Source organism: Leptospira weilii serovar Ranarum str. ICFT (assembly GCF_000332415.1).
In the GTDB taxonomy this organism is placed as follows: Bacteria; Spirochaetota; Leptospiria; order Leptospirales; family Leptospiraceae; genus Leptospira; species Leptospira weilii_A.
In genome coordinates this window covers 1-93,175 of the sequence record NZ_AOHC02000050.1, presented here as the reverse complement: position 1 = coordinate 93,175, position 93,175 = coordinate 1, and the positions used below count along the sequence as shown (strand labels likewise).

General features: G+C 44.0%; 75 protein-coding genes, 2 tRNA genes and 3 pseudogenes. 52 read left to right on the top strand and 28 right to left on the bottom strand.

All coding sequences use genetic code 11. The features are described 5' to 3' along the window. Positions 1–89 precede the first annotated feature (89 nt). Both LEP1GSC060_RS16465 and LEP1GSC060_RS16455 read right to left on the bottom strand, forming a co-directional pair. Positions 90–626 carry a DUF1564 domain-containing protein gene (locus tag LEP1GSC060_RS16465; RefSeq protein ID WP_003008400.1) on the bottom strand — a complete coding sequence of 179 codons (537 nt, stop codon included), beginning with the start codon at positions 624–626 and terminating at the stop codon, positions 90–92. A 368-nt stretch (positions 627–994) separates the two neighbouring features. Next, positions 995–2,254, bottom strand: coding sequence for a 3-deoxy-D-manno-octulosonic acid transferase (locus LEP1GSC060_RS16455; protein WP_003008454.1), 1,260 nt, complete (start codon positions 2,252–2,254; stop codon positions 995–997). 6 nt (positions 2,255–2,260) lie between these two features. Between LEP1GSC060_RS16455 and LEP1GSC060_RS16450 the strand changes: the two genes are divergently transcribed. Further along, a complete protein-coding gene (locus LEP1GSC060_RS16450; protein WP_003008443.1) occupies positions 2,261–2,878 on the top strand; it encodes an HAD family hydrolase in 618 nt (205 codons plus the stop codon). Here LEP1GSC060_RS16450 and LEP1GSC060_RS16445 read toward each other — a convergent pair. Continuing rightward, positions 2,850–3,593, bottom strand: coding sequence for a flagellar filament outer layer protein FlaA (locus LEP1GSC060_RS16445; protein WP_003008425.1), 744 nt, complete (start codon positions 3,591–3,593; stop codon positions 2,850–2,852). The two genes, LEP1GSC060_RS16450 and LEP1GSC060_RS16445, sit on opposite strands and share 29 nt — an antisense overlap. A 77-nt stretch (positions 3,594–3,670) precedes the next feature. On the opposite strand from LEP1GSC060_RS16445, the gene LEP1GSC060_RS16440 reads away from it, so the two are divergent. From LEP1GSC060_RS16440 to proC, 3 genes are read left to right on the top strand one after another with little or no spacing between them, the layout of a single operon-like run. Next, positions 3,671–4,453: a hypothetical protein gene (locus tag LEP1GSC060_RS16440; protein ID WP_003008477.1), complete on the top strand. Its 783-nt coding sequence runs from the start codon at positions 3,671–3,673 to the stop codon at positions 4,451–4,453. A gap of 1 nt (position 4,454) precedes the next feature. Next, complete coding sequence (locus tag LEP1GSC060_RS16435) at positions 4,455–5,123, top strand: YggS family pyridoxal phosphate-dependent enzyme (protein ID WP_003008383.1); 669 nt, start codon at positions 4,455–4,457, stop codon at positions 5,121–5,123. 1 nt (position 5,124) lies between these two features. Continuing rightward, positions 5,125–5,898 (top strand): pyrroline-5-carboxylate reductase, encoded by a 774-nt coding sequence (proC, locus tag LEP1GSC060_RS16430; protein ID WP_003008529.1) that lies wholly within the window; start codon positions 5,125–5,127, stop codon positions 5,896–5,898. A gap of 519 nt (positions 5,899–6,417) precedes the next feature. Here proC and LEP1GSC060_RS16425 read toward each other — a convergent pair. After that, positions 6,418–6,490, bottom strand: a tRNA-Met gene (locus tag LEP1GSC060_RS16425). Positions 6,491–6,687: 197 nt separating this feature from the next. On the opposite strand from LEP1GSC060_RS16425, the gene LEP1GSC060_RS16420 reads away from it, so the two are divergent. The 10 genes and pseudogenes from LEP1GSC060_RS16420 to LEP1GSC060_RS16375 all read left to right on the top strand — a co-directional run bounded on the left by LEP1GSC060_RS16420 (position 6,688) and on the right by LEP1GSC060_RS16375 (position 18,009). Further along, the gene (locus LEP1GSC060_RS16420) at positions 6,688–7,746 is read left to right on the top strand and encodes a sensor domain-containing diguanylate cyclase (protein WP_003008505.1); all 1,059 of its coding nucleotides are present in this window, start codon (positions 6,688–6,690) and stop codon (positions 7,744–7,746) included. A 39-nt stretch (positions 7,747–7,785) separates the two neighbouring features. Further along, positions 7,786–8,016, top strand: coding sequence for a hypothetical protein (locus tag LEP1GSC060_RS16415; RefSeq protein ID WP_003008502.1), 231 nt, complete (start codon positions 7,786–7,788; stop codon positions 8,014–8,016). Next, positions 7,995–8,954: a pepsin/retropepsin-like aspartic protease family protein gene (locus LEP1GSC060_RS16410; RefSeq protein WP_003008518.1), complete on the top strand. Its 960-nt coding sequence runs from the start codon at positions 7,995–7,997 to the stop codon at positions 8,952–8,954. Before LEP1GSC060_RS16415 ends, LEP1GSC060_RS16410 begins: the two co-directional genes overlap by 22 nt. Continuing rightward, a complete protein-coding gene (gene mnmA, locus LEP1GSC060_RS16405; protein ID WP_003008565.1) occupies positions 8,955–10,091 on the top strand; it encodes a tRNA 2-thiouridine(34) synthase MnmA in 1,137 nt (378 codons plus the stop codon). Between the two features lie 103 nt (positions 10,092–10,194). Continuing rightward, entirely contained in the window at positions 10,195–12,477 is a 2,283-nt protein-coding gene (locus LEP1GSC060_RS16400; RefSeq protein WP_003008406.1) for an alpha-hydroxy-acid oxidizing protein, read from the top strand. Positions 12,478–12,593: 116 nt separating this feature from the next. Continuing rightward, positions 12,594–13,673 carry a PilZ domain-containing protein gene (locus LEP1GSC060_RS16395; RefSeq protein WP_003008343.1) on the top strand — a complete coding sequence of 360 codons (1,080 nt, stop codon included), beginning with the start codon at positions 12,594–12,596 and terminating at the stop codon, positions 13,671–13,673. A gap of 56 nt (positions 13,674–13,729) precedes the next feature. Further along, positions 13,730–14,944, top strand: a complete 1,215-nt coding sequence (locus tag LEP1GSC060_RS16390; RefSeq protein ID WP_420805491.1) for an RluA family pseudouridine synthase — start codon at positions 13,730–13,732, stop codon at positions 14,942–14,944. Positions 14,945–14,997: 53 nt separating this feature from the next. After that, entirely contained in the window at positions 14,998–16,353 is a 1,356-nt protein-coding gene (nhaC, locus tag LEP1GSC060_RS16385) for a Na+/H+ antiporter NhaC (RefSeq protein ID WP_196221664.1), read from the top strand. 272 nt (positions 16,354–16,625) lie between these two features. Then, positions 16,626–16,864, top strand: a pseudogene (locus LEP1GSC060_RS16380) (hypothetical protein). Positions 16,865–17,016: 152 nt separating this feature from the next. After that, the gene (locus LEP1GSC060_RS16375; RefSeq protein WP_003008469.1) at positions 17,017–18,009 is read left to right on the top strand and encodes an adhesin OmpL37 family surface protein; all 993 of its coding nucleotides are present in this window, start codon (positions 17,017–17,019) and stop codon (positions 18,007–18,009) included. Positions 18,010–18,294: 285 nt separating this feature from the next. Here LEP1GSC060_RS16375 and LEP1GSC060_RS16370 read toward each other — a convergent pair whose 3' ends face one another. Further along, the gene (locus LEP1GSC060_RS16370) at positions 18,295–22,074 is read right to left on the bottom strand and encodes an Ig-like domain-containing protein (RefSeq protein WP_003008474.1); all 3,780 of its coding nucleotides are present in this window, start codon (positions 22,072–22,074) and stop codon (positions 18,295–18,297) included. Positions 22,075–22,546: 472 nt separating this feature from the next. Between LEP1GSC060_RS16370 and omp85 the strand changes: the two genes are divergently transcribed. Next, entirely contained in the window at positions 22,547–24,145 is a 1,599-nt protein-coding gene (gene omp85, locus LEP1GSC060_RS16365) for an Omp85 family outer membrane protein (RefSeq protein WP_003008493.1), read from the top strand. 93 nt (positions 24,146–24,238) lie between these two features. Here omp85 and LEP1GSC060_RS16360 read toward each other — a convergent pair whose 3' ends face one another. After that, positions 24,239–24,736 (bottom strand): GNAT family N-acetyltransferase, encoded by a 498-nt coding sequence (locus LEP1GSC060_RS16360; protein WP_036096872.1) that lies wholly within the window; start codon positions 24,734–24,736, stop codon positions 24,239–24,241. A gap of 854 nt (positions 24,737–25,590) precedes the next feature. On the opposite strand from LEP1GSC060_RS16360, the gene LEP1GSC060_RS16345 reads away from it, so the two are divergent. The 10 genes from LEP1GSC060_RS16345 (at position 25,591) to LEP1GSC060_RS16300 (ending at position 37,624) form a co-directional block, all read left to right on the top strand. After that, entirely contained in the window at positions 25,591–26,058 is a 468-nt protein-coding gene (locus LEP1GSC060_RS16345; protein ID WP_003008463.1) for a hypothetical protein, read from the top strand. Further along, the gene (locus LEP1GSC060_RS16340; protein ID WP_003008392.1) at positions 26,055–26,468 is read left to right on the top strand and encodes a pyridoxamine 5'-phosphate oxidase family protein; all 414 of its coding nucleotides are present in this window, start codon (positions 26,055–26,057) and stop codon (positions 26,466–26,468) included. The genes LEP1GSC060_RS16345 and LEP1GSC060_RS16340 overlap by 4 nt, the downstream gene beginning before the upstream one ends. Positions 26,469–26,470: 2 nt before the next feature. Then, a complete protein-coding gene (locus tag LEP1GSC060_RS16335; RefSeq protein WP_003008539.1) occupies positions 26,471–27,742 on the top strand; it encodes an adenylate/guanylate cyclase domain-containing protein in 1,272 nt (423 codons plus the stop codon). A 217-nt stretch (positions 27,743–27,959) separates the two neighbouring features. Then, entirely contained in the window at positions 27,960–30,242 is a 2,283-nt protein-coding gene (locus LEP1GSC060_RS16330; protein ID WP_003008354.1) for a patatin-like phospholipase family protein, read from the top strand. A gap of 66 nt (positions 30,243–30,308) precedes the next feature. Then, positions 30,309–32,972, top strand: a complete 2,664-nt coding sequence (locus tag LEP1GSC060_RS16325) for a PAS domain-containing sensor histidine kinase (RefSeq protein ID WP_003008488.1) — start codon at positions 30,309–30,311, stop codon at positions 32,970–32,972. A 5-nt stretch (positions 32,973–32,977) separates the two neighbouring features. Further along, positions 32,978–33,439: a response regulator gene (locus LEP1GSC060_RS16320; RefSeq protein WP_003008438.1), complete on the top strand. Its 462-nt coding sequence runs from the start codon at positions 32,978–32,980 to the stop codon at positions 33,437–33,439. Continuing rightward, positions 33,429–34,952, top strand: coding sequence for a hybrid sensor histidine kinase/response regulator (locus tag LEP1GSC060_RS16315; RefSeq protein ID WP_003008595.1), 1,524 nt, complete (start codon positions 33,429–33,431; stop codon positions 34,950–34,952). The genes LEP1GSC060_RS16320 and LEP1GSC060_RS16315 overlap by 11 nt, the downstream gene beginning before the upstream one ends. Positions 34,953–34,963: 11 nt before the next feature. Continuing rightward, on the top strand, positions 34,964–36,181 hold the full coding sequence (locus tag LEP1GSC060_RS16310) for an EAL domain-containing response regulator (RefSeq protein WP_036096867.1): 1,218 nt from the start codon (positions 34,964–34,966) through the stop codon (positions 36,179–36,181). Positions 36,182–36,319: 138 nt separating this feature from the next. Further along, positions 36,320–37,078, top strand: coding sequence for a hypothetical protein (locus LEP1GSC060_RS16305; RefSeq protein ID WP_036096887.1), 759 nt, complete (start codon positions 36,320–36,322; stop codon positions 37,076–37,078). A gap of 156 nt (positions 37,079–37,234) precedes the next feature. After that, a complete protein-coding gene (locus LEP1GSC060_RS16300) occupies positions 37,235–37,624 on the top strand; it encodes a DoxX family protein (protein ID WP_036096865.1) in 390 nt (129 codons plus the stop codon). An 886-nt stretch (positions 37,625–38,510) separates the two neighbouring features. On the opposite strand, the gene LEP1GSC060_RS16295 is transcribed toward LEP1GSC060_RS16300, so the two are convergent. Both LEP1GSC060_RS16295 and LEP1GSC060_RS16290 read right to left on the bottom strand, forming a co-directional pair. Beyond that, positions 38,511–38,594: transfer RNA gene (locus LEP1GSC060_RS16295), tRNA-Leu, on the bottom strand. A 21-nt stretch (positions 38,595–38,615) separates the two neighbouring features. Beyond that, positions 38,616–39,020 carry a PaaI family thioesterase gene (locus tag LEP1GSC060_RS16290; protein WP_000648186.1) on the bottom strand — a complete coding sequence of 135 codons (405 nt, stop codon included), beginning with the start codon at positions 39,018–39,020 and terminating at the stop codon, positions 38,616–38,618. 108 nt (positions 39,021–39,128) lie between these two features. Here LEP1GSC060_RS16290 and LEP1GSC060_RS16285 point away from each other — a divergent pair, with 108 nt between their 5' ends. Then, a complete protein-coding gene (locus LEP1GSC060_RS16285) occupies positions 39,129–41,402 on the top strand; it encodes a hypothetical protein (protein ID WP_230458348.1) in 2,274 nt (757 codons plus the stop codon). A 393-nt stretch (positions 41,403–41,795) separates the two neighbouring features. Here the strand turns inward: LEP1GSC060_RS16285 and LEP1GSC060_RS16280 are convergent, their stop codons facing one another. Genes LEP1GSC060_RS16280 through LEP1GSC060_RS16270 form a run of 3 tightly spaced genes read right to left on the bottom strand, consistent with a single transcriptional unit; the run spans position 41,796 to position 43,863 of the window. Next, complete coding sequence (locus LEP1GSC060_RS16280; RefSeq protein ID WP_003008491.1) at positions 41,796–42,872, bottom strand: DUF5777 family beta-barrel protein; 1,077 nt, start codon at positions 42,870–42,872, stop codon at positions 41,796–41,798. Then, complete coding sequence (locus LEP1GSC060_RS16275; RefSeq protein WP_003008472.1) at positions 42,869–43,441, bottom strand: YceI family protein; 573 nt, start codon at positions 43,439–43,441, stop codon at positions 42,869–42,871. The genes LEP1GSC060_RS16280 and LEP1GSC060_RS16275 overlap by 4 nt, the downstream gene beginning before the upstream one ends. After that, a complete protein-coding gene (locus tag LEP1GSC060_RS16270; RefSeq protein ID WP_003008604.1) occupies positions 43,438–43,863 on the bottom strand; it encodes an LIC11213 family lipoprotein in 426 nt (141 codons plus the stop codon). The genes LEP1GSC060_RS16275 and LEP1GSC060_RS16270 overlap by 4 nt, the downstream gene beginning before the upstream one ends. Before the next feature lie 807 nt (positions 43,864–44,670). Between LEP1GSC060_RS16270 and ilvD the strand changes: the two genes are divergently transcribed. Genes ilvD through LEP1GSC060_RS16260 form a run of 3 tightly spaced genes read left to right on the top strand, consistent with a single transcriptional unit; the run spans position 44,671 to position 47,067 of the window. Then, positions 44,671–46,353: a dihydroxy-acid dehydratase gene (ilvD, locus tag LEP1GSC060_RS16265; RefSeq protein WP_003008511.1), complete on the top strand. Its 1,683-nt coding sequence runs from the start codon at positions 44,671–44,673 to the stop codon at positions 46,351–46,353. Continuing rightward, entirely contained in the window at positions 46,350–46,505 is a 156-nt protein-coding gene (locus tag LEP1GSC060_RS20385; RefSeq protein ID WP_003008525.1) for a TIR domain-containing protein, read from the top strand. Before ilvD ends, LEP1GSC060_RS20385 begins: the two co-directional genes overlap by 4 nt. After that, positions 46,492–47,067, top strand: coding sequence for a uracil-DNA glycosylase family protein (locus LEP1GSC060_RS16260; RefSeq protein ID WP_003008410.1), 576 nt, complete (start codon positions 46,492–46,494; stop codon positions 47,065–47,067). Before LEP1GSC060_RS20385 ends, LEP1GSC060_RS16260 begins: the two co-directional genes overlap by 14 nt. Positions 47,068–47,310: 243 nt before the next feature. Here LEP1GSC060_RS16260 and LEP1GSC060_RS16255 read toward each other — a convergent pair whose 3' ends face one another. The 3 genes from LEP1GSC060_RS16255 to LEP1GSC060_RS16245 form a co-directional block, all read right to left on the bottom strand. Beyond that, on the bottom strand, positions 47,311–47,973 hold the full coding sequence (locus LEP1GSC060_RS16255; RefSeq protein ID WP_003008373.1) for a toll/interleukin-1 receptor domain-containing protein: 663 nt from the start codon (positions 47,971–47,973) through the stop codon (positions 47,311–47,313). A 161-nt stretch (positions 47,974–48,134) separates the two neighbouring features. Next, positions 48,135–51,512, bottom strand: coding sequence for a methylmalonyl-CoA mutase family protein (locus LEP1GSC060_RS16250; RefSeq protein WP_003008484.1), 3,378 nt, complete (start codon positions 51,510–51,512; stop codon positions 48,135–48,137). 36 nt (positions 51,513–51,548) lie between these two features. Then, positions 51,549–52,352 carry a lysophospholipid acyltransferase family protein gene (locus tag LEP1GSC060_RS16245; RefSeq protein WP_003008376.1) on the bottom strand — a complete coding sequence of 268 codons (804 nt, stop codon included), beginning with the start codon at positions 52,350–52,352 and terminating at the stop codon, positions 51,549–51,551. 136 nt (positions 52,353–52,488) lie between these two features. Between LEP1GSC060_RS16245 and LEP1GSC060_RS16240 the strand changes: the two genes are divergently transcribed. The 3 genes from LEP1GSC060_RS16240 to LEP1GSC060_RS16230 are packed head-to-tail and all read left to right on the top strand — an operon-like array spanning position 52,489 to position 56,394. Further along, positions 52,489–53,460, top strand: a complete 972-nt coding sequence (locus tag LEP1GSC060_RS16240; RefSeq protein WP_036096885.1) for a phosphatase PAP2 family protein — start codon at positions 52,489–52,491, stop codon at positions 53,458–53,460. 1 nt (position 53,461) lies between these two features. After that, entirely contained in the window at positions 53,462–54,748 is a 1,287-nt protein-coding gene (locus LEP1GSC060_RS16235; RefSeq protein WP_003008520.1) for an oligosaccharide flippase family protein, read from the top strand. Continuing rightward, a complete protein-coding gene (locus LEP1GSC060_RS16230; protein WP_230458347.1) occupies positions 54,745–56,394 on the top strand; it encodes a hypothetical protein in 1,650 nt (549 codons plus the stop codon). Before LEP1GSC060_RS16235 ends, LEP1GSC060_RS16230 begins: the two co-directional genes overlap by 4 nt. On the opposite strand, the gene LEP1GSC060_RS16225 is transcribed toward LEP1GSC060_RS16230, so the two are convergent. The 4 genes from LEP1GSC060_RS16225 to LEP1GSC060_RS16210 are packed head-to-tail and all read right to left on the bottom strand — an operon-like array spanning position 56,374 to position 61,018. Next, complete coding sequence (locus LEP1GSC060_RS16225) at positions 56,374–57,288, bottom strand: ATP-binding response regulator (protein WP_003008466.1); 915 nt, start codon at positions 57,286–57,288, stop codon at positions 56,374–56,376. The genes LEP1GSC060_RS16230 and LEP1GSC060_RS16225 overlap by 21 nt on opposite strands. Before the next feature lie 43 nt (positions 57,289–57,331). Beyond that, positions 57,332–58,687, bottom strand: coding sequence for a PDZ domain-containing protein (locus LEP1GSC060_RS16220; protein ID WP_003008420.1), 1,356 nt, complete (start codon positions 58,685–58,687; stop codon positions 57,332–57,334). Further along, positions 58,684–60,147 carry a S1C family serine protease gene (locus LEP1GSC060_RS16215; protein ID WP_003008403.1) on the bottom strand — a complete coding sequence of 488 codons (1,464 nt, stop codon included), beginning with the start codon at positions 60,145–60,147 and terminating at the stop codon, positions 58,684–58,686. Before LEP1GSC060_RS16215 ends, LEP1GSC060_RS16220 begins: the two co-directional genes overlap by 4 nt. Continuing rightward, positions 60,140–61,018, bottom strand: coding sequence for an LIC11113 family protein (locus LEP1GSC060_RS16210; RefSeq protein WP_003008562.1), 879 nt, complete (start codon positions 61,016–61,018; stop codon positions 60,140–60,142). Before LEP1GSC060_RS16210 ends, LEP1GSC060_RS16215 begins: the two co-directional genes overlap by 8 nt. On the opposite strand from LEP1GSC060_RS16210, the pseudogene LEP1GSC060_RS20670 reads away from it, so the two are divergent. The 8 genes and pseudogenes from LEP1GSC060_RS20670 (at position 60,989) to rsmI (ending at position 66,983) form a co-directional block, all read left to right on the top strand. Continuing rightward, a pseudogene (locus LEP1GSC060_RS20670) lies at positions 60,989–61,181 on the top strand (hypothetical protein). The gene LEP1GSC060_RS16210 and the pseudogene LEP1GSC060_RS20670 overlap by 30 nt on opposite strands. Positions 61,182–61,235: 54 nt before the next feature. Beyond that, positions 61,236–62,090, top strand: a complete 855-nt coding sequence (locus LEP1GSC060_RS16205; RefSeq protein WP_003008413.1) for a sulfurtransferase — start codon at positions 61,236–61,238, stop codon at positions 62,088–62,090. A gap of 181 nt (positions 62,091–62,271) precedes the next feature. Continuing rightward, on the top strand, positions 62,272–62,760 hold the full coding sequence (locus tag LEP1GSC060_RS16200; protein ID WP_003008431.1) for a hypothetical protein: 489 nt from the start codon (positions 62,272–62,274) through the stop codon (positions 62,758–62,760). Positions 62,761–63,045: 285 nt separating this feature from the next. Beyond that, positions 63,046–63,264 carry a hypothetical protein gene (locus tag LEP1GSC060_RS20155; protein WP_155119712.1) on the top strand — a complete coding sequence of 73 codons (219 nt, stop codon included), beginning with the start codon at positions 63,046–63,048 and terminating at the stop codon, positions 63,262–63,264. 141 nt (positions 63,265–63,405) lie between these two features. Next, positions 63,406–63,858 (top strand): thiol-disulfide oxidoreductase DCC family protein, encoded by a 453-nt coding sequence (locus LEP1GSC060_RS16190; RefSeq protein ID WP_003008601.1) that lies wholly within the window; start codon positions 63,406–63,408, stop codon positions 63,856–63,858. Positions 63,859–64,419: 561 nt separating this feature from the next. Continuing rightward, on the top strand, positions 64,420–65,208 hold the full coding sequence (locus tag LEP1GSC060_RS16185) for a M23 family metallopeptidase (RefSeq protein WP_036096883.1): 789 nt from the start codon (positions 64,420–64,422) through the stop codon (positions 65,206–65,208). Further along, positions 65,209–66,024, top strand: a complete 816-nt coding sequence (locus LEP1GSC060_RS16180) for an HAD family hydrolase (protein WP_003008379.1) — start codon at positions 65,209–65,211, stop codon at positions 66,022–66,024. 197 nt (positions 66,025–66,221) lie between these two features. Continuing rightward, positions 66,222–66,983: a 16S rRNA (cytidine(1402)-2'-O)-methyltransferase gene (gene rsmI, locus LEP1GSC060_RS16175; RefSeq protein ID WP_003008571.1), complete on the top strand. Its 762-nt coding sequence runs from the start codon at positions 66,222–66,224 to the stop codon at positions 66,981–66,983. A 125-nt stretch (positions 66,984–67,108) separates the two neighbouring features. Here the strand turns inward: rsmI and LEP1GSC060_RS20380 are convergent, their stop codons facing one another. The 3 genes and pseudogenes from LEP1GSC060_RS20380 to LEP1GSC060_RS16160 all read right to left on the bottom strand — a co-directional run. Further along, positions 67,109–67,957 carry a hypothetical protein gene (locus tag LEP1GSC060_RS20380; RefSeq protein ID WP_003008591.1) on the bottom strand — a complete coding sequence of 283 codons (849 nt, stop codon included), beginning with the start codon at positions 67,955–67,957 and terminating at the stop codon, positions 67,109–67,111. 383 nt (positions 67,958–68,340) lie between these two features. Beyond that, positions 68,341–69,141 carry an RluA family pseudouridine synthase gene (locus tag LEP1GSC060_RS16165; protein WP_003008390.1) on the bottom strand — a complete coding sequence of 267 codons (801 nt, stop codon included), beginning with the start codon at positions 69,139–69,141 and terminating at the stop codon, positions 68,341–68,343. A gap of 24 nt (positions 69,142–69,165) precedes the next feature. Next, positions 69,166–69,387 (bottom strand): annotated as a pseudogene (locus LEP1GSC060_RS16160) (MarR family winged helix-turn-helix transcriptional regulator); the annotation flags it as partial. Positions 69,388–69,829: 442 nt separating this feature from the next. On the opposite strand from LEP1GSC060_RS16160, the gene LEP1GSC060_RS16155 reads away from it, so the two are divergent. The 3 genes from LEP1GSC060_RS16155 to LEP1GSC060_RS16145 all read left to right on the top strand — a co-directional run bounded on the left by LEP1GSC060_RS16155 (position 69,830) and on the right by LEP1GSC060_RS16145 (position 73,665). Continuing rightward, positions 69,830–71,359 carry a transposase gene (locus LEP1GSC060_RS16155; protein ID WP_003008441.1) on the top strand — a complete coding sequence of 510 codons (1,530 nt, stop codon included), beginning with the start codon at positions 69,830–69,832 and terminating at the stop codon, positions 71,357–71,359. A 486-nt stretch (positions 71,360–71,845) separates the two neighbouring features. After that, positions 71,846–72,460 (top strand): helix-turn-helix domain-containing protein, encoded by a 615-nt coding sequence (locus tag LEP1GSC060_RS16150; protein WP_155119711.1) that lies wholly within the window; start codon positions 71,846–71,848, stop codon positions 72,458–72,460. A gap of 206 nt (positions 72,461–72,666) precedes the next feature. After that, entirely contained in the window at positions 72,667–73,665 is a 999-nt protein-coding gene (locus LEP1GSC060_RS16145; RefSeq protein WP_003008496.1) for a hypothetical protein, read from the top strand. Positions 73,666–73,909: 244 nt separating this feature from the next. On the opposite strand, the gene LEP1GSC060_RS16140 is transcribed toward LEP1GSC060_RS16145, so the two are convergent. Further along, the gene (locus tag LEP1GSC060_RS16140; protein ID WP_003008584.1) at positions 73,910–75,370 is read right to left on the bottom strand and encodes a sodium:proton antiporter; all 1,461 of its coding nucleotides are present in this window, start codon (positions 75,368–75,370) and stop codon (positions 73,910–73,912) included. A gap of 233 nt (positions 75,371–75,603) precedes the next feature. Between LEP1GSC060_RS16140 and perRB the strand changes: the two genes are divergently transcribed. Then, entirely contained in the window at positions 75,604–76,035 is a 432-nt protein-coding gene (perRB, locus tag LEP1GSC060_RS16130; protein ID WP_003008394.1) for a peroxide-responsive transcriptional repressor PerRB, read from the top strand. Between the two features lie 3 nt (positions 76,036–76,038). Here perRB and lpdA read toward each other — a convergent pair whose 3' ends face one another. After that, entirely contained in the window at positions 76,039–77,457 is a 1,419-nt protein-coding gene (gene lpdA, locus LEP1GSC060_RS16125; protein ID WP_003008460.1) for a dihydrolipoyl dehydrogenase, read from the bottom strand. 240 nt (positions 77,458–77,697) lie between these two features. Further along, the gene (locus tag LEP1GSC060_RS16120; protein WP_003008532.1) at positions 77,698–78,441 is read right to left on the bottom strand and encodes a class I SAM-dependent DNA methyltransferase; all 744 of its coding nucleotides are present in this window, start codon (positions 78,439–78,441) and stop codon (positions 77,698–77,700) included. A 59-nt stretch (positions 78,442–78,500) separates the two neighbouring features. On the opposite strand from LEP1GSC060_RS16120, the gene LEP1GSC060_RS16115 reads away from it, so the two are divergent. The 4 genes from LEP1GSC060_RS16115 to LEP1GSC060_RS16100 all read left to right on the top strand — a co-directional run bounded on the left by LEP1GSC060_RS16115 (position 78,501) and on the right by LEP1GSC060_RS16100 (position 83,299). Then, positions 78,501–79,709 (top strand): hypothetical protein, encoded by a 1,209-nt coding sequence (locus tag LEP1GSC060_RS16115; protein ID WP_003008508.1) that lies wholly within the window; start codon positions 78,501–78,503, stop codon positions 79,707–79,709. Continuing rightward, positions 79,700–80,212 carry a chemotaxis protein CheX gene (locus tag LEP1GSC060_RS16110; protein WP_036096860.1) on the top strand — a complete coding sequence of 171 codons (513 nt, stop codon included), beginning with the start codon at positions 79,700–79,702 and terminating at the stop codon, positions 80,210–80,212. The genes LEP1GSC060_RS16115 and LEP1GSC060_RS16110 overlap by 10 nt, the downstream gene beginning before the upstream one ends. Positions 80,213–80,363: 151 nt before the next feature. After that, positions 80,364–81,401: an alpha/beta hydrolase family protein gene (locus tag LEP1GSC060_RS16105; protein ID WP_036096857.1), complete on the top strand. Its 1,038-nt coding sequence runs from the start codon at positions 80,364–80,366 to the stop codon at positions 81,399–81,401. A gap of 398 nt (positions 81,402–81,799) precedes the next feature. Next, positions 81,800–83,299 carry a DUF342 domain-containing protein gene (locus LEP1GSC060_RS16100; RefSeq protein WP_036096855.1) on the top strand — a complete coding sequence of 500 codons (1,500 nt, stop codon included), beginning with the start codon at positions 81,800–81,802 and terminating at the stop codon, positions 83,297–83,299. Positions 83,300–83,424: 125 nt separating this feature from the next. Here the strand turns inward: LEP1GSC060_RS16100 and mtnA are convergent, their stop codons facing one another. Beyond that, the gene (mtnA, locus tag LEP1GSC060_RS16095) at positions 83,425–84,504 is read right to left on the bottom strand and encodes an S-methyl-5-thioribose-1-phosphate isomerase (RefSeq protein WP_003008397.1); all 1,080 of its coding nucleotides are present in this window, start codon (positions 84,502–84,504) and stop codon (positions 83,425–83,427) included. Between the two features lie 163 nt (positions 84,505–84,667). On the opposite strand from mtnA, the gene LEP1GSC060_RS16090 reads away from it, so the two are divergent. Next, the gene (locus LEP1GSC060_RS16090; RefSeq protein ID WP_003008352.1) at positions 84,668–85,639 is read left to right on the top strand and encodes a rhomboid family intramembrane serine protease; all 972 of its coding nucleotides are present in this window, start codon (positions 84,668–84,670) and stop codon (positions 85,637–85,639) included. Between the two features lie 351 nt (positions 85,640–85,990). Continuing rightward, entirely contained in the window at positions 85,991–86,455 is a 465-nt protein-coding gene (locus LEP1GSC060_RS16085; protein WP_036096878.1) for an LIC11177 family protein, read from the top strand. Between the two features lie 176 nt (positions 86,456–86,631). Here LEP1GSC060_RS16085 and LEP1GSC060_RS16080 read toward each other — a convergent pair whose 3' ends face one another. Both LEP1GSC060_RS16080 and LEP1GSC060_RS16075 read right to left on the bottom strand, forming a co-directional pair. Beyond that, positions 86,632–87,624, bottom strand: coding sequence for an HpcH/HpaI aldolase/citrate lyase family protein (locus tag LEP1GSC060_RS16080; protein WP_003008363.1), 993 nt, complete (start codon positions 87,622–87,624; stop codon positions 86,632–86,634). Positions 87,625–87,726: 102 nt separating this feature from the next. Further along, positions 87,727–88,662 carry an ornithine carbamoyltransferase gene (locus LEP1GSC060_RS16075; RefSeq protein WP_003008536.1) on the bottom strand — a complete coding sequence of 312 codons (936 nt, stop codon included), beginning with the start codon at positions 88,660–88,662 and terminating at the stop codon, positions 87,727–87,729. A gap of 199 nt (positions 88,663–88,861) precedes the next feature. On the opposite strand from LEP1GSC060_RS16075, the gene LEP1GSC060_RS16070 reads away from it, so the two are divergent. After that, entirely contained in the window at positions 88,862–90,469 is a 1,608-nt protein-coding gene (locus tag LEP1GSC060_RS16070) for a peptide chain release factor 3 (RefSeq protein WP_003008417.1), read from the top strand. A gap of 176 nt (positions 90,470–90,645) precedes the next feature. On the opposite strand, the gene srpA is transcribed toward LEP1GSC060_RS16070, so the two are convergent. Next, a complete protein-coding gene (srpA, locus tag LEP1GSC060_RS16065; protein ID WP_003008523.1) occupies positions 90,646–91,917 on the bottom strand; it encodes a sigma factor sigX-regulated lipoprotein SrpA in 1,272 nt (423 codons plus the stop codon). A 588-nt stretch (positions 91,918–92,505) separates the two neighbouring features. On the opposite strand from srpA, the gene LEP1GSC060_RS16060 reads away from it, so the two are divergent. Beyond that, positions 92,506–93,175 (top strand): histidine kinase dimerization/phosphoacceptor domain -containing protein (locus LEP1GSC060_RS16060; protein ID WP_003008528.1); only part of this gene is annotated, 670 nt, incomplete at its 3' end.

Genomic DNA, 93,175 nt, shown 5'->3' with positions numbered 1-93,175 from the left:
ACACCTAGTACGACGAAAACGTAATCCTCGATCGTTCACGGGTTTCGAGGACGCGGATTTTGTCGTCTAACGCGTGTGAGACGGTTTTTTTAGAGGTCTGGTTTTGGTAAGATGTATAAATGTTCGCTCGTGATCGGGTTCGGTTCGAAGAATAAGGCCCTGGAAATTTGATTTTTTCGTAGATTTAAGGTCCAAGTCATTTTGTAAGTCCCATGAAATCGAGGAACTCCTCGGTTCATCGTATTCACAATCGAATCCCCGACTCCAACGTCTTCCAACCAAAGAAGATAATTAAAAAGAAAACACCTGGAAACCCCGTGTGCAGCCGCCAAAGCCCCCAAAACCGCCCAAATACCGGAATTCACATGAATCGTCATCTTCTTCAACTCACCCACGCCCCAGTTGTATTTGATTTTCCCGGCTCTCCAATGAAGTCGATCCAAGGAGGCGATATACTTCGTATATCTCTTCAGTAAAAAAGGAAGTTTTTTGGAAAGAGCCTTCTTTTGAACCGTATCCAACCGGTTCCAATAACTCATCGGAATCAAAAGAGAATCGGTGCCAACCTCCCCTTCATTCAAAGAGGATTGAATTTTTTTCTCGCAAGAAAGTAAAAGAAGGTCCATACCCGAAGCGGTTCTTTAACCCGGTCACAACGGACAGGATTTACGAAAAAAGTGAGAGAAAAAAAATCATTTTCCCGCAAGTTCCGCAGAATTGAAAACAATTCCGAAAACGAACTCGAAAAAAAACCCTAAATAACGTGAGTTCGACGGTTGAAATCTTGGGCGAATCCGGCCCCGGCGCTGCGATCCATAGAGAGCGGCGCCGCTCGGGTTTTTGGGCCGGAACGCGCTTTCTGCTCTGATCAACAAATTGATGGATCGATCGAAAACGGTTTTCTTTCGTCATTTCAATTTGTTGATCTCGCTTCAATCGCTTTCGCATTGGTTATACCGAACTCACGTTAAACATATCCTTAGAAAGAAAAAACTTAGAGGAAAATTTGAATTTCATCAAACAACCGTTTCGCCGCCCCGCGACCGGACTGAACAAATTCTTTGTTCCGTTTTCGGATTTTATCAAGTTCGTTTTTTGGAATATTCAAAAAATTAAATGCATCCTCCGGGGATTCAACGACGAACAAACCTCCCGTCTTTTGCAGGATCATCGCTTCGGGAGAATTGGAAATTTTCGGACCCGTCATCAGGGGCAAACCGAATGTAGCCGGTTCCAAAACGTTGTGAACCCGATTGTGAAAAGCGCCCCCCACATAAGCGAAGTCTCCGGCCTGATATGCAAACGCCAAAACGCCTAACACGTCAAAGACGATCGTTTGAGCGGACATATCCTCGAAAGGAACGGAAGTCCAGGTCTGATAAACCATTTTAGCGTCCTGAAGTTTATGTTCGATGGAAACGATCCGGTCCGGAGAAGTTTTGTGGGGAAAAATCCAAAACGCAACTTCGTTTAACAAGTTCGGACTTTTAAAACGGATAAGATCGTAAAGGGAGACGATCAAATCCTCGCAGGGTGCGTAAGTGGATGCAAATAGTATAATTTTAGAATATGGATAATTTTTCGGTTTTTTAAATTCTTTTCGATTGTCCTCGATTTTTTTCAGAACGGAATCGAACCGCGTATCTCCCAAAACCTTTACAGGAATTCTATCCGAAACCAGAGAACGAAACGCATCGTAAAAGGATTCGTGCGCAGGATAAATACCGTCCAGATGTTGAAAGACCGCCTTTGTCAGTTTTCCCATAAATCCGTCCTTTCGACTTCCGATCACCGCGGAACCAAGAACAACCTTAGCGCCGAATCTTTTTGCGGAAAGGATGAGGTTCGGCCAAGTATCCCAAGCCATCAAAACGAGAACCTTCGGATGAAAACGGGAAAAAATCCAGTTATAACCGAAGGGAGAATCGATCGGAAGACGAAAGGTTTCATCCGCGGGAAACGCTTCGAGTTGAGAATCTCTAACACTCTCCGAAAAAACGGATTGAATCAGAAATGCGGACGGATCTTTTTTACGAAATTCAAAAGCGAGCGCTCGGCACTGATCCAACTCTCCCACGGAAGCCGCGTGCAACCACACCGTATGTTTACCGGAAAGATCCAAGTCCTTGGAAAGAATTCTTTTTTTATCCGCGGCCCGTTTCTTAAAAAAAAGTCTAGCCGAAGGAAATAAGAAAGAGAGCGGAACGATAAAGACGAGAAGAAAGATCGTCAGGATTTGATAGAGAAAAATCATAGGTTTATGAGCGGAGTTTTATTTGCTTTTGATCTGATGGACACTTTGATCAAGGATCCCTTTCATTCTGCACTTTATAAAATACTTCCGGGCGAATCGAGAGAAAAATTCATCCGTGGAAGAGAAAGAAATTCATTCTTGGAATTCGAAAAAGGGCTTATCGAAGAGGAGGAATTTTTCGAAAGATTTTATCTTCCCGAATATCGAAACGAGGACTTACCCGATCCGAGAAAGATCAAGGAACTTATGTTCGGCAAAGTTCGATTGATAACCGAAACGGTCGAAATCGTAAAACAACTCAAAAACGGCGGAAACAAACTCGTACTCGCGAGTAATTATTCCGTCTGGTATAAGGAACTTCGAAAATTTCCGGAGATGCAGGAAGTATTTTCCCAATTCGATCAGTTATATTTTTCCTGCGAACTCGGAACCCGTAAACCCGCGGAAGAATACTTTCAATGGATTCAAACCGATTATCCGGGAATGCGTTACGTATTGATCGACGACAATACGACTAACGTGGAATCTGCGGGATATATGGGATGGGATACGTTTCAGTTCGATCCGAAAAAACCTTCACAACTCGAAGAATTTTTCAAAGACCGGTACCCCAGTTATCTTTGATCTCCGCACCGGGATAACTTTCGTCCCTCGTGTCCACGAGGATACCCATCCGATCCAGATAAAAAACGAATTCTCCTTTTTTTTGAAACGGACCGGGGATTAGGCGGATCTCCGCCACTTCGAACGGATAACGAAGATTTTGATTCAGTCTCGTATTCTTTCCGGGAATCTCCAATTTTTTTTCAATCCGTTTCCAGCCGTCAAAATTCAAATCACCAAGATCGATCACGATTTCCTTGGACTTATGCTGATGAAGAACCAATTCTAATTTTGCATTTTGAGACGAGGCAAACATCCAAAAAAAAATTCGAGTCGGAGTTCCGATCGGAAGTCTGATTTTTTCCCGGGGGCGAATTTCCAAGTGAGAATGTTTCGGGTTTTCGAAAAAGGTCTGAACCATCATGGAACGATAATCGTCGGCTGTCGAAAGAGCGGGATAAAATTCTCTTTCTTTGGAAAAGGCCGCGTTTTCGGGGATCTGAGAATGAAAGCGGATATGATTTAAAAAAGAAACCCCTCTGTAAATTTCCCAGGGTCGCGTCCCGTCGAACGAGTCCACAAGAAAAAGATTGTATTGTTTCCATTCGGAGAGTATCTTTTCTAAAATCAGAACTCGGCTCATTTCGTCCTCGTCCCTTTTTACCGGAGCGGAAGAAAGTTCCCCCAAAACAAATCCTAAAAAACAAAGGACAAATAAAACTCGGGAGAAAAACAAGCGGCTCACAGGATTCTATTCGGAGAAAATGAGACTTAAAAACAGACGAAAAACCGATATTTGAAATAGGTGCAATCATGAGACGAGACCAGTTAAAAATCCTACTTTCCGGAATCTTAGTTTTACTTTTAGGATCGTTGATCGTTTACAGTTATCTTTTTCGGGAAGAAATTTCCCGATTCTTAAAAAAGAAAGAAACCGAGGAAGTTGTAAACAACTCCAAAACCGATCGTGTCATTTTAAGTCCTGAGATAAACTCCGAGCCTCCGATTTCACCGAACGACCTAAATACTCTTCCGACCGAAGAAAAAAAAGCGCAACCCTCCGGAGAATTTTCGGCAAACGAAAAAGAAACTTCGAAGGAAACGAAAACTCCTCCCGGCTCGCGAGAATTCTCTTCCGACGCAAAAGAAACACAACCGACTCAGGACACCAAAACCCCTCGGGAAGAATGGCCTGAGGAAAGAAAAACTCGTTCCGCAAAAAAAACGCCAAAGGACAAATCCCCCGAGGAAAAATGGAATCCGCCTGAGGACGAAACTCGGGCGATCCAAGACGAAACAACCGGATCAAAATCCAAAAAGGAAAAAATCCGGGAATCTCAAGGAGATTGGGAAACCAAGGCCGACTACGCGAAGAAGAAACATCGCGGAAAAAAATCCAGGATGAAAAAACATACTTCTTTAAAGACCGGGAAAAAAATTCGATCCTTGGAAACGAGGGTGGATCGTCTGGAGAGAAAATTAGGAATTTCTCATACAAAGAAAAAACGTAAAACTCACGGGCAAGATCGGAGCAGTCTCGAAAAAAGGGTTCGGAACTTGGAAACGGAAATGGAAAAGTTAAAAACCAAAGAGTGATATGGGGATACGAGAACGTTATCAAAAAATTTACGAGGAGCTTCAAAAACTCAGACCGGAAAGTCCTCCGACGCTCATCGTTGTTTCCAAGTTTCAACCTTTGGAAAAAGTAAAAGAAGCGATCGACTGCGGAATCGTTCACTTCGGAGAAAATCGAATCGGGGAAGGACTCGAAAAATTTTCCCTGTGGCTTAACGAGAAAACTTCCTCCCTTGTTTTACATCATATCGGGCCGGTCCAAGGAGGAACCTTACGAAAGTTGTTTTTAGGATATTCTTATACACACGGAGTCGGGAGTATCGGAACCGTAAACGAACTTCTGAGCCGCGCCCAAAAGGAACAAAAATATATCCGATACTTTTTGCAAGCCAACCTGACCGGAGAGGATACAAAACACGGCTTTGAAAGAAAAGAATTGGTCGAAACGTTGAAAAAAAAAGAAAGTTTATCCAACTCGTACTGCCAATTGGAAGGGCTGATGGTAATGGGTCCGTCGGACGGAGATCCGACCAAAACCAGGGATGTTTTTCGGGAACTTTCCAAAATCAAAAAGGACCACATACCCGAAGCGAAACTTTCCATGGGAATGTCGGGTGATTATAGGATCGCGATCGAAGAGGGAAGCGATTTTGTTCGAATCGGAAGCGCGATTTTTGGAGAAAGGAATTGATATGAAATATACGATCGGAATCGCGGGTTGCGGAAATATGGGCGGAGCGATTTACGTCTCTCTCAAGGAACGTTATCCGACACAGGTCTTAGGATACGATCCTTATATGACCTCGAATCAAAAAATAGAACTGATGTCCTCTTGGGATGAATTTATCTCCAAGTCCGACTTGATCGTCGTTTGTGTAAAACCCGGAAACGTATCCGAACTTTTAAAACAAATCGTCGTTCCGAAAAAAATCATCTCCGTCGCGGCCGGGATCCATACGGAAGCGATTCGAAAGGATCTTCCAGTCGGATCCAAAGTCGTACGCGTAATGCCCAATCTTCCCTTACTCGTTTCCGAAGGAGCGATGGGATATTTCGGGGACGAGGAATTGTACGAAATCGTTTCCGAAATTTTTCAATCCTTAGGACATTCCGTACGACTTAGCTCCGAGTCTCTGATGGATGCGGTTACCGGTCTTGCCGGATCGGGTCCTGCGTATGTATTTAAATTCATACAAGCGTTAGCGGAAGGAGGAGTTCTTTCCGGACTGGGTTATCAGGAGGCGTTGGACCTCAGTATACAAACCGTGATCGGTTCTGCGGAACTTCTCCGAAAAGAAAGAAAAAAGGATCCCACAACCCATCCTTCCGTGTGGAAGAATAAGGTAACTTCTCCGGGTGGAACCACGATTGCGGGACTGGCGGAGTTGGAAAAGAACGGATTCAGCAATGCAATCTTAGAAGCCGTAAAAGCGGCCACAAAACGTTCTCGCGAACTGGGATCTTAAGAATCTTATAAAGTCCTAATCCCTAAAATCTAACCACTCGCCACTTGAAACGTGTGTTCTCTGAAATTTAAGGTCGATACTTATTTAACGTGAGTTCGACGTAAGAAATCTTGGGCGAATCGCTCGCGAATTTCATAGCTGAAATGGGCTCGCGACCGCGCTTTTCGTTCCAATTCCTTCGGAATTTCCACTACAATCGCTTTCGCATTTGTTATACCGAACTCACGTTATTTAAGGAATTTATGAAAATCTAAAATTGAATTTTAAAAAAAATGAAATTTAGTTTGGCGGAACTGCCGATCCTTTCTTTGACAAAAGGTTCGGGAGAAAATTCAAGGTTGTAGTGCTTTATGATTAGTTGAAATAGTAAGAAAGGCAGAGCGGATTTTTTGTAAGTCGAAATTCGTACGTTCAATCTAAAAAAGAAGCAAACTTCTTATAAAACACGGTTGTATTCATAGGAAATTAACTCTTCGGATTAAAATTTATCTTGAAAAGTAAAGCGGAAGGATTAAACACTAGCGCGGACAGGATTCGAACCTATGACCTTTGGGTTATGAGCCCAACGAGCTACCAGCTGCTCCACCGCGCGGTGTCTATGGGCCAGTATTTGTGGATAAACTTTGAAAGCAAGAATAAATCGGCAAAAAGAATTGATTTTTATAAAAAATCGGACTGATAATCTTCGTAAAAGAGAATCACTCCGAATGAAAAAGAGCGTCGAATCGAATTCGGCGATAAATTGGAAATCAACTCCTTTAGTATCTTAAGAAACCGGAGAACCACCGTTTGATCAGTAAAGAAAACGACCCCTTGATGATAGAATATCTGGAAAAGAAAATCTATGATCAAAAACAATTATTAGAAATCAGCAAAGCTTTAAATTCCACCTTAGATTATAAATATCTAATGGATGCAATTTTAAACATTTGTCTCGCCCAGCTCCAAACTCTGCAAGCGGCGATTTACGTCAGTCCGGAAGCGGATTCCGATTTTTTTGAATTGGATCCGAGCTACAAAGGTTTTGATCTTTCCGAAAACGAAAAATCTTTCCGAATCAAAACCAACGCCGCCCTGATCCAGTTTCTCGAAACGAGAATGAAGGCAATGACCGTAAATCAGATCGAAGAGTGTATGGGAAGGGCCGTGAACGAAGTCGATTTCTTAAGGGGAATCGGAGCGGATCTGATCATTCCTTTGAACGCTAAGGGAAAGGTAAACGGACTTTTGGTTCTCGGCGAGAAGATGACCATGAGTGAGGTTCAGGAGGAGGATCGAGACTTCTTAACGACTCTTTCCACCCTTGCCGGGATTGCGGTCGAAAACTCCAGGCTCTATGAACTTGCGACCGTGGATATGATGACCGGACTCAAAGTGCATCATTATTTCCAAACCAAACTCAAAGAAGAGATGGAACGTTGCAGAAAGAAAAAATCACATCTCACTCTTTTGTTTACGGACGTGGATAATTTTAAGAAATTCAACGATACATACGGTCATCAGGCCGGAGATCGGGTTCTGATCGAAGTGGCAAAACAATTGATTCGTCAAGCCGGTAAACACGATATCCCTGCGCGGTACGGAGGAGAGGAGTTTTGTCTCGTGATGCCGGGCGCCGATTTGGAAAGAGGTTACGAGCTCGGAGAAAAGATCCGCAAAGCCGTGGAAGCGAGTGCGGTCAAAAACCCGAACGGCGGGCCGGATTTAAAAGTCACACTTTCCGTCGGGGTTTCCGAGTTTTGGCCGAAGGATAAAAACAACAAGGATCTGATCGAAAGAGCGGATAAGGCGCTTTATACGGCTAAACATTCCGGTAAAAATCGAACCGTTTGTTATAAAGTGGACTAGAAAAACTTTTCTTTTTGGGAAATATGCCGATCATACAGTATGGAAAAAAATCTCCTGCTGTACCAAGTTCCTCTGACTCAGCTTGAGGAAAACGAACTCACAAAACGGATCCAGGATCGCGCCCTTGGAAAAGAAAAATTTGATTTTTCTCCGTATTCGTGTTTTATAGAATACAAACCCGAGGATCCTATTACGGGAATTCAATACAGGGACTGCGTGATCGATTACACACGATGTTCCAATCAAAGATGTATCAAAAAATTGATCTGAGGATCTTTCTTTTTTTCGTAGTTTTATTTTTACTTTCCTGCTCTCCGATTCCCTCAAAAGCCCGAGTCACCGCAATGGAAGGGGGAGTCGAAACCGTTCTTCCTTTTTACGTAAAAAACGGATTTCGTTTCATTCAGCTATCTCTCGCACCGGATCAAAGACCGATTCGTTTTTTGGTCGATACCGGTTCCCGATTTTCATTTTTAGACGAACGATACTTTACACAACACGATCCCAAAAGAAGGATCGCGCTCACGTATCCCGGAGGAAAGGACGATTCCTATCGAAAAATCCGAACCGTCAAACTTTTTCACAATACCAATCCTATCTTTAAGGATATAACCGTATATTCTCATTCCTTTTCCGGCAATCTGGAACTCGACGGAATCATCGGTATGGATTCATTGTATGATAAAATTATAATATTAGAATATCCGACTCAGATCCGTTTTTTGCAGGTTGCGGACGGAAAATCGATCGAATCCATGATTTCCGGCTTTCCGGGTCTTCTGCGGGGCGCCGAACCCCTCCGATTTTTTTCCGGTCTCCCCGTGTTGGAAACGAGTTACGGTACAAACGATAAGGTCCTTTTGATCCTGGACACGGGCGCGGAGTCGAGCCTTTTGGAACTTCCAAAACCTTTGCCCGGTTTTGTGGAAGAGACGTTTTCGAGCAGGTTGGCGCCGGTTTTAAATTTTCAAGGAAAGGTAATGAACATCAGAACTCAATTTGTTCGTAAACTTTGTCTGATTCAGACGTCTACTTGTGTGGAGAACTTGGAAATTCTTCCTTCCGGACTTCCGGTCGATTTTTCGGGAGCTCCTACGGGAGTTCGAATTCAAGGGGTTCTCGGGGTAAACTGGTTGAACGAGCACAGAATTCTTTTGGACATGAAACGGAGTCTTATAGGTATAGTAGGGAAAGACGGCGGAAAGTAGATGAACAAGGGAAAAATCATAGTGGCGATGAGCGGCGGGGTGGATAGCGCGGTGACCGCGGGTCTACTTATGGATGAAGGTTACGAAGTCATCGGCGTCAATCTCAGAACCTGGGAATACGAAGCCCCCGCCTGCGATACCACGAAAAAATCCTGTTGTTCTCCCGAAGACATTCGAGACGCGAGAGACGTGGGACTTTCTTTAAAAATTCCTTTTTACGTCGTGAAGATGGAAAAGGTATTTCAAGAGAAGGTGATCGATCGTTTTATCGACGACTATAAACACGGAAAAACTCCGAACCCTTGCGTGGAGTGTAATACGTTCGTTAAATTCGGAGCGCTTTTTGAAAAAGCAAAGGCTCTCGGAATCGACAAGATCGCAACGGGTCATTACGCTCGAATTGCGCGTAACGGGGAACGTTATGCGATCTTAAACGGGATCGACGTCGGAAAAAATCAGGCTTATTATTTATACGGACTTTCGCAGGAAAATCTTAAAAACGTAATCTTCCCTCTCGGTGAAATGACAAAACCGGAGGTCCGGGAAATCGCAAGAAAAATGGGACTTCCCGTCGCCGACAAGGCGGAATCGCAGGAAATTTGTTTTATTCCCGAGAACGATTACAGAAAATTTTTGGAAAAGAAAAACGTGGAATTCACTCCCGGTTTTTTCAAACTACGGGACGGTCGTATTGTAGGAAAACACAGGGGCCGGGAAAACTTTACGATCGGTCAGAGAAAGGGACTCGGAATCGCCTGGAAAAATCCTCTCTACGTGATCGGGATCGAAGATGACGGTTCCGTAATATTAGGAGAAGAGAATGAAACCTACACCGGATCTTTTTCGGTGATCGACGCGAACTACCAAGGTATCGCGCCTCTCGGCGAAGGGGAATCGCTCGAATGTAGGGTTCAGGTTCGTTACAGACACACTCCGATTCGTTGTAAAATCACAAAACTCGGGGAGGATCTTGTAGTCAATCCTCTGGAAGAAGTTCGCGGTGTGACCCCGGGACAATCCGCGGTGTTTTATCCGACGGATTCCGATTATTTGTTGTTAGGCGGAATCATTCGCAAGGGAAGTATTCAAATGCAAATCCGAGAAGCGGAGTTTGCGTCTTCCCTTCACTGTCACTGATTCCTATAAAATTGAGTACCGTTTATTTTTATCGTAAAATACGGTTTCAATGCGAAATATTGGTACTTTATTATATAGTTATGAGTAACGAGGATTTTCTCTTTTGTCACTAAGTCATAAAATCACCGGAAAGACGATCCTAATCGTGGGTGGGGGACTTCTGCAAGTTCCCATCATCCAAACCGCGAGAATGATGAAACTCACGACCGTTGTCGCGGACATGAACGCACAAGCGCCGGGAATGAAAATCTGCGATATTCGTATGGTGATGAGTACGAAGGACATCGAGGGGATGGTCCGCGAATCCAAAAAACTCGCGACTACGATCAAGATTGACGGAGTGATCACCGCGGGAACCGACGCGAGTACGACCGTGGCGGCTGTGGCAAACGCACTCGATCTTCCGGGCATTCGTTATGTGGACGCGGAAGCCGCTTCCAACAAAGTAAAGATGCGGGAACGTCTCAAAAAAGCGGGAATTCCTCTTCCCGGTTTTGCTCCTGTGTGGAGTTTGTCCGATACGAGAGACGCATTAGAATTTTTGAATTTTCCTCTCGTGATGAAACCCGCGGACAATATGGGCGCGCGCGGCGTTATCAAAGTGGAAAACAGGGAAGAATTACAGGCCGCGTTCAAACACGCGAAAAAATATTCTCCCACGGGGGAAATGATTCTCGAAGAATACATGCCCGGTCCGGAAGTTTCCGTGGACGCGCTCACTTGGAACGGAAATTTCCGGATCACAGGGATCGCGGACCGAATCATTGAAAGAGAGCCTTTTTTTATCGAGATGGGACACAACATGCCTTCTTCTTTAAGTCCCGCCGTTTTGAAAGAAGTGGAAGATGTGATGTTTCGGAGTATGAAAGCGCTCGGCATCACGTTAGGCGCCGGTAAGGGAGATATCAAAGTCACTCCCGACGGAGTTAAGGTCGGAGAGATTGCAGCGAGATTGTCAGGCGGTTTTATGTCCGCGTTCACGTTTCCTCTTTCTTCCGGAATCAACCTGAACCGCGCGGCCATCTTAATCGCATTAGGCGAAGAGCCGGACAACCTGACTCCTACGGCGCAAAGAGTTTCGATCGAACGTTGTCTTTTGGCTCCGCGTGGAAAACTTCTTGCGATCGACGGAATCGAAGAGACTCATAAGATCGAAGGAGTGAACGATCTCTTCTTCATGAATCAGATCGGCGATATTATCCGGGAACCTACGAATAACATCGAAAAGACGGGACACGTCATCATCAGCGCGGATACTCTGAAACAAGCCGAATCCGTTTTTGAAAAAGTGAAACGTACGATTCGATTTACCTGCGACGAACTTTATTCCATTTCCGAAAAAGAAATTCAACAGAACGCGAGGTTTCGTTTCGGTAAGGATATCTGTTGGGTTTGTAAGGTCTGTGACGGAACCGATTGCGCTTCCGGAGTTCCCGGTATGGGCGGCATGGGTAGAATGCTCACCTTCCAAGACAATATCAACGCGTTACGGGAATATTCGATTCTCCCCAAATACATCCGAGAACATACACAAGCCTCGGTGGAAACTATCTTTCTCGGAAAAAAAATCAAAACGCCTGTGATGGCGGCGCCGATGACCGGAGCCGTCACGAACATGAACGGAGCCATGGACGAGTTTACCTTTGCGGCCACGTTACTCGAAGGTTGTCAAACGTCGGGCACCTTAGCGTGGTTAGGCGACGGTGCAAGTCCGGACAAATATTTGATCATGCTCGAAGCCGTTCGTAAAACGAAGGCGGACGCGGTTTTGATCTGTAAACCTAGGGAAGATGAAGGTCTTTTGAAAGAAAGATTTTTGGAATCGGAAAACGCGGGTCTTTTTGCGATCGGTATGGACGTAGACGCGGTCAATTTTAAAACAATGACGTTGAAAAATATTTCTTCGATAACGAGAAACGTTTCCAAACTCGGGAAAATTCGTTCTCTTACAAAGTTGCCTTTTATCGTCAAAGGGATTATGACTCCGGAGGACGCGGCGCTCGCGATCGACGCGGGTGCGGATTGTATCGTCGTATCCAATCACGGCGGAAGAGTTTTGGACGATATGCCGGGGACCGCGAGGGTTCTTGCCGGAATTAGAAAAGCGGTCGGGGATAAAATTCAGATCGCAGCGGACGGAGGCGTTCGAAGCGGGATGGACGTTTTTAAGATGATCGCACTCGGCGCGGATACCGTTTTGGTCGGAAGGCCGATGGCGATTTTTGCCGTGGGAGGAGGTGTTGCGGGGATTCGGTTTTTGATTTCCCAGTACACCGAAAATCTTTTGCAGTCGATGAACGTTACCGGCGCCGAAACTTTGAAAGGAATCGGAACCGATCTTCTCTTTCGAAAAAAAATCGACGAAGAAAATTCCGTATCCGAATGAGAAAATCGTTTTACTAACTTGGAATGTACGATTTAATATTCGAACCGCAAATCACGGTTCCGGGTGATCGCTTCGAGTCGTGTTCGGACAAAATATCATGGATCTCGACCAAACTCATGGATAAGCTCATCAATGACCCGGAAGGAATTCACAAAATTCTTCAATCTCTTTTTACTCGACTTCCCGTAGTTATCCTGGCCGACAATCGTCCTCTTCCTGTAAGAGTTGCGGGTCTGAAGGATGCCTTTCGAATCGTAGTAACGTTTCCTCTCGGAACTCCGTCCGAACAAAATCGAAAATTATTTCTGGTTCATAACAATCATCGGTTTGCGGCTTTTTGTACGGTCGAGTTACATAATCCTGCGAACGGTGTGGAACTTTTACTTACGAGCGCGATTCAAGTCACGATCGCACAGAGAACGGAAAACAGGGTTCACATCGATTCCTCTTCGGGATTTCAGATCTCTCTTACGAATATCATCAATCAATACAAAGTCAGAAAGGCGATAGGATTTGCCGATAAAAAGATAGACGGGATCGTCAAAAAACATGCAAAACTTCTAAAGGAAACTTATCCTCTTTCCAATATCTTTTTTTCGGACAAAATGGATAACAGACTGAGGCTGATGTTTAATTTCGATCGATCCATCTACGTTTTGGATCGTTATTCCAAATCGAACGGAAGCGGTGGATTTCAATTTCTTGAGTTTTCGGAATATCAAAAGCTGATCGCCGTGAACAATCTGGAGTCCGGAATCGTTTCGGAAATTTCGATTATGATTCGTTACAAAGGATACACCCCTCTCGGTTACGTTCAGATTTTTTCCGAAAAAGAATTGAACACAAACGATTTCAATTCCGCTAATATTACGGCTAACGCAATTTCCAAAGAGATCATCGCTTCCGGTTTTTTCCAGGAGTCCAAAGAAAAATGCAACGTGGACAACCTCTCCCTGCAAGGAGTCGGTTTTTTTCATCATCAGTCCATTTTCTTTTCCAGAAGTTTTGTCGCGGGGGAAACGATCTTGTTTGATCTCTGTCTTTCGGCCGAAAGTAAAGGAACGTTTCGCGCGGTGATCCGAAATATCACCAGCACGGATAAGATGTTTCGAATCGGTTGCGAGTTTTTCAACCTAACCGAAAGGGAGGAGAATATGATTCGCACTTACATCGATTCCAAGGAAGACAGAACCTGAATCACGTTTTGATCGATCGTTCCCAAAAATCGGAAACTTTATCGGAGCAACTTCGGATCTGCGTTAACGCGGAAAATTCGGGGACGAGGTTGGATCATTTTCTTTCTAAAAAATTCACGTATCATTCCAGAACCGTTTGGCAGAAGGAAATCAACGATGGTAGAATTTCGGTTTCCGGTAAAAAGGTAAAACCCGGTATTCTTCTCAAAGGAGGAGAAACGGTCGTCTATCAACCGATCGAAAAGGAAGAGCCGCCCGTTCGAAAGGATTATAAGATTCTGTATGAAGACGAATTTTTTGTGGCCGTTGATAAACCGGGGGATCTTCCGGTTCATCCCGCGGGTGTTTATCGAAAAGGAAATCTTCTCACTCTTTTGAAGGAATCCGGAAAGTTCGGGGATTTGTTTACGGTTCATCGATTGGATCGGGAAACTTCGGGTGTGATTTTGTTCGCTAAAAATTCCGAGACGGCTTCTCTTTTGTCCGGACTTTTCAGTTCCGGAAATATTCAAAAATACTATATTACGAAAGTGTACGGCGATTTTCCGAAAAGAAAAAGCGCATTCGGCGTTCTGAAATCCGATTTTTCCTCCACAATACGGAAAAAAAGAAAATTTGTCCCTTTAAAATTAGAGTTTTTAAAGCGAAATAAAAAATACCTCTTGGAAAATTTACCTGTGTCCGGGGACGAGGAAATTTGTCTTACGATCTTTCAAAAAATCAAATCTGATTTTATTGACAAACAGTTTCACAAAATCGAATTCGATTTTATGAATATAAATGTGCGGAAAGATGAATGTGATTCTATTGATAAAAATTTTCAGAAAATTGAATGTGATATGAATTGGACAGGATCACAATCATCCGAAATTGAATTCGGTCATGAACGAACGACTTTTCGATCCCGGAAATCGAGTTCTAATTTCGAAACTTCAAAAACTCAAACTTCAAACGAAAAAGTTGAGGAATGGAAGATCCATCCGAAGCACGAGTCGGAAATTCATTCCTTCGTTTTATGCAAGCCGATCACGGGGCGTATGCATCAGATTCGAGCCACTTTATCGAGTTTAGGATTTCCTCTTTGGGGGGATAAACTTTACGGAAAAGACGAGGGAGTTTTTTTGGAATTCATCGAAGGAAAAGATCCCGATCTTACGGCAAGATTGGGAATGGAAAGACAGGCGCTACACGCATACGCGATCGTTTTGAATCATCCGATCACAAAGAAAAAAATGAAAATCGTCTCCGCGGTTCCGAAGGATTTTTTGTGAAAACGACGGAGCCTGGTTTGTTCGAATCGTTTATACCGGTGATCTTTCTCGTGATGGGACTCGGTTACGCGGGAGTTGTATTCGGAAACGGAACCGTGGACGGACCCGCGCAGATGCTTTTGATTCTTTCGGGAACGGTCGCGAGTTTACTCGGAATTCGTCTCGGAGTGAAATGGGAAGTGTTGGAAGAACGAATCCTTGAATCTTTGAAAAACGTTTTAAAACCCGTACTCATTCTTTTATTGATCGGATCTCTCATCGGAGTTTGGATCTGGTCCGGAATCGTTCCGTCCATGATCGTATGGGGTTTGAAAATTTTGAGGCCCTCCTTCTTTTTAGTGACCGCCTGTCTTTTATCTTCCGTCGTTTCCTTGATCACCGGAAGTTCTTGGTCCACCGTCGGAACGGTGGGAGTGGCTTTGATGGGAATCGGAACCACGTTAGACGTTCCTCCCGGAATCGCCGCGGGTGCGATCGTATCCGGGGCGTACTTCGGAGATAAACTTTCTCCGTTTTCGGAGACTACCAACCTTGCGTCTTCGATCGCCGGAACTCCACTTTTTACGCATATTCAACATATGTTATATACTACCTTGCCCGCTCTGTTGATTGCGATCGTATTTTTTACCTGGGCGGGTTTCGGTTATTCCGGTTCGGAAAACGGGGAGCAGAAGGTAAACGATGTGATTCGTCTGCTCGAAGGTTCGTTTAGAATTCATCCGGCTTTGTTTGTTCCTCCGATTTTAACTTTCGTATTGATTTACTTTAAAATTCCCGCGATCCCTTCGATTCTTGCGGGAATTATTTCGGGGGTTTTGTCCGGAATTTTTTTTCAACACAACGATTTAAACTTTCCGGAAATCTACAAACAGGTTTTAAACGCGGCTTCCAAAGGGAATATGACAAAAAGCGGAAACCCGCTTACGGACGCGTTACTTTCGAGAGGCGGAATGGCTTCGATGCTTCCCACGGTTTGGTTGATTTTTTCGGCGATGTTTTTTGCGGGCGCGATGGAAGGAGCCGGATTGATTCAGGAGATCACCAAAGGAATATTAAAATATGCGAATACGGATCGATCTCTTTTGACGGGGACGATCCTTACGTGTATCTCCGCGAACCTGCTTTCTTCGGATCAATATCTTTCGATTTTGGTTCCGGGCAAAATGTTTAAGAAGTCCTACGAAGAACACGGTCTTGATCCTAAAAATCTTTCCAGAGCCTTGGAGGATTCCGGAACGATGACTTCCGCCTTGGTTCCTTGGAATACCTGCGGTTCTTTTATGGCGGCCGCGCTCGGAGTTCCGGTTGTCGTGTTTTTACCTTATGCGGTTTTGAATTTAAGTAGTCCGGTAATTTCCCTCGTTTGTGCTTGGACCGGTTGGACGATCCGTAAGAAAGAAACCAAGTAGAGGGCGCTATAAGATACACTAAAGGAAATTTGAATATTAGAGTTGTTGAAAAATTAATTCTCCATTTGTTTCCGTTTCATTGAAATGGGCGATCGAAGCGGTTTTGTTAATTGCGACTGTTGAATTTTTCAACAACTCTATTATAAAGTAGAATTGAATTGTCGTTCGGAAGCAAAGTCGTATCTTGTAAATCAACTCTAACTTTGGTGAAAACTTAATTCACGCGAGGTTAACGAATAAAATGAAAAAATAAAATCGTTTTAAGTCTTTGGATGATCGCCGTTTTTGCTTTTGTTGTTCCGCAAAAAATTTCGATGCCGGTAGAAGGTGCAAATCGTTCCAGTTATCATCCGAGATCCTTATCGGCAAACCTCCGCATCCCCATTACTCGATCACTACTCCGTTTCCATATATCCGGCGCGCGGACCGGGACCGAGAAGGGTGGAAAAAAATGTTCTACTTAAATCCGATGGATTCTATCGAATCGAAAGAACCGTATTTTTTCTTTTGAATAGAATAACGTTCATCCGGGATCATCTCCAAGAATCAATGTCGAGCAAAACGGATATGCCGAAGGAATTCCGTCCGTGAGAGGTGCGTTTTTTTTGCGATTTTTTCCGGGGAAAAAGAACAGAAGACCGATATTGGAAGATAGAGAACACCATGGTTTCCAGAATTCAAACAATAATGATCGCAATTATCCTCGTTTCCGGAGAACTGCTTTGGGCCGTTTCACCGGATCAGATCAACCTCGGGATTCTGATTGGGGAGAATAGGACCAATCTTAAATTCATCAATATATGCGTGAGCAATCTCGTTCCGTTGACGGACGAAAGCGCCGCGGCCAATCCGGATAAAAATCCGCCTAACAATACGAAGGTGGAGGAGCCCGCCGTTTCCGGAGTTGCGGGTAAGGAAGAGTTTTATAAAAAGTTGGGGGCGATTCCTTCCTACACAAGTTTGAAAAAAGCGAATCAGTTCGATTTTAACGGAAACATGTTGTATTTCCAGAGCAACTACAGTCTTTCTTTTAAAAATCTCAGAGCCGCCCAAGGAGAGATGAAAGATCTTTATCAGGCGACTCACGAACAATATCTTCAAAATTCCAGAGCGCTTTTGGAATACGCTTCCCCTTTGATCGTTAGAAGTAACGATAAGATTGCGCAACATTTATTACGTTTGGGTTTTCGAGATCTAAAAAGTTCGGAAGATCATTTTACGATCGCCTATAACTCCTCTCCTTATCAATTTCGTTATAAACTTCTTTTATACGGGGAAGGAATCAAAATCGCGAGAAGGGCGAGAAAATTTGCGCTTCTCGCGATGATCGCGTCCAAAACTCCCACGGAAGATAAACCCGAATATCAGTTCGTAAATTTGGACGATATTAGGGCCACCGTCGAAAAAGAAAACATCTCCGATTACGAAAAAATCAGGAATACTTTGATCAACTATATCGACAACGATTTGCTTCAGAGGAAAATCGTTCCTCCGGGCGAGGCAAAGGAAAGACCGATCGACATTCTCGAAATACACGACGATAATTATTCCATCATCACTTCGGGTAGAATTTCGTTGATGGACATGAGCAACGACGAGATTAAAACCGAAGATATGATTCAAAAAGAAACTCTGCCTCCGGTTCCTTCAAAATAACGAATAGAGGGCTCGTTTCGGTTCCGACAATAGGACCGATGGAAGGGAGTCCCCGTTCGGTTTCTACGATAAGACTTTAAAGCTTTCCTAAACTTAAATCAATCGCAGCGATTTGTGGCCTCCGATAAATCGGATGGTTTTGGACAGATTCTTAGAAACATATTCAATACGAATGAACGCTTCCGGTGTGAGCCTAAAAGGGAGCTGCCGGCAATCTCAAAATCGAACTCTTGCAATCAACCCACTCCGAGAAAAATTCCCCGGAGTGAAGGTAATTTTATTTCCTCAATAGAAAGCGGCTCCGAACTCATTGCTGCTTAATGTGCTTCCACCTATCCCATTGGTTAGAGAAGTACCCAGGATAATAGAAGTAGGTGTAGTTAGATTGGCCGGTTGACCAGTGCCTGTTGTTGGGAGATGAAAGATGTTGATTTGGTTACCGATTAACGGGCTACCAATCATAAGATCGGGAATACCATCTCCATTGACATCACCGGTAGAGAGGGGCTTGCCGGGACCAGTCACTATATGTACATTTCCACCTTTCCCCGTTATCTCATAGCTTTTATTGGATAAGAGTGGGGTACCACTTATACTGCCACTGGGTGTTAGAAAGACGGCAATATCATTCGCAACAAGCGCACGAGTCGAGGTAATTAGATCTGCTCTTCCGTCTAGATTCAAGTCTCCTGTTGTGATAGCTCTACCGATTTGATCCTGATTATTGTCACCCGTAATATAACGAGGAGCATTCGTCATACCCGCGATGTTACCAATTCCTGTCGCCCCGGAAGAAGTAAAAATAAAAATCATACCCTTCTGGTTATTTGCAACTGCGCTAGGATTATACTCAGGAGCCCCCACGACTACATCATCGTAGTTATCTCCGTTGAAATTAGCGACTGCAATTGAATATCCAAATTGAGCATACCCGCCGGAAGCGTAATTGTTAGCAGTATTGTCCAACGTATTCGGCACGGTTAAATCGGTTCCATTGCTACTATAATAAACGTAAACTCTTCCATTACCGGCTAATAATGTTCCACCATTGTGACCAGGGACTCCGACCGTAATATCATCATACATATCCCCATTGATGTTACCTACAGCAATAGAAAAACCGAATTTATCATTGTTCGTTATCCCTCCTCTAAAATAATTACAGCCGGCGGTGCAAACTCCCGTGGTGGTGACGGTTGCAGTTGCAATTCCGGCTCCGCCTTGGGAATGGAATACATAGATTCTACCCTTGGAAGTACTAAAAGCCGGCGCTCCCACGACTAGATCCGTATATCTGTCTCCACTCAAATCTCCGGTGGATAGGGAACCACCGAAATCCTCACCGACCGTGCTTCCCGTAAGGATGGTATTGGCAAACATATAAAAAGATGTATTGATACCGCCTAGAGTTTGATTCGAATGAAAAATATAAACTTTACCGATTCCACCGGATTTAGGTGCGCCTACTGCTATATCCGCAAATCCGTCTCCATTAAAGTCGCCCGAGGCTATGGTTTTTCCGAAAAAGTCTGTTTTAACTCCGGCAATCGTACGATTAGCCATTGTGGCATCGGTAGCAGTGATTCCAGCGGTTCCCGAAGAGTAAAATATGTAAACAAGTCCCTGGCCGTATTCCGAGGTTACCAGATCCACATATCCGTCCCCGTTGATATCCTTGTTGGTTCCTTTTCTTACAGTAATGGCACCACCCGTAGTAGTCACGTTGTTCGAGGTATCGATCGCTTTTACGATAATCGTATGTTGAGAACCGGGCTTCCAGGTGGCGGCGCCGGTGGGAAGTTGGTATTTCCAAGAAGTGGTTCCGGTTACGTTCGCATTCGTAAATCCGCCGCCGTCTACGGAAACTTCGACGCTACCAACGGACCTGTCGTCTGCGGCGGTTCCGATGATAAATCCGGATTCGATGATACTGTTATTTCTCACGTTTTGAATCGTGACGGTCGGCGGAGTAACGTCCGCCGCAAGTCCCGTTGTAAAAGTCCAAGGAGGAACGGCCGCCATTGGAATGCCCTGAAGATCATTCACTGCAACTAGGTTGACCGTATAAGTCGTCCCTGCGTTGAGAGGAGTTCCCACGTTGGGAACAAAAGTAGCCGAGGCGCCGGAGCAATTCTTGGTAACTCCGATTCCATTGTTGACCGTAAGATTCAAACTCGCGCAATCAATGGTTTCATTAAAGGAAACCGTAATATTCGCATTTGTCGGGACACCCGTTGCCGCCGCCAGAGGACTTACGAGAGCAATCTGAGGCGGCGTGATGTCGGGAGCTATTCCGGTGGTAAAAGACCAAATATAGTCTCCTCCATTTAAGGGGTTATTGTTGCTGTCGGTTACCGTATTTGCGATTTTTACTGTGTAAGGGGTATTGAATGCCAATGGCGGCGCTGCTGGAGCCAAAGAAACCGTGTTTCCATTGCAGTTGATATTGATGGGCACCAGTGTAGCCGGAGTCAAAGGATCATCATCCAATGTAATCCCACCTAAAACGGATCCACAATTCATTGTTTCGTCAAAGGCGATGCTTACACCTCCGTTGACGGCTACACCTAACGCGCCGTTTGCGGGAGTGACAAAAGCAACGCTGGGAGGAGTCAGATCCGGCCCAGGTCCGGTTGTAAAATTCCAGGTAATGGGAACGATCGGATTATTAACCGAGTCGGTGGCTCCTGCATTGACTTCCGCCGTATATAGAGTATTGAAAGCGAGCGTAGGATTGAGGACAGGGTCGGGTATCCAAGTAGCGGATGTTCCAAAACAGTTTACACTTCCTGCGAGATACACACCGGGTGTAGCTTGTAGTCTCACTCGAAAAGAAGCGTTATTAACGGAAGCGCATGCCATCGGTTCGCTGAAGACGATTGTAGGATTGACGTTGACTCCCACTCCGATCGCGTTTGCGGCTGGAACGGTAAACGTAACCGTAGGCTGAGTCAGATCGGGAGCTGGCCCTGTTGTAAACGTCCAGGGAGGTACGGCGGTGAGCGGATTGTTAAATAAATCTGTAATTGCCCCGGCAATTGTGAGAGTGTAAACGGTGTTAGGCGCTAAAACAGCGAGAGGAGTGAATGTAGCGGTAGTCCCCGTACACCCCAGATTCCCTGCTATGGTTCCGGGTAAAAGCGGATTGTCATCTAGGACGATACTTCCGGGAATCGTAGCACAATTGATGGGTTCGCTAAAAGCGATGCTCACGGCGCCGTTTGTTGGAACGTTTTGTGCGTTGGGAGCTGGACTGACAAAAGAGACAGTCGGCTGGACCAAGTCGGGAGCGGGTCCTGTGGTAAAAGTCCAGTTATACGCAGCGGTAAGCGGGTTACCGGCGAGATCCTTTGCGGTTGCGAGAAGATCGACTCTATATACGGTATTGAATGCGAGATTGAGAGGATTTGTAGGAGTGAGGGTAGCGACGGAACCCAAACAAGCGACATTTGCTGGTTCCTGAATATTGGTAACATTATTTTTTAATATTAGAATCGTATTATCAATGGAAGTACAATCCATGGTTTCGGTAAATGAAACCTGAACGGAAGTATTATTGGGCACTAACGTAGCTCCTACGGCTGGAGTTCGCAGAGAGAGAGCCGGAGCGACTGCATCCACGATGGTCGCCGTTGTAAAATTCCAAACGGTTTCTTCGGCCAGGGAGGAACCTTCCGCTGATTTAATATCTTTGGAAACTCGTACTGAGTAAACTTTGGAAGCTGCGAGTGGGGAAGTAGGATTGAATAAAATTGTTTTTTCGTCGGAAGTGATGTTTCCTGGGATAACGGCGTTTCCCTGAGTAAGTTGGATGGATTGGGATTGGATGCTGGAGGAATCCAATTTTTGACTGAAACCCAATTGTATGGACGTATTCAACGAAACGCCAGTGACATTGGGTCCGGGAGAAATTTGAGAAACGCTAAACGTCGAGGTTGTCTTAGAATCGCCGAAATCCAAATAAGCAAGAAAGGGGATGCTTGAATTTGATTTTCCTTGAACACAACCTATGCTCCCGAAAATCAAAATGGAAAAAGAAATAAAAATTTTTACGTATGCGTTCATAGAAGGCTCCCCTTATCACAGCGTTGTATTCAAATTAGTTTTAGAAAAAATTTTAAAATGGATTGAAAATTTGGACTTTTCACTTGAGGGATGAGAGAAGAGTAACCCAGTTCGGACCTGAACGCCAGTTATGTTATAACTTGATATTTATTTTTTAACCGGTAAATTGAACTGTTAGGTGAGTGGCACTTAAGAGCGAATATTCTTAGAAGTTGTAATACTTTTTCCGTTGCATTCTAAAGACTTTTTGGAAATTCAAATTGTACTTCTTAAGGAGTGTAGAAATTTAAATTAATTGCAGTAAAGAAAAGAGAGTCTTTGGACAGAAAAACTCAAAAATTTTCAATTAGATCGCGCGCTTTTATAAGAAGGAGAGTTAAATTTAGAGAGATTCAGTTTCCAAAGGAATATAAATCTATACACAAGGCCGCCGATAAAATCTTTCTGGAAAGAGAAATTTTTTTGGATACTCATGGATCGTTTTTTTATCAGCGTTTGGATTTGGACCTGCCTCTGGATTGTTGCCGTTGGGAATTTCTCACCGATTTTCGGGGAAGAACTACCTCTGCGCGAGTTCGATGTAACCAATGCGAAAGCGATTGTATGTTGCGATCCATCGAGAGCAAAACACTTTAGTTTAATTCCGAAGGAATTGGAACGAAAAGTGCGGTCCGTCCTGTTGCCGGATTCTCCCTCATCTAATTACGCCGAACCCACGGTGCGAATTCCTTTGGACGAAGGGAAGAGATTGGAGCCGGGAGAACTTGCGGAGAAAAAGGAAGGTTGGTATGTGACGGCCGTTCCGCTTTTGAGTTCCGACCCCGTGAGAGGGCAGGGTGGTGGAATTCGCGCCAGTTTATTCTTCAACGGAAAAAAAACCGATGCATACTACGAGTACGAAGCCTATCGAAGTAAACTTACGTTTCAATTGTTTCAAACCAACGAAGGCGTAAAGAATCATTTTATCCAGTTCGATTCGCCTTATATCTTCAATACGGCGTTTCGGTGGAAGAGTAGTCTCGGCTTGGATTACAATCCGAATTCTCAATATTTTGGGATCGGGGAATCTTCCCTTCAATCTCTTTCCTATCGCCCGAGAAACCTTCCGGAAATCGGTCGGGTAAACAATGCGCGTTTTGAATCTTACGAGGCGTCTCAATCTTACATTCGTCCTTCTCGTGCGGGATCGGAAATTACGTCTACGGTTAGCGATCAGGGATACAATCAATATCTGTTCAATTCTACGACTCTTTTTAACGGCGTCGATTATACTTTCTGGAAAGCTTGGAAATGGGTGATCGCAAACGAAATTTCCAAAAATCTCATCGGTCATTCCGACGGGGTCTGGAATCCATCCAAGGATCCGTACTTAGCGGGTAGTATTTGGGAAACCTCGGTTCCCAACGGAGAATCAAAACTGACGGAAGATTATAGAAGGGGTAAAATCAAAGGTTATAACGGCGGTGATATCGTTTATTTTAGGGCGGGTATCGCTTACGACACGCGCGATTTCGAGCCGGATCCGGACAGAGGGATATTAGTAGAATTGAATATGGCGAACGTATCGAAACGCACCGGTTCGGATTTTAATTACAATAAAATTTTCTTTCAGACGAAATACTTTTATAAAATTTTTCCAAGCGTTTTTGAAGAATTGGTTTTTGCGACAAGAGGCGCTTTCGGTTATACTTCTTCCGGGGCCCCTTTTTCCGAAGTGAGATACATGTGGAGTTTGGACGGAACTATGACCGGGATCGGAGGTCTTCAGACGATGCGCGGTTATCGCCAAGATCGTTTTGTCGCTCCGATGGTCGGCTTCGGAAGCGCGGAGTTTCGATGGAGGTTTGCTACATTCAAAATATTGGATGAACTTTTTACCTTGAGTCTCGTTCCGTTTTACGACGTAGGTCGTGTTTGGGATTCCGAAAAAAGAATCAACCTTCAAGGATATAAACATTCTTGGGGAGGCGGACTTAGAATTATCTGGAATCAGGCGACTGTGATCCTGATCGACTTTGCAAAGTCGAGGGAAGACACTCAGACGTTCGTGGATTTCAACCACGCATTTTAAAAATCCCCGGAACTATTCATTTTTTGAATATTCAACTTGAATTGTATAGCGCCGAGGGGAAAACGATTGGCGTTTTTTTACGTCGAACTCGCGTTAAACCGATTTTCTAAAACGAATGTAAAACGGATCGTAACCCATCGCCTTCCAGAAAGAAACCGCATTTTCGTTTTCGGCGATCGCTCTCAGTTCGATACATTTAAAAGACCGGTCTTTTGCCCAGGATTCGCAGGCGAGAACCAACGGTTTCATGTAACCCGATTTTTGTTTTCCGCGTTTGGTAACGGCCAAGTCGATAAAAAGAATTTTCTGTTCTTCAAGATAAGGTTTGTCTTCGGTTCTGGCAATGAGAATCGAAACGAGTTCTTCTCCCAAAAAACCGCCTAGGAGAAGAACTTTTCCCGTTCCTCTCAGTTTGAGATAAACGTCGATCATCTTGGTTCCCGCGCGGGGACGAATTTTGAATATTCCGTCCAATTGGAATGAATTGACGAGACGAAAGAATTGATTTACGAGTTCGATTGCGGCTTCTCTATGTTCCGGAAGTAGGTCGGCGATTTGCAATTTTCCTGAGTTCGTTTTGGATTTCGTCATAACGGAATGGAGTCGATTTCGGATCGGAATGATTTTCTTAGGATTTAAGAAGTCCGTACATTTGCATCTAATATTTTGCGGCTTCAAATTACTGACTTAAAACGGAGAGTTTACGCGTCTCAAAACTCGGTGGATGCCTTTCTATGGATCGGCATACGGGAAAAAACTAAAGCGCAGAGCTTTCCTGCGCTCAATCTCACTCCCTGGCGCTGCGATGGAGTCGTGCCATTGAAGTTCAAGCGCGGTCCGGCCCCCGCATGCAAGGACCGGATTTCAAACATCGAATTCACGTTGTATTATCAAAAAATCAAGCCGATAACTCCAGGCGTTTCGCTCGACGGCTTCTTATAAAAAAGAATGCTTGTTCTAAAAAATAATATGTATATTTGCAAAAGAAATTGACGCGTCCGAGCTATGAATCTCAGATTCCGTTCCAAGTCTCGTGTTATTATAAATCCAAGTCTTTGGATTTTCATTTTTCCGATCCAAGGGAACGGAAAAGAATTTTCTAAAATATTTGTTTAGGTAAAATACGAAATCGAACCATCGATTGAATCCGGATACGATATAAAGAAATTTTGAATCGATTCCACTCAGAAATAAAATTTTTCCCAAAAAAAACCTGAATCGGTTTTTATCCTATTTACGAATCCATTTTCGAGTTCAAAAATGGGATACGTTGGGATCCTAAAGCGGGTAATTGAGTATATTGAAAATTCATAATCTCGAAAATTCGAATCGGTTTTTTGGTCGATAGTTTGTAAGATTTAAAAAATATCGCTTCTATCGTTTTGAATTTGTATGGATCCTTGAAACGAAACCAAATTTGTTTTTTTATCGGAGGCTTAGAAGATATGACTTTGACCCAGGAAGAAATGGGCGATCTGGTCGGACCGTTGTCCATCAGTATCGCTACGAGAGACGCGGAATTGAAACCTCATTTTGCACGAGCATTTGGGATTCGAATGAGTGAAGACCAAAAACATATGACCGTAATGGTCCCAAAGATCATCGCAGCCCCGTGTTTGAAGGATATAGAAAATAACAAGTTGATTGCCGCGACCGTTGCTCACATGGCTAATTTTAAAACGCGTCAGTATAAAGGTACGGTTCAGGAAATAAAAGACTGTACTGAATCCGATTACGAATTGATGAAAACCGTCCGAGAGGCGGGAGCGGAAAATAGCGCGCTTTTTTTCGGTCCTAAGGCCGGAGAAGGTTGGAGAAAATACGTCATTCATCCTGCGTTTGCCATTACTTTTGAGTTGTCCGAACTTTTCGATCAATCGCCCGGAATTAAGGCAGGAGAAAAATTGAAATGATCTCAGAAATTCCAGAAGATTTACAACCTTGTTTACAGGGTATCGTTCCGAGTATCATGGTAACTTGTTCCAAAGAAGGGATTCCGAATGCGACGATCGTGAGTCAGGTCTACCAAGTGGATGCCACTCATTTGGCGATATCGAATCAATTTTTCGGAAAAACGCATAAGAACGTTACTGAAAACAAACACGCGATCATTCAGGTTTTAAATCCCGAAGATCTGGAACCTTGGCTGCTCGACATTTATTATCAGAGGACGGAAACGGAAGGCGAATTGTTCGAGGCTATGGAAATGCAACTCGAAGCGATCGCTTCCATGTCCGGAATGAGCGACGTATTTAAACTGAAAGCGGCCGACATTTTCGAAATACGTTCCGTGCGGAAATTTACGGAAGCCAAGGAGTCTTAATCGTGCCAGACAATCCGGAAATCGAAGATTTCAAAAAACAATTCGTTGAAAATCAGAAAGGAATCGAAGACCTCAATCAGAAACTTCATAGAAAAACCAGGGAGGTTGAAATCATCCAGTCCATTTCGGCGGAGATTCTCAATACTCTGGATCTTGAGAAAATTTTCGACCGGATCATGATGGTCATGGATGAAGTTTTCGGTTTCAAACACGCTATGATTCTGATGCTGGAAGAAGGCACCGAATCTCTTAGCGTCAAAGCGAGTCGAGGATACGAAGAAGGCGGCGTGGGCGCCAAGGTTGAATTCGGCCAAGGTGTGATCGGCGTCGTCGCAAAAAGAAAAAAAATCATGCGTATGGTCGGAATTACGACGCAGATGCGTTATGCGGGACAGATCGGACAATCGATGGGAAGGGAGGAGAAGCAGATCGAACTTCCGGGTTTGAAGGACGCAAAAAGTCAGATCGCAATTCCATTGCTCGTCAAAGATAAGTTGCTCGGCGTTTTTGCCGTGGAAAGTTCGGAGATGAACGCATTTAAACTTTTGGATGAAGTGATCCTGAGCGTCGTAGGCAATCAGATCGCGGTAGCGATCGAAAACGCGGCCGCGTATCATACTCAGCAACAATTGTCGGAAGCCTACAGCCGTTTTGTGCCGAAGGAATTGTTGCCACTTCTCAGTAAAAAGTCGATTTTGGAAGTCCAATTGGCCGATCAAACGGAAGGTTTGATGACGGTGATGTTCTCCGACATTCGCGGTTTTACGACACTTTCCGAAAAGATGACTCCGAGCGAGAATTTTCGATTTATCAACGATTATTTGGGAATGATCGCCCCCGTGATTCGGGAGCATAACGGTTTTATCGATAAGTTTATCGGAGATGCGATTATGGCGATCTTTCCGGCCCGCGCGGAAAATGCGGTCGAGGCGGCTTTAGCGATGTTAGATGCGCTTAAGAAATTCAACGAACTTCGAAAAAATCAAAACCAGGATCCCATCGATATCGGCATTGGAATTCATACGGGTCACTTGATGCTCGGAATTATAGGCCATGAAAATCGTATGGAAGGAACCGTTATCGGTGATAGCGTAAATCTTGCTTCTCGAATCGAAGGCCTAACGAAACAGTTCGGATGTTCGATCATTGCGAGTGAAGTTACGATTGCTTCTCTTCGGGATGCGAGTCGTTTTGCACATTCGTTTTTGGACGAGGTAACCGTAAAAGGAAAGTCTCAGCCGATCAAGGTTTATAAAATCGAAAATCGCGTATAACTCAACTCCGAACGATTTTTGCGGATTGAAAGCACGTTACTGATCGGATTAGCGATCAGCGGATAGATTGTTAGAGATCAGTGGACAGAAATCAGGGTTCAGAGGGATTTTTCTGAATAGGGCGATTAGACTTTAAAAAAGGTTAGTTCCTTATCTCTGAAAATTTCCTGAAATCGGATCCCTGAAATCTGACACCTAGTACCCGTCTATTAAGAATATGGAACGCGCTCAGTCTAAGAAAAAAATTCTAAAACGATTACGGGACTTTCGTACCAAAACCTCCTCCGCATTTCCGGCATGGAAAGATTCCAAGGAAGAGGACGTTCTAATAAAACGCCTGAACATAACACAATGGAATTCGAATGTATCCGTTCGGAAGCCGGTTCCCGGTTCCTTGTGCCTGATTCTGACCGGAAAACTCCAAGAAACTCTTTTGAATACTGAGGAAAAACATTGGCTCCTTAGGGAATTGTTTCCGGGGGATTATTTTTTATTTCAACCGGATAAGATATTACATTCCGGAATATCAGAAATTCTTTATATACTTCCGGACGATTTGACTCGGATCGTTTCCAAACTTCCGAACTGGAAAAAGTGGATCGAGGATATCAATAAGGAGAACCATCTCTTTCACGTATCCAAACTCAGGCCCTCCAAAAAAGAACTGATGGCCTTCCTTTCCTCCGTGGAACTTTTGTTTCATCTGGATAAGGTCACTCTTTCCAATTTGGAATCCAGAATGGAATGGCTCGCGATTCCCGGAGGGGAAGTCCTACTCAAACAGGGAGACGTCGGCGACTCGATGTACATCCTCGTTTCCGGGCGGTTGTCCTGGACGGTGCGTTCCAATCACGGGGAAATTCTCGCACAAGGAGAACTCGGCAAAGGGGACATCATCGGTGAAATGTCGTTACTCAGCGGAGATAAAAGATCCGCGACCGTCGTGGCTTTGAGAACCAGTCAAGTGGTTCGGATTTCAAGAGAGGACTTTCGTAAAAGTTTTGCAAATTCACCGGAAGCGATCTTTCAAATTACGGGAACCATCGTACATCGATTGGGAACGGAGAGAAATCAGGAGTATCGAAAGGGCAATTCCGTCAGAACCGTTTCGGTTTTTCCGTTGAATACGATCCCCGAGGAATTTTACCGTTCTCTTCAAAACGGTCTCAAGAATTTCGGAAAAACAATATTATTGGATTCTAATGTTTTTGGAAAACGGATCGGTTCTAGGGAAGGTAAAAAAAATCCTAAAAAAACCGATCCGTATCGAATCGGAGATCTCGTAAACCGGTTTTACGAACTCGAAAAAGATTACGATAAACTCATATTCAAAACCGATACGCGCAATCCCGGTTGGAGGGAAACCTGTTTTCGTCAATCGGATCGAATTCTAATCTTAATCGATCCGAAGTTGCCGATCGCCTTGGAATACGAGGAAGTAAATTCCATGTTACCCGAAGAAATTCAAAAGGAACTCGTGTTCTTGATCGATTCCGACTTTACCGATTGGAAAAAGATAGAATCGGTTTTACTGAAATTTCCTTCGATTTCCCACTGTATTTTACGCAGGGATGTGAGCGCGGACTTCGGAAGATTGTCCAGAAGGCTCACCGGTAAGAGTATCGGAGTCGCGCTTTCCGGCGGAGGCGCTAAGGGATTCGCACATCTCGGACTTTTAAAGTGTTTCGAGGAGAACGATGTTCCCGTGGATATGATTTCGGGAACGAGCGCGGGAGCGATCATGGGCGGTTTGTTTGCGATGGGACTCGGTTCTTCCGATATCCTGCCTCTGATCCGAAACTTTTGGTTGGATCGAAACATACTCGGAGACTTTACGTTTCCGTTCGTCTCTTTGGTAAGAGGAAAAAGATATTCGCAGGCCATTCACGAATTTTTCAAAGACAGAAACATAGAAACGCTTCCCATTCCTTTTTATGCGATTGCTTGCAACTTAACGAAAGCCGAAAGAAAAGTTTTTGACAGAGGTTTGTTATGGAAGGCCGTTCGAGCCAGCACTTCCATTCCGGGAATTTTTCCGCCTTTTTCCGAAAACGGGGAGTTGTTTGTGGACGGCGGTTTACTCGACAACCTTCCGGGTTCCATTTTGAAAGAAAGAGGGGCCGGGATTTTGATCTCGGTCGATTTGGGTGGAGGAGGGCAGGTCGATAAGGATGGGACGTATCATAATCTGCTCGGACCTCAGTATTTGGGAGAGGCTCCGTCTTTTTTCAATTTATTATTTCATCATCTAAAAAGAACGAGTTTAAAAACAAAGTATACTGGATTTGCAGAAATCATGATGCGTTCCATGATGTTGTCCAGCAAGAACAGTCGGAACCGGACTCGGAATAACTCCGACTTGTACATCGAACTTCCCGTAGGAGGGTATTCCACTTTCGATTGGGATCAGTTTCAAAAATTATACGAGATCGGATACGAGACGGGAAGAAAAAAAGTTCATATTTGGAAAAACGAAATTAAGAAAAAACTAAATTCGTAAATTCTCATTTTTTAATTGAAATTCTTCTCATAAAGAAGTTAGAATTGTCCTCCTTCGGCGATCGTTATGCAACCCTCAGGAATCCAATCCTTGGAAGAATTCTCTTCGGAGTTTTCCTCCTTTCAAGAGCAGATCTGCATACTCGAAGAACGTCCTTCCGGAAAAATCATCCTATCGAAAGAGTGCGTTCGATTTTGGGGATTTAAAGGATTCGATCGCGAACCGGATACGTTTCCCTCTTTTTTGTTTCATCTCCACGGAAAGGTTCGGGACTACGCGGACTTTACGGAAAAAGTTCTTTTAAAACACATTCAAGATTCGGAATATTTTGATACACTTTTTGTCGATAATCATATTCTACGTTTTTTTTGGAAAACGGTAAAGGAAGGCGAAACGACATATCGTCTTTATACGTTTGAAGTTTTGGCCGGGGAACACGAGGAGGGAAGTCCGATCGTAGAATCCATTTTTTACAGACTTCCGGAACCCGCGTTTTTATTCGATCCGACCACTTTACGTTTTCTTGCCGTAAACGACGCGGCGGTTTATCTCTACGGGTTTTCCAGGAAAGAATTTTCTTCTATGAATCTGTTGGACATTCGTTCGGAAGAGGATCGCACCGATATGGAAACGTTGATTCAAAATTACGCGCAGGAAACGGGAATTCGATCCAGAGGAGTTTGGAGACATTGGAGAAAGGATAAAAAATTTATTTACGTGAAAATCACGGCGAACCGAATTCCGTTCGGGGATTCCTTCGCGGTTTTGGCGATTTTGACGAACGTTTCCGAAACGATAGAAACCTCGTACGCCTTAAAACAAAGCCGCTCCGAAAAACAATCCGTTATCGAAAGTATGTCGGATCGATATTTTGCGCTTTCCAAAGACTGGAGATTTATTTCCGCGAACCGGCAATCCCTAATTACATTAGGAAAATCTAAAGAAGAATTGATCGGCAGAAACATCTGGGATTTGTATCCGGTGCCCGAGGCTCTGTTTTTTCGGGACAAGTACGAACTTGCGGTCCGAACCGGAAAACCGCTTACTTTCGAATATAAAATCGCCGAAACCGGAAACGTGATTGAGTTCAGGGTTTTTCCTTTTGAGGAAGGGATTTCCGTTTTTTTTCAGGACATCACTGAAAAAAGAAGAAGAGATACGAAACAGAATATTCTTAAAGAAATTTCCTTAAAAATCCCGAAAGCGTCGAGTGTAAAAGAATCATTCGAGATTCTTTTTGAAACGATCTGTAAGGAAACCTCTTGGAGTTTTGCCCAAACCTGGAGATTTCAAAACGGCGCGATCGTTTTGGAGGAGAGTTCTCCCTGGTATTCGGCCGATGCGATTTTTTTGCGGTATAGAATCGCTTGTTTTGAAACCAAGTTTTCTCCCGGAGAAGGAATGATCGGAAAAGTGTTTGCCGCGAAAAAAATCCGTTTTGTCCGGGACGTTCAAAAGGAAAAGGATTTTAAACGGGCGCAATTTGCGATTCAATCCGGAATCCGTTCTTGGATTGCGATTCCCTTACGGACGGGACACGAAACTTACGTTCTGGAGTTCTGTACTCGGACCGAATTCGATTCAGAAAATTCTTATATTCAAATGTTTGAATTGATTTCGGATCAGATCGAGGTTTTGTTTAAAAACAAGGAATCGGAAGAGGAAAAAGATCATTTTTTTAAATTATCCGGGGATATGTTCCAGATTTCCACACTGGGCGGGCAGATTATAGAACGGAATCACGCTTGGGAGGAAGTTTTGGGTTATACTTCGGAAGAATTGAACGGGATCGATTCCATGGAAATCGTTCATCCGGACGATAGGGATAAGATGTCGGAGGCCCTCGTCGAGGTTCGAAAGCACGGAAAAAATCTTTCGGTTGCGCTTCGATATATCACCAAACACGAGCAGACGAAAACGATTCTCTGGAAGACGATCGTTTCTCCGGAACACCGACTCGTTTACAGTACGGGAAAAGATATCACCGAAATTCAAGAAACTCAACTCAAGCTGGAGAATATGACTAAAGAGCTTCAACGATCGAACGCCGACTTGGAGGATTTCGCTTTTATTGCGTCTCACGATCTTCAGGAACCTCTGCGAAAAATCATGGCTTTCGGAGATCGTCTTTTGAAAAAAACGTCCGATTTGGATTCCGAATCCGTGGACTATATTCAAAGAATGTCTTCTTCCGCGCATCGATTGTCCAACTTGATCGAAGGTCTTTTGTCGTATTCTCGGATTAAGACCAAGGCCAAACCGTTCCAGTTCGTCGACTTAAGCAATATCTTAAAGGATTCCATCGGCGATTTGGAAATTTATATCAAAGAAAAAAACGCGAAGGTCTTAGGTTCCAAGATCGGTTATACTTGGTGCGACCCGTTTCAGATGGGAACGGTTTTTCAAAATCTAATCAAAAACGGAATCAAGTTCAATCGGAGTGAAATACCCGAAGTTATCATTCAGTGTGTCGCACATCCCACGGCGCAGAACCGGATTCAAATTACCTTTTCCGATAATGGAATCGGTTTTGACAAAAGGCACGGGGATAAGATATTTACGCTCTTTCAAAGACTCCATAGCCGGGAAGATTATGACGGAAACGGAATCGGTCTTGCGGTTTGTAAAAAAATTATTGAACTTCACGGAGGAAGAATTTACGCCGAAAGCGTTTTAAGGAAAGGTTCCACGTTTTATGTGGATCTTCCGGGTTCTTTCGCGTCGGATTAAAAAGTATGAAAGCGGAAATTAAAAATCGGAATTCGATTCATATACTCGTTGCCGAGGATGATCCGGACGATCGTCTATTGATGAAGGACGGTTTTAGGGAGAATAATCTCATCAATCCCTTACATTTTGTGAAGGACGGGGAGGAATTATTCGAGTTCCTTCAAAACAAAGGAGAATATTCTGATATTCTTAAATACCCGAGACCTGGAATCATTCTTTTGGATCTGAATATGCCCAGAATGGACGGAAGAGAAGTTTTAAAAACGATCAAGTCCTCCGCGAAGTTCAAAACGATTCCGGTCATCGTTCTTACGACTTCCAGAGAGGAGGAGGATATGTTTCAAACTTACGATCTGGGTGCAAACTCGTTCATTCGAAAACCGGTGGAGTTCGGCGCGTTTATGGAAACGATTCGAACCTTGGGAGAATATTGGCTGGAAATCGTGGAGCTTCCCGTTGTTCAGTGACGATTTATCGGACGAGGTTTCGGTTTGTCTGATCGAAGACGACGAAGAGGATTTCGTTCTTTTTAAGGCATATCTGGACGAAATTCCGTTCCCCAAATACAAACTGACTCGTTTTAAGGACGCTCAGAGCGCTTTTGCCGATTTAAAAACCGATCCTTCCAAATATAAGATTTATGTAATCGATCATTTTTTAGGATCGCAAATCGGATTAGAAATCTTGCATGAGATTCGTACGATCGCGGGTTCCGTTTCTGCGGTTTTGATTTCGGGGATATCGAAAGAGGAAATGGAAACGATCTCAAAAGAAGCGGGATTTCAGGGTTATCTGGAAAAGAAAAATCTTTCCGCGTTTACTCTATCAAAAACGTTGTTTGCCGTTTTGAAGGAAAGGGAAGAGTCGACGGAGAATCGTTCGGACGTTTTTCTTTTGAGGATGGAAGTCATATCCCGATTTTCCGGAGGAATCGCTCACGATTTTAATAATATTCTAAACATCATCATCGCAAACCTGGATATGTTGGAGATGCAGTGTAAGGATCAACCGGACGTTTTGAATCGGATTCGTTCCGCACAAAATGCGGTTATGCGAGGCGCGGAGGTAAATAAGAAGTTACTGAATTTTTCCAGAAAACAATCCCTGCAACCGGAGGTCGTGGACCCGAATCGGTTGATCGCCGATTATTTGGAAAAATCCAAGGACGTTTTTCCGGAGAACGTTCAAGTGACGTTCGAACCCGGTTCGGGTGGTGATCTTTGCCGGATCGATCCGGGCGAATTTGCGAATTGTCTTATGAACTTACTTCAAAACGCAAAGGAAGCTCTTGAAGAATCCGGAGGAAAAATTTTGATCGAAACCGATACGATCGTCTTAAATTTTAAAGATAAGTCGCTGGGTTTAAAGGAAGGAAATTATTTTCTACTGAGGGTTGCGGACAACGGGAGAGGAATGGATGCGAACCTATTCGATAAAATTTTTGAACCTTTTTTCAGCACAAAACAAAAAGGAAAAAATTCCGGACTTGGCCTCCCAATGATCTTCGGCTTCGTAAAAAGAAGCGACGGACGAATCGTCTTTGATTCCCACTCGGGGGTGGGTTCGGATTTTTATATTTATCTTCCGATTGAACAACTAAAATCAAATCCTAATTTTGTAACCGTCAAATCCTCCGAAAAGCCGAAGGAAATTTTTTATTTTTCGGACGAAGGAGAATCTTCAAGGAGAGCGTCTTATATCTTTCGGAGATTTGGATATCGGGTTTTTCGTTTTAAAGACTTAAACGTTTTTGAATCTTATCTTTCCAAGGTAGGTTCGGAAGCCGTATTGCTTTCGGAAACCTGGCGAGAGGATTTTTCGAAGTGGACCGAGATTGTGATGAACGCGCAAGGATCCGGCTTGAAAGCGAGAGTTTATTGTTTTTATTCTTCGATCGACGCATACAAATCGAAAAATTTCGTTTATATCCCTTGGCCGATATCTCGAAAATCTCTTGAGAATCATTTCGGTATATTATAATTTAGCCATCCATGAGTCAGCTTGCATCGCCCAATCTATTGATTTTAGACGACGAGGAGGAAATCGCGGGAATCCTCGGGGATCTTGCCAAACAATGCGGTTTTGAAGTTACGGTCACGCATGAGGCCGGAGTATTTTTCGAAAAATTGAGCGAGAATACCGAACATATCATTTTGGATCTCATGATTCCCGGCGTGGACGGAGTCGACGTTTTACGGATGTTATCCGGAAAAAAAGTTTCCGTTTCCATCATCCTGATCAGCGGGGCGGATCGAAGAGTTTTACAGAGCGCCGAGGCCCTCGCGATTCAGTACGGATTAAAAATTTCGGGAGTTCTTGAAAAGCCGATTCGAATTCAAGAATATCAGAAAGTTCTTATGGGACTTATTTCCGATCAAAAGAAAAACGAATCTTCGAACACTTTTGCTCCCGCAAAAAAAACCTCTAAGGAACCGCCGTCCGCGATCTCCGCCGAAGAAATCGAGATCGCGATTCGAGAAGATCAAATGTTGCTTTTTTATCAACCCAAGATCGATTTTAAAACGGGAACCGTTTCCGGTTTTGAATCCTTGGTGCGCTGGTCTCATCCCGAGCGCGGTTTAATTTTTCCGGATTCGTTCATTCCGACTTTGGAATCGTATCCGAGTCTGATGGACGCGATGACCGAAAAACTGATTCTTCAGGCCCTCTCTCAGTGTTCGGTTTGGAACAAACAATTTCCGGGGATCGCCGTTGCGGTTAACGTTTCTCCCGTGAGTATGAACAAGCTGATTCTCCCCGAAACCATTTCCAAGATGATAGAAGGTTTCGGTCTGAAGAACAATCAGTTGATCGTTGAAGTTACGGAAACTCAGTTATTGGAAAATATCATATCGACCTTGGATATTCTGACTCGGATTCGACTTCGAGGGATCGGACTTTCCGTGGATGATTTTGGAATCGGTTATTCTTCCCTGAAACAAATTCATCGTTACCCGTTTACGGAACTCAAGATCGATCGATCTTTTGTGAGTGTGGCTCCGTACGATAAGGAAGCGCTTTTTATCTGTCAGGCCGCGATCGATCTCGGTCATAAACTCGGAATGACGGTCGTTGCGGAAGGGATTGAAACCGCCGAGGTGGGAGAGTTGATGAAAAAACAAGGTTGTGATAAAGGGCAGGGATATTTTTACAGCAAACCTATGCCTGCGAACGCGACCTTACCGTTTTTATCCACGTTTAAGTGCTAAACGATTTGCGAGCGGTTGAAAGTTTGTCCGATTGTGAAAGTGTCGGGACAAGTTTTATTTTTTTTCGTACTTTGTATCTCGTTTAGAGAGTCATTTTCTAGTTTACTCCAACCGAAAGAATTCGATTCTTCCGGTTGTATGAAAAATTTTCTTCAGGACCCGGATTTTCCGATTTTAATCCGAGCCTATCGTTCTTCCTTGATCCGACGCTATTCGACTTCCAATTTGGAACGTTATCCGGAATTGAAAGTACTTCCAAGATCTGTCGTCGATACTCTTTTAAAATATTTTTTAGAGCTTCTTTATCCGGAATACAAGGGTAGAGTTTTGTTGGACGCAGCTTTTCATTCCCTTGCCGGTTTTGTACATAGCCCTTCCAAGGTTTTCGGTTTGATCGGCTCCTTAGGCGCCGCCGCTTTCAGTTTCGGAAGACATTTAGGCGCCGCGTTTAAGACGGGTTTTGCGGCCCTAAATTCTTATCTTACGGCAAGACATTTTGAAACCCTAATGTTCGAATTCACAAAAGAAGAATTGAGATCGGGGAACGATCCGGAAGACCCGATCGTCTTTGATAGAATCCTTTCTCGGATTCCCAAAAAAGAAGCGGACCAATTTAGAAAGGATATCGTGAAACTCTTTGAAACTCTTTCCAATAGGGAACTTTTAAACAAGATCGTTTTGATGATGAAAACGATCGTTTCCAAAATGGAAAACAAACCGAAAATTTATACTCCCGAAGACGTCGAAGGAATCCGTCTCGGTCTCGTAATATTACAAAAAGGCGAGGAGCTTTTTCAAGGGCTTTCCGATCCGGAAATGAAATTGATCCTAACCTCGATCGATCGAATCGAATCCGACTTTTTCGAAGACGCTCTGAAAAGAAACAAACGAGTTTGAACCGATTTTTGATTCGGATTGTAACCTTTACCGGGTTCCATTAAAAAACGGAAATCAATCGATTCTTTATTTTATGATTTTACGTTTTTCTAAAAAGTCCTTGCGAGGAGGTTCCGGATTCGTTAGAATTAAGGTTCTTAAAGTGGAGTAAAGTCTATGAAAAAATTCTTTGATTGGACGGCACGGATTGTTGCAATTGTGATTCTGATTCCGGCGTTTTACTTTAAACTTTCCGGTACGGATCGTTCCGTCGCTACGTTTACGGCTTTGGACGCCGAACCGTTCGGGCGTTATATCGTCGGCTTTTTCGAGTTAGGCGTCGTATTTTTATTGTTACTCCCGCAGACGAGTTGGTTAGGCGCGATGATTACGACGGTAATCATGATAGGAGCGATCGGTTCTCATATTTCCGTGCTCGGTTTTCAGGGTGATATGGGAGTTTCTTTTTTATTGGCCATCGTCGTTCTTATTTGTTGCGTAACCGAGTTGATCGCGAGTAAGGACAGAAATCCGATTTTTACGAGAATACTTTCGAACAAAGGTTAGTTTGTAAGTATATTTTAACTTTGTTATATTGATAACGCGAGTTCTGACGACTCACGTTATCCGCGCTTTTCTTCGTTCCGGATTGAAGTTTTTAATTTTTTACCGGTTGTTCTTTTTCCCCGCGACAGGGATGTGAAAGGCGCGTTAGCGTCTCGAGGTCATACTTTATGTTTTTTGATTTTAAAGGAATTTGCGAGAGATGAGTCGCTTTGCGACGAACCTGGAACCAGCCCGGTCCTGCCAAGTTCTATGAGATTTTGGATTTCAGAAACGGCCGCAGGAGTCGCCCCGCAAATTGAGAAGGATTTTGGAATCAGGGTTCAGTTACGTTTTCCTAATAGAGGGATCAGACTTTAACAAAGTATGATTTTTCTATTTCTGTAAATGATTCTGAACTTTGATTTCTGAAATCTATTCACTAGAATGTTCCGACAAGAATGAAGTTTTTTACTTGCAAAAAGTATGATTTTCTGATAGAGAAAAACCTCCGAGTCTTCCCACCGCCTCTCCCCTCCACCCAAAACGCGGGGGAAACTAAAGCACAACGCGGGGCGACTCGCCGTTACGCAGTCTCACATCCTGTTCGACTTGGCTCCACGGCGTCTCGCTCGTTCCTCAGGACATCCTGTCCTTCGGTCGCGTTTGTTTACGCTCTCTAAGGATCGCTACAAACGCTCTTCTCGCTCGCTTCGAGTCCTATTCGTTTGTTGTTTTAAATCTTGCCGATGGGGCGACTCGAACCGACACAGAGTTGCCCCCGGTGGATTTTGAATTTACTTGAAAAAAAAGAAGATTTTGAATCTTGCCGATGGGGCGACTCGAACCGACACAGAGTTGCTCCCGGTGGATTTTGAATTTACTTGAAAAAAAAGAAGATTTTGAATCTTGCCGATGGTCGGACTCGAACCGACACAGAGTTGCCCCCGGTGGATTTTGAATCCACTGCGTCTACCAGTTTCACCACATCGGCGGTTTGATTGCGAAAGATCGGTCAGTCGTCTACTTCGATGTACTTCCCTTTTCCACGGGCGACGATCTTGCCGATTTCGTTTTCGATTTCCGCTCTGTTTTCGATTACTTTCTTATTTTTCTTCACGAACCATCCGCGTAAATGGAGAGGTTGGTTCACGAAGGCAGGTTGTAAAAATCGAATCGTAAGTTCGCCCGTAGTCGTTTTGAAATTCATGGCTTCGTTGATTTTGACCATGATTTCGTCTAAGATCGTAGATATAATTCCAGGATGAATTACGTCAGGTTGACCTTGGAACTTTTCCGGACAAGTGAAGTCACCGTATGCGGATTGTGTATCTTCATCGAAAGTGATTTTCAATTGAAGTCCGTCCGGATTGTCCGGACTGGATCCAAAACTTAAGTTTGCCCGAACCGAAGCTTTCATAGGTCAGAAATATACTATACATCCATGACGTCAATTACAAAAAGAAGTTCGAATGGGTTTAAGATTGGCATCCGGTTTGGTCGATTTTTAGAACAGTAACTCCTCTCCATGACAACACTCCTATTATTCATGTTAGGTCTTTTATCCGCCGGAGCGGGGGCTTATACTTTATTCAAAGACAAACCTGCTCCGAAAGATTCCGATTCCGGAAAGTCTTCTTCGGGCGGCGGGGCGGCGGCAGGTCGTAGCGGCGGTGACTCTAATGTTCGAGGAGATAGGGGAAAAGAAATTCCGATTTCTTTTCCGGACGGTGGATCTTCCGGATCTCAGACGGGCGGTCCTCCGACCCAAACAGGGCAAGGACCTTCGCCTCAGGGCGGAACAGGGCAGCAGCCTTTGCCCGCGGGCGAACCTAAACTTGGAAAAGAAGATTCTCAAAAGCACAAAGAAGAATTTCCGGGTCTTCGTAAAAAGCCTAAGTTAAATCTGAAGAATAAAGTCGACGATATCATTCGCAATAATTCTAAATTTGCAAATCACCGTCGCCCTCTCATCAATGCCGAGGCTCTGGTTGATAAGGAAAGTTTTAACGGTGCATTAGAAATTTATAAAAGAACCAAAACTCGAGTTCCGGATGAAGAGATCCGGAAAAAAATTCAGGAGAATATCGATCAGATCCAAGATCATCTCGAAAACGACGATGAAGACGTGTATCGCCCCGATCATTTTGGCGGACCTCCGATTCCTTTGGGTGATCTCGTTCGAGCCATCAGGGACATCAGTGATTCGTTAGGCGATACGATTGCCAAAGGATTTTCGCATTCGATTCCCCTTCCTCTTTCTCCTTTGGATCCGGGTGCGATTTCGGGATCCTCCGATACCACCGGTCCCGTTTCTTATCAGATTTTTAGTCCAGGACCTCCTTTGCCTCCGGAAGAGCCGATTCCACTTCCAAGCCCCGGAACCGGAGAGAAATCTTTTCCCTCCAGTGGTGGCGGATCTGGCGGAAGTCCCGGCGCTGGATCGGGTGGTGTGGGAACTCCCTCCAGTGGTGGCGGATCTGGCGGAAGTCCCGGCGCTGGATCGGGTGGTGTGGGAACTCCCTCCGGTGGTGGCGGATCTGGCGGAAGTCCCGGCGCTGGACCGGGTGTTGTGGGAACTCCCTCCGGCGTCGGTGGTGGATCTGGCGGAAGTCCGGGTGCTGGATCGGGTGTTGTGGGAACTCCCTCCGGTGGTGGTGGATCTGGCGGAAGTCCGGGTGCTGGATCGGGTGTTGTGGGAACTCCCTCCGGTGGTGGTGGATCTGGCGGAAGTCCTGGCGCTGGATCAGCCTATGCGGAACCGAGTGCGATGGATCTTCCGGACGATACTTTCTTTTCCGAAGAGTGGGAGAAGTTTAAGGATTTGCCCCTGGTGGATCGCAGAACGGGAGAAAGTAGGAGGTCCGGTCCGGATCGTCGCGGGGCAAACTCAAATCGAAAGGATCGAAGACAAGACGAGGATCGAAGAAAGGAAGATCTTTTTAAACTAAGAGACGAATATCTCAAACAAAAAGAAGAGCAAAAAAAAAGAGAACGAGAAGAAACGAGCTCCCAGAACCAAGAGGCGATTGATTATGATTATTTACCCGAAAGAGACGACCTACCTCCGTTTTTAGCTCCCATCCTCCCAAAGATTGAACTCGTACCGATTCGACTTCCGGATCCTCAGGATAAAACGGTGCGACCTTTGGAAGAAAAACCGCCGGAGGTTCCCAGTTCGGCTCCGTCGGGAGAGCTTCGGCTGGAAGCTCCCGCGAGTTCGGAGGCTCCGGAAAAAGAGTCAAAACCATTAGAACTTCCTAAAATAGGTCTTCCGGAACCCGAATATCAGAAGGCGGGAGAAACGACAACTCCTGAAATTCCTCATCTAGCGCCTGAATCCGGCGGCGCACCGGATGAGACGCCTGAAATAGAGGTTCTTGAGGGAGGTCTTGAACCTCTCGGCGAGGAAACCGAGGAGGAAGCGGGAAGCGGAGGGGATGGATCCGGAGAGGGTTCGAAGGAAGAAGAACCGAGGATGATCCACGGGATACTGGAGTTAAAACCTCCGGAAGTGGACGACGCACCGTTTTTGACTCTTACCTACGATTTCGATAAAATTCCGCACGCGTTTAAACTTTCAAAGAATTACAGTATTATGGAATACTCATACTATAAATACAAACCGATGCTCGTCAAAGCGCAGGAATTTGCGAGAAGGAAAATGTTGAAAAACGCCCTGAATTATTATAGAGTCATCAAGTCCCAGAATATTCCTCCCGAACTCAGAAAAATGATCAATCGAAACATTAAGGATATTACCGAGTTTATGGAAAAATATCTTATGGCAAAGGGCGGTTAACGTTTCGAGAACTTCCGCATTTTTTACGGAGAACTCGAGTCGATTACTAACGGCGATTTCCGCCGATGGTCCGATAAAAATCATACTTTTTACTTGCAAAAAGTATGATTTTCTAATAGAGAAAAGCGCCTTTTTCGCCGCCCGCACCGATTTGAAAAACTCTTAAAAGACCTGGTAAGGTTCATTCCAATACACGTTGGATGAAAATTTTACTCAAGGATCCGTCTTAAAACTTCATTAGAGTTGTTGAAAAATTCAATTGTCGCGATTAACAAAACCGCTTCAATCGTCCGTTTCAATAAAACAAAAACAAATGGAGAATTAATTTTTCAACAACTCTATTTCCATTTTGAAAAGGTTTTGTCTTGTTTTGATCCGTTACGATGGGTATTCTCAATCGGTTTTCGGATCGGAAGAGTGATCCGAACTTTCCAAAGAAAAATAACGATGGATGTTAAAACCCAAGGTCCATTCTTTTTTGTCGTAATCGAAATCGGCGCCTCGTAACAACTGAGTGTGCGCGATGGATCGGCTGTTCGTAACGAACAACTGAAAGACATGACCTCCCGTTTCAAAGTCCACCCCGAAACTCAAGGGAACGGACATGTATTCCACCGGTTTGGAAAGTAGAATGTTGTTAACGATTGCGTCTAACGTTCTTCCGCTCGCGATCAGATCGTTGACTTCGGAAGCGGAATATTCGACTCCGTTGATTTTTGTTTTTCTGTCTTCTGCGGCGTAAGAATCTCCGATATAATCCCGTTTCGGAGTGAGGATCGTTCCGAATGTGAAATCCAGACGTTTGAAAAGATGAATTCTAAACGAAACGTCTAATCCGGTTCGATCGTTGGAAAGATGATCTTTGACGAAGTTTCTATGAACGAACATCGGGGAAAGTTGTAGAGAAAAAAGATCGCCGAACCTTCTGGAAATCAAAAAGGAAGCCAACGTACTTTGTCGATCCGAATCGGTAAGTTCGTAAGTATTCAACCGTTTGCCCGCTTCGGAATCAAAACCGGGATAACCGGTCGAAACCTTGAGATAAGGACCGTAAAATCGATTTTGTTTTTCGGTTTCTTGTCCGAAAACACCGAAAAAACTCACCGTAACCGGAAAGCCGGAGTCTTGAGTCAACAGTCGAATCTTTCCTCTCGCTTCGTATGTTTTTTGAAACGAAGTCCTTGCGATACCGATCGTGATCCGATCGGTAAGACCGTAATCGAGAGAGAGTTGTGTGTTGGCTCCGTTGTCCAAACCCGCAAAATCGTAAGAAGTGGATTTAGCGCTGCCAAAACGGTGATTGATTCTAAAATCCAAACCGTTCTTACCTACGTCTTCGGTGCTCGGCATGTGGATGAGACTGCTTCCTAAGAATGCGGACTTCCTCTGTTCCTGTCCGAATAAGGCGAAAGAAAAAGAGATCAACAGAATAAAAAACGGAATTAAGGAAAAGTTGATTTTAAAGTTCATGATTTAAATTGCCATAGAATGGAGGTTTCGATTTTGATTTTTTCATTGAGTTTCAAAATTACTAATTTAGGAATTTCGATTTTAAAATCGCTTAGTAGGATCTCGAAATCCGCGCGGATCCAAAGATCCTTTCCCTTCTCTACGAAGTTCCCTTGAATTCGAACGTTCTTTTTCGTAATTCCGTGTAAGATGAAATCCCCTTCGACGATCACCGTTTTGGAAGATACGTCCCATTTCGAAATGTTTCCGTTAAAGACCACATTCGGAAAACGTTCCGTTTCCAGATAATTCTCGTGCATATGACGGTTCATCAGCCGGTTGGGAACGTTTAAGTCGTTAAGATTGATTTGAAAGGAGAATTTTTTCGATTTCAGATCGGCGTTTCCTTCCGCTTTTTGCAAGGAGCCCCGGATCGTTTCCTGGGGCGCCTCGCTTAAAAAACGAATGTCCGTTTCCTTAACGACCCACTCCTCCGAAAGTTTTTTTTCGGAGCGGAGCGGAGAAAGAAAAAAAAATTGAGCGGTCAGAAAAATTAGGAAAACCGCATATAGGAATCTTTTGAAAATCAAGGATTTGCACCTTTGAGAATCCAACAGTAAACGGCTTTATTGATGGAATCGTTATTGTTGATTCGCATCGATCCCGTATTGATCTTTTGAAAGAGCGCACTGTTTTTGGGATCGTTTACGGTCACTCTGGTTCGAACCGCACTGTAAGAAGTGACGTCGAACCCGGAGGTCGGGTTGCCGGCGTTGTGACAAGTGGCGCAGGTGCTCGTTCCCGCCTGATTTAACGTGGAGAATGCGGGGGCCGCATCGGTACAATCCGCGTTTGTAGGCTCTTTCAAAGGCGCCGACGAGTTCAAAAGTAAAGCCAGGAACTTTAAGGAATCTTCCTCGTCCGAACTTTTTTCATTTTGACAACTCCACAGAACGGAACAGAGACAAAAAATCAGAATTCCAATTTGAAACGGTTTACGAATTTCTTTCATAAAACTCTCCCTTAAAAAACGAATTTACAATAAATGAGATCACCGTTTGCGAATTTCAATCTCATAATGAACCTGAAGTTCAAAAATAAAAAATTTGGAATCCAAATTTTCGAAAGAAAATTGTCTTTTTTTTGCAGGATTCGAATCTTCTTTTTCCCTGAAACATTTCAACCGATTCCACTCGACGTGACCGAACCCTGAAAAACCCGTAGATAACGTGTGTTTGGCGGTTGAAATCTTGGGCGAATCCGGCCTAACGGCCGGACCGCGCTTTCTGCTCTGATCAACAAATTGACGATCGGCTTGAAAAACGAAATCCTTTCGTCATTCCAATTTGTTGATCTCGCTTCAATCGCTTTCGCATCGGTTATACCGAACCCACGTTAAATAACGTGAGTTCGGCGGTTGAAAGTTTGGGCGCATCCGGATCGCGCCTTTTGCAACTCAATGTTTCTCCCTGGCGCTGCGAGGGAGCAGTCGACTTTAGTTCCCGGGTCGTTCCATAACCGACCCCAAATGAAAACGGAACCGCAGAATGAGTGATGATGGAGGGCATGTTTAGTGGCGTGGGACTAGGGATCAGTGGTTAGGATGGACCTTGCCTGCCGCTAGGAATTAGGAGCCGCTGTAGGTTATGTATGTAAAAATCCTAACCCCTAGTGTCTAAAACCGCGCCACATAAAACGCGGAAATCCTCACAATACAACCTGACCTTTTCCATTTGACCGGAAAGAGAGTTCTCAAAACTGTACTTCTATAACTCGTTCGAAACAAACGTTTTAGGAACGGCTAAAATAGAGGCTAACTATGAGCGATAACTTAAAAAAAAGAAGTTCGATGACTACCGACGGGGACAATCGCGCGCCCAATCGAGCGATGCTTCGTGCCGTCGGTTTTACGGACGAAGACTTTCACAAACCGATGATCGGAATCGCATCCACTTGGAGCGAAGTAACCCCTTGTAATATTCATATCAATAAACTCGCCGAAAAAGTCAAAGAGGGCGTTCGAACCGCCGGAGGAGTTCCTCAAATTTACGGAACGATCACGGTTTCCGACGGAATTACGATGGGCCACGAAGGGATGCATTTTTCCCTTCCTTCCAGAGAAGTGATCGCGGATTCGATCGAGATCGTTTCCAACGCGATGAGACACGACGGAGTGATCGCGATCGGCGGTTGTGATAAGAACATGCCCGGTTGTCTCATGGCTCTTTGCAGAATCGACGCTCCTTCCATTTTCGTTTACGGGGGAACCATTCTTCCGGGGCATTGTGACGGTCAGGACGTGGATATCGTCTCGATCTTCGAGGCGGTCGGTAAATTCAACGCCGGAAAAATTTCAAGAGAGGAGTTCGTTCGGATCGAACAGAACGCTTGTCCCGGTGCGGGAAGTTGCGGAGGGATGTATACCGCCAACACGATGTCTTCCGCGATCGAAGCGCTGGGAATGAGTCTTCCCGGATCGGCTTCCATGCCCGCGGTGAGTTCCAGAAAATCGGAGGATTGTTACGAGGCTGGAAAGGCGCTGATCCGTCTCATCCAAAAAGGAATCACTCCGAAACAGATTCTTACCAAAAAAGCGTTCGAGAACGCGATCACCGTAGTTCTTGTGTTAGGCGGTTCCACCAACGCGGTCCTTCATTTGATTGCGATCGCGAAAGAAATCGGAGTGGATCTGACTCTCGAAGACTTTGATCGAATCAGTAAAAAAACTCCTCACCTCGCGGATCTAAAGCCGGGTGGAAAATACGCGATGACCGACCTCGATAAAGTGGGCGGGGTACACGGCGTGATGAAATATCTTTTAAAAGAAGGCATGCTTCACGGGGATTGTATCACCGTTACCGGAAAAACGATTGCAGAAAATCTAATGGATATGCCCGACCTGGTTCCGAACCAGACGATCGTTCGTAAAAAATCGGAAGCGCTCCATCCTTCCGGTCCTCTCGTGATTTTAAAAGGAAACCTCGCACCGGACGGAGCGGTCGCTAAAATTTCGGGTCTGAAAAAAATTTCCATTACAGGTCCCGCAAAAGTTTTCGAATCCGAAGACGATTGTTTCAACGCGATCATGAACGACAAAATCAAACCCGGAGACGTGATCATCATTCGTTACGAAGGTCCCAAAGGCGGCCCCGGAATGAGGGAGATGCTCGCCGTAACTTCCGCGCTTGTCGGAAAAGGTTTGGGAGAAGACGTGGGTCTTATGACCGACGGTCGATTCAGCGGTGGGACTCACGGTCTTGTGGTCGGACATATTTCACCGGAGGCGTTTGAAGGCGGCCCGATCGCGATCGTTCAAAACGGAGATTCGGTTACCATCGATTCGACGAAGAATCTGCTTCAAGTCGAAATCTCCCAGGAAGAAATCGATAAACGGTTGAAGAACTGGAAACCGATTCCGCCTAGATACAAGTCCGGAGTCCTTGCGAAATACGCCAAACTCGTTCAATCGGCGACTAACGGAGCGATTACGAATCTGCTTTGAAAACGATCTATCTTGCAGGATCGGAAGTATTCTTACCGGAGGTTCTTTCTCTTCTGCAGGATAGAAAATCTCTTTGTGTGTCGTTCGGCCTTAACGCAGATTTTGCGTTAGGCGACATTGTTGCGCGGGAATTTACAAATGCAAGAAATTGAATCCTTACTTAAGAAAGCAAGGTCGTGTTCGCTCTGCGCCAAGAATCTTCCTTTTCCGTCAAAACCCATTTTTCGCGTCAATCCCATGGCCCGAATTCTACTGATCGGGCAAGCGCCTGGACTGAAAGTTCACGAGTCCGGTATCCCCTGGCAGGACGCAAGCGGAGAACGGCTTCGTGCCTGGATGGGACTGAGTGCGGATACTTTCTACGATGAGCAAATTGTCGCGATTATGCCGATGGGTTTTTGTTATCCGGGCAAAGGAAAATCAGGAGACTTGCCGCCACGACCTGAATGCGCTCCCGAATGGCATCCGCGTTTATTGCCTCTAATGCCGAATATTCGTTTAACAATTCTGATCGGACAGTATGCGCAGGAGCGTTATTTGTTAAAGAAGAAGGCGAATCTGACTGAGACCGTAAAAGCCTTTAGGGAATACGCGCCGCAGTATTTACCGTTAGTACATCCTTCCCCGAGGAACCAGATCTGGTTGAAGAGAAATCCTTGGTTTGAAAAACAGCTCGTTCCAGACTTGCAGAAGCGTATTCAGGCGCTTCTCTAAGATGCGTAAATTCCCAATAACATTTCTCGTTCCGTAACTTTAAATGACATCTGAAAATTTGCATATGTGGAACGTTTCGTGTTTATGCGTATGTCGCCTAAACGCGGCTTATGCGACGGTAATAGATTTCGCGATTAGTTGAACGTCGTCAATTCGGCGTTTATACGACATTCGTAGATTCTCCCGTATTCGATCTGCTGCGTCTGGCTAAAAAACAAGATCCACTGCGCCCTGAATTTTAATTCATATTATAAATTTATGAAGTATTTCTTCCGTTCCAGTCTTCAAAACAGTAAGAACTTTTTTCGGAAGCAAGTAGCGATAATCTTTTAAGAGTTCGGGAATATATCGTTTTTTGCATAAACCGGCGTCGTAAACCTGGCGGTTGTTTGCGGAACGTTTGAGCAAATCTTTGATCTGCGATTTTTTCATTTGATCCACGTAGGGAAGGATCAATTGAAAATTCTTTTCAGCCTGTCTGAAAGATCTGGATCTTCCGATGAGATCTACGATCATATTTGTCCCGACGGTAAAATTACAACGGATAATTCCGGGAATTAGATCGCTGATCGATACTGTTTCTTCCTTGATTTTGGCCGATTGTGTTTTACCGACAAATCCCTTGGGGATCGTTCCGTCCAAGGAAAGAAAAACCAGCGTCATTTCTTGAAAGGCGGCGATCCCCGCTTCTTGAACGCACCAAGGCGACCTTTCGTAATCCGCGCTTAAGAGCGCGACGAACAGATCCGACTTTGCCAACTCGTTTAAGATTACGGTCTGCCATTCCGAAGAAACCTTGATGTCTTCGTGGGCGAGAAAGGAGGAAATCCCGAAATGATCGAGTAGGTTCTGAATTTTACCTGCGGTGTATTTGTCTGCTGTGGAGTAACTGGTAAAGGCTTTCATCTTTTTGTACTCATACGAACGATAGTATCATTATAACCGCGTAGTCGACAAAAGCCGCCTCCTAACTTTTAGACGTAAGTTTAGGGAAACGGAATGTGTTTTGTCTATCGACTAACCGTAAATAAACGATCGTCCGAGTGCAAGGAGACGTAAGAATTTTGTTACATACTTCTGCGGTATTGCCCGCCGACTTCGTACAGTGCGTGCGTCATCTGACCTAAGGAAACTTTTTTAGAAGTTTCGATCAGCTCCTCGAAGATATTCCCGTTGGAAAGACAAACGGTTTTCAGACGTTTCAAACGAGCTTCCAGATCCTTCTCGTTTCGTTTTTGAAATTCTCTCAACGCGCCTATTTGAGCCTGTTTTTCGGAATCGGTGGAACGGATCACTTCTTGGGGAACAATCGTAGGGGAGCCTTCTTTGCTTAAGAAAGTGTTCACTCCGATCACCGGAAATTCTCCGCTGTGCTTTAAGGATTCGTAATATAACGATTCTTCCTGGATTTTATTTCTTTGATACATCATCTCCATCGCTCCGAGAACTCCGCCTCTTTCGGAAATTTTGCGGAACTCTTCGAGGATCGCTTGTTCGACCAAGTCGGTGAGTTCCTCGATGATAAACGAACCTTGGCCGGGGTTTTCGTTTTTTGTAAGTCCAAGTTCCCGATTGATGATAAGTTGGATCGCCATCGCGCGTCGAACGGATTCTTCCGTCGGCGTGGTGATCGCTTCGTCGTATGCGTTCGTATGCAAGGAATTGCAATTGTCGTAGATCGCGTATAACGCCTGCAAGGTGGTTCTGATATCGTTAAACGCGATCTCTTGTGCGTGAAGAGATCTCCCCGAAGTTTGGATATGATACTTGAGCATCGCCGAACGGTCGTTAGCCCCGTACTTGTTTTTCATCGCCTTCGCCCAGATTCTTCTCGCAACCCTACCGATCACCGCATACTCCGGATCGATTCCGTTCGAAAAGAAAAAAGAAAGATTGGGAGCGAAGTCGTCTATTTTCATTCCTCGACTGAGGAAATATTCCACATAGGTCAAACCGTTTGCGAGAGTGAAAGCGACCTGAGTGATCGGATTGGCTCCCGCCTCCGCGATATGATAACCCGAAATGGAAACCGAATAAAAATTTCGAACCTGATTGACGATGAAGTATTCCTGAATGTCGCCCATCATCTTGAGAGCGAACTCCGTCGAGAAGATACAAGTGTTCTGAGCCTGGTCTTCTTTGAGAATGTCCGCTTGCACGGTTCCACGAACGACCTTTACGGTTTCCTGTTTTATCTTTTCATAAACTTCTTTTTCCAAAACCTCGTCTCCTGAAACTCCTAAAAGCATCAGACCGAGTCCGTCGTTTCCTTCGGGAATCTGCGTGTTGTATTTCGGAACCGGAAGATTTTTTTGTTTATAGACGGATTCGATTTTTTGACGAACTTCTTTTTCGATTCCGGTCGCCTTGATATGTTTTTCGCAGGCCTGATCGATTGCCGCGTTCATAAAAAACGCAAGGACCATCGGAGCCGGTCCGTTGATCGTCATCGAAACCGAAGTGGTGGGATTGCAGAGATCGAAACCGGAATAGAGTTTTTTTGCGTCGTCCAAAGTGGCGATGCTCACACCCGAGTTTCCGATCTTGCCGTAGATGTCCGGTCTTTCGCCCGGATCTTCGCCGTATAACGTCACCGAGTCGAACGCCGTGGACAAACGTTGTGCGGGCATTCCCAAACTCACGTAGTGAAAACGGGCGTTGGTTCTTTCGGGTCCGCCTTCTCCGGCGAACATACGAGTCGGATCTTCCCCCGTTCTTTTAAAAGGAAAAACTCCCGCAGTAAACGGAAACTCTCCGGGAAAATTTTCCTGAAACGACCAGAGGACGATTTCTCCCCAGTCTTGGAACTTAGGCGTAGCCACCTTCGGAATTTTCAGGTTGCTCAAGGAGGTGGAGGTGTTGGAAACTCGAATCTCCTTATCCCGAACCTTATACGTGAAGTTTTCACTGCGATAGTTTTTCAGTTTTTCTTCCCAACCGGAAAGAATCGCTTTCGTTGTCGGACTCAAAGAGTTTTCAATTTTAGAATATTCTGATTCTATAATATTTGTGTCTTGCCCGGAAGTTTTTAAGATTTCGATCGCGCCCGAAAGTTGGAAAAGTTTTCTGGCCTTTGAGGATTCGTTTTTTGCGAATTGATCGTAACGATCGCATTCTTCCCGAATCTCCGCGAGATAACGGACCCGGTCCGGAGGAATGATGAAAATTTTCTCGCTCGTTCCGGATTCCAACCCGTAAGAGGAGGTCCAACCCAGGTTCAACTTGTCGGAGACGGAACGGATTACGTTTCCGTAAAGTATGTTGGTTCCCGGATCGTTAAACTGAGAGGCGATCGTTCCGAACACGGGCATCAAGTCCGCGTTTTGCGAAAAGAGTTGTCTGGATCTTTGGAATTGTTTTTTGACGTCTCTCTGCGCGTCGAGCGCGCCTCGTTTATCGAACTTGTTGATCGCGATCAGATCGGCGTAGTCGATCATATCGATTTTTTCCAACTGAGTCGCGGCCCCGTATTCGGGAGTCATGACATACAACGCGACGTCGGCAACTTCGGTGATTTCGGAGTCGCTCTGACCGATCCCCGCGGTTTCCACGATAATCAGGTCGAAACCCGCGCTTTTTAAAACGTCGATACTTCGTTTAACGTTTTTGTTAAGCGCAATGTTGGCTTCTCTCGTCGCAAAGGATCGCATATAAACCCTATCGTGGGAAATGGAATTCATCCGAATCCTATCGCCGAGAAGGGCCCCTCCCGTTTTTCTTTTGGAAGGATCCACCGAAAGGATCGCGACGGTTTTGTCCGGAAAGTCGATCAAAAATCTCCGGACCAGTTCGTCGGTCAGGGAAGATTTGCCCGCGCCTCCGGTACCGGTAATTCCAAGAATCGGAACGGTTTTGGATCCCGGAGGAAAGTTCAGTTTTTCGGTTAACGCCGATTTTTCGAGCTCTTCCCTTTCAAATGTGTTTTCCACGAGAGTGATCGTTTGAGCGATCGCGAGCGGATTTTTGTCTTTTAAGGAAGAATGAAGAGTGCCGTTGAACGTAAGAGGAGGAATGAAGTCGGCCTTGCGGATGAGATCGTTGATCATTCCTTGCAGACCCAGTTCTCTGCCGTCGTCGGGGGAATAAATCCGAGCGACCCCGTAGGCTTCCAGCTCTTTGATTTCGGAAGGGAGAATGGTACCGCCGCCTCCGCCGAAAACCTTGATATGACCCGCGCCTTTTTCCTTTAAGAGGTCTATCATGTATTTGAAATATTCCACGTGACCGCCTTGGTAACTCGTGATCGCGATTCCTTGCGCGTCCTCTTGAATCGCACACTCCACGATTTCTCTAACGGAACGGTTGTGACCTAAGTGGATGACTTCCACGCCGGAAGCCTGTAGAATCCTTCTCATGATATTGATCGAAGCGTCGTGTCCGTCGAAAAGGGAAGCGGCCGTGATAAAACGAACCTTGTGTTTGGGAGTGTAAATCTGAGTTTCCATATGGATTCTTCTATTCTAATATTAAAAAAAATGAATTTAGCTTTCCGGAGAATCGATGAGTTTTCTCACGCGGTTTTCCAGTTCTTCGATTACGATTTTTGCGGCTTTTTTCAGGGGTTCCTTCGGAAACTCGTGCGGATAAATCGGCTTACCGATGTTGTATGTGATTTTGGCGCCGAATGCTTTTCCGGTCAAAAAGGCTTCGGGTTTCAACATCCTCCACGCGCCTTTGATCGCGCTCGGAATGATCGGAACTCCCGCACGGATCGCAAGTTTTGCGGAAAGCGCTTTGAAAGAACCCGGAGTAACCGCGGGTGTTCTGGTTCCCTGGGGATACACCGAAATCAGTTCTCCCTTTTGAATGAGTTCTACGATGTAATTTTCGAGTTCCTCGTAATAGGCCGCGGCGGACTTAGCGTCTTTCACGTTATGCGCTCTTAGGATGGGATGGCCGCCCCAGTGCATAAGTTGTTTACCTTGCAGATCTCCGAGAGCGTTCAGTGCGGTCGTTAAGGTTTGTTTCATCAAACTGAGAGGAAACGTATTTAAGGGAGAATCCGGATTATTTAGGATGTCTAGGACGGTTTCCTGAGGATGAAACAATTCGTATTTTCCGAGATAAATCACTTTTCTTAAAACGGAGGTTCCTTGTACGATTACATCCAGGTTGTCCGTGTGATTGGAGATGAGGACCGCACCTCCGGTTTCGGGAATGTTTTCAATGCCCGTAACTTCCACGGAATAAACCAGGTGAAGAAGAGTTTTTAGGAATTGTTTTACGGGTTCTCTGGGAATCAGAAAAAGGCTGTCAAGTGGTTCGGCTTCGGTTTGGGTTTCCATTCAAGATCTGCTTTTAGAACGTGTGTTCAATAAATATTGGATTTAGAATTCATTGTACCGAATCGAATCGAATCCATCAAGTTGGATTTTTCGAATCGAAAACCGCTTTAAAATCAAGTTAGGAGAAACGAGAAGGGTGAGTACGAATATAAGTTGGTTTCAAGATCCGTTTTGGTTTGGGGAAACGTTTTTACAAACTCTGCGCGGAACCTCGTGGGATCCGATTCTGAGCGTGTTCACGTTGGTTTTTCATTATTTGGGAGAAACCGTTTTTTTTATGACTCTTCTATCCTTCGTTTACGTTTTTATCGATCGTAAACTCGGAATCCGTCTCGGAGTAGGATTGCTCTCGACTGCAATCTTCAATGCGCTCTTAAAGATCTGGTTTGAAAGTCCCCGACCTACGCTACCCTGGAACGGTCCCGGAAAACTCGTCGAACTTTCGTACGGATTTCCATCGGGGCACGTTCAAACGTCCGTGGTCATCTGGGGATTGATCTTTTTACACGTAAAAAACAAAACGATCCGCACGATTGCACTTTTCATTTTAATGTTCATGCCTTTTTCCAGAATGTACGGAGGTGTACATTATCCGGGAGACGTCTTGGGCGGATTGATTTTCGGTCTGATCGGTTTGATGACGATCGAGATCGTATTTAAAAGTTTTCCCGAGTTGGAATCGCCGAAAGCTTTTACGGGCCAAACGTTTTCCAAAACGAAAACGTTCATCTTGGTTTTAGTGACGTTGACCTTACCTTCCGTATTATTGTATTCGAATGGGAGCGTTCTTGAAAAAGTAAAGTCGTATGAAAACGTAATATCGGCAAGCGGGGCCTTGGGAGGATTTGCGATCGGGATCTTACTTTCCAAATATCATAATTTGGAATGGGAGAAGGCGGATCGTGTATCGGAGGCGATTCGAAGAGCGGCGGTATTGATACTTGGAATTTTTCTTTTATACGTTTTACCCGGAATCCTCGTTCAAAAGTTCTTACCGGAAAATCCGGTTGCAAGATACCTCAGGTACGGGATCGTTAGCAGTTACATCGCTTTTTTCTCCGTATATATAACGGTTAGGTGGAAGGAAAAAGCTGATTTAAAAAAATAGAATGTTGAATTTTTTCGGGAAGACGCAAAAAATATCGGATCTTTGGTTTCAGTTCCGTAGATCCGGAATGTTTAAATCCTCCCTTTTTGTCAGCATCTCCAAGGCGATATCGTCTCTGCTCAATCTCGTGTTTATGGTATATTCCGTAAACATACTCACAAAAAGCGAAAACGGACTCTTTCAATATTACGCCGGATTTTTGCCCGTGTTACTTGCGATTGCGGAGTTCGGATTACCCGCCGCGCTCGTAAAATTTTTGGCGCCTGTAACCGCGGACAAACAAAAGATCGGGATTTTATTGTCTTCTTCCCTGCTCATCAAACTCGGCGCGCTCGGCGCCCTGACCTTAATCAGTTTGATCGGAGCCGTACTTTTGAGAGAAAGTTCGATCGTGGTCGCGTTACTCGTATTGGGAAGTTTCGTACTTTCTTTCAATTCCTTTTTTGAAAGTATCTTCATCTGTTTCGGAAACTATATCTCGTTATCCTTATGGAATCCACTGCCCAATTTAATCCGACTTGCGGTATTGTATTTTGCGGATCAGCTCGCCGAAAAGGCCCTCGGACATTTGGATATACTCGCGATCTTTACCGTCTCGCCTTTGTTCGTATTGGTACTGTTCTTTTTCGTATTTCCGAGAAGGCAGTTGAATTGGAGCGGAGAAAAAAACGGAATCGTCGAGACGACGTCGACCTTGGCGTCGTTTAACGGATATGCGTTTTTAGCGTCCATCTTTGCGATGATCTCGGACAGGATGGAAATCTTTTTTTTGAAGTGGTATTATTCCCAGGAATCCGCGGCCGTATACGGAACCGCCTTACAGTTGTTCAGCGGATTTGTGATTTTGTTTTCGGTGATCAACTCGCTGATCTATCCTAAATTATCCCGACTTGTGGACTCGGAGGAATTTCCAATTTTTCTTTGGAAGTCCGTGTTGTTGTCCGTGGGTATGGCCCTTTTGTTATCTCCCGGATTTTTTATGGCGGAATGGATCCTAAATCTATTGTTCCGAGGAAAATACGCGGACTCGATCGGAGTGTTTCAGATCCTTTATCCGAACTATATGTTGCAGTTGGTATTTTCACCGCTCGGAATCGCGTTATTCGCGCTTGGACAACCCAGGATGCTTGCGTTTTTGGCGCTTTTACGACTTGTCTGCGGATTGGTTTTGGCAAATCTGCTCATACCGGAATACGGACCCACGGGCGCGGCGTCGTCCTACTTCTTAGGACAAATCGTGTCCTGGCTCATCTTAACCGGATATTTTCTTGCCTACTTTCGAAGATGAATCCGAATTTCCGAGCGCAGACCCGAACAAAAAAAGAGGGATTTCTCTCCGCTTCGCGGATAAAACATTCCATTTTTTGTATATTCATACTCTCGCAAACGATTTCGGCGGAATCCTATTCGGAATATAGGCTCGACGATCTTTTGATCTGGGAATACGGAAAAAAGGATCTGACCGGAAGGGGAAGGTTTTACGATTCCGAGAAAAAAAAACCGGAAACCGATTCGGGGGAAAACCGAGAGAGAATTCCAAAAGAAAAGGAACGGGAATTTTCAAGGAACGAAATTTCAAAAGATCAAACCACAAACCATGAAATCGGAAAACGATCCGAAGACGAAATCGAATCCGAAAAAAAACGAACTTCGCAAACACAAAATAAAACAAACCCGTTTTACGGAAACGTTACGGCGCTTTACAGGGGTTTGAGACAAAAAGGAGGGGTCGAGGATGAAAAGCCGGATCGAAGTTTTTCCAGGGGGATTTTAAGTCCCGAAGTCGGCTGGAAAAACAAGGGCGAACGTATATATCATAAAATTCTAATATCTCCGTTTTTACAATACGAGGAAAACGTAGTCGGAACCAAAACTACGACTCGAGGGGCGGACGCGGAACTGTTGTGGATCGCCGGCTGGGAATCTCCCGTATTGAAAATGGGAATCGAAGCGGGACGGGGATATCAAAGATTGGATCGAAACGGATTTTTATTCGTGGGATTTTTAAATTACGGAGAATTCCAATTTCACTGGAAACCTTCGGGGGTAACGGCGTCCGTCCTCGGCGCTCAGATGCAAAATTCACCCTTGTACACCGAACGAGACAGGAACGAATCCCCGCAAAGAATAACCGGAGGAAGCGTACAAGTCCTGGAAAACCCCTTCCTTCAGAATTTTAGAATATTCTACTATTTGTATAAGGAATCCAGGCAGGAGGCGGTCAAAGGGGATTTTTCGGTACAAGCGGAACCGTTTAGACCCTACGGAGCGTATCAATATTACGGATTCGAGTTCTCTTCCGCAAAATATCACGGATTGAGGATAGACTTGGACGGGATCCAAGTCCTCGGATCGAGGGAATACGGACTCGACTCTTTTCGGAGTTACGGAACTACACAATCCACAAAAGGAAGTTTGGTAGGATCGCGACTTGTATTGGAAAGGACGGAAGCCTCTTATTTTTTGGGAGGATTTTATACGTCCAAGGACGAGGAGTTGCGGACCGATCGAAATTCGAACGGTTATTCCGGAATTCGAACCGATCCGAGAGGATACGGTGGAAAAACTTCCTTTTTATTGATGGAAAGTCTGTTGATCCAAGAGGGTAACTTGTTTCCGGAAGACGGCGTCGTTGCAAAACCGAATTTTGAAAACAAGGGAATCCGACTTCTTCAACTCGGAGTAAAAAAAACCTGGGACCGAAATTGGACCGTCCAAGGAACGGTTTTTAATTCGTCTTCGTCGATCGGACGAGGTTGGGAAGGAAACTTGGCGGCCGGACATCAATCAGAACATTCTTATATTCTAATGAGCTTATCCTACGCGTATGTGGACCCGCAGAAGGAAAAAAAAATATTTTTCGAGGAATGGGAAAAGGAAGAACCGATCCGAAAATATTCCCGAATTTATCTTTCAGCCGGCGTTTACTTCTGAAGGAGAGGGAAGGACTCTTTTTAAGGTTCTGCTAAAACTGACTTCGTTTCCGATTTCGTTGTAGACGAGTGCGTCCACGTTCATTCTCACTAAAAAGATTCCTCGACCGGAAAGGTAACTTGCGTTCGGATCGGTGACCGGATCCGGAACTTTGGCGGGATCAAAACCGGTTCCGTGATCCTTTAGGGAAACGTTAACCTTTTGATTTTCAAAACCCACTTCAAGTTGAACGGTTCCGTTCAAACTTTCGCAGATCCGATCCACGTGATCCACATAATCCGCATCGGAAGCGAGGAGTTTCGATTTATTATCGTAACTGATTCCGGCAAAACCGTGTTCGATCGCATTACCGAGTAACTCGTATAAGGCGAGTTTGATCCCGAGAATATCGTCCGTGTGAATTCCCGGAATGAGTGAAATCGATCGCATCACAAGATTCACGTATTGATTCAGATTTTTAAGACTGGGTTTGATCGAAAAACGTTGTTTGGACTCGGTCATCTGAAAGTGGTTTTTACCGATGAGTTCCTGACTGGAAATAAATAAATTCTCGAATTTCTGAAGGGACTGACGGATCGCATCCATTCGAAAAGGTTTGATAAAAAAATCCACGGCCCCGAGCCTGAGCGCTCGAATGGAAATGTCGATATCCTGATTGCCCGTAATCACGATAAAAGGAGTATTGATTTCCCTGTCCCGGAGTTTGGAGACGAAGTCGATCCCGCTCATTTTGGGAAGACGAACGTCCGTCACGATCAGATCAAAACTGTCGGTCTTACAGATTTCCAGGGCTTCTTCCGCGGTCCCGGCCAGAGTGAGATCGTGGAGGATTCCGAATATTTCACGGAACAGATCTCGGATCATTTCTTCGTCGTCTAAAAAAAGGATTCGCATTGGATGTCAAACATTACATTTCCGGAATGGATCCGTCAAGAAATTATCGGTCTAAATTATCCAATTTGTCCAGGCTATAATTTGAGAGAATTTTCCGATTTAAGTCCTGCAATTGATCTTTGGAAAACGCGGCGATTCGATTTCCGGAAAAACGAAACACAACGTATTCTTCCCGACTTTCGTTTAGAATTTCCTTGAGATCGGATAAGGAACGAACGGACTTATCGTTTACGGATTCTAAAATTTGATCTTGGAAATCGTGAAACCCTTGATTGGCCGAGTCCGGAAAAACTCTGCTGATAAATACGAGACGATTTTTTTCAGGATGGATCTTCTTGTCGAAAGATTCGTAGAGATACAAAAGTTTTCTGTCTACATTTTCCCTATATTGGTTTCCGGATTCCTTTAAGTAAGAACCGGTCAGTTCCGTAAAAAAAAGTCCGCCGCTGATTAAATACAAAGGAGGTTTTGCTCCCGAGGGAATAAAAAAAGAATCCTCCGAGTAACTTTTTAACGAATAAGAAATTTCTTTTCTTTTACCCGCTCTAAAAACTCCGAGAGTCACAACGTTTCCGGGAAGGGCCAAACGGTGATTTTTTGTGAGAATTTTAGAAAGAACTTCCTGCCGATCCGGAGGGTGGGTAAAACTTTCCCCGTTGACGCTGTAAATCGCGTCACCTGGAAATAAATTATGAACCGGTCCGACTCCGGGATAAACTTCCGAGACCACAACCCCGGTCGAAGAATCGGGAAAGTAGAATTTTTTTTCCGGAACCGTAAGGGCGTCGTCAAAGGAAAATCCCGGATGGGCGATAGGGTTACTCGAAGCGGTGTGCAAAAACACGGAAAGATATTCCGAAGGGACGTTCCAACGTCCGTCCGTGTAACCGCAAATTATATTTTTTGAATATAAGAATTTTCTTTCGTTCCCTTCCGTTCCGGATTGTTCGCTCATTTTCAGGACCGAGTTGGAAAGATCCGGGTTCCCCCACGTCGGTTTCGAAAAAAACTTGGAACAGGAAGAGTGAAGGGAATCGCCGAAATGAGGTTTCCTTTTAGGGGAAAATTTACCCTTGTGCGAGAAAAGCGCAAGGCCGGTCTCGGGATCGTGTTTGAAAAGATACAAACGGGTTCCCGGTTTTGTTTCCGGATTCGTTTCCGAAAAGAGAGGAAGTTCTCCCGGAGGAAGAAGCGCGAGTAAAAAGTCCCGATCGGCCACAATCGCGGGAACTTTTTTTTCGAAGTACGAACCCTTCTGCCAAGGATTTTGATGGGAGAATTTTCTAAAATGAACGAGGATTGTTTCCGCATTCAAAGGAACCGAAATCGATAAACTCCATAAGACGGAAAAACAGATTTGGAAAGAGAGGAATGCGGGTCTCGAGGAAAATCGTATCATTCGTCCGCCTCCGCGCCGAAACGTTTTTTAACGCGAACATCGATCTTATCGATCGTCTCTTGGTCGAGAACGATCGGAAGATTGACACCTCTGAATTTCAGACTGATCGTACTTCCGTAGAATTTTTTCCACAGGGATTTGAAATCCTCCAAGTCGGAAGGAGTACGATCGTTGATGGATTCCAGAATTTTATAACGATAACCCGCGTACTTGGAATTGAGAGGATCGGGATAAATACCCGAAAGAAGGATATCCCTGTCCGTAAAACGATACAATTCGTCCTGGATGTAATAACTATAATGATAACGAAGGGAACTTTCCAAACGTTTGGAATCTCCGCCGATGAGAGCGTGGTTGACCGGTTGAAACAAAAAACCTCCCGATAAAAAACCGGAAATTTTATCCTGTTGCCTATAAAGGTCCAAGGTGGGAACCCGTTTGAGGGTCCCTTCGATTTTGTAGTTTTTTCCGTTTCTGTAAAAGAAAATCTTAATCGGATCTCCGATGAATTTTTCCTCGATCAGGTCTCCGATAAAACCGCCGATGGCGTCCATAATTCCGCCTTCCGCGTTGAGATAGGATTGATCGATTTTATACACAAAATCCTCCGGTTGTAAAAGATCCGAAAACGAGGAATCGGGATAAATCGTATTGATCAAAATACCGTTTAAACTTTCCGGAATTTTTAAATAGGACTTTAAGGAAACGGAATTACCGTTTTGAAAACTGAAACCGGGAAAAGGAAAACCGTGATAGGTTCCGTCCTCGACGTCTTTCAAGAAGTGATTGATGATCTCCGGAGGAATCAAGTAAGCGACGTTCCCCTGGGATTGACTGACTTGGAAAGTGATCCCCGCGACTTTTCCGTTTTGAATTGCGGGTCCGCCCGAATAACCGGGGATGATGTTGGCGTTGACTCGGATCGCTTTTCTGTAATCCAAACCTGTAAAGGAATAACGGACTCTTTCCACGCGGGAAACATTACCGTTTTCTAATGTGATATTTTCGTCCCCACCCGGATAACCTAAAATCAGAAGATTACTTCCGAGAGCGGGGGAAGAATCCGAAATTTCCAGAGGTTCCACTCCGGTGAAAAATTCCTCTTCTTCCACTTTGAGAATCGCGAGATCGCAGTCGAAACCCAGGTATTGAACTTCCGCCTTGTAAAATTTGCTCGAATTGAAATGTTTTACCTTGAGATAACCGGAATTGGAAACCACGTGCGCGTTCGTAAGAATCCGATTTCCTGAAATGATCAACCCGGTTCCTGCGTCCCTATGGATCGACTTTTCGGAATAACCCTCCTGTTCCTCTTTGCCCGAAAAAGTATCGCTTCGGACGATAACCACACCGTCCAGAAGGGCTTTGAGATCCGCAGAGTTTCCGTTTTGGGCGGAAAGACCGGAGCCGAAGGATAAAATTAAGAGAATTAGAATATTCAAAAATACTTTATTATTCATTGTAGATTTCCGCATCCTGTCGCCAGAGGATTTTGTCCGCTTCTATGGAATGGATTTTCAATTTACCGAGATATTTTGCGCCTTCCTGAACCCTATCCGTGTCCTTGTCGTCCACCTTAATTTTTCCCAAAAGGTCGGAACGAATTCGAATATAAGAATAAGGTGATGAAGGAATACAACTCGCCTGAAAGGAATAATACACCGCTTTTTCCCAATAAAAATCGGAATCCTTTTTTAAAAAGATCAAAGGGCAGGTGGAATCGAAGAAAATTTCCTTACCGCCGTTTAAATCCCTTTTTGCAGGATGTTTTGCGATACTGAGGTAATACTGGAGTCCGTGGTTGTCTTTGTATTCTTTCGGAGTTTGCGGTTCTTTTCGGGTATGATCTTTTTTACCGTGTTTTTTAAAACCCGAGGAAAAATCCTCACTCTCGAAAGAGGGTTTCACTTCCAAATAAACCTTCTTGCCGATTTTTAAAACTTCACCCAGGGAAATTTTTGCGGAATGATGTTTCCAAAATTCGGAACCGTCCCCCAGATAAATAAAACCGGACCATTTTTTTTCCTTACACTTGTAGGAAAGATAGATTACTTTTTCAAAACGTCCGGATTCTTCAAAAGCGCAAGGCTCCGGTTCAAAGGAAGAATATTGAGTTCGGAACGATCGAACGAGGGACGCAGACGGACGTTTTTGAAATTCATCTAAGAAGGATTGAAAATTTTCCTGAAACGATTTTGTTTCGTCCGATTCGATATTTCCGGCCAGAAAAAAGAAAAGAGAAAGAAGTCCGAAAAATACGACTCGTTTCTTCCGCGTATCTTTCGGAAAAATTCGAGTGGAATCACGGAGCTTCCTGAATTCTTTTATCATTGTATAGAGTATCGGCGTCGCGCCCCCTCGATGTTAAATCCTCTCGCACACTCGCGTAAGAAGGGCTTCCGATCGGAGAATTCGATCTTTCTTTTTTATAAAATCTTATGTCTCAAATTCGCGATGTTTTTTAAAAAAAAGTACATCGAAATTTTCAGGCTAAAAATAATGGTTTAATTCAAAGAAAGACTCGTTTCGAATCGATAGGGTGGGTTGCTTGTCCAGCTGGAATTTTGTAAAAACTGAATTGAACGATAAGGATTTTTTGATCGATTGCCGCTCGGCGATCGGATATCAAGAATCAACTCTCAAGGGAGCGTATAGTTTTCCCTTTATCAAAAAGGCGTTTGCTTCCGATCCGGAATCGCTGAAGAAGATGACCGGTCCTCTGGAAGAAATTTTAAAACTTATAGAACAAGAAGGCGCGACTCGGGTGATCGCTTTTGACGAAGGAATGGGGATGTTCGCTTCTAGAATGGTGTATCTTTTGAGAGCCGTAGGTTTTCAGAATGCGTTTTTATACGGAAATCGCTGGCCCGTAACCGAAGCCGCTCAGGAAAAAGGTTCCAGAGAAATGGAACTTGGTCCCGGAGACAAACCTAGAAAACTCGAAGGAATTGTGGATAAGGCGTTCCTAGAAAAAAATTTAACGCGACTTCAGATTTTCGACACGAGAACTCAGGAAGAATACGAAGGAAAACTTCCGAGACTCACCGCGCCCGAGCCCGGCACGTTATGCGGTCGTTTACCCGGGGCGTTTCTTTGGGATTGGAGAGTTTTGTACGACGGCCAGGGAAATCTGATCGAAAAAAACCAGTTCAATAAAAAACTCAGATCCTTTCCGTTTATGCCGGAACGGATTACCATTATCTACGATTACAACGGAGCGAGATCCTCGCTTTTGGCTTTGATGTTACGCGAAGTCGGTTATTTGGACGTTCACACATACCAGGGTTCCTGGTTCGAATGGAGAAGATCCAGCCTTCCGAAACAGGCCGTTTCGGTTTACGGACAAACGGGAAGCGGAGGCGCTGCGGCGCCCAGAGTCGGCGGTTCGGATCGCAAATCCTAAAAATCACTTTCAAAATTCTGAATGCAGCCTTAAACGGGATGATCGTCGTAGTTTTTGATTAAGGCCAAGAGTTTGTAGCAAAACGCCTCGGATTGTTTCTACATGATTCATTCCCGCATTTTGCGTAGGTTTTTGGACAAGTCCTAAATTAGATCGAAAAAGATCCCGGTTTCAATCTGAAATGTTATCGCAAAAAAAATTTAGCGCCTATCTGGTCGTAGCGAACGTCGTGCAATCGATCCTGCTTGTTTTGGCCTTTTTATATTGGCCGGCCGATCCGTATCGAGGTTATACGAAAATAGGAGAACTTGACGCGGGGATCAACTACTGCAAGGTCTTCGTTTACGTAGCGGATGATTGGGAATACTCACAACCGGCTTATTACGAAATTATTATAGACGAACGTGTGGAAATTCCGTTCGCCTATTTTACGAATGTGGACCCGGACCGAGTTTCCATTCAGGAATTTGAAATCCTCAAACATCCGAAAAAAAATATCATCGGGCTCGTAAGAAAAGGGAATCCGAATAGCCTCCTGATGATTCATAATTTCGATACCAACGAGAACTGGCCGAGAGCGAATTTTACGGAAGATTATAATAATCTCGTCAAAAGAGGAAAATCAATGCGAAATTCTCTGAATCCGGCTTTGCAGTTAGGATCCGAATGAGGGACGGATCGAAGCCGCAAAAAAGAATCCTTTATCCATTTCTTATATTCCTCTTCTTAACCTTTGATTGTATTTCCGAAATTAAGGATTCGAAAATTACGATCGTTTCCGATGATTTGGATTCGTTGTCCAAGGTGTTCGGAACGATTACGTTTCGGTTCGAGAATTTGAAAGATCGATATTCTACGATAACCGTTTCTTTGATGAAAAGAACGAATTACGAAGCGAATTATAGGAAGTTTGAAGAGGAATATTCTTTTTGTGGATTATACATCCGATTTCCAGATGAATCGAAAGGAAACAGGAGTCGTTTGGTCTTGGTTCGGCTTGATCTTTAGCAATCCCATCTCTTATCCCACTTATGATTCCGCAGTACTGTATGCAAGTTTCCGTTTGGCTCCGGCCGTGATGGGCTCTGCGATCTATTCCTATCCGACTGAAATTATAGAAGTTACAACCCGGAAAGAAGAAAAAGAAACTGAATCCAAAATTTCTAAAAAGTAGATTCCGATCTTAGGGTCTGCCAAAGGCGCTAAGTTACAAAGACCTTGTCTCAAAAGTTTGCCGGATTCTTTCGTAGCGACCGATTTTCTATTATAACGTGAGTTCGGCTTAAGAAAATCCGAGCGAATCAGAAACTCGTGTATGTTCCAATTGTCTAATCAAAGAATGAAACCTCAAGTTTTTGACGAATCGCAAAAACAACCGATTGTATTCTTTGACGGAGTCTGTAATCTCTGTAACGCAGCAGTTTTATTTTTTATCGATCGAAATCGAAAAGAAAATCTTAGGTTTGCAAGTTTACAATCGTTTACGGCGGAAAAAATTCTCGGAAAAAAAACGGAACTCGGGGAGTTTCCATCCTCGGTTTTATTTTTGGAAGAGGGAATTCTTTACCAAAAATCGACAGCGGTTTTGAGGATCGGCGCGCATTTACGATTTCCTTGGAATCTTGTTTCCTTCTTCCGATGGATTCCGAGTTCCATTCTGGATTTTGTTTACGATTGGATCGCGAAAAACCGGTATCGATGGTTTGGGCGGTTGGATACTTGTAGGATTCTCGATCCGAACTTGAAATCTAGGTTTTTAGAAGACTAAGGACGTCCGTTTTGTATTTTACCTCAAATCTATTTCCGCAACAAAATCCTATCAGGTTGGGGATTCGAAAGGGAATACTTCTCTAAACTTGAGCTCATTTGTAAAATCTAGGAACTCCTAGAATTTACAGGTTAAATTCTAGGAGTTCCTAGATTTTAACCTGTAAATTCAAATCCACGCTACTCGAAATGTGGGAACTCCCGCAAGTTCAGTGAACGGCAAAATTGAAATCAAGCGCGATCGGTAGTCGTTGCACTCGAGTTTCCGATTCGCCCAAATTTTCAACCGCCGAACTCACATTCAATAAGAATCAATCTCAATAAATCAGCCACAGAGACAAAATTCTTTAAAAGAGGTTAAAAAATAGCCTTTAAAGATAAAAATGAATCTATTATAGTCAAAAATATCAATTATCCTTGAATTTCATCAAAGAAGTTGATGGAAAAAATCCTTGAATGGAATTCCGAGACCAGAAGAGTGACTTCAGAAGTTGTTTTCCGTTGCCGACGTTCCTTATAGAACCCGAGAATTTGTTTGGCGACATATTTTGGAAGAAACGATATGAAAAGAAAAACTGGCTATATTTTGGTAGGATTGCTAGTCCTTGGACTTTTTTTTAGCATAAAATCCTTTGCCAATACAAATCTTGAAGAAATCAAACTGGATAACCAATACCTTCAAACTTACAGAGGTTTAGAAGGCGTTTGGATCGTACCGAATCGAGTCAAAGAATCCGTCGGAGATTTGATTCACAACTACGGAACTACGGAACACGAGGTCAAAAGGGTCAACGGAATTCCCGACAACGAAAGGATATCCTTAACCGATCCGGTATTTTTTCCTTATAATGAAAATTTTATCAGAAGCCTTCTTTTAGAAGATAAGGGTCGCGAGATTTATCGCACCGACCAAAGGGAATTTATCTGGCCCATAAGCTTTAAACATTCTTTTGTAACTTCTCGGTTGGGAAGAAGATGGAATGCGATGCATTCCGGAGTGGACATCGCTTGCCCGACCGGATCCATCGTGATCGCGGCTGCGGACGGAGTCGTTTTGGAATCCAAAAAAGACGGAGGTTACGGAAATAAGATTTTACTTTCGCATCCCGGAATCAACGGAATCAATACGCTTTACGCTCACAATTCTCTTCTATACGTAAAGGAAGGGGATAAGATTAAAAAGGGGCAGATCATCGCCCTTTCCGGAAACACGGGACATACGACCGGTCCGCATTTACACTTCGAGGTTCGTTATCAAAATGTCGTATTAAATCCGGAACATTATCTTCCGGTCTTTCAATCTTCTTCCGAGGCACGTGTGGCGATCGCCCGGGAGACGATCGAACCGTAAGTGTCCATTACACGGGATTTTTGGAATCCGCCACTTTATGAAATTCTTTCCCGGTTACAACCCGGAAAGGCTGCATTCGATTTTGATAATACACTTATAAAAAACGATTTTGGAGAGGCCGTGATGGAGTTCTTCCTTTCGGAAGGAGTTCCGGCTTACAAACGAGACATTGTCCCGTTTTTTGCAAAGGAAAATGTGGAAAGAATTCTTTCCGCTCGGTTTCAAGATCCGGTTTTGTTTCGTTCTCTCGTTCTTTCCGAATACGAATCCGTTCAATCCAAGTTCGGACTCGAAGCCTCTTATCGATGGAGTTCTTGGATTTTTTCCGGACATTCGCCGGAAGAATTGAAAGAAATATCCGGAAACGTTTGGAACCAACACGCGTTGGATCCGGGTTCACACTCCGTCAAAATCTACGAACCGATGAAAGAGCTCGTGGATCATCTTCTATCAAACCGATGGGAAGTTTGGATCGTAACCGCTTCCCCACAGGAAATCATTCAATCCGTTTCCCATCTTTTCGGAATCCCGACGGAAAGAGTTTTAGGAATGCAATTGTCGATTGAAAACGGACTTCATTCTTCGGAGATTTTGGAACCGTTCACATACGGAAAAGGGAAGGTGGAAAGATTGAAAGCGGTCATCGGAGGTTCTGCGGATCTTGCTTTCGGGGATTCGATCAACGACTTCGATTTGCTCGGTTCCGCGGCACAAACGGGAATCTTTTTAGATAGGGGAAAGGGAGTGGTTCCCCCCGCGCCGACTCAGATTCAGCCGGTCTCAAATTGGAACGTCTTGGACAAAATTCTTATCTAACGCAAGTTCGATGGTCGAAGATAAATCTATGATTTTCGCTAAAACAACGATCTGTTTCTTCAGTGCAAAAAACCGATTTTGGAAAATTTTTAATTACGTCGGCCCCACCTTGTATCAGTTATGAAAACTGCAATGCAATTTCTTGCGGTCCCGAGCTTGCGATATAACCGAACCGACTTTGGGACAAGTTGTAAATCATGAATTCTTCGTTGAAGGGTAATCTCGTTTTAGTTTCCGTTTCTTTGGGCAATTTCGGCGACTTAACGGTAAGAGCAAAAAATCTATTAGAACATTGCGATATACTCATAGGAGAGGAATCGCGAACGACTTCGACCCTTCTCAAATCCCTTTCCATTTCCAAAGAATTTCTCCTCTGCAACGAACATACGAACCTGGAAGAGATTCGGGCGTTTGGAGAAATCGTAATGAACGCGGGTACTACCGTTTTGATTTCCGATGCGGGAACTCCGGGGATCGAAGATCCCGGTCTGGAGCTCGTTCGGGAAGTTTTAAGACGGGGCGGAAAGGTTCAAAGCGCCCCCGGTCCGATCGCATTCGGTGCGGCCCTGAGTATTGCCGGTTTTAAAGTTTCTCCGTTTACGTTCTGCGGTTTTCTTTCGAGGGAATCTACGGAACGAAAAAAAGAACTGAGCCGTTATCTTAAACCCGGGCATACGATCGTATTTTATGAAACACCTTACAGATATAAGGCGGTTCTTCACGACTTGGATTCCGTTTTGAAAGAGACGGGAGAGGATAGAACGATTTTTTTCTGTTTGGATCTGACTTTGGATTCCGAATTTCAGTTTCGAGGAAAGTTAGGCGAACTCTTAAAAATTTTGGATACTCTTCCCAAAGGAAATCCGGTGGTTGTACTTTCTCAAAGAAAGGGACAGCCGAATCAAAAACCTTTTGCAAAGGGCGGTCCCAAACCTTCTTCGAAACGTTTTAATGGATAGAAATAAGTTTTTTCACCGATCGGTAAGTTTTGAAGAGAACACGTCGTGTTTTGGATTTGGATCGCCGGTAAAAAGCCGACTTGTTCCGAGCGATTTTAAAACCATCGTATATAGATAAGATAATATTAAAATTTCTTCAAATACTCCGGCATGTCCGGCAAGGAATTCTCCGTCCAGACCCAATCTCCAACCAAAGAAACGATCGGCGCCGATTCTCCTTCTAAAATGGAAATTAACGCTTTTTTTAAATCGTCCTGAGACGTTAACCGAAACGGCACGTTCGGAAACCGAGAGGAAAAGGAGGCTTCTTCCTGTTTAGAAACGTAATCCAAAAAGAAATCCGGAAAGTTCAAACCCGATTCCTTTTGAAGTTTGAGAAGATTGTGCAGATCGGGATCCTGAGATTTTTTTCCCATTCTCTGAAGAAGGATCGTAATCCCTCGAACGCTTTGACTGAAAAAAGATCCGGCGCGAATGATCTTTCTTCGACTCGGATTCTGAAGAGCCCATTCTTCCATTTTCTTTTTTACGAATGCAAGCGAACCGTAAAAGGGTTGAAGATGCGGTTTGAAATAATAAGCGGAGTATCCCACGCTCAAAGTCGGTTTTAACTTGGCTTCGATTGCAAGCATTGGGTTCATACAAAATTTCAAAGCGTCCTTAACGTCGCTTTCGGGAGTTTGGGAAACCGGATAACCCAGGTTTCCTTTTGCAGGCGTATAGACGAATAAATCGATCGAAGAAATTCCGTTTGCGGAAAGTTGTTCGTAAAGACGCGGAAGAGAATGGCCCGGGTTTTCTAAATTGATTTCGGTGATCGTAAGATCCGCTTCTTTTAAGGAAAAGTTTTTGCTCGTAGTAGCGATAAGGATCCAGTTTTCTTTTTTGGACTCGGCATATTCTCGAATTGCGGAAACCGCGCTTTGTCCCGCGACGCCGCTCGTACCGATGATCAGTGCGTGTTTTTTTTCCATGGGTTCGTTCTCCGACCGGGAAACCCTCTCTCAAACGCCGTTCTTTGTCTTTCTATTTTTAACATAACGTGAGTTTGGTGGCAAAAAGTTTGGGCGAATCCGGCTCCGTTTTTTTCTTACGGAAAAAATGGAGCTGGATCAATCTCGCGTAGCGAGATTGAGTTTCTTAATTCCGCTTTGATCCACAAATTGATGGATCGCTCGAAAAACGAAACTCTTTCGTCATTCCAATTTGTTGATCTCGCTTTCATCGCTTTCGCATTGGTTAAGCCGAACTACTTTAGAGTTATTGAAAAATTGTTATTCCTTAAGAATAAAATTGTCTAAATCGTCCGATCCACACAATACAAGCCGATTCAAGAATTTATTTTTCAACAACTCTTTTAATTTAAAGGAAATTTGGAAAAAATAGAAGAATCCAAAAAGATTCCGTCCAAGAACTTTTGAAAGTCGAAAGGAGGAGGGCAAAAAATTTTTTCTTCTTTGCCGTCTTCCGTTTGAAAAGAAACTCCCATGGCGTGCAGGAGCGATCTTTTTACGTTCGACAAGTTCGAATGTTTTTTGTTAGGCGAAGTTTTTAAAACGGAACCTTCGGCTTTTTTCGAAAACCGATTTTTTCCCGTTTCGACTTTTATTTCCGAGGAAGAATCCGACGAACTGACCGCGCCGTAAATCGGATCTCCTAAAATCGGATATCCCTTTTCGCTCAATTGAAATCGGATTTGGTGTCTTCTGCCCGTATGAAGTTTTGCGAGTAACACAGAATAATGTTCTTTTGGATTTCTTTTTAAGGTTAAAAATTCCGTGACGGCCTTGTCTCCGCCCGAAAAAACCTTACGCACTTTTTTGTTTCCATCCTTGATATAACAGGTTTCCGTAAAGTGTTCCTCTTCGGGAACTCCGGATACGACACAGAGATAAATTTTCAGGGAGGATTTTAAGATCCGATCGGCTTCTTTGTTTTTATCCGGATTTTTACAAAAAAATACGAGACCACTCGTGTCCAAATCCAATCGATTTACGGTTCGGAGATATTCGAGGGAAAGTTGTTTTTGGAGTTGGTCCGTAAAATTTATCCTTCCTAAATCCTTGGTTGCGTGAACGGGAATCCCGGGAGGTTTTTCCGCAAAAAGATAGGATTCACTTTCATAGAATATTCTAATATTAGAATGTTCTTCAGGCATTTTGTCTTCTTAGATCCAACAAGGAACTTCCGTCTTTGTGTGTTTTGCGAGTCGAACCTGTGCGGCTTTTTGAGAGGTTTCCTCAAACCGGGCTAAACTCGCTAAAAGTACGAATGGAAAGTGTGTTAAATCCAAAATCGATAAGTTTTCTCGGATTCGTTTTTGCCGGAGGTTTGTGATCTGCCAAAAGAGAAAATCGGCGCTGTCGTCCGCTTGGGATTCTTTGGATATGGATTTCGGTTTCATGGCGGGGGATATGTTTCATTCTATTTTTTTATCCCCGATTGTAAAGTTGGAATGTTTCGGATTTTCTGACTTTGAAACCCTCGATTTTGAATCAAAATTTTAAATGAGTCGTTCTCTGCGTTACGACTTCCTTTCACTCATAGCTATATAGAGTTTGTCCGCCAACCGTCCGATTTTATCGGAATGGCCGTCAATCTCTGCGATTGTTTTGAGATTTGGGACAGGCTCATAATAATGTACCTAATATTTTGCACCAAAGCGGTGTTTTGCGATAAAAATTAACGGTACTTAATTTTATAGAGATCAGTATTAAGAACGGCTAACGCTCGCGCGAAAGTTCGATCGGTCGAGAAAACCGGCGCGCAGGTGGATCGACTCCGAAAGCGGCAGGGCATGTTGAAAAAGAATCTTGACTAAAGAATTTGCTATAATACCAGAAGTCATGGCCAAATACAAGCATATCGAAACCGATCAACTGCGAATGTATCCCTTAAACTTTGATGAGTTATTTGGAGAAGAACATCCGATCCATAATTTTAAGAATGTGATGTCTTCATTGGATTTCAGCGAATTTAACGGAAATTACAAAAATGAAATAGTGGGTCGTCCGGCTTTAGAACCGAAAAGAGTGATGAGTGCGATATTCTATTCGATCTTACTTGGAAATATATCGATGAGAGAATTGTGTCGGTTATCCAAAGTACGAGCGGAACTGATTTTTCTACTTGGTGGGGAAGAGTTAGACCATAGTTTTCTTTCACGTTTCAGAAAACTGCATATAAAGGAAATACAAAACTTGTTTATTCAAACGGTCTTCCTTGGAACGGAGAGCGGCATGATTGATTTTGAAACAATTTCAATAGATGGAACGAAGATCAAAGCGAATGCCAATCGCTCGGATATCGGTAAGTTAGAAGATTTTGAAGATCGGTATAAAAAATTGAAGGCTCTGAGTAAAAGAAAGCTCAAAGAATGGTCTAAGGAAACTGACTCGGAAAAGATAGATAAACGTAAGAAAAAACTTGAAAAGAAAAAAGCAGCATTAGAAGAAGCGATTTCATTTTTAAAAGAGAATACGGATCGAAATCGTGTTCATCTATATGAAAAGGATTGTGGCTTTCAGAAAAAAGACGGAAATTTTCTCGTAGGTTACAATGCCCAAGGAAGCGTGGATTACAAATCCGGAATGTTTTTAGCCCAGACAGTGGAGAGAGGTCCAACAGATGTAATTTATTCGATACCGATGATTTCACTGACGGAAGAAAATTGTAAGAAAGTATTGAATGAGAGTTTAAACCTTCCTTCTACTTTGGACCGATTGAGTCAACCGGTCTATTTGCAAGATGCCGGATATGCAAGTGAAGCGAATTATAGAGAATTGAAAGACATCGATTTGTATTGTCCGGATGTATCGATAGCGAAAGCCTTAACTAAGGGAACCTTAGTTGAAAACCCTCCTGAAAAACTTTTATCCGGATCTAAGATTAAAAATATTGAATTTAACTATAAAACAAATTCCGACACTTTCTTGTGCAGTGGCAAACGTAGGTTGCGATTTACTAGAATTGTTCAAACGAAAACCCAAGAGTATAAAGAATATAGAACTGGGGGATGTGGGACTTGCCGTTATCGCGGTCTTTGTACGGGTTCGAAATCAAAATCGATTTTAGTTCGTAATGAATTCCTTGTTTCAGGATATTCAAAAACTTGCAAGGTTAAGGAGACTCCAATGGAGAAAATCAAAAGTTATTATACTTGGAAGATGAGAGAAAAACTAAGCACAGAGTCTTCTAAAAAAATCTATTCCAAAAGATTCTCCTCCATTGAAGGCGCATTCGGTGTTATCAAAGGAGTGAGAAAAGGTTACCGTTTTCTTCTAAAAGGAATTCACAAAGTGCGCTTGGAATGGTCTGAAAGATGTATCGCATACAACATCGGAAAGTTATCTCATTTTTCCATGAACGCATTTTAATTTCGCGAAATTCGTTAGTTTTGTACTCTTTACGCTTGGTTACAGTTATTTAATCAAGAATCAATCGTTAAAAACTTGTTTTCAGGTGATGCTTTCTTCAATTTCGGCATTCAATTTTCAACAGCTTCGGCAGGGATCGAAGTGAAAATACTGCAATGCAACAGGTTCTTGATCAAATTTGAATCGTAAAATCGTATTTTCTGTTGCTTTGCAGATTGAAACGAAGAGCCCGGTCCGGTTCCTTGCATTCAGTGCAAGGAACCGGAGCCGCCCCGAATTCTCAAATGTGGGAACTCCCACGCAATCACAAGACTCGCAAATCAATGTGGGAACTCCCACCCTAACTTGCAGTGACCCTTTGAAGAACCGTTGGGCGGAGCGAGTGGGCCGATCGGCCCCTCTCACGCCTGCGTCGAACGTGCGTTATTTACGGGAATCCTAGTTTTGGATTGACAGAATTCTGCTATATTAGACAAAAAAAGAGAAATGAATCCAGCCATGGAAGAATTGGAAGCAGGGAAAGAATCTCCCTCCAGTGAGCATATCACCGAAGTAGTCAAAGAAAATCTCAAACTCATTCGACATACAAAAGGATTTTCTTTGGATAAACTCGCTTCTCGTTGTGGAGTCAGCCGGGCGATGCTTTCACAGATCGAACAAGGCAAAAGTGTTCCGACCATCTCCGTTCTTTGGAAGATCGCAAACGGTCTCAATGTTCCTTTCAGTGAGCTCCTCAAAGAAAAAGGCACCGAAGGTGTGATCGTGATGAAGGTGGAAAACACCAAAGTTTTGTTTTCCAGTTCGAAAGTTTTTTCTAGCCGCGCCCTTTTTCCCTATAACGGAAACCGCAAAACCGAATTTTACGAACTCATTTTAAAACCGGGCGGCATCGAAGTCGCCGAACCCCACTCTTCCGGAACCACGGAAAACATTGTTGTAGTTTCCGGTAAACTTCGTCTTCGAGTCGGAGAAAAAGTCGTGGAACTGGAACCGAAGGACTCCGTTTTTTTCAGAGCCGACATTCCTCACGAGTATTCCAATCCTACCGATCAGGAAACTCTAATGTACCTGGTTATGGATTACAGAGACGAAATCTCCTAAAGAGGACTTTCTCAAAATCATCGACTTTTATCGGTAACGGCACGGAAGAGATCCGGGTTTTACCGTTCGTTTAAAAACGCAGGAGTTCCCACATTTTCAGGTTTTGGGACAATCTTTAGCTTTAGCATTCGATATTAAAAAGATCTTTCCATCCTTTGTCCGCAAAGTAAAATTCACCGGATATTTTCTTTAGGAATTTAAAAAGAATGTTGAAACATTTGCATCCGACCGTTCTATTCCTTCTTCGTTTTTCTCTTACGTTTTTTTCGTTTTCGTTTTTATACGCGGAAAGTCCTCCGGTCCCGAAGTCCGACCCCGACGAAATTTATACGGAACAAATATCCTGTCATCCGAACGATTGTATCTCTCTCAAATTGGAAGAACTTATTTCCGAAGGTGTAAAATCCAAAATCGCGGATCTCATGTCCCAAAACGCGGGAAAAATTTTGATCGATACTTCCGATGTTCCTCGTAAAATCGATTCGGATGATTTGGACGAGATTCGAACGGTCCTGGAAGAAATTTCAAAACGAGACGGTAAGGTGGCGATCGAAAAATTGCACATCGCGATTCGTTCGTTTCAACTTCCCGATCCTCCCTTTCTCAAAGACGTAGGTCTCGTCGGTTGGAACGTTTTCAAAAGAGTTTATAAGAAAATCTACTATAGAAGAACCGGCGATTACCACGCGAAGGTTTTGTATCATCCGGAGACGTTGAACGTCTTTCTGGTTTATTTCGTTCATCGTAAATACGGAGATATCTGTAACACCGTTTTTGCGAACTGCAATGAAATCGAATACTTGGACGACGACACGTTCGACTTACAACTTTCTCAGGCTCTTAAAGAATCCAAAGAGAAAAAAATTCCGGTTAAGGTTTTGTTCCGTCAAACCGAAGCGATTCTTCCGGAAGTAAAGATCGATTTGGAGCACCTGAAAGGTGTCAATCGCTCCGCTCGGATTTACAAATGGATGGCGGCCGGTAAGGAAAGGGAAATCAAACCCGTTACCAAGTCTAGATTTTTAGCGTTCCAAGCGATTGTCACTGCGATCGATTATTCTTTGACCGTTTACGATATGATTGCCGCCTTGATTCTATATAAACCGGCTACGGAAAGAAAGATCGAAGTGAATTATATCGATTCCGAAAACGGAAAACGAATCGATTCCGTGATTTTTCTTCCTCAAGATGATAAGAAAGATTGAATTCTCCTGAACGGAACCGTTCCAAGTCCTTTATGTGTGGATAGCCCAAACTTTCAACCGCCGAACTCACGTTAAATAAAGTACCTACTATTTTGCATTGAAACAGTCTTTTGCGATAAAAATTAACGGACTCGATTTTATAGAGATCGGTAAGTCCGTCTCGAAAAAAGTAGCGGAGGATTTTATCGGAAAGTAAGAAGTCCCTCCCTAAAGAAGAGAGGGACTTTGGCGGCGGGTCCCGTTTTTAACGGAAGAAGATGAACGTGAGAAGCAAAAAGACGGGAATCAATATTCCAAAAGAATAAAGTACATATCCGCCGAAACTCGGCATCTTGATCTTATTTTCCTCCGCGACGGACTTTACCATAAAGTTAGGCGCGTTTCCGATATAAGTGAGCGCTCCCATAAACACGGCTCCGACCGAAATCGCTTTTAAGATACTTTCCGCGTGAGGATCTGCGAGAATTTGAGCCACGTCCGTCATCCCCAAAGTTCCTTTAGCCAAAGACAAAAAGGTGAGGTAAGTCGGCGCGTTGTCCAAAACTCCCGAGAAAATACCGGTCACCCAGAAGAACTGCCAGGTTTCGGTAACCCCCAGTTCTTTTCCGTGGTGTTCCAAAAGAATGAGCGCCGGAATCATCGTGATAAAAATTCCGATGAACAGATAGGCGACTTCTTGGATCGGATGCAGAGTGAATTTGTTGTGTTCTCTTACCAGTTTTTGAGTCGTAAACTTGGAGACAAAAATCAAACCGATCAACACTCCTTCTCTGATAAATGCGATGTACGGATTTTCGTGGATCGCCGAAATGTAATTTTGATTTAAGTACGCGACGGACAAAACGACCCCGAGCAACCAGATGAAATTCACCTGACCTTCCAGACTGATCTTTTCCTTACGAACTTTGTCCTTTTTTATATCCTTAACGGTTTCTTTTTTGTAAGCGATCGTATCCCAGATAAAATAAAGGATCAAAAGAAGGATACTCGCAACGAGTAATTCCGGTAAAAGTTTGAACGTCCAAGTGAACGGAACTCCGATCAGATAACCTAAGAACAACGGAGGATCTCCGAGAGGGGTTAAGGAACCGCCGATGTTCGAAACTAAAAAGATAAAAAAGATAACGGTGTGAACCACGTGTTTTCTTTCCGAGTTCGTTTTCAAAATCGGACGAATCAGAAGCATGGAAGCTCCCGTGGTTCCGATGAAGGACGCAAGAAAGGTTCCGATGATCAAAAAGATCGTGTTGTTGAGCGGCGTCGCTTCGATATCTCCTTTCAAACGGATTCCACCCGAAATGTAAAAGAGCGCTCCGAGAAGAATGATAAACGGAACGTATTCGAACACGAGCGTGTGAACGATTTTACCGAACCAACCGTGTAGTACCAATATGACAAACGAAAACGCCGCCAAAACGAGCGCGAGGATCAGTTTGTTCGTATTACTTTCCCACCAATGAGAAGTCGTATGCGAAACGATCGGTAAAAGTGCGATACACAAAAGCATAAGAGCGAAAGGAATTACGCTCCAATACGGAAGGTCTTCTCCCTCGACTTCGTGATGGCCTTCCTGCGTATGAGAAGGATCCTGGGTTTCGATCGTCTGAGTATTTTGTGTATTCCCGACGGGTTCGTCCGCTAAAAGCGCCGTTGCCGGTAGGGTAAGGAAGATTGCCAGAAGGACGGATGTAATTTTTTGTTTCATTGTTCGTATCATCTGAAAGATTTTTTAGACATTCTGGAGATTTAGAAGAAAGAGTTAAAGTAAAAAGACTTTCTTATCCGTTTTTTTCCGCGGTTTGTGACTTTCGTTTTGCTCCCTTTTTTGGATTGCGAAATTTTTCAACAAAGAGAGCCGCTCTCCAAATAAAATTGTGTGAAAATGCGATTTACGAATGTCTTATGGAATAGAGGATTCCCGAATGGAGTTCTAAGAAAATGGAAGCGTTATTTGCTAAAAAAATTTGTCTGACTCCGACGGAAATCGAACAGAGGTTGAAGTCCGTTTCCATCCAACCCACGATGCAGAGGATTTCGATCTGCCAGTATGTGCTTTGTGAAGCCGATCATCCCAGCGCGGAAGAAGTCAAAGAATGGGTCGATAGCCGTTCTTTCAAAATGAGTCTTGCTACCGTTTATAACACGTTAAACGTCCTCGTTTCCGCCGGACTTCTCCGAGAATTCAAATTTTCCTGTTTGGGAAAATCGGTTTACGACAGCAATATCGTAGACCACTATCATTTCTTCGACGAGAAAAGCGGAAAGTTTTACGATATAGATCCTTCCTTACTGACTCTCAGTTCCCATCTTCCATCGGAGTTTCAGGTCAACAAAACGGATATCTTACTGACCGGAAATCTGATCTCCTAATTTTTAAAGATTGATCGCTTCCCCCAAGGCGGCTGCAAAGGATTCCATTACGGTTTCTGAAAGTGTGGGATGAGCAAAGATCGTGGATGCGATTTCTTTGGCGGTCAGTTCCTGAGTTATACCGAGAGCGACGGCCGGTAAAAGTTCTGTCACTCCGGGACCGATGAGATGCGCTCCTAAAATTTCTCCGGAAGTTTTATCCACGATCACTTTCGTAAAACCTTCCGTGTCTCCCATCGCTTTGGCCCTGCCACTCGCGATAAAGGGAAACTTTCCGACGCTGATCGTATAACCCATGTCAGTCGCTTTTTTTTCGGTAAATCCGATGGAGGCGACTTCGGGATGACAATAGGTACAACCCGGAATCGCGTCGTAGTCGATCGGAGTATAACTGAGACGGTGCGGATTTCCGGAGTGGATGGAAATCGCCTCGGTCGCTTTGATTCCTTCCATAGAAGCGACGTGAGCCAGAAGGGGAGGTCCGTTGCAATCTCCGATTGCATAGATATGAGGGACGCTCGTTTTGTATTTTGTGTCCGTCTTTACAAAACCTCTTTGTAAAAAGACGCCGATCTCCTCCAAGTTCATCGAGTCCGTATTCGGAACCAGTCCGATGGAAACTAAAATTTTCTCTGCTTCCAAGACCTCTCCCGTTTCCGGAAGATTTTTTCCTTTGAGGAGAACCTTGACGTTTCCGTTTTGAATCGTGGGATCGGAAACTCCGACCCCGGTAAGAACTCGGATCCCTCGTTTGACAAAGGACTTTTCTAAAAATCCGGAGATTTCCCTGTCTTCTACGGGTAGAATTTGATCCAACATTTCGACTAACGTGACTTTGGTTCCCATCGCCGAATAAAAGTCGGCGAACTCCACTCCGATCGCGCCCGCGCCCACGATCAAAAGGGATTGGGGAATTTTTTCCTGCACCATCGCGGTTCTGGAGGAAAGAACCGTGTTTCCGTCAAAGGGTAAACCCGGAAGTTCTCTGGCTCTCGCTCCCGTGGCGACGATAAAATACCGGGACGTGATTTCTTCTTTGGAAGTATCGGGAAGCCAAATCGTATTCGCATCTTTGAATACTGCGGTTCCTTTCTTACGGGCGATTTTATTTTTGTTTAAAAGGAACTCAACACCCGAGGCCATTCCGTCCGCGACGTTTCTGGAGCGCCGAACGATTGCTGGAAAATCGGGTTTTGCGTTTGAAAGTTCGATTCCGTAATCTTTGGCGGAATGTATTTTTTCCAAAAGATGAGCGGATTCCAAAAGGGCCTTTGTGGGAATACAACCCCAGTTCAAACAGATTCCGCCGGGTTTTTCTTTTTCGACGATACAAACGTTCATGCCCAACTGGGCGCCTCGAATGGCGGCGACGTAACCGCCCGGGCCCGCTCCGATGACGGTAAGATCGTAGGATTCTGGCATAAAATTCTCCGGGGTAATTTATTTTTTAAGAATTTCTTCCGTTGTTTCGATGAAATCGTAAGGTCTATCAATATTTTCTAAATCTCGATCCGGAAACCGAGAATCACACAACCAATTCAAAAAATCAAGTAAATGCTAAAAATCGTTTTTAACCTCGATAGTATGCGGTTCTATCCGTTTGATTTTAATTTGCCGATCTAAAAGAGGGAGTTTGTAGAAGTCCCCTAAAATCGTTTTGAATTACGCGCCCTTTTTTTTCAGGACTAGAATCATTCTTCCGGCCGAATTCTTAAATTTGGTTTCGTTAAAACCCGAATACACTTGTATGATTTCGAATTTATGTCTGAGGATCATCTTTTCGATTTCGGGAAGATAGAAAACGCGCATAACGTGTTTGTCTCGAATTTCCCTCGTATCGATTTGATAGATATAATTCACTTCCACCATCGTGGAGGTATCGGCCCTGACCAAACGGAAACCCCTGTTTCTTTGAATCGTAGTGTTTTGGGATTTGATTTGAGCGACGGGAGTGATCGGTTTTCTTTTGATCGTTCGCAGAGGTTCCGCGTTCCAGATTTCGAGAATCGCGAGGCCCGCGGGTTTCAGATTTTGTTCGATGTGATCGAGAGTCGCATCGATCTCCTCGTTCGTTAAGAGATAGTTAAACGAACCGAAAAGGCTGACGACACAGTCGAGAAGAACTCCGGATTGATACGATTGCATCGGCGACACGTCGAACTTGCAATGGGAATATCTTTTTTTGGCCACGTCGATCATTCTCGACGAAGAATCGATTCCCTTGGGTCTATAACCGAGCGACTGAAAGTGACGAACGTGTTCTCCCGTACCGCAGCCCATATCCAGGACGGTCATGATCCTATGTTTTCGAAAAAGGCGATCCAAAAACTTGGTTTCGGAATCGATCTTGCGCGCGGGCTTTTCGATGTCGAAATAGAATTCTGCCAGTTCGTTGTATAACTTCATAAAAATTGGTTTAGAGGTCTTGGAATTTGCCCGTTAAGTATATTAACGGCAGTCCGCTTATGAAAATCCAATATTTCGGAATCATTTTCTTTTTTTTTAATTGTACGTTCGACGTTTTGGAAAAACAGACGAACCTCAACAAAAATCTTCTAACCGGAGACACTTTGGTTTTCGGGGGAATATCGATTTCACTTTTGTTTTTGTTCGGTTTGATTCTCAAGGAAAGCGCTCAAAAATCTTCGAATCGTCGTACTACGAACCGACTTCCGGAAATCGATTCGAACTCTCGGACGGAAATTACAAATAGGCCGATACAAACATTCGATAGTACGATCCCAACTCCGATCTTGCCAATTCAATCCGAAGATAAGAAAAACGAAAACTCGACGTTTGCAAATGTAGACGATCCTCCCGGAGAAACCAGTACGGAACGAAGTTTTTCTTCTGCCGCATCCAAGGCGAATCAAACTCAGATTCGTACGATTTGGAGGAGAGAGGTCCCCGCACATCCGGAGCTGATTCAGGCGCACGGAAAATTTTTGGAGCGACTCGGTTCCCGGTTGAGTGCGGCCGAAATCTACTTTTTAAGCGGGGAAGTTTCTCTGCTTTTGGCTTCCCGTAAGGGAAAGGTGTTTCATATCCCCGAATCTCCGGAAGAAAATACTCCGACCGAAAAAAGTTTAAGGGAAATCGGAGAGGGGAGAATCGCATTCGCCGATACTTCCGTTTTGATTCCGCTTTCCACGGGAGTTCGACCTTTCGGTTATATTAAGATATCGTTAAACGAATGGGAACTTTTGAATCCGAGAGAGTTCCAATCTTGGAAGGAAGAATACGAGGAGCAGGTTTCGATACAATTCGAATCTTCCGATCCGGAAACCGGATTCGGAAATTTACACGCGTTCGAATTGGATAAAATACGGGTTCATGAGAGTATTCTAATCTTTGCAAGTGTTCGGACCGAATCTCCATATCCTTACGTGCTGAAATGGATGTCGCTCTGGACGTCCAAAATACTCCGCAAGCAGGTCCGTTTTTATAGAATTCGAAAAGACAGGGTCGCGTTTTTCGTTTTTCCGGAAGAATGGGAACGTTTCAGCAAAAACTTAAAGGAACTCGTCGAATCCCTGCAAAAGGAAAGTCATCCCGCCGATCTCAACTTGGGCTTGTCCGTCTTGGAAGGAAACAGGGAAGAATGGTCGACTAACGCAAGAAAGGCGCTCGGATTGTCCGTCGAAGAAGGCCCGAATCGGTATATCTGTCTGTGAGTATCGATCCCTTACTCGACGAAAAATTCATTCTTACGATCTCGCAGATCTTTCCGGAGTATCTGGACAAAACTCTGAACGTAACCGCGGTCAGGGAAGCCTTTGGTCCGTCCAAAAACGAAGGTCTTTGTTACGAAAACTGTACTATGGTGGAATTCAAAGGAGAGATCGAAGGAAAATTATTTCTTGCGATGGACGGTTATACGAAATTAAAACTGCTTCCTTTGGTTGCAAAATCCTTTCACATCGATCCCACGGTAAGAGCGGACGCGCCTTCGATTTTGATGGAGTTTGCCAATCAGATCTGCGGTTTGTTGATTTCGGAAATAAAACTCGGGAGATTTGAAACCGATCTTTTACCGCCCGAAATGCTGAATCATAAATTGATACCGATCGATCTGGAAACGTACAGACAATACATCCTGATCTACTTTTTAAAAGACTCGAAAGCGAAACAATACTTGGGAAGAATCTATCTCATTTTACTTATGAAAAAGTTTTAGAAATTTCTACGTTATTCGAAGTTAAAGAACGATCTGAACGTAGAAAAAATTGCGGATCCCGAAGACGATTCGTACGATGTCCGGCGTAAAAATCACATCGGGCTAAAAAAATTGTGGAGATTTTTACCGGAATTTAAAAACTGCAACGCCGATGCACCTATTGCGGGGATTCCCCTTTTTGATCGATTACTCCGGCCTGAAAACTCCCAAACAAGCGCGCATAACGGAAACAAGTTTGGATCTGCCGAACTCGGTTTCCTTAAGAACGAAGATCTTGGAAAATCCGACCGACTCTCTCTCACCCCTGATCTATCTGCAACACGGGATGAGTTTTAAAGGAATCGACGACATGAGAATTCTCGCGTTGGGAAATCAACTAGCAAACCGTGGATTTCGGGTATATCTTCCCGAACTTCCGGAAGTAAAGGGACTCCTCGTTCGTTCGGAGACGATCGCCAATATCCGTTCCGCGTTTCTTAAGATTTACGCTTTGGAAAAACGTCCTCTGTCCTATCTTTCCGCGAGTTTTTCGGCGGGAATGGGTTTTGTCGCATTAGCAAATCCGGAATGCCAAAGGGTTTTGACCTCCGCACTTTTGATCGGAAGTTATTCGAATTTCGGCGATACGTTTCCGTTCGTATTAAAAAATTACGAGATCGAAAGTTACGCCGTGAACGTGATGATGTACAATTACGTTCATGTAATTCGTTCTGAGGTCGAGGGTTTAAAGGAATACTTTTTTGAATCGGCTCTGGACAACGGACTTTCCAGAGAGGGGGACGCAGTTCGGGGACCGAAAATACTTTCCCTTTTAAGCGAGGACGATAAGACTTTTGTAAAAAAGTTTTTGGAGAGTTCCGATTTTAGAACGGAAACCGCGTTCGAAATCAAAAAAGCCGTTGCGGACGCGGATGCGTTCGTGAAAGAGACTTCTCCCTCGTCTTTTGCGGATCGTTTTTTCAAACCTTGTTTTTTGCTCCACGGGGACGACGACCCAGTCATTTCCCCGCAGGAATCCAAGGATTTAAGGGATTTAATTCTGAAGAATGGAAATCAAAACGTTTCTTTTCTCGAAACCGGCCTTCTGACTCACGGAGATCATCGTCCTTTTTATTCCAGTCTGACTGAAATTTTTCCCATGGCGAAGTTCTGGGGGGAATATCTTTTTTCCGCGAGCCGTCCTTTTTGAGTGTGGGTTTTTGGGGCGTTTTTCGTCCCATCCTAAGTTGATCGAACTGAACTTTGATTTTTTGTTTTTTCGCCAAGATTTTCGTTCTCGAAAGTTCGGAGGCGCAAAGATTTTAGAAAAAATTTCAGAACGAAGTTTGTTGTGTAATTCGAGTGAGTGAGATTCATTTTTTTATTTTATGGTATGTCCCAAGCCGGAAATTTTCTACGAGAAAAGACTTAAGAATGGAAAAGCCCGTGGTTTTTTGGGAAGAGTTTTTAGGATTTGTTGTAATATATGTAAAAAATAAGTTTCATTTCAATGGAATCCTATATACTACATTTTAATTTCTTTTCTTACTCCGACTGGATTGGGAGATAGAAAAGAATCTTAGTTTATGACTAAAAGATTGAAAGATCATGAATGCGACCAATAAACCTATGAATACACCAACGCCAGAATCTCAAATATCTCCCGTTTCCGTAGATTCCGCGATCACCATTGCGGTCTCTCCGGATCAACTGACGGCAACGATGACCGTCAGACCTTACAATCTGAAAGGGGAAACCATATCCAACGATAAACTTTGGAGTATCGTTCTTGATTGGGGAATCCACAGGGAACGAATGTTAATCGATGAGATCCGAAGAGTTTTGGCCTTACTCGAAGAAGCGGCCAAAAAGGGGGATTTTACTCCGATCAAAGTAGAGATCGCAAAAGGTGCGGCTCCGATTCCCGGAGAAAACGGATGGGTTCGTTTTTATCATCCGATGGCAAAACGGGTCAAATTGCTCGAAGACGGTAGAGCCGATTTCAGAAACATAGATCGTTATATCAACGTTAAAGTCGGCGAAAAACTCGCCACAAAGTTCGAAGGAATCCCCGGAACACCCGGTTTTGACGTATTCGGAAACATCATTCCCGCGCCCGCGATCAAAAAACCTAAACTTGTAATCGGTAATAACATCGAGGAAAGGGCGGGCCTTGAGGAAGGAAAAAAACTTCAGGAATATTTCGCTTCCACCAACGGAGTGATCTTCGTTACCGATGTTTCCATCACCGTATCCCCGGAACTTCATATCGCGGGTAACGTGGGACTTTCCACGGGAAACATTCAGTTTGACGGAAACGTTATCGTTCGAGGAGATATCGAACCCGGTTCCGTTGTGGAATGTACGGGGGCTCTTGTCGTCTACGGAAACTTGGAAAGTAATACGGTTAAGGTCGGACAGGATTTGATCGTTCACGGCGGGATCAAGGGTTCCGGTACGGAAATCATTCAAGTGACGGGAAGGATTCAGGCGAAGTTTATTGAAAACACATTTCTGGAAACGGAGGGAGATATCATCGTAGAAGGAGCGATTCTGAATTCTACGATCGATACTTTGGGTTCGATCATTTTAAACGGATCGAACGGCAACCTCGTTTCGAGCAAGGTTAGAACCAACGAAGGAATTTCAGTCGTTTCCTTAGGATCGAGCGCGGAATTGGACGTTATGGTCGAACTCGGATTTCATTTTAAGAACGATCGTTCCTTTCAAGATATCAGCAAAAAGATTCAGATGGGCGAGAAAGAAATGGAGAAAATTCTCCCTAAGATCCAACAGATCAAACACATGGTTCAACGTTCCAGAGGAAATCTTCCCGAAGATAAAAAGGCCGCTTTTAAAACGGTATTCGAAGACTATAACAAAAAATTAAAGATTTTGAATATGCTAAAATTCAAACAGGACAGTTTGAAAAGCGCGCGTTTTAATCCGGGCGCCGTAAGGCTCGCGGTTCAAAAAGGCGCGTTTCCCGGCGCGGTGATTCATTACAGAAGACAGATCGAGAAGATCACTAAATTCCAATCTTCCTTTATGATGGTTTTTGAACCGGGGCAAGAGAAAGCGATGATGGTCGCGTTACAGACGAAGTAAGTTCTGTTGAAATTGAAATTTGTCCTACTAACAGCCCACGTAAAATAAGGAACTCAACGCGCTCCGGGAAACTAAAACGTCTCTTCTATTGGCGTTCGACGGATCGTTTCCGAAACCCGCCCGTGTTAACCGAAAACTTTCTTTAGATTCTCTTCGTTAACGGGAGAAACGATTCCTCTTTCGGTAATGATTCCGGTGATGAGGGAGGCGGGTGTCACGTCGAAGGAAGGATTGAGGGCTTTCATTCCGTCGGGTGCGATGTTTAACAATGGTTTTCCTTCCGCGTCTTTTAAAAATCCGAACGAAGTGACTTCTTCTTCTTTTCTCATTTCGATCGGAATATGACTTCCGTCCGGAATTCTAAAATCCATACTTTTTGCCGTGGCGGCCACGTAAAAAGGAACTCCGTGATGTTTGGCGACGATAGCCAAAGGATAGGTTCCGATCTTATTGGCCGTATCTCCGTTGGAAGCGATTCGATCCGCGCCTACGATAACCGCGTGGATTTTTCGGGAGGCCATGACCCAACCGGCCATATTGTCCGTGATGAGATAGGAAGGGATTCCTTCTTCTTTCAGTTCCCAGGCGGTTAGGCGAGCTCCTTGCAGATAGGGCCTGGTTTCGTCCGCAAAAACCGTAAGAGAATGTCCCGCGTCTCGGAGGGATCGTATAACGCCTAACGCAGTTCCGTGCCCCGCGGTGGCGAGCGCTCCGGTATTGCAGTGAGTGATGATGTTCAAGGAAGATGGGGATTTCGGAAAGAGTGAGAGCGCATTTTTAGAAAGGGTCAAATTGTTTTCTAAATCTTCTTCGAGCATAAAAAGTGCGAATTCTTCCGCGCCTTTTTGCATCTTTTGTAAACTAAAGGAGGAATAATCCGATTCCGGAAAACGGGAGGAAAATTCCTCGATCGCAAGCTTCAGATTGACCGCGGTGGGTCTGGATTCTAAAAGTTTGTCTAATTTTATTTTGAGTTCGGAGAAAGTCGGTTTGGAAGATAGACCGTTCAAGTACAAGGCGATTCCAAAGGCGCCGGTGATCGCAATCGCGGGAGCCCCTCGAACGACCATTTCGCGGATCGCAAAAATACAGTCTTCCATCGTTTTTGCGGTCAGGTAGGAAGTGGTTCCGGGAAGAACTCTTTGATCCAGAAGGATCAGTTCTTGGTTGGTCCAAAGAATTGGTTTTAATACGGATTCACGCATTTTTTTCTTTCTCAGTCTAAAGGTTGAGGTCCGATTTTTCGATTTAAAGAATGTGATTGAAAAATCATTCTCCTTCTCCCGGAGAATGTAGGAAACCCGGGGCGATTTTTTGCCCCGGCTTAGCCTGCTTGACTCTCTAACCACAGTTCGTATTCTATCCAATATGGCAAAAAGAAAAAACCGAAACGGAATGTCTCTTTTCGGTCGTTCTATCTTTCATCCGATCAATCTATTTTTAATCGCAAACGTTCTCATTTATATTCTTCAGCTTTTTGCCGGCGGGACCGGAATTTTGGAATATTACTTCGCGTTAACTCCTTCCCGAGTTTTTCACGGATACTACTGGCAAATTTTTTCATACGGATTTTTACACGAGGCGTACGGTACTCCGTTCATACATTTGTTCTTCAACATGTACGTGTTCGTGATGTTCGGAGGTTTGATTTGTAAATACATTCCCGCATGGAAGTTTACGATCGTTTATGTCGCGGCGATCTTAACGGGAGGAATCACCGTTTTACTCGCTCCTATGTTCGTTCAAATATTAGGAATTCATTATCCTATGGATCTCTTTCATACCACAACTCTCGGCGCGAGCGGAGGAGTGACCGGAATTCTCGTTTTGTTCGGAATTTTATTTCCGGAAACGGAAGTGTTCCTTATCTTCTTTAGAATGAAGGCGCGTTATGCGGCTTGGATTTTTGTGGGGGGAGGTTTTGTCGCGGACTTTATTTCGGTTTATTATTTCCATTCTCCCTTTGTAGTGAGCAATTCCTGTCATCTCGGAGGAGCGATCGGAGCTACTATAGCCGCTCCTTGGATTTTGAAAGACAATTTCCTCGATTTCGGAAATATCTTTCCTAAAAAAAAGATCCAAGAAAATTCACCGCCGCAGACTCGCTCTCTGGAGGAGGATTTGGATTCGGAGACTCGAAAGAATTTAGAATTGTTAAGCGAACTGGCTCGGCAAACTTCCTATTCCGATCGGGAAACGATTCTGACTCCTTTACAACAAAAGAACGTAAATTTATGTCCTCCGCCCACCTTTCAACCCGAGGATTCTTTTTGTTTGCGCTGCGAATGGCTGCCCAACTGCGCCTTAAGAAAACTTCGGACGGATCAAAAATCGGATTGAACGAACCCATTCAATTTTTTCCAACGTAACCTTTTCGTAGATATACGAAGTGTCCTATTAAGATCGTGAGGACTCGCATCTAACTACGGATCGCAAAAATTAGAAAATAAATTTTTGACACAAACGAAACACAACGTTCGATAGTTTCTCGGATTTTTTTAGAATTCAAATTGAAAGATATTTTTTTCCTGGAAAATTCGTCTTATAGCTATTAGTGATTGTCGGGAGGGCTATGTCTTCCGATAAGAAAATAAGAACCTGTCCCGAAAACTTGCGGCTGATCGTTCTGATAAAGTAAAATTGAGTTTTGAGACGTGCTATAAACGTATAATTTAAAGATAGGGTGTGATCGTGAGTAAGAATAAAAAAAGCGCTTTATTTGATATTTTAAAACGCGAAAAACTCGAGAAGTTGAAAAAAAAGAATTCTCCGGCCAAACTTTCGGAACCGAACGAAAAAACTCAAATCTCTCCTTCGGAGACAACTTCCGAAAAATCTTCAGCGGAAAAAAAAGAATCTCAGGGTTCGAAAATTTATAAGGCGATCGAAGACGTTAAATTGGATATTCGATATTATTTTTTACAAGACGAATACTTGGAAAAATTAGCCGCGATTTACGTTAAAAACGAGGGTCCGTTGGACAAACTGGGTATCGAACCGAAAAAGTATCTGGACTACGCAAGAGAAAGTTTCGATCGATACAAACAACTCGATAAAAAAATGCCCCTGGAACCTATGAATAAAAAATCCTGGGATCACGTTGAGAAGAGTTTAAACGAATTGATTTCAAAACTTTTGGAAAAGTTCGTTAAGTAAAAAAACTTCGCATTCGTTTGATTCGGTTCTTCTTTCCTAGTGTGAAATTTCTTTTTAGAGTTTCCCTATTCGTTCTCGATTGTTATTTCAAAGTCCGCGAATCCCGTAAAAAAGCCGCAATCACTTGCGGCTTTTATAATTTAGAAAATTCTAAAATAGAAAAATAGAATTCCAACTCAGTTGAAAAATCTTTTGTTCGCTTCGTCCGAAATGGAGATTCCGGTCAATTTAGCCTTTTGGATAATTTCCCAGAAGTATCTGTAAGTCGCGCGGTCGTGAAGATCGCCCGCATACTGAATCGGTCCCCATTCCGCGTTTTGCGCTTGGATGAGAATTTCCGCGGCGGTTTGAACCTCGCTGTAATCCGGAGCCATCGCGTCCAGGATCGCTTGGATCTGAGTCGGATAGATGGACCACATTCTTAAAAAACCGAAATCGTCATGGGCGCGTTTTGCGTCCTTATAAGTTTGATACTGATTTTTCAAATCGAGTGTAACGTTGTGCGCAGGTATCACTCCGTTTGCAAGAGCGGCCGCCACGAGATTCGCTTTTCCTCTTCTCAAAAGTTCGTGATCGAACTGACCGGGGCTTTTCATACAAGAAGCAGGAATCGCTCCGTGGTGTCCCGAGATGAAATCCATTAAACCGAAATCAAGAACCTGCAACCAAGGAAGGGCCGCGATCTTTTCGATTTCTTGAAGGGCTCCGTTGGTTTCGATCAAAACGTGAATCGGAATTTCCCTTTTGATTCCCGCTTTCTGAACCGCTTTTTGAATGTAAGCGATCATTTCTTCGACCTGAGCCGCGCGGGTCGGTTTTGGAATGGTGATGTATGCGATTTTTTCTCCGGCGCCGGGAACGATGATGTCTACGTCTTGTTTCCAAAACGCGTTCGTGTAGTCGTGGATTCGGACCCCGCTCATCTTGTGTTTGTTGAGTTCGCCGTTTTGAAGACGAACGATCAGTTCCGCGTGTTCTTTTTCTTTTCCGGTTTGTGCTCCGTCTTCGCAGTCCATCGTGATGTCGAAAAGACCGCCGAGTTTGTTTTGGAGTTCGAGCGCTTTTGTAATCAGCTTTTCGGAACCTGCAAAATGCTCGCAGGCAGGAATGATAGGGAAGGGCTTTTCTCCTTCGAAGAGCGCCTCTCTCGGATGAGTCAATTTAGACATAGAGATACCTTTAATTCTGATTTCGAGCCTGCAAGTGAGGTGAAAAGGCTCTAAATACAGGTTTCGAAAACGCGGGCCTCTGTAAACCGATTTTCAGAAGGATCAAGCTTCGAGAAGTTTGAGAATGACCGCTTTCTGAGCGTCCAGACGATTCTCCGCTTGTTGAAATATGATGGATCGTGGACTCAAGACGACGTCTCTTGTGATTTCATAACCGGCGTGGATCGGCATATCGTGCATGACCTTTGCGTTTGTTTTTTCCATCAAAGACGAATTGATCTGATAAGGCATCATGAGTTCCATTCTTTGTTTTTTCTTATCGGCGTAAGAAGGATCGTTGAAAAATTCCATATCCAACCAAGTGTCCGTGTAGACGTAGTCCGCGTCTTTGACCGCCTTTTCCAAGTTCTGTTCCCAAGTGAGAGTTCCTTTTGTTTTCGCTCTTTCGACGGTGGGCTCGTCGATGTTTTCTTTTTCGGCAATCGGAGTTACAAGAGTGAGACGAACTCCGAGCGCGGCACAGATCCCGATGAGGGAATTGACTACGTTGTTATGAACTCCTATATAAGTCAGCTTTACTTGACTTAGAGGACGTTCGGGTTTGTCGAGTGCGATCGTCATGATGTCCGCGAGAGATTGGCAAGGGTGAAACATGTTATCGCATCCGTTGATCACCGGAACCTGAGAACCGTTTTTCATTGCGAGTAGGTCCTCGTGCTTTTTCAAACGAGCCATGATGACGGAAACGTTTCTGGAAAGATATCTCGCTTCCAGATCGATATCGGAAAGTTGAAAGTTAGACGCCATCCAATCCAGATAAATTCCGTGTCCTCCCATTTCGGTCATCGCAACCTCGAAGGAGACCCTGGTTCTTGTGGAAGTTTTCTGAAAGAGCATCGCTAAAGTGCGACCGCTTAGGTGACCGGCGTAGTTCACTCGATTTTTCTTTACGTGAATCGCAAAGTTGAGTAGATCCAGAATCTCGGAATCCGACCAATCTTCCCAGGATATCAGATGTTTTACATTACTTTCGATCATAATAACTTATGTACAGAAAACAAAATCGAAGTCGTTTCGTAAATGAAAAAGGCTAAAAAAACGAGGTAAACTCCGACCAAACGGAATGGCCCATAGGCAATAAGATTTGAGTTACTTCATAAACTCGATCGCCTCGTCGAGTTTAATTGCTGACAGTCGACTTTGCAAAGAAAATCTGGAAAGAGCGCGGAGCCAAGTAATGAGCGAGACAGTGGAACCAAAACCGAATCAATCCATCGAAGAGGAAACTCGAAGAAGGAGAACCTTCGCGATCATCGCTCACCCGGATGCGGGAAAAACCACTCTTACGGAAAAACTCCTTTTATACGGAGGTGCGATCCAACTCGCCGGAGCCGTTAAGGCCCGTAAAAACCGGAAGGCCGCCACTTCCGATTGGATGGAGATGGAAAAAGAAAAAGGAATCTCCATCACTTCCGCGGCGCTTCAGTTCGAATACAACGGATACGTTCTCAATCTATTGGATACTCCCGGTCACGAAGATTTTTCGGAAGATACGTATCGCACTTTGATCGCAGCCGATACGGCGGTGATGGTGCTCGACGCAGGTAAGGGAGTGGAACCTCAGACGATCAAGTTGTTCAAGGTTTGTAGAGATCGCGGAATTCCGATCGTAACCTTTATCAACAAAATGGATCGGCCTACAAAAAATCTTTTTGTTCTTTTGGACGAGATAGAAAAGGTGCTCGGGATCTCCGCGGTGCCTATGGTATGGCCGATCGGAACCGGCGTGGATTTCAGCGGAGTGTATTCCCGCAAAGATAAGAAAATTCTAACATACGATAAAACTCCCGGAGGGAGTCAGAAGTCCTCTTTTCAAACTTCGGGTATAAACGATCCGGAACTCGATTTTCAATTTGAGGATTGGGTTATCAAATCCTTTCGAGAAGAATTGGAACTCGTAGAAGGTGGAATTTCAGAATTCAGTAAAGAAAACTTTTTGGATTCCAAAATCACTCCGGTCTTCTTCGGTTCTGCGGTGAACAACTTCGGGATTCAATTGTTCTTAGACGAATTCATCAAAATCGCACCTCCGCCTTTATTCTTTCCTTTGAAAGACGGATCTCGTTTGGATCCGATCCGTACGCCGTTCAGCGGTTTTATCTTTAAGGTTCAAGCGAACATGAATCGTCAACACAGAGACCGAATCGCGTTCTTAAGAGTGACTTCCGGTAAGTTTGAAAGAGGGCTTAACGTGCTTCACGGAAGATTGGGAAAATCCGTTAAACTTTCCTCTTCCTTTGCTTTTTTCGGTCAGGATAGAAACACGGTCGATGAAGCGTATCCGGGAGATATCATCGGACTCGTAAATCCGGGAACGTACGCGATCGGTGATATCCTTGCGTCTTCCAAGATTCCGGATTTGAAAGGTCTTCCCGTATTTGCGCCGGAACTTTTTGCTACGATCTCTTCTTCCGATACCGCGAGTATGAAAAGTTTTCGAAAAGGAATCGATCAACTTGCGGAGGAAGGAATTCTTCATTTGTTTTCTTCTCAGACAATCGGGGGAGGGCTTCCCATCATAGGCGCGATGGGACAACTTCAGTTTGAAGTTTTTAAAAGAAGACTTTTGGACGAATACAACGCACCTTCCACGGTTACGGTTCTTCCGTATGTGATTTCCTGTTGGATCGGCCGGGAGGATTTGGCGAAGGTTCCTTCATCCGCCAACTTGGTTACCGATCGCGGCGGTAGGGCGGCGCTTCTCTTTGATACGGAGTGGGACAAAGGTTATTTTCAAAAGAAGAATCCGGATATAACCCTTTTAGATTATCCTCCGGTCGTATAACGAAATTTTCAGACGAAGAAAAAAGTCCTTGAGATAGTAAGAATCGGATTCTTTTCGGAGTCGTATATTTTGTATTTGCACCAGATGTCTTTGAGGCGAAGCGACCGCTCATTAGGAGTCACTTCGCCTTTTTTTTATCCGGATTCTATTTCCGTTTTTCTAATGTTTTGGTTCTTTCATTTCGTTTCACCGAGGATCGTAGGCAAATGAAAGATCACGTTTCTTCTCGAGGTCGTTGTTAGGTTATCCTCTCCGCTCGTTGCGTTCGGTCTGTCGGCCGCATTCAATTGAGGAGAAAAAACGTTGTCCGCATCGCTCGAATCCCAGAAAAGCACCCTGTCCACGGAAACGTTGAAAAGGAGATTTCCTTTTTCCCCTTTGGTATTGTTCAAGTCCACAACGAGAATGTACGGATCGTCTTTTTTCAAAGAGTTGGCGGAAGTCGGTAATTTGAATTTCAACTTCTGGGAACTGTTTGTATAAGCAACTCCGGAAAAATTTTCGGCCGGATTTAAAGAATTGAATCCGAACGCCGCGTTGGTGCTGATAGCGTCCGGCATTTTTAAAAGCGAACCGCTGGAAGCATCCACAAAGGATCCAAAAAACGCATAAGATCTAATCTCGTCTTGTGGAAGAAATTCCGGAAACATAAGACTCGGAGAAGTTATAAACGATGGGGGAGCGCCGTACTCGAATATGACCGGTGAAACGTCTCCTCTTTCCTCAAAAGCGGCGCCTTCCATTCCGGGGAGCATGGGGGGAGTCGGTTTGTTCAGAATCAGATCCACGTAGCGGTATGCGTTTTCGGGAAGATCGGTCGGATTAAAATAATATCGAAAGGCTCTGATGACCAGTCCGATTCGATCGTAGTCGTCCTTTTCATTCTGTGGGATTTGGGTTATCGATAGAGCCGTCGGCCTCGTGCCGCCGAGTCCGGTTATACTTATTCTGGTAAATGCAGTACATACGCCGCTACCGAACGGGCCGCTCAGATTGAAGGAAACAAAATTAGCATTTTGTAAAGTTTCACTTCCTCTGGCAGGTCCGCCTTTTTCCGCGGACTTATAGGCGACGACTTGACAAACTTGGATTTCGGCGGCTTGCGGAGTTACAAACTTATCGTTAAATCCGTCTCCCACTCCATCCCCGTAGTTTTGCGGATTGTCTCCGGCTAAGTCCGTTAAGAACGCGGATCCTTGTCCGAGCGTCTCAGGAAGCGTCAAAAAACGAGAAGAATCTTCGGTTCTTGCCGCGAGCAAATTTGCCGTATTCGAAAAACTGAATTCCGCCGTCCCTATCGGGCCGCCCGATAAAAGCGCAGCCATCAGCAAAAGCTCGTTATTGTCGTCTTTTTCTTTTTTACAACTCGTAACTAAGAATAATGTTGCAACTGCGAAAGCCGTAATTGTCAACATTCCTCTCTGCAATTGGTTTTTATTTTGTTTCATCGTGTAAACCTCCAATGAAATATCAGTGGAAATATAGAAAGGTTTTTGAACGAGTGAGCCATATTTATCGAAAAAAAACCGAGTTATAGGATCGACCGGTTGTTTTTTTGATTTTACTTCAAAGATTTTTATTAACGTTGGAAAGGTTGTTATACGGCAAAATGAGCTGGTTTGAGAAAGATGTTGGAAAAAAGGAAACGTTGGAATTAAGAATCAATCAAAAGTCATTTAGGAATTGAAGCATAATGTTGCGACCGCAGGAGCAACAACTTTAGTTCAAGCGAACGCACTCGAGTTTCTGATTTGCCTAAAATTTCTTAGGCCGAATTCACGTTATTTAAAACCGAGAACTTAAAAAATTTCCCAAGTTTCCTTTTGTCGACGTCGTAAACCTCGCATGGAATCCTCGTTTTTGTTTCGAAATAGAAGTCGAATAATTCATAGCGACTTTTACGAAACGCGATACACTACACTATATTATATTTCTACTGACTTGAAATTCGCCTCAATAAGAGTTAAAATTTTAGAATTGTGAATGAGTTTTTTAGAGCGGTATAATTTCGGAAAGAATTGATTTTTTAGGAAAGTATGATTTTAAAAAGATTTCAACGCATCTACGCGCAAGAACCGTTTATCCTAAGAGTGAGAGCTTTATACTTGCTTTTTTTTAACGCGGTAGTTTTTACTTTGGCCAGCCTATCATTCACTTTTTTTTTCTACGAGAAAGAAGAGACTTATCGTCCTAGTTTTATACTATTCATATTTGCATCATTCATTTCAATTCTGTTGCTTTGGTTGGGAGAATACAAAAAAGCGTTAGTTGTCACGTTGCTTTCGGTCGTGATCGGGGTTAGTTGGGCTTTGCTTTTCGGAAATCCGGTCGGAAACGTTCTATCCAGTCTTTTCATTTTTGTTCTTTTATTTTTACTATTCACGAATATTCGAACTACGATTTTCGTTGCTTCATTTTCGTTTATTTTAATGATTCTGTTTTTTTACAAACTCAACATGAGAAATATGTTAAACAGCGTTTTTGTCATGGATTCCGTAATCGGTTTTTTAATTTTTACGGTGATCGCGATTCTCACGGTCAATCTTTTGAATTCTTACATTAAGGAAAAGGACGAGCTGATCAAGGAAATCCATCACAGGGTGAGGAATAATCTTCAAGTTCTGAGCGGGCTCGCGGATCTACATCGCGACGACAAATCGGATTCTCAAAGGGTATTATTCGAATTTCAGAATCGAATTCTCATAC

What these genes read in the sequence shown, in the direction of transcription:
- LEP1GSC060_RS16220 (WP_003008420.1), bottom strand. Translation starts at nt 58,687, where the DNA reads ATGATACGATTTTCCTCGAGACCCGCATTCCTCTCTTTCCAAATCTGT.
- LEP1GSC060_RS16140 (WP_003008584.1), bottom strand. Translation starts at nt 75,370, where the DNA reads ATGAAACAAAAAATTACATCCGTCCTTCTGGCAATCTTCCTTACCCTA.
- LEP1GSC060_RS16255 (WP_003008373.1), bottom strand. Translation starts at nt 47,973, where the DNA reads ATGAAAGCCTTTACCAGTTACTCCACAGCAGACAAATACACCGCAGGT.
- LEP1GSC060_RS16145 (WP_003008496.1), top strand. Translation starts at nt 72,667, where the DNA reads ATGTTGAAACATTTGCATCCGACCGTTCTATTCCTTCTTCGTTTTTCT.
- LEP1GSC060_RS16330 (WP_003008354.1), top strand. Translation starts at nt 27,960, where the DNA reads ATGGAACGCGCTCAGTCTAAGAAAAAAATTCTAAAACGATTACGGGAC.
- LEP1GSC060_RS16300 (WP_036096865.1), top strand. Translation starts at nt 37,235, where the DNA reads ATGAAAAAATTCTTTGATTGGACGGCACGGATTGTTGCAATTGTGATT.
- LEP1GSC060_RS16235 (WP_003008520.1), top strand. Translation starts at nt 53,462, where the DNA reads ATGTTGAATTTTTTCGGGAAGACGCAAAAAATATCGGATCTTTGGTTT.
- LEP1GSC060_RS16090 (WP_003008352.1), top strand. Translation starts at nt 84,668, where the DNA reads ATGGCAAAAAGAAAAAACCGAAACGGAATGTCTCTTTTCGGTCGTTCT.
- LEP1GSC060_RS16360 (WP_036096872.1), bottom strand. Translation starts at nt 24,736, where the DNA reads ATGACGAAATCCAAAACGAACTCAGGAAAATTGCAAATCGCCGACCTA.
- LEP1GSC060_RS16120 (WP_003008532.1), bottom strand. Translation starts at nt 78,441, where the DNA reads ATGAAGTTATACAACGAACTGGCAGAATTCTATTTCGACATCGAAAAG.
- LEP1GSC060_RS16210 (WP_003008562.1), bottom strand. Translation starts at nt 61,018, where the DNA reads ATGATAAAAGAATTCAGGAAGCTCCGTGATTCCACTCGAATTTTTCCG.
- LEP1GSC060_RS16340 (WP_003008392.1), top strand. Translation starts at nt 26,055, where the DNA reads ATGATCTCAGAAATTCCAGAAGATTTACAACCTTGTTTACAGGGTATC.
- omp85 (WP_003008493.1), top strand. Translation starts at nt 22,547, where the DNA reads ATGGATCGTTTTTTTATCAGCGTTTGGATTTGGACCTGCCTCTGGATT.
- LEP1GSC060_RS16080 (WP_003008363.1), bottom strand. Translation starts at nt 87,624, where the DNA reads ATGTCTAAATTGACTCATCCGAGAGAGGCGCTCTTCGAAGGAGAAAAG.
- LEP1GSC060_RS16325 (WP_003008488.1), top strand. Translation starts at nt 30,309, where the DNA reads ATGCAACCCTCAGGAATCCAATCCTTGGAAGAATTCTCTTCGGAGTTT.
- LEP1GSC060_RS16290 (WP_000648186.1), bottom strand. Translation starts at nt 39,020, where the DNA reads ATGAAAGCTTCGGTTCGGGCAAACTTAAGTTTTGGATCCAGTCCGGAC.
- LEP1GSC060_RS16370 (WP_003008474.1), bottom strand. Translation starts at nt 22,074, where the DNA reads ATGAACGCATACGTAAAAATTTTTATTTCTTTTTCCATTTTGATTTTC.
- LEP1GSC060_RS16345 (WP_003008463.1), top strand. Translation starts at nt 25,591, where the DNA reads ATGACTTTGACCCAGGAAGAAATGGGCGATCTGGTCGGACCGTTGTCC.
- LEP1GSC060_RS16165 (WP_003008390.1), bottom strand. Translation starts at nt 69,141, where the DNA reads ATGCCTGAAGAACATTCTAATATTAGAATATTCTATGAAAGTGAATCC.
- LEP1GSC060_RS16260 (WP_003008410.1), top strand. Translation starts at nt 46,492, where the DNA reads ATGCAAGAAATTGAATCCTTACTTAAGAAAGCAAGGTCGTGTTCGCTC.
- LEP1GSC060_RS16150 (WP_155119711.1), top strand. Translation starts at nt 71,846, where the DNA reads ATGAATCCAGCCATGGAAGAATTGGAAGCAGGGAAAGAATCTCCCTCC.
- LEP1GSC060_RS16455 (WP_003008454.1), bottom strand. Translation starts at nt 2,254, where the DNA reads ATGATTTTTCTCTATCAAATCCTGACGATCTTTCTTCTCGTCTTTATC.
- LEP1GSC060_RS16115 (WP_003008508.1), top strand. Translation starts at nt 78,501, where the DNA reads ATGAAAATCCAATATTTCGGAATCATTTTCTTTTTTTTTAATTGTACG.
- LEP1GSC060_RS16320 (WP_003008438.1), top strand. Translation starts at nt 32,978, where the DNA reads ATGAAAGCGGAAATTAAAAATCGGAATTCGATTCATATACTCGTTGCC.
- LEP1GSC060_RS16215 (WP_003008403.1), bottom strand. Translation starts at nt 60,147, where the DNA reads ATGAATAATAAAGTATTTTTGAATATTCTAATTCTCTTAATTTTATCC.
- LEP1GSC060_RS16100 (WP_036096855.1), top strand. Translation starts at nt 81,800, where the DNA reads ATGAATGCGACCAATAAACCTATGAATACACCAACGCCAGAATCTCAA.
- LEP1GSC060_RS16375 (WP_003008469.1), top strand. Translation starts at nt 17,017, where the DNA reads ATGGTTTCCAGAATTCAAACAATAATGATCGCAATTATCCTCGTTTCC.
- LEP1GSC060_RS16155 (WP_003008441.1), top strand. Translation starts at nt 69,830, where the DNA reads ATGGCCAAATACAAGCATATCGAAACCGATCAACTGCGAATGTATCCC.
- lpdA (WP_003008460.1), bottom strand. Translation starts at nt 77,457, where the DNA reads ATGCCAGAATCCTACGATCTTACCGTCATCGGAGCGGGCCCGGGCGGT.
- LEP1GSC060_RS16395 (WP_003008343.1), top strand. Translation starts at nt 12,594, where the DNA reads ATGGATAAGCTCATCAATGACCCGGAAGGAATTCACAAAATTCTTCAA.
- LEP1GSC060_RS16185 (WP_036096883.1), top strand. Translation starts at nt 64,420, where the DNA reads ATGAAAAGAAAAACTGGCTATATTTTGGTAGGATTGCTAGTCCTTGGA.
- proC (WP_003008529.1), top strand. Translation starts at nt 5,125, where the DNA reads ATGAAATATACGATCGGAATCGCGGGTTGCGGAAATATGGGCGGAGCG.
- rsmI (WP_003008571.1), top strand. Translation starts at nt 66,222, where the DNA reads ATGAATTCTTCGTTGAAGGGTAATCTCGTTTTAGTTTCCGTTTCTTTG.
- mnmA (WP_003008565.1), top strand. Translation starts at nt 8,955, where the DNA reads ATGAACAAGGGAAAAATCATAGTGGCGATGAGCGGCGGGGTGGATAGC.
- LEP1GSC060_RS16410 (WP_003008518.1), top strand. Translation starts at nt 7,995, where the DNA reads ATGTATCAAAAAATTGATCTGAGGATCTTTCTTTTTTTCGTAGTTTTA.
- LEP1GSC060_RS16075 (WP_003008536.1), bottom strand. Translation starts at nt 88,662, where the DNA reads ATGATCGAAAGTAATGTAAAACATCTGATATCCTGGGAAGATTGGTCG.
- LEP1GSC060_RS16450 (WP_003008443.1), top strand. Translation starts at nt 2,261, where the DNA reads ATGAGCGGAGTTTTATTTGCTTTTGATCTGATGGACACTTTGATCAAG.
- LEP1GSC060_RS16305 (WP_036096887.1), top strand. Translation starts at nt 36,320, where the DNA reads ATGAAAAATTTTCTTCAGGACCCGGATTTTCCGATTTTAATCCGAGCC.
- LEP1GSC060_RS16230 (WP_230458347.1), top strand. Translation starts at nt 54,745, where the DNA reads ATGAATCCGAATTTCCGAGCGCAGACCCGAACAAAAAAAGAGGGATTT.
- nhaC (WP_196221664.1), top strand. Translation starts at nt 14,998, where the DNA reads ATGGGACTCGGTTACGCGGGAGTTGTATTCGGAAACGGAACCGTGGAC.
- LEP1GSC060_RS16250 (WP_003008484.1), bottom strand. Translation starts at nt 51,512, where the DNA reads ATGGAAACTCAGATTTACACTCCCAAACACAAGGTTCGTTTTATCACG.
- LEP1GSC060_RS16225 (WP_003008466.1), bottom strand. Translation starts at nt 57,288, where the DNA reads ATGCGAATCCTTTTTTTAGACGACGAAGAAATGATCCGAGATCTGTTC.
- LEP1GSC060_RS16435 (WP_003008383.1), top strand. Translation starts at nt 4,455, where the DNA reads ATGGGGATACGAGAACGTTATCAAAAAATTTACGAGGAGCTTCAAAAA.
- LEP1GSC060_RS20155 (WP_155119712.1), top strand. Translation starts at nt 63,046, where the DNA reads ATGAATCGAAAGGAAACAGGAGTCGTTTGGTCTTGGTTCGGCTTGATC.
- LEP1GSC060_RS16270 (WP_003008604.1), bottom strand. Translation starts at nt 43,863, where the DNA reads ATGAAAGAAATTCGTAAACCGTTTCAAATTGGAATTCTGATTTTTTGT.
- LEP1GSC060_RS16200 (WP_003008431.1), top strand. Translation starts at nt 62,272, where the DNA reads ATGTTATCGCAAAAAAAATTTAGCGCCTATCTGGTCGTAGCGAACGTC.
- LEP1GSC060_RS16070 (WP_003008417.1), top strand. Translation starts at nt 88,862, where the DNA reads ATGAGCGAGACAGTGGAACCAAAACCGAATCAATCCATCGAAGAGGAA.
- LEP1GSC060_RS16415 (WP_003008502.1), top strand. Translation starts at nt 7,786, where the DNA reads ATGGAAAAAAATCTCCTGCTGTACCAAGTTCCTCTGACTCAGCTTGAG.
- LEP1GSC060_RS16105 (WP_036096857.1), top strand. Translation starts at nt 80,364, where the DNA reads ATGCACCTATTGCGGGGATTCCCCTTTTTGATCGATTACTCCGGCCTG.
- mtnA (WP_003008397.1), bottom strand. Translation starts at nt 84,504, where the DNA reads ATGCGTGAATCCGTATTAAAACCAATTCTTTGGACCAACCAAGAACTG.
- LEP1GSC060_RS16190 (WP_003008601.1), top strand. Translation starts at nt 63,406, where the DNA reads ATGTTCCAATTGTCTAATCAAAGAATGAAACCTCAAGTTTTTGACGAA.
- LEP1GSC060_RS16285 (WP_230458348.1), top strand. Translation starts at nt 39,129, where the DNA reads ATGACAACACTCCTATTATTCATGTTAGGTCTTTTATCCGCCGGAGCG.
- LEP1GSC060_RS16310 (WP_036096867.1), top strand. Translation starts at nt 34,964, where the DNA reads ATGAGTCAGCTTGCATCGCCCAATCTATTGATTTTAGACGACGAGGAG.
- perRB (WP_003008394.1), top strand. Translation starts at nt 75,604, where the DNA reads ATGGAAGCGTTATTTGCTAAAAAAATTTGTCTGACTCCGACGGAAATC.
- LEP1GSC060_RS16280 (WP_003008491.1), bottom strand. Translation starts at nt 42,872, where the DNA reads ATGAACTTTAAAATCAACTTTTCCTTAATTCCGTTTTTTATTCTGTTG.
- ilvD (WP_003008511.1), top strand. Translation starts at nt 44,671, where the DNA reads ATGAGCGATAACTTAAAAAAAAGAAGTTCGATGACTACCGACGGGGAC.
- LEP1GSC060_RS16245 (WP_003008376.1), bottom strand. Translation starts at nt 52,352, where the DNA reads ATGGAAACCCAAACCGAAGCCGAACCACTTGACAGCCTTTTTCTGATT.
- LEP1GSC060_RS20380 (WP_003008591.1), bottom strand. Translation starts at nt 67,957, where the DNA reads ATGGAAAAAAAACACGCACTGATCATCGGTACGAGCGGCGTCGCGGGA.
- srpA (WP_003008523.1), bottom strand. Translation starts at nt 91,917, where the DNA reads ATGAAACAAAATAAAAACCAATTGCAGAGAGGAATGTTGACAATTACG.
- LEP1GSC060_RS16440 (WP_003008477.1), top strand. Translation starts at nt 3,671, where the DNA reads ATGAGACGAGACCAGTTAAAAATCCTACTTTCCGGAATCTTAGTTTTA.
- LEP1GSC060_RS16465 (WP_003008400.1), bottom strand. Translation starts at nt 626, where the DNA reads ATGGACCTTCTTTTACTTTCTTGCGAGAAAAAAATTCAATCCTCTTTG.